This is a genomic window from Solwaraspora sp. WMMD406, assembly GCF_029626025.1.
GTDB lineage: Bacteria > Actinomycetota > Actinomycetes > Mycobacteriales > Micromonosporaceae > Micromonospora_E.
On the sequence record NZ_JARUBF010000001.1, the window covers coordinates 691631 to 804371 of the forward strand.

The following is a 112741-nucleotide window of genomic DNA, read 5'->3' on the forward strand; positions in this document are numbered from 1 at the left end:
GGGTGCCGACCGGATTCACCGATCTCGACCGGCTGCTCAACGGCCTGCATCCGGGACAACTGATCATCGTCGCCGGCCGGCCGGGTCTCGGCAAGGCACTGGCGCTGGACACCCCACTGCCCACCCCGACCGGCTGGACCACCATGGGTGAGGTCGACGTGGGCGACCAACTCGTCGGTGCCGACGGTCGACCCACCACCGTGATCGCCACCTCGGGAGTCATGCTGGGCAGCACCTGCTACCAGGTGGAGTTCTCCGACGGCTCGTCGATCGTCGCCGACGCCGACCACCTCTGGCAGGTGTCGTCCCTGCCGCCACGGCTGCCGGTGGCGATGGCCGGCGTCGGCTCCGCCGGCCAGCCACCCGTACCCGCTCACGTCGGTCGGTCGGTCGCGCGCACGCTCGCCACCGACGGCGTCCGGTCCACAGCGTCAGATGACGCGTCGCGGACCTGGGACGGTTCGGTCGCCGACGCCGTCACCGAGGTGACGACCACCGAACGGATCGCCGCCGCGCTGCGCCGGCAACCGGACGACCAACCCCGGCACGCGGTACGCAACTGTCGCCCGCTGGCCTTGCCGGACCGGGCCGACCTGCCGGAACAGCCGTATGAGCTCGGGGTCGCCCTCGCCACCGACCGGGATCCGGCCGACGTCGAGGAACCCGAGGACGATCGGGGCATTCCCGACCCCTACCTTCGTGCCTCCGAATCGCAACGTCGTGCCCTGCTCGCCGGTCTGTTGGACGCCGCCGGCACGGTGAGCCCCAGCGGTCTGGTGGAGTACCGCACCACCTCCCGCCGACTCATCGACGGGGTACGTGAGCTGATCGCCAGCCTGGGATACCACTGCACCGTCTCGGGGGCCAGCGTCCAAGGGCGGATGACCGCCCCACCGACCGTCTACACGCTGACCTTCGACCCGGTCGACCAGGTGTTCAGCGAGTCCGGACGGCAGACCGGCCCTGGCGAGCCGGACCGGCTCGGCCGGTCCGGCTCCGCCTACCGCCACATCGTGGCGGTACGACCCGTACCCAGTGTCGCGGTCCGTTGTGTCACCGTGGCCAACGCCGATCATCTCTACCTGGCCGGTCGGACGATGATCCCGACGCACAACTCCACCGCGTCGATGGACTTCGCCCGCAACGCGGCGATCCGGCATGGCTGCGCGAGCGCGATCTTCTCCCTGGAAATGAGCAAGGTGGAGATCGTGATGCGGCTGCTGTCCGCCGAAGCGAAGGTGCCGCTGCACGTGCTGCGCTCCGGTCAGCTCTCCGACGACGACTGGACCAAACTGGCCCGACGGATGGGTGAGATCAGCGAAGCGCCGCTGTTCGTCGACGACACCCCCAATATGAACTTGATGGAGATCCGGGCCAAGGCGCGCCGGCTGCGCCAGCGGCACGACCTCAAGATGATCGTCGTCGACTACCTCCAGCTGATGTCGTCGCCGAAGCGGACCGAGAGCCGTCAGCAGGAGGTCGCCGAGCTGTCCCGAGGCCTCAAGCTGCTGGCCAAGGAGGTCGAGTGTCCGGTCATCGCGGTGAGCCAGCTCAACCGTGGGCCGGAGCAGCGTACCGACAAGCGACCGCAACTGTCCGACCTGCGGGAGTCGGGGTGTCTGACCGCCGCGACCCGCCTGATCCGGGCCGACGACAACTCGGAGGTCGCCCTCGGGGACCTGCTCGCTTCGGGGGCGACCGACGTCCCGGTCTGGGCACTCGACGAGAGTCTGCGCTACACCCCGCGCACCCTGACCCATGTGTTCCCGAGTGGACACCGTACGGTGTTCCGCCTGACGCTGGCCTCCGGCAAACAGATCGAGGCCACCGCGAACCACCCCTTCCTCACCGTCGCCGGGTGGACGCCGCTCGGTGACCTCACGATCGGCACCAGACTCGCCACGCCCCGGCACATTCCGCCGCCACTGGCCGTGCGGCCCTGGGCGGAGCCGGAGGTTGTGCTGTTGGCGCACCTGCTGGGTGCCGGCTCGTTCGCCCGCCAGCCGGTCCGCTACGTCAGCCGGGACGAGGCCAACCTGCGGACCGTCGCGCAGGCGGCCAAGCATTTCGGGATCGACGCGCCGCGTGTCGACGAGTCGTGTGGCGACGCACCGCGTGACGAGGAGTCGCCGGCCACTGCTACCACACTCCGGCTGGCCGAGCCCGAGCCCGACCCCGACTCCGACCACGGCGCGGCCGGTACGCCCCGTTCGATCGCGCGATGGCTCGACGGGATGGGTCTGCTCGGCCTCGGTCCAGACGAGCTGTTCGTCCCACCTCGCGCGTACAGCCTGCCGAAGGAACAGGTGACGATCCTCCTGGGGCAGCTGTGGTCGGCGGCCGGTTCGATCCGGCTCGGTCAACCGGGCGGCGAGGGATCCATCGAGCTCAGCTCGCCCAGCCGCCGGTTGCTCGAAGACGTCTCCCGGCTGCTGCTGCGCTACGGCGTCACCGCTCGGCTGACGCCCGCGCTGACGCCCGCGCCCGCTGCTGCTGCCGCGTCCGGTCCTCCGACGCAGGACTCCGGGTCGTATCTTCTCGACATCGCCGGACGCGACGACCAGCTCCGCTTCCTGCGCGAGATCGGCGGGTACGGGGGGCAGGCCGGCGACCGCATCCAACTGCTCACCGCGTTGAGTAGTATGTCGGCCCGGCCCGGCACCGAGCCCGACGCGACGCAGGCCCAGGCGTGGCGCCGACTTCGAGCGATTCTCACCGATGCCGATGCCGATGCCGATGCCGGAACTCGTGCCGGGACGGGTGCCGGCCGACCTCGCCTGGCGGAGATCGCCGAGGTCCTCGACGCGGCGGATCTCGACCTGCACGCGACGAACGACATCTACTGGGACGAGATCGTGGCCATCGAGCCCGTCGGGGAGCGGGACGTCTTCGACGCGACGGTGCTCGGCACGCACAACTTCATCGCCAACGGCATCGCCGCGCACAACTCGATCGAGCAGGACGCTGACGTGGTGATTCTGCTGCACCGGGACGACTACTACGATAAAGAGTCACCCCGGGCGGGAGAGGCGGACTTCATCGTGGCGAAGCACCGTAACGGCCCGACGGACACCGTGACCGTCGCGGCGCAACTCCACCTCTCCCGCTTTGTCGACATGGCGATCTAGCGCTCGGGCGTCGGGAACCGGCCGACGCCTGCCGCCTCAGTCGAAGAGCTGGTTGAGGAAGCTCTTCTGCCGCTTGTGACGGTAGTGCCCGTGGTAGCCGTGATGCCCGTACGCGGGAGCCGGCGGCGGGTAGGCAGCCGGCGGCGGGTATCCGGGTTGATGATGGGCCGGTGCCGCAGGTGGTGGCGGCGGAGGTGGGTAGCCGCCCGGGCTTGCCGCCGGCGGCCGTCCCGGCTGACCGGCCCGGCCCTGACCACCGTTCCACGCCGCTTCGGCGTCCATCAGCCGTTCCAACTCGCCACGGTCGAGGAAGACGCCCCGGCACTCGGTGCACTGGTCCACGGTGACGCCACTGCGTTCGTACTGCCGCATCTGGCCGTGGCATTTCGGACAGGTCATATGCATGCTTCGACGGTACCGGCTCGGCTCACCTACTGCCGACAGGCAGGGCGGCGACTTCCTCATCGGACACCTGGTGAAAATCCACGTAATACTGACCGACTGCGCGGAAATCATCCGAACATACCGGGCAGACCATCTCATCGACCTCACCCGCCAGGTCCGCGACCGCAGCGGCGGAGCCGACCGGCACCGCCAACACGACCCGGGTCGCGCCGAGTCCGCGACTGACCGCGATCGCCGCCCGCGCGGTCGCGCCGGTGGCCAGGCCGTCGTCGACGAGCACCACGGTTCGCCCGGCCAGCCGCAGCGGCGGTCGGCCGCGCCGGAACAGCTGTTCCCGTCGGAGCAGTTCGGCGGTCTCCGCCGCGACGACCCGGTCACGCTGGCCGGCGTCGAGCTGGTCGGCGATCTCCCGGTTCAACACCTGGACCCCACCCGGCCCGATCGCGCCGAAGGCCACCTCCGGCGCCGATGGCAGACCGAGCTTGCGAATCACCAGCACGTCGAACGTCACGTCGAGTCGTCGCGCGACGACCGCCGCGATCGGGGCTCCGCCCCGCAACAACCCGAGTACGGTGACGTCCGGCCGACCGGCGAACGTGGTGAGCTGCTCGGCGAGCGCCTCGGCGGCGTCGCGTCGGTCCTGGAACACCGTCTCCACCCCCACAGGTGTACGCCGAATCCGTCCCGTTCGCTCGCCGGATCAGAAAATCGTCTCGCCGGATCAGAAGATCGTCTCGGTGGACATGACGAGCACACCCGCCACCAGTCCGGCGAATCCGAAGGTCAGCGTGCCGGTGGCGTACCCGACGGTGCGTAGCCGGTCCCGCCGACTGCCGCCGGCCAGCTGCACCACCTCGTAGGCGAAGGTCGAGTAGGTGGTCAACGCGCCGCAGAAGCCGCTGCCGAGCAACCGCCACACCCATCCGTCGCTGGCCATCCCCGCGCCGGCCAGCAGCCCGAGCAGCACCGCCCCGACCAGGTTGACGATGAAGGTGCCCTGGTAGGACGGCCGCCCGGAACCCACCGCCAGCCGGTCCACCAGGTAGCGCAGCAGAGCTCCGGCGGCACCGCCGAGCATCACCAGCAGCACCCCGGTCACCCGGCACCTCCGTCGGACCGTTCGGCGAGGCGCACCGCCCACGGTCGGGCCAGCATCCCGCCGAGCCAGACCGAGGCCAGCGCCCCGACGAGGGTGCCGAGCGCGTACCCACCGGCGGACCAGGGCCGGCCGGCGTCCACGAGGTTCCAGACCTCCAATGACTGAACGGAGAACGTGGTGAATCCACCGAGCAGACCGGCACCGAAGAACGGCCGCAGCAGCCGATGCGGCCGCCGGCTCGCGGCGACGACCGCCATCAGGACGCCGATCAGCGCACAGCCGACCAGGTTCGTGGCCAGCGTCGGCCAGGGAAAGCCGTCCGCCGGGACGGGCCACCCGGCGGCCAGGCCGTACCGGGCGGCGGCGCCGATCGCCCCGCCGACGGCGACTGCGGCCAGGACCGCCGGCGCGGTGGAGCGAGGCGGCATCAACGGGGCACCTGGACCGTACGCAGCACCGGCACCCAGCTCAGCAGCGCGACCGGATACAGCAGGTAGCCGAACCGGGTCGACGGCATCAGCAGGATCGCCACCAGCAGGCCGTACCCGCAGACCAGTGCGGCGGCGGCGGCCGTACCCGGCGGATCCCGCAGGACCCGGACGGCGATGACCGCCCCGGCCAGCAGGAGCAGCACGGTGGCGACCGCCCGGCCGTACGGCAGCCAATCGGCGATCAGCTGCCCCGGTAGCGGGGACGCCGCCGGTGTCGGCACCAGACCGGCACCGAACGGGAAGCCCGCCACGTTGTGCAGCAGCGCGGCTCCGTCGGTGAGCGCGGCCGGAAGGACCACGGCCACCGGGATGATCAGCGCGCCGGTGGCGAGCCGGACCAGGGCACGGCGCCCACGGGTGGCGGCGTGGACCAACAGCACCGCCAGGACCGGCCAGGCGATGATCTTGAGCGCGGCGGCGGTGCCGATCGCCGTACCGGCGGTGCCGTAACGACCGGCGGCGCAGAGCACGAGGGCGAGCAGCGCGAGCGTCAGGACCGGCAGATCATCGCCGCCGGTGCTCAACGCCAGCGCACCCAGCGGCAGCACGACGGTCAGCTGGACGGCCCGGATCAGCGCGGGTCCGACCGTACCGGTGCGGCGGCGGACCAGCGCGCCGGCTGCGGCGAGGGTGACCAGGGTCCCGAGGGCGAACCAGATTCGCGCGTCGGTCCACCAGTCGGGTGTGGTCAGCGCACGCGGGATCCCGAAGATCGCCATTCCCGGCTGGTACGGCAGGTAGCCGAGGAGACGCTCGTCGGCCGGAATGGCCGCGATCTCCTCCTTGGACAGGTACGGGCTGCCGTCGGCGAGGAGCCGGGCACCGCCGTCCTCGACGACCAGTACCTCTTCCTGCGCCCGTTCGGTGTGCCCGGCGGCCCGCTGGGTCGCCTGCAGCGTCAGTGGTACGCCGACGGTGAGTGCCCAGGCCACCGCGGTCGACCAGGCGCGGGCCCCGGTGCCGGTGACGGCGTCGGCGAACCGGGTCGGTCCCCGACGCCGTGGACCGGTGGACTCGGCCGGCGCGCAGGACGGTGGGCCGGCGTACCGGCGAATCAGGAGCTGTCCCAGCACGATGAGGGTCATGACGGCGTAGCCGGCGGTGGCCACGCCGGCCCAGGCCTGGTGGGCAGGGAGTTCGGTCGCCACCGCGGTGAGCGCGGCGAAGACGGCGGACAGCAGGTACAGCCACAGGTCGCCGGTGAGTGCTCCGTCGGAGTGGTTCAGCTGGTGCCAACGCTGGCGGACCTCGACAGCGGCCGCCCGGACGATCATGCCGGTCAGTGTCGCAGACGTCGGGCCGGTCGGCCGCCGGCCGGGCTGGGACGCGCCCGGCCGTGCCTCAGCGGGCTGGCCGGCCTGGCCGGCGCCCGGCGTGGCTAGGCCGGCAGGTGCGGCACGCGCTCCGACCTGGTACGGCTGCTCACCCTGCGGCTCTGGGCGAGGTGGATGACGGCACCTTCGCTGTGGATCGGGTTGGCGAGGGTGCCGGGACGTCCGCTCGAGCCGCACTGCAACGCGGCCAGCAGCCGGTGGGCCGGCATCGGCCGGGCGAAGAGGTGCCCCTGTCCGGCGACGCAACCCAGCGCCCAGAGCGCCTGGCGTTGTGGTTCGCTCTCGACTCCGGCGGCGACGACGGTCAGCCCCAGGCTGCGGCCGAGATCGACGGTGGACCGGATGACCGCGACGGCCTCGGTGGAGCCTTCCATCGTCATCACGAAGGACCGGGCGATCTTCAGCTCGTGCACCGGGATCCGGGCCAGGACCGACAACGACGAGTAGCCGGTGCCGAAATCGTCCAGGGCGAGCCGGACACCGGCGTCGCGTAGCTGGCCCAGGACATGGTCGACGACTTCGAGTTGGCTGATGGTCAGCGTCTCGGTCAGCTCCAGGATGAGCCGGTCGGCCGGGATGTCGTGAGCGCGCAGCCGGGCGAGTACGGCGCTGGGAAAACGCGGATCGAGCAGGCTGCGGGGCGAGAGGTTGACCGCGACCGGCAGGGCGAAGCCGGCTTCCGCCCAGGTGGCGGCGGCGATCAAGGATTGGTCGAGGACGGCGTCGACGAAGGCCGGAAGCAGGCCGGAGCGTTCGATCGTCTCCAGGAAACGGCGCGGGTCGAGCCGGCCACGGTCGGGATGCTGCCATCTGGCCAACGCCTCGGCGGCGATCACCTCTCCGCTGCCGAGGTCGACGATCGGTTGGAAGCTGACGCTGAACTCGTGCTGGGCGACCGCTCGGGGCAGATCACCGCCGAGGGCGAGTCGGCCGACGTCGGCGGTGTCCCCGCTGCGTGTGTAGGTGGCGATCCGACTGCCCGACCGTTTCGCCTGGTACATCGCTACGTCGGCGCGGCGCAGCAGTTCCGGCATGCCGCCGTTGCTCGGCGCGACCGCGATTCCGCCGCTGGCCTCGACCCTGATCCGCATGCCGTCGAGTTCCATCGGTTCACAGATGGCGGTGAGCAGGGTGTCGGCCCGGTGCGTGGCGATCGCCGGTGCCGGCAGGGTGGTGAGCAGGACGGCGAACTCGTCGCCGCCGAGCCGGGCGACGAGGTCGCCGGCCTGGCTGCTGTCGGACAATCGTTGGGCGACCTGCCGGAGTACCGTGTCGCCGGCGGCGTGTCCCAGTGTGTCGTTGATCTCCTTGAAGTGGTTGAGATCGATCAGCAGCAGGGCGGTGATGCCGTCGGCATGTCGCTGGCCGAGCAGTTCGGTGCCGTGCTCCATCAGCCGGCGCCGGTTGGCCAGACCGGTCAGCGAGTCCTGGGCGGCGGCCTGGGCGTTGCGGTCGGCGACCTCGATCAACTGCTGGTACGCCGTGGCGTTGCGGACGGCTGTGCACAGCGCGGACGCGAAGGTGCGCAGGGTGTACTTCTCCCGTTCGGAGAACCGGATCGTGCCGGTGAAGCAGAGGCGCAGTGTGCCGATGGTGGATTCGTTGTCCGGGCCGGCGAGTGGTGCGTCGATGACGGTGCGTACGCCATTGGCGGGTGCGGCACCGGGTAGGCCGTCGTACCGGACGCCGTCGTTGTTGCCTTGGACCAGGCGGGCGGGGTCGTTGAGTTCGACCTCGACCCGGTCGGTGGAGAAGAGTTCGGCGGCCTGCACCACCGAGGTGGACAGGACGGCGTCGAGGTCGACGACGTTGAGCGCGTCGGTGGCCCGGGCGAGGCGTTGCCACGCCTGCTGCTCGGCCCGGGCGCGGGCCTGGCCGGCGTGCGCCAGGTGGATGCAGAGGATCAGGGGTGGGATCGCCACCAGCAGCAACTGGTCGGCGACCAGGATGGTCAGCGCTCCGACGATCAGGACGTACCGCACCAGGGCGCTGGCCAGCCGCAGGCCCCAACCGTCCTTGAAGAGTCTGCGTAGTTTGGTGTGGGTGTCCAGGGCGATGACCGGCAGGGTCAGTAGTTCGTCCAGCACCACGGCGACGCCGTACGCGACGCCGAGCGGGATCAGCAGTGCGGGCAGGTCGGGTGGCGGCCACTGCCAGCCGAACAGGTGCAGGACGATCCCGGCGGTGCCGGCGACCAGCATGTTCTTGGCGATGGCGAAGGCGGCCTTCATCCGGGGCAGGCTCTTGATCGCCAGCGCGATGCCGACGCCGAGCCCGGTGCAGAGCACCACCAGCGGTACGGGGGCCACCGCGAGTCCGACGACGATGGCCGTCTCGCACCAGGAGACGGCGTGGGCGGTCGATCGGATTCGCAGCTGCCATTTGACGATGAAACCGACCGCCACCAGGAAGATGAGGGTGGCCGTCAACGCCAGTTCGGTGACTGTGGCGGTCATCGTCCCGGCGACGAGATAAAGCGAGACGATCCCGGCTAAAGATGCGCAAACGACGACGAGACCGACGAGCAGCAAAAGCCGCCGATCGGTCTCAGCATCGCGTCGGTCTGTACGAGTCACACCCGTTCCTGTGTTCAACGGGGAAGCGTTACGTGCCTCGCAAGACTACTTGTCGTGACCCGGTGACAACAGGTCTCAGCACCACTCGTGTCCGCGCATGGCTTCCTCCTTCAGTCGATTTACCGCTTTGAACCGATCTCTTTGGTTCGACTGAGAGAAGCTTAAGTTGCGTTATGCCACTTGCATACTGATAAATGTCCATATGCGCAGATTAAGTGAAGGTCACCTGGATTTATCACTCTGTGTCCAGGTCTATTGACGGTACGCTTTCGAACAGCGTTCGCTCATATCCTTAGGTTTTCCTTATGGGTGCGCAATCGCTCCTCTTGGCTGCACCTCACACCGAGATCGAACGGAAGACGCGGCGGTCTCTTGGGTCAACTCTGCCGCCAGTCGTGTGGGTGAACCAGGGCCAACCGGTGCACGTCGTTAGGCTCACCGGGTGACTGAGGCGCAGAACCTGACCCATGTTGATGAATCGGGCGCGGCCCGAATGGTAGACGTTTCCGCCAAAGCGGCCAATCCGCGTCGGGCCGTCGCGGCCGGGCGGATCCGCACCACGGCCGAGGTGGTCGAGCTGCTGCGCGGTGACCGCCTGCCCAAGGGCGACGCGCTGGCGGTCGCCCGGATCGCCGGGATCATGGGTGCCAAGCGCACCCCGGACCTGATCCCGTTGTGCCATCCGATCGCCCTGCACGGCGTGACCGTGGACCTGGTCCTCGCCGCCGACGGCGTCGACATCACCGCCACCGCGAAGACCGCCGACCGCACCGGGGTGGAGATGGAGGCGCTCACCGCGGTCGCCACCGCCGGGCTGACCCTCATCGACATGGTCAAGGCCGTCGACCCGGCGGCCAGCCTCGACCAGGTACGGGTGCTGAGCAAGGAAGGCGGCAAGACCGGGGACTGGCACCGTCCGGCGGACCGGTCGTGACCGCGTACGCCCGGGTCGTGGTCGCCTCCAACCGGGCGGCCGCCGGGATCTACTCCGACACCAGCGGCCCGCTGCTCGTCGCCGGCCTGCGGGACCTCGGATGCCGGGTCGACGAACCGGTGATCGTGCCGGACGGTGAACCGGTGACGGCCGCTCTGCGGCAGGCGGTCGCCGACCGTGTCCAGCTGGTCGTCACCAGCGGCGGCACCGGCATCAGCCCGACCGACCGGACCCCGGAAGCGACCAGGGCGGTGCTCGACTACGAGATCCAGGGAATCGCCGAGGCGATCCGGGCCGCCGGCCGGTCGGCGACACCGATGGCGGCGTTGTCGCGGGCGACCGCCGGAGTGGCGGGCCGCACCCTGATCGTCAACCTGCCCGGCTCCACCGGCGGGGCCCGCGACGGTCTGGCCGTCCTGACGCCGATCCTGCGCCATGCCCTCGACCAGCTGAGCGGTGGCGACCACCCTCGCGAACCGACCGATACGCTCGACCAGTGAACGTCCCCCCACCACCCGACGACGCGCCGGTCAACTGGGCCGCCGCCCGGGAACGGGTCTACGCGGCCGGCCGGGCCGCCATGGTGCCCGACGTCGAGCTGCCGCTGTCGGAGATCGACGGCTGCACCCTCGCGGAGCAGCTGACCACCCTGACTGACCTACCGGCGTTTCCCACCGCGAGCGTCGACGGCTGGGCGGTACGCGGCGACTCACCGTGGCGGGTGGTCGGGCGGGTGCTGGCCGGCGCCACCCCTGCCCCGCTGACCGCCGACGGCAGCGCGGTGCAGATCGCCACCGGGGCGATGGTGCCGACCGGGACCACCAGCGTGCTGCGGGTCGAGGAGTCGAGCCGCGACGTCCATGGCAACGTGCTCGGCACCCCGCGAACGACGCCGGAGTGGCGCGCCGCCGGTGAGGAGGCCGCGGCCGGGGAACACCTGCTGCCCGCCGGCACGCCGATCGATCCCGGCCTGATCGGACTGGCCGCTTCCTGCGGCCACGACCGGCTCCGGGTACGCCGGCCGGTGCGGGCGGCGGTCCTGGTGTTCGGTGACGAACTGCTGACCACCGGTCGGCCCGGTGCCGGCCGGGTCCGCGACGCGCTCGGCCCGGCGGTCCCGGCCTGGCTCCGCCGGTACGGCTGCCAGCCGGCACCCACGGCGGTGGTCGGCCCGGTCGCGGACACCCTGGCAGCGCACGTCGACGGTCTCCGGGCCGCCCTCGACGAGGCGGATCTGATCTGCACCACCGGCGGGACGATGCACGGGCCCGTCGACCATCTGCATCCGGCACTGCGCGAACTCGGCGCCGAATACGTGGTGAACACCGTCGCGGTCCGCCCCGGGTTCCCGATGCTGGTCGCCCGGGTCACCGGTCCCGACGGGCGGGACCGCTTCGTCGCCGGACTGCCCGGCAATCCGCAGTCCGCCATCGTGGCCCTGGTGTCGCTGGTCGCACCGCTGCTCGCCGGCCTGCACGGGCAACCGGATCCGGTGCTGCCCCACCATCCGTTGGGCGCGCCGATCCCGGGCCGGGGCGACTTCACCCATCTGGCCCTGGTCCGGCTGGACCCGGTGACCCGTACGGCGTACCCGCTGCGGCACGTGGGTTCGGCGATGCTGCGCGGGCTGGCCGCCGCCGACGGGTTCGCGGTGATCGCGCCGGGTGGCACCGGCCAGGCCGGTGACCTGGTGCCCGTCGTACCGTTGCCGTTGCGTTCCGGGGAGCGACCATGACGCGTACCGACAGCCGGTTGGCCCTGGTCACGGTGACCACGACGCCGCTCGACCCGGCCGCCCACGAGGCCGCCGTGGCCGATCGCCGGGCCGGGGCGGTGGTGTCCTTCCAGGGCGTGGTGCGTGACCACGACCACGGCCGGACGGTCACCAGGCTGGAGTACGAAGGTCACCCCAGCGCCACGGACGTGCTCCGGGCGGTCGCCGCCGAGGTGGCCACCGACCCGGCGGTGTACGCCGTCGCGGTGTCGCACCGGGTGGGTGAACTGGCGATCGGGGACGTGGCGCTGGTCGCCGCGGTGAGTACGGCGCACCGGGCGGCGGCCTTCGCCGCCTGTGCCCGGCTGGTCGACGAGGCGAAGGCGCGACTGCCGATCTGGAAGCGGCAGTTCTTCGCCGATGGCACCGAGGAGTGGGTCAACTGCCCGTGACGTTCGCGGCGCTGGCCGGGCGGTGGCGGTGGCGGTGGCGCAGCTGCGGCCGAGGATCGGTGTAGAACGCCGGCTCGGCACCGGGACGCCAGGGCAGCGCCGCGACCAGTGCGATCAGTGCCAGCCCGAGCGAGTTCTCCATCACGACGCCGAACAGCCCGTCGTGGTAGTGCGACACCTGCGGCAGCTTGTGCTCGTACGGCCAGATCGGCGAGATCAGGAAGACCAGGTAGAGGCCGAGCGCGGCACCCGCGTGCCGAAGACCGGTCAGTGCCGGAAACCAGATGGGCGTACGCAGTCCCGCCACGCCGCTGATCCCGGCACCGGTCGGCGGATAGGTGCTGCGGGAGATGAGACCCCGGCTGGCGCTGCGGCGACGCAGCGCGGCGTCGGCCAGCACGATGATCGCCGGAATCACGAAGACCAGGTGATGCGACCAGCTGATCGGGCTGATCACGTTGGCGGTCAGTCCGATCAAGGTGAACGCGGTGAGTTCGTCACCGTCGGCGTGCGAGTGGGCGGCCCGGGACAGCCCGAGCGCGAGTACCAGCGAGGCGAACGACAGCCAGAGCAGCCCGGGGGCCTGCATCGAGTCGTAGAGCCTGGCCAGGACACCCGCGAGCGACTGGTTGGGGGTCATGTCCGCCACCCCGACCCGGCCGGTGTCCCAGATGATCGAGGTGAAGTAGACCGTCGACTCGTGAGCGGCGACGAGAATCGTGCCGGTGGTGACCGCCGCCGCGGTGCCGATCGCCGTCATCGCGGCCCGCCACTGCTTGGTGACCAGGAAGTACACGATGAACAGCGCCGGGGTCAGCTTGATCGAGGTGGCCAGACCGATCCCGGCACCGGCCCAGATGCCGCTGAAGAACAGCCGGCGTAGCGGTCCGCCGGTGGACAGTCGGTGCGGCACCGGCGCCGCCCGCCACCGCAACGCCACCAGGTCGGCGATGATCAGGCCGAAGAGCAGCAGATTGACCTGTCCGTAGCCGAGGGTCTCCCGGGCGGGTTCGATCGCGACCGCCAGCGGCACCGCGAGCGCCACCACGAACCAGCGGGGCCACCCGCAACGATCGGCGATCGGGCCGAGTAGCACCGCCAACACCACGGTGAGGGCCGCGACGCTCAGGACGACGTTGACCCAGCCGGCGGCGACCATCGGCAGCAGCGCCATCGGCAGCATGGTGATCCCACCGAACGGCGGATAGGTGAAGCCCAGCGTGGTGTCCGGAGCGACGAACTCGTACAACTCCGCTCCGCTGGCCCACCACACCACGGCACCGTGGTAGATCCGCATGTCGAAGAAGTTGTACGGCCGTCCGAAGGCGCCGATCGCCGACCAGGCGGCGTAGCAGGCGATCGCCACGATGCCGAGTCTGATCAGGGTACGGCGGTCGAGATCGCGTACGGCGCGACGAAGCGGAGCCAGGTGACGTTTCCGCAGTGGGGTCAGGCGACGGACCTGTCTTCCGACGTCCGTCACCATGATCGAGCCACCCCCATGTCGTCGAGACGGCACCTGCGGTCAGGTGCCGGTCCGAGCCTAGAACGGAGCGGGGGTCCGATAGCGGGCGCGTTACCCTACCGTGTCCGATCCCACACTAGTTCGCGATATTTCCAGCTGGTTAACGCTCTGTGGTGCCTTCTGTATATTTCGTGGTCCTCGATGCCAAACCCGCGCCGATGTCCGATATCTACCTCGGTATAGGACCTGGCCGGCACCCGGAGGCGTAGCCGTCACGCCGCTGCGCGTGGCACCCGGCGGTCCGAGCCTGCGCCGCGCTGCGCCCCGCCGCGCCACCCGGGACCGCCGGCTCCCCCCGAGGGGCGGTCAGCCTGGTAGCCGTCGGGCGACAGCCGCAGAGCGGAGCGCGAGCCGGGCGTCCCGACGAGCCGAGCGCACCGCCCGCCGTACCCGGCGTCGACCGTGTCGCACGGCGCGGTCCGTCCGCCAACGCAGCCCCGGTCGTCCCTGAGTATCCGCCACGGCGAGCAGCAGCCCGCCCAGAAGTCCGAGGTTCTTGAGAAAATGCACCTGATCGAGTCGCCGTTGCTCCGGATCGGCGACCGACCAGAACGGGTGGCCGGCGATCGTGGTCGGCACCAGCGACCCGGCGAGTACCGCTGCGGCTGGTCGAGTCAACTGACCGGTGGCCAGCAGCAGCCCGCCGACGAGCTGGGCGGCACCGTGCATCCGGACCATGCTGGACGGGTCGGTCGGGATGTGCTGGTTGGCGCGGGACAGCACCGGCCCGACCCGCTCGGTCACCGGCCTGGCCTGCTCCACGTAGGGCTCGGGGTTGGCTACCGCCCGCGCGCCGCTGACGATGAAGATGCCGCTGAGCAACGCGCGAGCCGTGGTACGTACGGGTCTCATGGTTCAGTCATACCCGGTCGCACACCCCGCTACCCATCGAACGACCCAGCCGGTGCCCCGACTCGTCGGCGACGGCCCGCCCCGACGCCCTGGTCGGTCAGCTGGGCTGGGTCCGTAGATATCGGCCGAAATGCGGAACGGTGAAGGCGACCGTGCCCCGTTCACCCGAGTAGATCAGCCCCTTCTTGATCAGCGCGTCGCGGGCCGGGGACAGACTGGCCGGCTTGCGCCCGAGTGACCGGGCGATCTCCGCCGTCGGTACCGCGACGTCCGGGTCGCCGTCGCCACGGTGCTGCTCGCCGCCGCTGAGCTGCCGGTCGGTGTCCCCGCCGCCGTTTTCGTCGTCGCCGCCCCCACCTGCGCTGGTGGCGGCGCGGTGCTCGCCGGGGAAGGCCAGGGCGGCCATCGCCCGCATGTATTCGCGCTCCGCCGGGGTGGCCCGCTCGAAGCGGGACCCGAAGAAGCCGACCGCGAGTTCCGCTTCGGCTTCCGGGGCGGCGACCCGGACGTCCGCGGCCGTGATCGGCGAGCGCGGGGCGTGATCCCAGGTCGCCTTGCCGTACGCCTGAACGAAGTATGGATATCCGCCCGACTTGTCGTACAGCAGGTCGAGCGCCTTCGCGTCGTACTCGACCTCCTCCCGGCCGGCCGGCGCGGTCAGCGCATGGTCGGCGGCGACCCGGTCCAGCCGGTCGATCCGTTGGTACCGGAACAGGCGTTCGGAGTACGACTTCGCCGCCGAGAGCACCGCCGGAAGGTGTGGCAGTCCGGCCCCGACCACGATCAGCGGTCCGCCCTGCTGGGACAGTTCGTGGCAGGCGGCGCAGAGCGCGGAGACGTCGTCGCCACCGACGTCCTGCATCTCGTCGATGAACAGCGCGATGCCCGTACCGACGTCGCTGGCGACCGCCGCCGCGTCGGTGAAGAGCTCGACCAGGTCGATCTCGATGTCTCCGGAGTCCGCGCGACCGGTCGCCGCCGGCACGTCGATGCCGGGCTGCCAGCGGTCCCGCAGCCGAGCGGGCGTGCCGCGTCCGGCGGTCGTCGGGTTCGCGCGCAACGCGAAGGCCTTCAGTACGCCGAGGAAGTCGTCGATCCGGTCGGGTGCCCGGTGGCGGGGGGCGAGTTCGCGTACGGCCATGTGCAGCGCGGCGGCGACCGGCCGACGCAGCGACTGGTCCGGCCGGGCTTCGATCTTGCCCGTACCCCAGAGCCGGGTGATCGCCTGCGAACGCAGTGTGTTGAGCAGCACGGTCTTGCCGACTCCACGCAGGCCGGTGAGCATCAGGCTGCGCTCGGGCCGGCCACGTGCGACGCGTTCCAGGACGACGTCGAAGACGTCCAGTTCGCGTCCTCGCCCGGCGAGTTCCGGTGGTCGTTGGCCGGCGCCGGGCGCGTACGGGTTCCGGATCGGGTCCACGTCTGGCACCGTATCGGGTCGTCTAACGTCAGCGCTAGAACTCGATAGAAACCGCGAGCATGTCGAGATCGCCGGGCACAAGTATGGGCCGTCGAGCTGTCGGGCCGTCGAGCAAAGACTAGGGCTGTCTAGCTGGCACGCTAGACAGCCCTAGTCTTTCCGATGCACCTGGCTGGCGACCAGGTCGTCAGAGTTCCCTCATGCAGAGCACGTAGTCGAGGATCGTTTGCTCGCTGTCGTTGGTGTAGGTGGTGTCGGTGTCCGGGTGGCCGAAGACCGGATCGTTGCACCGCTCGGTGTCAGTGGTCAGCGGGATGCGCGCCAGCACCTCGAACGTGCCGGGATCACACGGCACCTTCCGCAGTACGGCATCGTCGTCGGTCCCGTCGTTGACCACACAGTCACCGACCACGATCAGGTCGCTGTTGCCGCCGGATCCCGGCGGCGGGGTGGTGGCGTCGAGATCCGGATCGTCCTCAGTCGGCGACGGCTCGGCGGTCACGACCGGTGCGCCGGTCGCACCCGTACCGTCGCCTTCCATCAGCGCGAAGGCGGCGATCGCGCCACAGCCGCACAACAGAAGCAGCACCACCGCGCCGATCACCAGGCCGATGATCAGCCCGGTCTTCGACTTCTTCGGCGGCTGCGGAGGACCGCCGGGCATGCCCGGCGCCGGGCCCCAGCCCGGACCGGGTGGCGGTGGAAAACCGCCACCGGAGCCCGGCGGTGGTGGGTACCCACCACCGGACGTCGGCGGTGGGTAGCCGCCGCCCGGGTACCCCGCCGGCTGCCCGCCCGGCTCGTAGCCCGGGGGATAAGCCGTGGTCGGATCGGGATATCCGCCACCGGACACCGGTTGTGCCCCTGGTGGCGGAGGGTAACCGCCGCCGGCTGGATACTCGGGTGGCGGCGGGAAGGCGGGGCCCTGCGGGTACTGGGGGTAGGCGGGCTGGCCGGGCTGGCCGGCGGGGTCGTCGGGCTGTCCCATACCGGGGTAGCCCGGCGGACCGTAGCTGGACATGATCTCCCTAGCGTCGTCGCTGCGGCGGTCGGTGCGATCTGGCGGCGTGGCGCGGACCGACCGTGCTACCGGCCACGGTAACCAACTGTCGCCAACGGCGGACCGGCCGCCCGGCCATGATCGTCACCGTTGCCTGAGGCAGAGAACGAAGTCCAAGGCGTCGAGCTGGCTGTTGAAGAAGTACCAGTTGGTGTAGCCCTCGACGTCGGCGCATTTGGTCTTCGCGTCTTCCTCACCGTCAGTGACTCCGTCGAAGCGAGCCAGCACCTCGTAGGTGCCATCGTCGCACTCGGTGATCGTCAGTACGGGAGTCTCGTCCTCCGACGGTGCCTCGTTGCGCACACATTGCCCCTCGCTGACGAAGCGGGCGTCGTTCGACGAGGTCGGCGTCGGGGTCGGAGCCGGGGTGGTCTGGTCGACGTCCGGCGTCTCGGTAGGTGCCGGCGGGTCGACGGTCGGCACGACCTGCGTATCGGTCGTCGGCAACGTCTGGTCCAGCTCGGTCTGCTGCTGATCTGGCCGGGTCATCAGGTAGACGCCGGTCGCGCCGCCACCACAGAGCAGCACGGCGAGCCCGATCACGACCGCGACCAGAGTCGTGCTGAAGCCGCCTCGCTTCGGCGGCCGACCCGCGCCACCACCGCCCGGTTCCCACGCCGGGCCGGGCGCCGGAGCCGCCGGTTGGCCCGCTCCCACCTGCCAGGTCGAATCCTGCTCACCGGCCCAGCCGCCAGCGGGTCGGGTGGCGGTGTTCCAGTTCTGGTCCGAACCGCCCGGCTGCGCCGTCGTCGCCGACCAGTGCTGGTCTCCCCCGTCCGGCGACCACGGCTGGTCCGGCCCGCTCGCGCCCTGCCACGGCTGCTCGCGCTGCGGAGTCCAGCCTTGGCCCCCGTAGCCCGGCTGAGTCGAATAGCCGTCGGCCGGACCGCTGGGTGCCGGTTGACCGGCGGGCGTGTCACCCCACGGGTCGTTGCCGCCCCAGGGATCCGAGGGCTCCCGATATTGCTCCGGCGGCTCACGATCGGGCCACCGGTCGGGCTGCTGACCGGGGTACGGCCCGCCGGGCGGTCCGTATTGCGCCATGTCCTGTCCTCCTGCGCGGCGGGGGGCGATCCTGGCCACCCGCTTGGGACGGCGATGATGACGTCACCGTAGCGTGGCCTACCGATGAGCTCACCTCCCGGAAGAACGCCAACCCGCCGTGGACCGTCCGATTCGTCGGGACTTTCCGATGCCGGCCACCCCGCCCGCCCACGCCGTGTCAGGAACCCGACGCCGCTCGTGCCTGGTCAGCGGACGAAGAGGTCAGCGGACGAAGAGGGTGGCCCGGCCGTCCCGTACGCCGAGGATGCGTCCCATGCTGTCGACGTCCACGACGCGGTCCGTGGCCCGCAGCCCCACCGTGGTCAGGTCGACCATCGTGCCGCCCTGCCACCGGAACGGATGCACCGCCCCGTCGACCGTGTGCGCGAGGCCGACGATCACGCCCCGGTCGCTGATCGCCGCCGCGGCGCTGCCGCGCCCGCCGAGCGTACCGAGGTCGCGGATCACACCGTTGCGCCACAGGTACGCGTGGCTTTCACCCGCCGCGGTGGCCGAGTTGCCGACGATCTCCCGGCGGTTGTTGACGTCGGTCGGTTCGTTCAGCCACCATCCCGTGCCACCCAGGTCGCCGAGGTCGGTCAGCTCGCCGTCGTGCCACCGGGCACCACGACACAGGCACGGGTAGCCCGGCAATGGTTCGTACTGGCCGACGATGTCGCCCCAGTTGTTGATGCCGACCTGGGAGGAGTACGGATTGTTGTGCCACAGCGGGGTCAGCGTCCCGGCACGCCAGAGGAAGCTCTGATCGGGTGAGGTCACGGATTCGCTCGTGCCGTACACCGTGCCCCAGTCGTTGATCGACATCCCGTACGCCGCCCTGCCGGCGATCCGGTCGATGAGGGTGAACGTGCCGTGGCGCCAGACAGCGGCCTGCGAGGTGCCGTCGCCCGCCCAGGCGGTGCCGACGACCGTGCCGCGTTCGTTGATGTCGCCGACGGTGAACCGGGTGAATCCGGGCGGCGGTGCCAGCAGGGTCAGCCGTCCGGCCTGCCAGCGGTAGGTGTGGTTGGTGCTGCTGCCGACGACCTGACCCCGGTCGTTCATGGTCAGGCTGTAGTAGTTGGCGGTGAAGCCCAGGTCGATGGCGTGGTAGTGCCGTTCACCGGAGTCGGCCGCAGCGGGGTCGGGCGCGGGTGCGGCGGTGAGCGTGCCGGTCGCGGCGAGGGCCAGCACGGCGGCCAACGCCAGGGTACGGGGGGTACGTGTCACAGTGGCGAGGGTGGACGGTCGGCGCATGGTGGGCTCCTTACCGCTCCGGGCGGGTCCGCCGGGAGCATCAGCGAGATCACTTATGGTGCGCTGCTGAAGGCGCACGGTGATAACACTGTGGAGTCAGGAGCCGTGCCCGGTCAATGCGAACCGCTGTCGGATGGCCGCCTGCCGGCGCGGACGATCGCCCTACAGCAGACGGAGCTGACGGTCCTTGGGGCGACGTGGGCCGTCGTCGCCGAGCCGGTCGAACAGTCCGGCGTCGATCGCGTCGAGAAACGGTGTCGGTCGGGTCTCCCGCTCCTGCCCGTGCCGAACCCGCCGCCGGGCGTGCGACACGTAGAGCCGGTCCTGCGCCCGCGTCAGGCCCACGAAGAACAGCCGACGTTCCTCGGCGACGTCGTCGTCGGTCGGTGTCCTGCCGGGGAACCGCATCGGTAGCAACCCGTCCTCGCAGCCGACCAGGAAGACCACCGGGAACTCCAGGCCCTTTGCGGCGTGCAGGGTGAGCAGGGTGACCGCTTCCGCCCGCGGATCCAGTGCGTCGACCTCGGCGCCGGTGGCGATCTGGGCCAGGAACGTCGGCAGGTCGTCGCCGCAGCGCAACGCGAGCGGGGTGAGTAGGTCGACCGCCGCCCAGATGTCGGCCGGGGCCAGCGACGGCCCGGACGGCGAGTCGAGAGTGGGCGCGGTGAGCCGTTCGGCGAGCAGTTGACCGGTCAGGCGTACCCGTGCGGCGAGCGAACCGCCCAGGTTGCTGGCGTGCCGCAGTTCACGGGCGATCGCGGCCACCCCCGGCCGGTCACGCAACCGGTCGTGCGACCGCTTCTGCACCGGCACCCCGGCCCGGGACAACGCGTCGACGATCGGGCCGGCCTGGGCGTCGGTCCGGTACAGCACGGCGATGTCCGAGAACGACACGGTCGAGGACTGACCGTCGATGCGGCCCGAGTCCAACGAGCGGTGCGAGATCCCCCCGACCAGTTCGTCCACCGTACGCACGACGAACGCCGCCTCGTCGCCGGCCGTACCCGCCGGGTAGAGCCCGACCAGCGGGGCCTGGGGATCCAGCCGGGCCGGCTCCAGCCGCCGCCCACGGACCAGCGAACTCGGCGCGATCGCCTGCACCGCGGCGGCCAGGATCGGGGCGGCGGACCGGTAGTTGCGGGCCAACCGGACCAGCCGGGCGTCGACGAAGTCCTCCGAGAACCGCAGGAAGTAGCCCACGTCGGCACCCCGGAACGAGTAGATCGCCTGATCCGGGTCGCCGATCGCGCACAGGTTGCCGTCGGCCGGGCTGAGCAGCCGCAGCAGTTCGTACTGATCGGCGTCGACGTCTTGGTATTCGTCGACGAAGATCCACCGCCACCGGTCCCGGTACCGCTCGACCAGTCGCGGGTCGTCGCGCAACATCCGCAGCGGCAACGTGACCAGCTCGTCCAGGTCGACCAGGTCCTGGCCGCGCAGCAGCTTGGCGTACGCGGCGTCGTCCTCGCCGGCCTCGGTGCGGGCCTGCGCCCGTTCGGTGTCGTCGGCGATGCGGAAGGTCGCCGGTAGCCCGGCGGCCTGCGGATTGTCGCGCAGGATGGCCAGACCCAGCGAGTGGAAGGTGGCGACCGTCACGTCCTCGGCGACCGGGCCGAGCAGCCCGTCGAGCCGGGACCGCAGCTCCTCGGCGGCCCGGCGGGTGAAGGTGATCGCCAGGCAGTGCTCCGGGTAGACGTTCAGCTCGGCACAGAGGTACGCGATCCGATGGGTGAGGGTCCGCGTCTTGCCGGTACCCGGCCCGGCCACGATCAACAGCGGGCCGCCCGGTGCCGAGGCGGCCACCCGTTGCATGGCGTCCAGCCGGTCCAGCAACCCGGTGCCGACCTCCTCCATGCCGGCCAGCATCGGCTCGAACGGCTCGTGCGGCGACAGCGGAGGTGGTGGCGGGATCGGCGGCGGGTCGGCCTGGGCGGTCGCCCGGCCGGCGCGGACTCCGGCGCGGGCTCCGGTCCGGCCGCCGCGGCGGCCGCCGGTCTCGCCGCCGGCCGCCCGAGCACCGCTACCCGACCGGGCGGCGGCGTCGGCCGCCGCCGGCTCGTCGGCGGGGCGCTGCCGGGGCGCGGGTACGTCGAACAGCGCCTCCGGCTGCGGTGCCCCGCCGCCGCTGCCCAGCTCCTCGGGCGCGAAGAGACTGATCACCCCGTACTCGCCGTCGTAACCCGGCACCCGACGGACCTCACCGCGACGCAGCCGCTCGATTGCCTCGCCGAGCAGTTCGCCGCCGACGCGGCGGATCTCGTCGACCGGCACCGTGGTCAGGATGTCCAGCTCCGAACCGAGCGCGGCGACCAGGTTGACGACCTGGCCCTCGACGGTCTTGGAACGGGCCCCGACCCGGTTGATCTCGCCGACGATCTCCGGCAGCTGCACCAGGTGGGTGACCTGCTTGGCGTTCGTCGGCCGGTGGCCTTCGGCCCGGTCGGCGAGGTCGGTGACCCGGCTGAGCACCCCGACGGTCAGCGGTTTGCCGCACTGCGGGCAGCGGCCACCGGCCTGGCGGGTCCGCTCCGGCGCCCAGTTGATCCCGCAGTTGCGGTGGCCGTCGGCGTGGTACTTGCCCTCCTCGGGGAAGAACTCGATCGTGCCGACCAGCCCGGCGCCGGTGCGCAACGCCTCCCGTACGGCGTAGTAGTCCATCGCTGTGGCCAGCACGGTCGCCTCGCGGGCCAGCGCCGGCGGTGAGTGGGCGTCGGAGTTCGACACCAGCTGGTAGCCATCCAGACTGGACACCCGCCAGTTCATCGCCGGATCCGACGACAGCCCGGTCTCCACGGCGAAGATGTGCCCGGCCAGGTCGGCGTAGCAGTCGGCGATCGCGTCGAAGCCCGACTTGGAGCCGAGCGCCGAGAACCACGGGGTCCAGATGTGCGCCGGCACCAGATAGCCGTCGGGGCTGGCCTCCAGGGTGATCTCCAGCAGATCGCGGGAGTCCAGCCCGAGGATCGGCCGGCCGTCCGAACCGAGGTTGCCGATCCGCCCCAACGCGGTGTTGAACCGGGCGACCGCGTCCAGATCCGGCAGGTAGATCAGGTGATGCACCTTGCGGGTACGGTCGTCGCGTTTGTAGATGGTGGAGATCTCGACGCTGAGCTGGTAGCGGACCGGATTGGCCTCGGCTTCGCTGGCGAGCCGGGGCGGCAGCCGCCGGGCCACGTCACGTTCGGCTTCCGGGCTGAGCCGGTAGAGCCCCGGCTCGGCCGGGCGCAACGACTCCCGCAGGTGGTCGAACCAGGCCGGGTGGGTGAAGTCGCCGGTGCCGAGCAGGCTCACGCCCTTGCGCCGGGCCCACCAGGCCAGGTTGGACATGTTCAGGTCGCGGCTGCAGGCACGGGAGTAGCGGGAATGAATGTGCAGGTCGGCGACGAAGGATCCGGGACCCGTGGCGGAGCCGGGGGAGGGCACGGCGCGGTACGGGGGCACGCCGCATCCTGGCACGCCGACGCCGGCTTCGGCGTGTCGCCACGCGCGGAAACCCACGAGACGTGACTCTCACTCAGCGGCTCCGCAGCTCGACCAGAGACACCTGGGGCGGGGCGCCGACCCGTACCGGAGGCCCCCAGAAACCGGCACCGTTGGTGACGTAGACCTGGGTGCCGTCTACCTCGCCCAGACCCGACACGACCGGCTGCACCAGCCGGACCGCGAGGTTGAACGGTACGATCTGGCCGCCGTGGGTGTGCCCCGACAGTTGCAGGTCGACGCCGTACCGGGCGGCTTCGGTGGCCTGCACCGGCTGGTGGGCCAGCAGCACCACCGGCCGGTCCGGATCCCGGTCGCCGAGCGCCCGGTCGTAGTCGGGGCCGGCCAACGGACCGGCGTCGGCCGCCATCGTCTCCCCGGTCGGGTCGTTGACCCCGGCCAGATCGATGACACCACCCGGAGTGACGATCTCTCGACGCTCGTTGACCAGCACCCGCATGCCGAGCCGATCGACCTCGGCGACCCATTCGGTCACGCCGGAGTAGTACTCGTGATTGCCGGTGACGAAGAAGGCGCCGTACCGGGAGCGAAGGTCGGCCAGCGGGGCGGCGGCCCGGCCGAGTTCGCCGACCGTACCGTCGACCAGGTCGCCGACCACCGCCACCAGATCGGCGTTCAAACCGTTGATCAACTCGACGATCCGGGCGGTGTGCGCCGGTCCGGTCAGCGGGCCGATGTGGATGTCGGAGACAGTGGCGATGCGCAGACCGTCCAGGGACCGGGGCAGCCGGGCCAGCGGCACCTGGACCCGGTCCAGCCGGGGCGGACCGAGGGCCGTGCGGACGCCGTACCCGGTGATACCCGCAGCCGTGAGCCCGGCGAAGATCGCCACGCCGCGCGCGATCAGCAACCGGCGACCCGGGTCCGGCACCCCGCCAGCCGGTTCGCCGGCCGGCGGTAGTGCGGTGACTGCGGTGGCCGGCTGCGGTGGAGCGGCCGGCTCGACGGGCACGGTCGTCGCCAGCTCGCCGACGGTCCCCACCTGGCGGGCGCGGGCCCGGCCGACCAGCCGGACCACCAGCATCGGCGGTTCCAGCGCGAGCAGGGCGACAAGCAGGTAGAACATGACCGCCAGCCACACGTAGCCCGGCCAGGCCAGCCAGGACAGGCCGGCGGACCGGGAGCTGACCATGGTGGCCGGAACCAGCACCGCCAGGCCGACGGCGAGCATACTGCCGGCCCACCGCAACCGGCCCGGCCTTGTCGTGTCCCGGATCAGCCGCTTCCACAGGTAGAGGTGGATCAAGCCGGTGATCAGGGTGAGCGTCCCGACGAATCCCAGCAAGGCGAGCACGTTTCGTGGCCTTTCTCGGCAGCTGTCCAGCTGTCGACGAGCCTAGCCACCTGCGAACGGTGGCAGGACGTCGACGGTCACACCGGGCGGCAGCGGAGTCTGACGATCCTGCCAGGTGGTGCCGTCCACCAGGAAACCCGCCACCGCCAACACCCGGGCCAGTCGCTCACCGTGCCGGTCGGCGAGTTCGGCGACGAAGGCGGCGTGGTCGAGCCCCGCGCCGAGCGTCTCCTCGGCCCGCCCGGCGGCGGCCCGCGCGCCAGCGAAGTATCGCACCGTGATCGTGTCTCCGGCGGCCGTCCTCGTGTCTCCGGCACCCGTCGGCCTGTCTCCAGTGGCCATCCAGTCAGCCGCCGATCGCCGACATCGGCCGCGTGGGCTGGAGGAACGTCGGATCGTCAATTCCGTGTCCGGCCCGCTTTCCCCACATCGCGACGCGCCAGAGCCGCGCCAGTTCCTCGTCGTCGGCGCCGGAGCGTACGGCGGTCCGCAGGTCGGACTCGTGTCGGGCGAACAGGCAGTCCCGTACCTGGCCGTCGGCGGTCAGCCGGGTACGGTCGCAGTCGCCGCAGAACGGTCGGGTGACGGTGCCGATCACCCCGACGCGGGCCATCCCGCCGTCGTGCGCGGTACTGCCGTCGTGCGCGGTACTGCCGTCGACCAGCCAGGTCTCGGCCGGCGCGCCGCCCCGTTCGGCGGGATCGGGCAGCAGGGTGAACTCGGCCCGCAGCGCGGCGAGGATCTCGGCGGCGGTGACCATCTCGGTACGGTCCCAGGCCTGCTGCGCGTCGAGTGGCATCTGTTCGATGAACCGCAGTTCGTAGCCGTGATCGAGGGCGAACCGCAGCAGCGCTGGTGCCTCGTCGTCGTTGATCCCGCGCAGCAGCACCGAATTGAGCTTCACCGGGGTCAGCCCGGCGCTCGCCGCACCCGCCAGCCCCGCCAGCACGTCGGGCAGCCGACGGCGGTGCGCCAGCCGGGCGAAACGTTCCGGGTCGAGAGTGTCCAGCGACACGTTCACCCGGTCCAGGCCGGCCGCGCGCAACCCGGGAGCGAGCCGGTCGAGCCCGATACCGTTGGTGGTCAGCGACAGCACCGGTCGGGGACGCAGCGCGGCGGCGGCGGCGACGATCCGGGTCAACCCAGGGCGCAGCAGCGGCTCACCGCCGGTGAACCGGACCTCGGTCACCCCCAGCATCCGGACGGCGACGCCGATCAGCCGACTGACCTCCTCGTCGGTGAGGATGTCGGGGCTGGGCAGCCAGGGCAGACCCTCCGGTGGCATGCAGTAGGAGCAGCGCAGGTTGCACCGGTCGGTGAGGGACACCCGTAGGTCGGTGGCGACCCGCCCGTACCGGTCGGCGAGCCCGTCGCCGTCGGGCCGTGCGCTCGGTTCCATCCGCCGACGGTAGCGCGCCGCCGCCGACTCCGGCCGCCCCAGCCCGGCGCTCGGTCGGACGCGGGCGCGGCTCAGCCCGCCAACGCGCGCCGCGCCGCGCCGGCTACCGCCGACCGGTACGTCGCCCCGAACAACGCGGTGTGCACCAGCAACAGATGCAACTGGTGCACCGGCAGCCGGGCCGCCCAGCCGTCCGCCAACGGCCATTCCTCCTGGTAAGCGGCGAGAATCCGGTCCAGGTACGGCGCCCCACCAAAGAGCGCCAACTGGGCGAGATCGGTCTCCCGATGTCCGCCGTGCGCGGCCGGATCCACCAGCCGGCACCGACCGTCCGCCGCCCAGAGCAGATTGCCCGGCCAGAGATCGCCGTGGATCCGTGCCGGCGGTTCCTCCCCGCCGTACCCGTCGATCGTGTCGATCACCTGCTCGACCAGCGCGACCTCCGCAGCCGACAGCGCGCCGTCGTCCGCCGACATCCGCAGGTACGGTGCCAGCCGGCGCTGCGCGAACCACGCCGACCAGGGCTGCCCGGTGACCACGGTGTTGTCCTGCGGCAGCCCGCCGATGAAGCCCGGCCAGTACGCGCCGAAATGCTCCGCCCCGGCCCGATGGGTGTGTGCGAGGGCCCGGCCGAACCGTTCGGCGGCGACGGGATCCGGCTCGCCCGGTTCGATCCATTCCAACGCCAGCAGTCCGGGCAGCGCGACGACGACCTCGGGAACCGGCGCACCGCCGGCCGAGGCCGCCGCGCCCAGCCAACGCAGCCCGGCTGCTTCGGTGGTGAAGAAGCCGTCCGGCACCGGCCGCCCGGCCCGCTCCGGCCAGGACTTGGCGAACACCGAGTTGCCGTCGTCGAGCGTGAGCCGGCTCGCCGTACAGATGCTGCCCCCGGTCACCGGTGTCTCCCGGATCCGCTGGTGGGTCAGGAACGTCGGCAGGTGCTCCGGGTGGGCCCGCAGGTACGCCAGATCCATGTGTCGCACGGTAGCCCCCATCGCCGTACCATCCACCGGGCCGGTCCGTCGATCTGCCCGATCGACCTGCCCCACCGGCCTGCCCCACCGACCTGTCCCACCGGCCGCTTCGCCGGGTAACCGCCAAGGGCGCGGAATCGCCCCACCTGGACAAATACGCAGAGTAGCTGTGGATAAGTCGGCGTGTCGTCCACAGACGGGCCGGAGGTGGCCGCGCCGGTCGGCCGGCCGGCGGAACAGTTCCGGCATGACACCCACCGATCCCGCCGAATCCGTCGCCCTCACCGTCCGCGAACCCGCCGACCTGATCGCCGCCGTGCCGTACCTGATCGGTTTCCACCCCACCGACAGTGTGGTCGTGGTCGGGATGCGGGACGCGTCGGTGATCTTCGCCGCCCGCGCCGACCTGCTCGACGACGCCGTACCGGCCGACATCCGGGCCGCCGCCACCGCCCAACTGGTCTCGATCGTCGACCGCCAACGGGTGGACGCCGCCGTCGTACTCGGCTACGGCCCGGCCGACACCGTCGACCCGACCGTGGACGTGACCGCCAACGCCCTGCGTCAACTCGGCATCCCGCTGTTGGACGCGCTGCGCGTGACCGACGACCGCTACTGGTCCTACTACTGCGACGATCCGACCTGCTGCCCACCGGAGGGCCGTCAGATCGCGCCCGGGGTCAGCCCGTTGGCTGTCGCCGCGACCGTCGCCGGCCAGGTGGCGCTGCCCGACCGGACGGCCCTGCGGCAACAGGTGGAGCCGGTCACCGGTGTGGCCCGCCAGGCGCTGCGGGCCGCGACCGAGCGGGCCCGCGTCCGCTGGTCCGCACTGGTCGACCAGGCCCCGCCGAGCGATCTGCTCGGTGCCCGTACCCTGCGCCGGGCCGGCGAGAAGACGATCCGGTTGTTGCTCGACCGGCAGCGTCGAGGTGCCGCTCCGACCGATGACGACGTCGCCTGGCTCACCCTGCTGTTGACCGACCTGGCGGTGCGCGACTACGCCTGGGAACGGATCACCGACGAGCCGTGGCAGGTCACCTTCTGGCAGGACGTGCTGCGCCGGGCCGAACCGGAACTGGCCGCCGGGCCGGCCAGCCTGCTCGCCTTCGCCGCCTGGCGGCTCGGCAACGGAGCGCTGGCGCGGGTCGCCCTCGATCGGGTGCTGGACACCGAGCCCGACTATTCGATGGCCCGGCTGATGGACGACGTACTGGTGCGTGGGATTTCACCAGCGGCGCTCGGTGACTGGCCCAAACGGGATCAGGACGGTGGCGACGGACGGGCCGGTCGCATCGATCGTCGGCGCGGTCGCCGTCGTCGCCCGGACAGTGAGCGGCGCGATCGCGCCCGCCCCGCTGGCCGTCGCCGCCCGTAGGAGCAGCCGCCGCCAGTGAGCCGCCAACGCCGGTGAGAGCCACCATCGCCCGTGCACCGCGCCCAGTCAACCGACCCGGTCGGCACCGGCGTAGACGTTCATCGTCGATCCACGCAGGAAACCGACCAGGGCCATGCCCGCCTCCTCGGCGAGCGCCACCGCCAGGCTGCTCGGCGCGGAGATCGCGGCCAGCATCGGGATACCGGCCATCCACGCCTTCTGGGTCAGTTCGAAGCTGGCCCGCCCGGACACCAGCAGCAGGTGACCGCGTAGCGGCAGCAACTCCTCGCGCGCGGCCCAGCCGATCACCTTGTCGACGGCGTTGTGCCGTCCGACGTCTTCGCGGACCGCCCGCAGTTGCCCGTCGGCGGTGAACAGGCCGGCGGCGTGCAGTCCGCCGGTCCGGTCGAAGCCCTGCTGGGCGGCGCGCAGCCGGTCCGGCAGGCCGACCAGCACTTCGGCGGTGACGGTGGTCCGGTCGGCGGCCAAGTCGAAAAGCGACCGGGTACGGATCGCGTCGATGCTGGCCTTTCCGCACACCCCACACGAACTCGTCGTGTAGAAGTTGCGGGCCGGGTCGGTATCCGGCGGCGGCACGTGGCCGGCCAGGGTCACGTCGACGACGTTGTACGTGTTCGGCCTGTCGGTGCCGGCACACAGCTGGGCGGTCAGCACGTCGTCGGCCGACCGGATCACTCCTTCGGTGAGCAGGAACCCGATCGCCAGATCGATGTCGTGGCCCGGCGTACGCATGGTGACCGCCAGTGGACGCCGCCGCGCCGGCCCGGCCGGCCCGGCCGGCCCGACCCGGATCTCCAGCGGCTCCTCGCCGGCCACGGTGTCCATCCGGCGTACCCGCCGGGCCGCTGCGGGCGTGTCGGTTCCGCCGCCTGTGCCGCCGGCACCGCTCTCGTCGCCGACTTCGATCCGCAGCACCGTCCGGCGCTCACCTGCCCTGCCCATGTCACCCATCCTGCCGCCGGCCATCGGTCACCGGCCATCGGTCCGGCTGATCACGGCTCGACCGAGGTGTCTGCGGTGCATCTGCGGCTTGCGCGGGAACCTCCGTTGTCGTCATCCGCCACGCGTGACGACAATGGGTGTTCCCTCGATCAGAGATTCAGAGTGTTCAGTCGAACTCGAGGCAGAACGGGTGGCCGGCGGGGTCGGCGTACACCCGGAAGCCCGGCTCGACGTCCGACAGTTTCGTCGCACCGAGCGCGAGCACGGCGCGCTCGGCCTGATCGATGTCGTCGACCCGGACGTCGAGGTGGATCTGCTGCGGCCGGTCCGGGTCCGGCCAGCGGGGCGGCTGGTGGTCGGGAGCGTGCTGGAAGCTGATCCGTGGACCGTCTCCGGCGGAGATGTCGATCCAACTGCCGTCGATCCGGGTGATCTCGTACCCGAGCAACTCGCAGTAGAACCGGGCCAGCCGCTGCGGGTCCGGACAGTCGAGCACGATCGCTGAGAGTCGTCCGATCATCCCGCCACGCTACCTTCGCGCGTCCGTAGTCGTTGGGCGATGGCGGCGTAGTGCGGTCAAGTGTCCCTTGAGTTGCCGCACTACGCAGCCAGGCCTTGAGTCAGGAATAGTCGGTTGTGTCCCGGCAATTGAGGAAATCGGTGTGCCGAAGTCGGGTGTTCCAGATCTGCCTCACGCTAGGACGCAGTTGTTGGCGGCCATGAGGCTTGTTCGGTTCGTACCAGCTGAATGTCTCGATCTTGGCGGTGCCAAGAAGGAGGGCCTCGTCAAGGGCCGGAATCAGGTCGGTGTCCTGGGCGGCGAGGATGACAAGGTCGACCTCCTCGCGGCGGGCCTCCCGAACCATGGCTAGGGCGCAAAGCACATCAACACCCTTTTCTTGTGGCGTACCGATCACGATGCGCTTCCCGGAGGGGTCGCTTGCTGGTTTGCCGTATTCGTCGTAATGGTATCTGTACTTGAGTGGTCGTAGGGTTACCGATACACGCGGGTCGCGTTCCCACTCGGCTTTTTGCATCTGGTTTCTGCGGTGTCCGCTTGGGTCGTGATCGGGTGATGGCTCGCCTCGATAGACGAGCACTTTATGTAGCTCTGCATGTGCCATGCCTGGTTTTTGTAGGTCGTTTCGAGTCTTCAATAATTGGTTGGCGAAGTGTAAGGGATGTATCAAGGTTTCATGTTTTGGTAGGCCTTGGTGCGCGACGAAGAGTCCGTGTCCGGTAAGGTGCACATTTTGGAGGCTTATTCAGCAGGCCTCCGACCCGCTACAGTAGACCCCCAATAAAAGGACGATCCGCTCTTCCGTAGGATGGAGTTACCACACAACATCACAAAGAAAAGCGGACCGCCGAACATGTATCATACCACTGGCTTCACCACGGACCAGATCCGCGACCTCTGCGTGCTGGTCCGAGCGGAATGCCAGGATCTGGATGTGGAGCCGTGGCCCCCGGTCCTTGGTCTCTACCGCGCTGTCGTCGTCGCGTTGACCTACATGCGTCGCAACCGCGTCCAAGCGGAGATCGCCGAAGCACACGGCGTCTCCCAGCCGACGATCTCGCGAGCGGTCACCGGCATCACCCCGGTCCTCGATCGCGTGCTGACGGAGTTCGTACCGACAGCCGACGACCTCAGCCCGACCGACCAGTACATCGTCGACGGCACCCTGCTTCCCTGCTGGTCATGGCGCACGCACCGCTGTCTGTACTCCGGCAAGCACAAGACCACGGGCATGAGCGTCCAGGTCGCCTGCACCCTCGACGGCGCGCTCGCCTGGATCTCCGATCCCGTCACCGGCAACCACCACGACTCGTACGCGATCAACGACACCGGGGTCCTCGTCACCCTGAATCCCGGAGACTGGATCGGTGACAAGGGCTACGTCGGCAACGGCATGATCACCCCGTACAAGAAGCCCAAAGGTGGCGAGCTCGCGGAATGGCAGAAGGAATACAACAGGCAGGTCAACAAGATCCGCTGGGTTGTGGAACAGGTCGTCGCGAACCTGAAGACATGGCGGATCCTGCACACCGACTACCGCAGACCGCTCGCGACCTTCACAGAAACGATCTCCTGTGTTATCGGATTGCACTTCTACAGGATGGCCTGTGAATAGACCTCTTGGTAATCAATGACGATGGTGGCGCGAAGGGTTGTCATGGGAACATGCTACTCGAGCATAAAAAAACCCCACCAGTCCCGGAGGACGGTGGGGAACTATGTAGCTAGTCTGCCACACAGATGCTCCCCGCGCCAGCCGATCTGGCGACAAGATCGCCATCCTGCGTCGCTGGCTGGGCCAGCGATGCGGGGAGCCTTTCGGCCTATACCGGGCATGGGGGGCAGGTCCGGGCACGTCGCGCTGTTCCCCGTACCGTCAAGGTGTGACCGAACTCGCGGCGATCGTGTTGACCGGTGGCGCGGCGCGCCGGATGGGCGGCGTCGACAAACCGGGCGTACCGGTGAATGGGGTGGCCATGCGGGACCGGGTGCTGGCGGCCGTCGCGCGCGCCGACCCACGCGTCGTCGTCGGCCTACTGGCCGATCCGCCGCCGGGTGTGCTGACCGTACGGGAGGAGCCGCCCGGTGCCGGTCCGGTCGCCGCGACCGCCGCCGGCCTGGCAGCGCTGACCCGGCCCGACATCGAGCCCGGGGTACGCGTCGACATGGTCGCGGTGCTCGCCGGCGACCTGCCGCTGCTCACCGCGCACGCGGTGGACCTGCTCGTCGACGCCGCCCGGGACCAACCGGCGGCCGGGGCGTTGTACGTCGACGACACCGGCCGGCGGCAACTGCTCTGCGGAGTGTGGCGTACGGCTGCGCTACGCGACGCGATCACCCGACTCGCCACCGGACGGGGTGGCGCGTTGGCCGGGGCGTCGATGCGGGCGTTGCTCGCGGACCTGACCGTCACCGAGGTCACCTGGCGCGACCCCGGCCCGCCACCGTGGTTCGATTGCGACACCGACCAGGACGTGCGGCAGGCGCAGGAGTGGAGCCGATGAGCGACACGATGGACCAGTGGCTGGCGGTGGCCACCGCCGAACTCGGCCTCGATCCCGACGACGTGCCGGTGCCGGTGGTGCTGGACCTGGCCCGCGACGTGGCGCACAACGTACTGCGCCCCGGCGCGCCGGTCACCGCGTACCTGCTGGGGGTGGCCGTCGGTCGAGGCGCAGACCCGGTCGAAGCCGGCGCCCGGCTGGCCGCCCTGGCCCGCGCCTACGGCGGCGGTGAGGTCAGGCCGGCTCCAGATGAGGTCAGGCCCGCGCCAGGTGAGGTCAGGCCGGCTCCAGGCGGATGACGATCTGCTTGGACGTCGGGGTGTTCGAGCCGGCGGCGGTGGAGTCGAGCGGCACCAGCACGTTCGCTTCCGGGAAGTACGCCGCCGCACATCCGCGCGCCGTCGGGTAGCTCACCGCTCGGAACCCACTGGCCCGGCGCTCGACCTGGTCGGACCACTCCGACACCAGGTCCACCAGGTCACCGTCGGCGAAGCCGAGCGCGGCCAGGTCGTCCGGGTGCACGAAGACCACCCGCCGTCCGCCCCGGATGCCCCGGTAACGGTCGTCGAGCCCGTAGATCGTGGTGTTGTACTGGTCGTGGCTGCGCATCGTCTGCAGCAGCAGCCGACCTGCCGGCACGTCGATGACCGTCAACGGGCTCACGGTGAACGCGGCCTTGCCCGACGCGGTGGCGAACGATCGCCGGTCGCGCGGCGGATGCGGCAGGACGAAACCGTCCGGCTCGGCGACCCGCCGTTCGAAGTCGGCGAAGCCCGGCACGACCTCGGCGATGGTCGCCCGGATCATCGCGTAGTCGGCCTGGTACGCCTCCCACGGCACCGGCGAGTCGGGCAGCGTGGCACGGGCCAGCCGGGCGACGATCGCCACCTCGGACAGCAGATGCTCGCTGGCCGGGGCGAGCCGGCCCCGGGAGGTGTGCACCGCCGACATCGAGTCCTCGACGGTGACGAACTGGTCGCCGCCGGCCCGCCGGTCCCGTTCGGTGCGGCCCAGGCAGGGCAGGATCAGCGAGGTCTGACCGGGCACCGCGTGCGAGCGGTTCAGCTTGGTCGACACGTGCACGGTCAGCGCGCACGAACGCAGAGCGGCCTCGGTCACGGCGGTGTCCGGGCTGGCGGCGGCGAAGTTGCCGCCGAGCGCCACGAACACGCGGACATCGCCGTCACGCATCGCCCGGATCGCGCCGACGGTGTCCAACCCGGTCCCGGTCGGCATCGGTACGCCGAGTTGCCGACCGAGCGCCGGCAACCAGGCCGGCGGCTCGTGCCAGATGCCCATGGTCCGGTCACCCTGCACGTTGGAGTGCCCACGGACCGGGCACAGCCCGGCTCCCGGCTTGCCGATCATGCCGCGCAGCAGTTGGACGTTGACGATCTCGCGGATCGCGTCGACCGAGTCCTGCCGCTGGGTCAGCCCCATCGCCCAGCAGACGATGGTCGCCTCGGAGTCGGCGAACAGCTTCGCCACCTCGACGATCTGGGCCCGGTCCAGCCCGGTGGCGGCGGTCACCGCCGCCCAGTCGGGCCCGTCGGGGCCGGCGAGCCCGTCGAGGCTGGCGCGGTACTCGGCGTACCCGGTGGTGTGGGTGTCGACGAAGTCGGTGTCGACCGCGTCGGCGGCGACCAGCAGGGCCCCGATCGCCCGGAACAGGGCCAGGTCGCCGCCGATGCGGATCTGCAGGAAGTGGTCGGCCAGCGGGGTGCCGGCACCGACCAGCCCGCCGGGGCGCTGCGGGTTGCGGAACCGCATCAGCCCGGCCTCGGGCAGCGGGTTGACCGCGACGATGGTGGCCCCGTCGCGTTTCGCCTTTTCCAGGGCGGACAGCATGCGGGGGTGATTGGTGCCGGGGTTCTGCCCGACCACCACGATCAGCTTGGCCCGGTGCAGGTCGTCGAGGGTCACCGACCCCTTGCCGATGCCGATGGTGCCGAGCAGCGCCACCCCGGACGACTCGTGGCACATGTTGGAGCAGTCCGGCAGGTTGTTGGTGCCCAGTGACCGGGCGAACAGCTGGTAGAGGAACGCGGCCTCGTTGGAGGTGCGGCCGGAGGTGTAGAAGGCGGCCCGGTCCGGGGTGTCGAGTGCCTGCAGCTGGTCGGCGACCAGCCGGAACGCCTCGTCCCAGTCGATCGGCGTGTAGTGGTCGGCGCCGGGCCGGCGGACCACCGGGTGGGTGAGCCGGCCCTGCTGGCCGAGCCAGTGGTCGGATCGGGTGGCGAGTTCGCTGATCGGGTGGGCGGAGAAGAACTCCGGGGTGACCCGGCGCAGCGTCGCCTCCTCGGCGACGGCCTTGGCGCCGTTCTCGCAGAACTCGGCGTGCGCGCGGTGCGTGGCGGCCGGCTCCGGCCAGGCGCAGCCGGGGCAGTCGAAGCCGCCGGGCTGGTTGACCCGGGCCAGGGTGAGCGCGGTACGGCGTACCCCCATCTGCGCGACGCCGGCGCGCAGCGCGTGGGTGACACCCGGCAGCCCGGCCGCGCTGGTCGCCGGTTCGCCGACGGTCAGGCCGCGGTCACCGGCGTCGTCGCGGGGAGCGGAACGGGCCATACCGAAACCATCTCACGCCGTGCTCGTCAGGTCGACCTTCGGTTGCCCGTCGTCGCAGCTCATCGCGGGTCGGGCCGGGTGCTGACCCGACGGTGCCGGCTTTCCGACCGTAACCGGGGCTGGTCTGGCCAGCAGGTGACGTGGGTAGGGTGTGCGCACAGCAAGACCGAGCTGACCGTCGTGGGGGAGCAGTGCCGGCAACAGGAGATCAGGCGAGCGGGAGTCAATCGTCGGGCTACGAGCCGATCCTGCTCGACGAACCGAACACGGCCGACCTGCGGGACAAGGTCACTCAGGCGTGGCGGGACTTCGCCACTGCGCTGGCGGCCACGCTTCCGACGCTGCCCGCCGGCGCCCAGGTGGTGCTCACCCTGGATCCGACCGCGTCCGGCACCGGCGACGCCATCTACTCGGTCGGCATCAGCATCGGCCTGCAGGACCGGCTGAACGGGTCGGCGGTCAGCAACGCCACCCTGCCGGCGGATTACCGGATGGATCGGTCCGCTGTCGCCGATCTGGTCGCGCTCGGCTGGTCGCCGCCGGGTGTGGTGCCGGGTTCGGGCAACGACTTCGGGCTGGCGACCACGACCGGTGAGGCCAACCGGCTCGCGTCGGTGGTCGCCCGGACGCTGCGCGACGTGTACGGCGCACCGCATCCGGCGTTCCTGGTCTATCAGGTACGCGGCGACGACGACGCGCCGATCGAGGTCGAGCCGTTCGGCACCGCCCGCCCCGAGTCGTCGCTCGGTGACCACCTCGGATTGCCGGCCGACGACGTTCTCGCCGACGACGGCACCGACGACGAGTCCGGTCCCGCGCTGCCGCTGGACGAGCAGGTTCGTACGGTGGTGGCCACGATGATGCGCAGCACCCCCGAACATCTGCACGTCGACGCGGACGGTGACATCGGGATCCGGGCCGGATCGGCGATGGTTTTCGTCCGAATTCGTGACAATCCGCCGTTAGTCGACGTGTTCTCTCCGGTGCTGACCGAGGTCGAGCCGACCGAGCAGCTCTACGTCAAGCTGTCGGAGCTGACCAACCGGATGCCGATCGGCCGGCTCTACTGCACCAACGACACGGTCTGGGCGTCCGTGCCGGTCTTCGGCCGCAACTTCCAGCCGACACATCTGATGTTGGCGGTCCAGGTGATGACCGGTCTTGCCGACGAGCTCGACGACCGGCTGCACGGGGAGTTCGGCGGCAAGCGGTTCTTCGGCGACGGCGACAAGCCGGCCCGTGGCGACACCGGCAATCACCGTACCGGCATGTATCTCTGACCGGTGCGGGTCAGCCCGGCGGGTCAGCCCGGCGGGTCGGTCACCGCGACCGGCGGTGGCGCGTCGACCAGGCGGGACAGCACGATCATGCTGCGGGTCGAGGTGATGAACGATTCCGCCCGCAGCCGCTCCAGTGCCTGTTCCAGATGGGCGATGTCGGCGGCCCGCAGGTGCACCAGGGCGTCGGCCTCGCCGCTGACGGTGTAGGCGCCGACGACTTCCGGGTGTCGTCGGGTGGCCGCGGCGATCTGGGCGGGGGTGGTCCGTCCGGTGCAGAACAGTTCGATGAACGCTTCGGTGGTCCAGCCGACAGCGGCGGGGTCGACGACGGCGGTGAAGCCCCGGATCACGCCGGCGGCCCGCAACCGGTCCACTCGACGTTTCACGGCAGGCGCGGACAGCGACACCCGGGCACCGATCTCCGCGTACGAAGAGCGGGCATCCGCTACCAGAGACGCAATGATTCGCTGGTCTACGGCGTCTATCTGCAACGTATGGTCCTTCAGGCGCAACGATCACGGCTTCTTATTGCGTAACAGCATACCTACTCTTGGTTTCCGTGACCGATGCGCGCGCCACCGACGGGCTGCCCCGCGTCTACCTGATGTGCCCGCCGGAGCATTTCGCGGTGGAGTACGCCATCAATCCCTGGATGCACCCGGAGTTGCCGGTCGACCCGGAACTCGCCCTCAAACAGTGGGACGGGTTGCGCCAGACACTGCTCGGGTTGGGGCACCAGGTGCACCTGCTCCCGGCCCGCCCGGGGCTGCCGGACATGGTGTACGCGGCCAACGGTGCCTTCTCGGTCGACGGCACCGTCTATGGGGCGCGGTTCACCCATCCGCAGCGGGCCCCGGAAGCCGCCGCGCACAGCGACTTCTATCGACAACTCGGCTGGCGTTACGTCCGGCCGACCGAGACCAACGAGGGCGAGGGTGACTTCGCCTACCTGCCGGTGGCGTACGGCGGCACCATCCTGGCCGGCTACGGGTTCCGGACCGACCCCGACGCGCACCGGCGGGTGCAGGAGACGTTGAGCCGGCCGGTGGTGTCCCTGCGCCTGGTCGACCCGTACTTCTACCATCTGGACACCGCGTTGACCGTGCTCGACGACGAGAACGTCGCCTACTATCCCGACGCGTTCTCCGCCGGGTCGCAACGAGTACTCCGGCAACTGTTTCCGGACGCGCTGCTCGCCGACCGGGCCGACGCGCTCGCCTTCGGGCTCAACCTGGTCAGCGACGGACGCAACGTGGTGCTCAACAGTGGGGCGACCGCGTTGGCGGACCGGCTCGCCGCCGCTGGTTACCGCCCGCACCTGGTCGAACTCGGCGAGCTGCACAAAGGCGGGGGCAGCGTGAAGTGCTGCGTGGCTGAGCTACGCGGCTGACCCGGCGGCACCGGCCGCGACGCTCAGCGGCGTCGCACGGCTCAGCGGCGTCGCACGGCTCAGCCGAGCGTCGCCAGCTCGGTGATCAGGACGTTGGACAGCACCGGCCCGTCCCGTAGCACCTCCCGGAGGTACCACTTCTGTTGCGGCGTACGTGGCTGGTTGAACTGCCACGGCCCGCGTGGGCTGTCGATCTGCCCGATCCGGCCCAGCGCCAGGTTGAGCTCCTGCGCGGTTACCTGCGGACCAGCCGTACGAATCGCCTTGTCCAGCACCTGCGCCGCGTCGTAGGAGGCCATCGCGTACGTGGTCGGCGGCGCGCCGAAGCGCTTGCGGTAGCTGCTGGCGAACCGCAGGTTGGCCGAGTTGTCGAGGTCCACCGAGTAGTTGAGGGCGGTGATGATCCCGGTCGCTTCCTCGCCCAACTGGTCGACGACCGTACCCTCGGTCAGGAAGCCCGGACCGTAGATCTGCCGCTCGTAACCGGCGTCGCGCAACTGCCGGATGAACTCCACCGCCGCCGTGCCGGTGAAGAAGCAGTAGACCGCCTCCGGGTCGCGGGCGATGACCTCCTGCACCGGCTCGGTGAAGGTGTCCCGGCCCGGGTTGGGGGTCGAGTCGGCCCAGATGATCGGCGCGGAGATCCGTTCGTCGCCGGTGCCGAAGCCTTCCCGGAAGCCTTGCACGAGGTCCCGGCCGGCCGGTTGGTCAGCGGCGACGATCGCCACCTCGCCGTCGGCGGAGACCTGCCGCCGCACGTACGTGCCGAGCGCCAGTCCGGGCTCGTCGGAGACATACGATGTACGCCAGATGTAGACCACGCTCTGCAGACTGCGTGGTGAGGCGTTCGAGCCGATCAGCGGCACTCGTGCCTCTTCGACCGTGTCGCGGATGGCGAGCATCACCGCCGAGTTGGCGACCCCGGTCAACGCCAGCACCTGCTGGTTGAGCAGCGAGTCGACGGCGGCCTGGCCGGATTCGGGGGTTTCGCCCTCGTCGGCGATGATCAGATCGACCGGCCGGCCACCGAGCCGCCGCTCGTTGCTGTCGAGGAACAGTTGGAAGCCGTTGAGCATCTCGTCGCCGATCGGCTTGTAACCGCCGGTTTGTGGCACGATCAACCCGATTCGTACGGGTTCGTCGTTGACCAGGCCCTCGTCGTCGGGGTCGTCGCCCGTGCCGATGCTGCACGCACTGGCCAGCCCGGTCGCGCCGAGTGCGGCGAGCAGCTTGAGTGCTTGCCGGCGGTCGATGTGCGGCACAGGGGTGGTCCTCTCGAACGGTTCGACAGGGCAGGATCGACAGGCCGGGTGGAGGGCCCTTCCGGCGTTCTACCGGGTCGGCTACGTCGCGTCAATGCTAAGCGATGCGTTGGGTGCTTATTGTGCTGGTGGTGGGCGTGATCGGGGGACCGGCGAGCGGTCAGCCACCGCGCTGCGTCAAGATGGGACCCATGACCGACACGCCAGGCTCCCCGGACAAGACCGATGAGTCAGTACGGCCCGGTGCCCGCCCCGGTGCGGTGGTGGTGGTAGGCCCGGACGGCCGACCGGTCGGCACGGTCAACACCGGTGCCGCCGCTGACGACGACAGCGCCGATCCGGACGATCCGTCGCGGCTGATCGAGCAGCCGGCGAAGGTGATGCGGATCGGCAGCATGATCAAACAGTTGTTGGAGGAGGTGCGCGCGGCTCCTCTCGACGAGGCGAGCCGGCAACGACTCCGCGAGATCCACCAGCGCTCGATCACCGAGCTGGAGGACGGGCTGGCCCCCGAGTTGCGGGAGGAGCTGGAGCGGATCTCGTTGCCGTTCGAGGACGGCGCGACGCCCAGCGAAAGTGAACTGCGGGTCGCCCAGGCGCAGTTGGTCGGCTGGCTCGAAGGGCTGTTTCACGGCATCCAGGCCGCGCTGATGGCGCAGCAGATGGCCGCTCGGTTGCAGCTGGAGCAGATGCGTACCGGTGGTCGACCGGCCCTGCCGGCTGCGGCGGGCGGGATGATTCCCGGCATGCCGGGTCAACCGGGTCAGCCGGGGGAAGGCGGCGGCCGGACCGGTCAGTACCTGTGACCGACGGGACCGACGGCCTCTGACCGACGGCCTCTGACCGACGGCCGGTGACCGACCGCCCGTCCCGGCTACTGGCCTGACGACAGCTCCTGCTGGTCGAGGAGTGTTTCGAGGTAGGCGGCGACTCCGTCGTCGGCGTTCGAGGCGGTCACCGCGTCGGCGATCTCCCGTACGGCCGGGTGGGCGTTGGCCATCGCCACCGCGCGCCCTGCCCAGGTCAGCATCGGTACGTCGTTCGGCATGTCACCGAAGGCGACCACCTCGGCGGCGGTCACATCCAGCCGGGTGCAGAGCCAGGCCAGACCGGCGGCCTTGGTCACCCCGGCCGCCGAGATTTCCACCAGACCCGACTTGGACGAGTGGGTGGCCTCGGCGAGTCCGGCGAGCGCGCCGGCCACGGTCTGTACGAACACGTCCGGATCGTCCTGGCTGCTTCGGGCGAGCAGCTTGACCGCCGGTGCGGTCAGCAGGTCGGCCGGGTCGGTGACCAGGAGAGCGCTGGGATGGTCGCTGTTCCAGTGGGCCGGCCAGTCCGCGCAGTGGCGCATCAGCCGGCCGTCGTCGACCTCGACGGCGAAGACGACGTCGGGCACCTCCGCACGCAGCCGCCGGGCGACTTCGGCCATGATCTCCGGGTCGAGCGGATCGGCGCGGAGCACCGTGTCGGTGTGTGGGTCGAAGACGACGGCGCCGTTGGCGCAGACCGCCGGCACCGGTTCCCGTAACTGTTCGTATACGGCCGCCAGCCACCGTACCGGCCGGCCGGTGACCAGGATCACCCGGCCGCCGCGGGCCTGGAACTTGTCGAGGGCAGCGGCGGTCCGGGCGCTAACCGACTTATCGGGCCGCAGTAGCGTCCCGTCGAGGTCGGTGGCGACCAGTTGCGGTTGCACTGCCATCACCGGACATTAACCGATCGAGGTAAATCGCTACGCCATCATCGTCATTACGTAGTGTAATGTCATCGGCGGCCCGGCGCACCAGCTGATGCGCATTGGAGACCGCGACCCGAGCCCAGCCGGCCCAGGCGAACATCGGCAGGTCGTTGGGCATGTCACCGAAGACGAGCACATCTGCCGGGTCGACGCCGAGGCTCTCGGCGACCACGGCCAGCCCGCTCGCCTTGTCGACTCCGGGCGGGCAGATCTCGATGTAGCCGAGCCCGGCCTGGGTGACGCTGGCCATCGTCGGTGGGATGAGCTGGACGGCGGCGGCGAGCAGCGCGTCAACGTCGTGCGTCGGCGTCCGGGCGAACGCCTTGATCACGTCGCTGGACAGGCAGTGCGCCCGGCTGCGCGCCTCGAACCGCTCCGGATAGCGCCAGTACGGGTCGTAGTCGCCCCAGAGCGGGGCCTCGTGTTCGTCGGACGCCTCCACCATCACGGTGAGCGGGCCGACGGTCGCCTCCAGCATCGTGATGATCTCAGCCAGGTCGGCGCCGGGCAGCCGTTCGTCGCGCAGGACCCGTGGCCCGGTCGGGTCGCTCTGGTCGACGACCCGGCCGCCGCCGGCCATCACCAGGTAGTCGGCGGCCCGGATGTCGTTGCGGGTCAGCTCGATCAGGCGCGGGCCGCGTCCGGTGGCCCCGACGACCGGGATGCCGAGCGAACGGGCCCGGTCGAGCACCTCGTGGGTGTACTCGGACACGGTCTCGTCGCTGCGGACCAGGGTGCCATCGAGGTCGGTGGCGATCAGCTTGGGTAGGCCGGGGCGCGGCATGCTGTCCTCCTTGATCCGCCGAGGTCGACGCCTGAGGTCGCGAGTCCCAAGGTCGACGGGGCAGCAACCGTACCTCGCGTACCGTGACCTGACCATGACTTTCGCGCGAAGACCGCGTGCACACTGATCAGGTATCGGTGTCCACCGCTCGACGTCGCTCGACGTCGCTCGACGTCGCTCGACGTCGCTCGACGTCGCTCGACGCCGCTCGACGCCGGTTCAGCGACCGACCGCAGCGGCCTGGCTGGACTGCCAGCGGCGCAGCGCGTCCTTGATCCGGTCGTTCTGTTCGTAGGTGCGGTCGAGTTCGGCGTACAGAATGCCGAGGTCGTGGGCGACCCGTTCGAGGAAGGCGGCGACCTCACCGGGGTCCAGGCCGCCGCCGCGCCGGGTGGCCGTCGGGAAGCGGCGGCCGCGCACCTGCCAGGGTCGGATCGGCCGGTACGCGGTCGGTCGCTGGTTGCGGCCGCGATCGGCCGGTACGCGGTACACGCCGCTGCCGTTCGGCCAGTCACGCGGCGGCGTGCCGGCCATCTTGCGGCGTTGCCGCCGCAGTCGCCAGCGCCGCCAGAGCTCTCGCATCACGTGTTACCTCCTGTCGGTGGGCTTCCTCGCTCGTGCTTGTCTCGGGCGTTCGTCGGGCTGGTCGGTGGAAGGGGTGGTCCCGCCGCTTTGCCGATCCGGCGGGGCCACCCCGGCCGCCAATCGCCGCAGCCCTCCTCGGCAGTACGGCGACCAGGGCACATCTTCGGGGCCGGGACGCCCGACGGCGTGACTCGCCGACTGCCCCGACCGGAGGTGAGCGCCCCAAGAGCCATCCGGGAGCGTTCGTTGACAACCTACAATTGCCACCGGTTGTAGGTTAATGCGCTAGGTGCAACCGGTTGAGGTTGGAGGTCGGAGCGTGATCAAATGGGTATGCCATCCGGGGAGTGAGCATGCCCAAGCAGCAGTACCAAGTTCTTGCCGACGAACTCCGAGCGAAGATCGATTCTGGTGAGTGGCCGCCGGGCACCAAGCTGCCCAGCCGCTCCCAGCTTTGCAGCGACTACGGCGTCTCGGACACCGTCGTCGGCAAGGCGATGATGATCCTTCGAGCCACCGGGCTGACCGAGACCCTCGAAGGCGTCGGCGTGTTCGTGGCTGAACCGAAGTAGCGGACGTCTACGTCAGCGACCCAGCCGCCTTCTGACGCCCAGGTCCGCCAAGATCAGTTGATGTAAATACGGACGACACGCCGGTGCCGCTCTGGTTTTACATCAACTGATCTTGAAACCCGGGTCGCCACAGCCAGAGCCACAGCCAACGCAGGGCACCCGGAAGCGGCCGGAACGGCACCTGCACAGGGACGTCAGGCGGTGGCCAGCGGTTCCAGCACGTCGCGGCCGCCGACGTACGGCTGCAGCGCCTTGGGCACCCGTACCGAGCCGTCCGGCTGCTGGTGGTTCTCCAGGATCGGGATCAGCCACCGGGTCGTCGCCAGGGTGCCGTTCAAGGTCGCCACCGGCTGGGTACGCCCGTCGGCGTCGCGGTAGCGGATGTTGAGCCGGCGGGCCTGGAAGGTGGTGCAGTTCGACGTCGACGTGACCTCGCGATAGCGGCCCTGCGACGGCACCCACGCCTCGCAGTCGTACTTGCGGGCCGCGCTGGTGCCGAGATCGCCGGCGGCGACGTCGATCACCCGGTACGGGATCTCGACCTTGGCCAGCATCTCCTCCTCCCAGGCGAGTAGCCGCAGATGCTCGTCGTGGGCCTGCTCCGGCGGGCAGAAGGAGAACATCTCCACCTTGTCGAACTGGTGCACCCGCAGGATGCCGCGCACGTCCCGGCCGTACGAGCCGGCTTCCCGCCGGAAGCACGACGACCAGCCGGCGTAGCGCACCGGCCCGTCGAGGGTCAGGATCTCGTTCGAGTGGTACGCCGCCAGCGGCACCTCGCTGGTGCCGACCAGATACAGGTCGTCGGCTTCGAGCCGGTAGATCTCGCTGGCGTGCTCGCCGAGGAAACCGGTGCCCTCCATCGACTCCGGCTTGACCAGCACCGGGGTGATCGTCGGGGTGAGTCCGTATTCGACCGCCTGGGCGATGGCCAGCTGCAGCAGGCCGAGTTGCAGCAGCGCGCCGACGCCGGTCAGGTAGTAGAACCGACTGCCGGAGACCTTCGCGCCGCGTTCGACGTCGATCGCGCCGAGCGCTTCACCGATGGCCAGGTGGTCGCGCGGTGCCTCGATGTCGGGGCGCTCACCGACCTCGCGCAGCACCACGTAGTCGTCCTCGCCGCCGGCCGGCGCGCCCGCCTCGACCAGGTTGGGGAAGGCCAACTGCGCCCGGCGTAGCGCCTGCTCGGCCTCGGTCACGGCCGTTTCGGCCGACTTCACCTGCGCCGACAACTTCTTGGTACGGGCGAGCAGCTCAAGCTTTTCGGCCGGCTCGGCCCGGGGCAGTTGTTTGCCGAGCTGCTTCTGTTCGGCGCGCACCGCCTCGAACGTCTGCACCGCCGTACGGCGGGCCTCGTCGGCGGCGATCAGATCGTCCACCCGGGACTCGGACTCACCGCGGGCACGCTGGCTGGCACGGAAGAGGTCCGGATCGTCACGGAGCAGGCGGAGATCAATCACGGATGTCAACGATACCGGGCGCGCCGTCCCGCCCGCGCGCAGGTTTTGCCGGTACCTACCAGCGTCGGTTCTGGTACGGCGGCTGCTCCGGCCGGACGAAGGGGTCAGCCGGCGCGACCGTCAGGTCGGCGGGTGGCCCCAGATCGGCCGGCGGTCCCAGATCGGCCGGCACTTCCAGCTCGGCACCCGGCCCGGTGTGCAGCTCAGCGGCTGGTCTGGCGGCCGTCGGTGCCACGGCACCGTCCTGGCCGCTGCCAGTGTCGCCGGGCGAGTCCGCCCGCCCAGCCAGGTGGACGGCGAGCATCAGCGCGACGACGCCGACGAAACCGGCGGTCAGGCCGGCACCGATGTCGGCCTGGACGACCAGTTGCCGCCCGACCCCCAACGGTGAGCGGACCAGTACTTCGGTGTTGCGAGTGATCACGACCAGCAGCACCAGCAACCCGCCGCCGAGGGCCAGCGCGGCGATCCGCAGGTCGCGGCGGATCCCGGTGGAACCGAACAGCGTCAGCGCGGCACCGACCAGCAAAACGAAAAAGCCAAGCAGGTACGCCGTGCCGTACCCGCCGAGGGCGGATACCAGCAGGGTGTCGGCGTACGGTTCGCCGCGGTCGTTGGTGGTGATTCCGGGAAACACGAAGTCGATCCATACGCCGCCAGAGGAGACGGCTCCGGCCAGCGCTCCGAGGGCGGCCAGCGCCAGACTCGCCGTACGGCCGGTCCCGGGTGGGGTGCGCAGGCCACTGGCGGCGGTCCGCAGCCGCTGCGTGAGCTGGGCGGCCGACCCGGACCAACGACGTGGCGGCCCGGGCCAGCGGCGTGGCCGGTCGGTCGGTGGCGTCGGTGCGCCACCGAATTCGAGCACGACCGGCTCTGTTCGGGCGCTGGCGTCCACGGGAGTACGGCTGTGGTCGTCGGCCATCGCGGCTGGCCCTCCTGGGGTGTCGTCGGCACCACGGTGTCGTTCGTCCATGGCATCGTCGCACCGGCCACCGGGGTGAGCTAGCGTCATGCCCATGCCTATCCGTACCGCATCAGCCCGCTGGCAGGGCAATCTGACCGAGGGTTCCGGCACGATCCGCACTGGTAAGGGCGGGTACGAGGGGAACTATTCGTTCAAGTCCCGTTTCGAGGAGGGTGAGGGCACCAACCCGGAGGAGTTGATCGGGGCGGCCCACGCCGGCTGCTTCTCGATGGCGTTCTCCAAGGGGCTGGCCGACTCGGGCTTCACGCCGACCTCCGTACAGACCACCGCCTCGGTGCACCTGGACAAGACCGATGCCGGGATGACCGTCACCCGGATCGATCTGGAGACGGTGGGCGAGGTGCCCGGCATCGACCCGGAAACCTTCCAGAAGCTGGCCGAGGCTGCCAAGGCCAACTGCCCGATCTCCCGCCTGCTGTCGCCGGGTGCGGAGATCACCCTCAACGCCAGCCTCTCCGTCTGACCACAGTTCCGCGCGAGCTTCCCCTCGGCGGTAGCCCGGTTTCGTCCCATTCCGCGTTCTTGGGCTTGTCCAGCGGCTTGTCCAGCGGACTGTCCGCTTCGTTCCCTGACAGGTCCAGGAACGTGGATGGGTGCGGCAGAATGGACCGGGTGCCGGTCGAGATGAGCCGTGAGCGTTTCGAAGACCTCGTCGGGGAAGCCCTCGACGAGGTCCCGGCGCAGCTGCTCCGGCTGATGAACAACGTGGTGATCCTGGTCGAGGACGAGTCACCGGACGGCGGACCGGAACTGCTCGGCCTCTACGAAGGACACGCGTTGACCAGCCGGGGCTGGGACTACGCCGGCGTACTGCCGGACCGGATCTTCATCTTCCGCAATCCGATCCTGCGCATCTGTCACAGCGAAGCCGAGGTGATCGACGAGATCGCGGTCACCGTGGTCCATGAGATCGCTCACCATTTCGGCATCGACGACGAACGGCTACACGCCCTCGGCTGGGGGTGACGCCAGGTTCGGCCGGCCGGGCGATGACGATCCCTTGCGCTGGTTCCTTACCCTTCGGTCGATCATCTCTGCTCTGACCAGGAGGAAGAAACCATGCGCAGCGCCCTGTTCTCCGCCGAGCACTTGGAGAAGGAGTCGGCCCAGCCCGGTCTCCGTCTGCAGAATTCCAAGATGCTCAAGATCGAACTCAACGGTGAGGCGATGGCCCGCACCGGATCGATGGTCGCCTACCAGGGTCACGTCCAGTTCCAGGCGCTCGGATCCGGAGGCCTCGGCAACTTTCTCAAGCAGAAGCTGACCGGCGAGGGCGTCCCGCTGATGAAGCTGACCGGTCAGGGTGACGTGTTTCTCGCCGACGAGGCCTCCGACGTACACCTGATCGACCTGGAACCCGGCGACGCCCTGTCGATCAACGGATCCAGCGTGCTGGCCTTCGACTCGACGCTGCAGTACGACATCCGGATGGTGCAGGGCATGGGATTCGCCTCGTCCGCCGGCCTGTTCAACTGTGTCTTCAGCGGCCAGGGACGGATTGCGATCACCACCAAGGGCACCCCGGTGGTGTTGAACGTCAACCAGCCCACCTACGTCGACCCGCAGGCGGCGGTCTGCTGGTCGGCCAATCTGCAGACCGGCTACCACCGGGCCGAGCAGCTCGGACTCGGCACGCTGCTCGGTCGGCGTACCGGCGAGGCGTTCACGATGAGCTTCGCCGGCCAGGGGTTCGTGATCGTGCAGCCGTCGGAGGAGCCGCCGGTCCGTGGTTCCGGCGTACAGCAGCACTGACGCCCGGCAGCACCGATGCCGTCGGCCGGCCGCGCGGAGCCGCGCAGAGGCGTGCGGAGCCGAGTAGGCGTCGGCCGTCGGCCGGCGGCGTCCGTCAGTCGAGCTGCCCGGCCCGGATCCGGGCCAGCCAGGCGGCGGCCTTGGCGTAGTCGTCGTCGGAACGCCGGGCGGAGCCCGACCCGGCGGCCCGGCCACCGGCGACCGCCTGCCAGTCGTGCCGGGGATAGGAGCCGAGGAACCGTACGTCGGCACAGACCCGACGCAGGCCACGGAGCGCCTCGCCGAGCCGGTCCTCGGCGACGTGACCCGAGCAGTCCAGGAAGAAGGCGTACCGGCCGAGGGCCTCACCGGTGGGCCGGGACTCGATCCGGGTCAGGTTGACCTCGCGTACCGCCAGCTCCATCAGCACCGCGAGCAGTGCGCCGACCCGGTCGTGCGCGATGTAGACCGCGAGGCTGGTGACGTCGTCGCCGGTCGGCGGTGGCGGCGGGCCGGGGCGTCGGACCAGCACGAACCGGGTGACCGCGTCGCCGTGGTCGGCGATCTTGTCGGCCAGGACGCGCAGTCCGTGTCCGTCGACGCCGATCGGAGCGCAGATCGCCGCGTCGTAGTCGCCGGCTGCGGCGCCGGCCGCCGCCGCGCCGTTGGAGAGTACGTCGACGATCGTGGCGTCCGGGACCTGCCGGCGCAGCCAGCCCCGGCACTGGGTCGACGCCTGCGGATGGGCACCGATGCTGGCGACCTGCTCCAGGGTCGTCCCGGCGCGGCCGGCCAGCACGAACTCGACCGGCAGCACCACCTCCTCGGTGATGATCAACGGACCGCCGCTGCTCAGCTCGTCGAAGGTGACTCCGACCGCGCCGCCGATCGAGTTCTCCAACGGGACCAGCGCCGCGTCGACCGTCCGCGCCCGTACGGCGTCCAGGGCTTCGGCGACGCTGCGGGCCGGGATCCGGGCGCCACGCTCGGCCGCTGGAATCGTGCGCAGCGCCTGCTCGGTGAAGGTTCCTTCGGGTCCGAGGTACGCGAAGCGGGTCGGTGTGGAGTCGGGCATGGCGGCCAGCCTACGGAGTCGGCGGCAGGTTCGGCACCGACTCGCAGGCGAGCGCCCGGATCCCGGCGGGGGCGCCGACCCGGACCGGGATCGTGCAGACATCGGTCCCGGCCGTCACCAGCGAAAAGGAGGTTGGTGATCCTTCGGACACCACCTGTAGCGGTTCGCGGTTCGGGATCTGCACCACGGTGTACTGCCAACTGCCGGCACAGCGGGGAGCGACCTGGACGGTGACCCGTACCCCGGCCGGTAGCAGTCCGTCGGTGCGGCGCAGCATGGCGACGACCTGGTCGGCGGAGGGCTGCCCGGCGCAGTCGACCGCGACCGTTGCGGGACGCGTGGCCGTGGTCGGCGTGGTCGACGGTGTCGCTCTGGTGGTCGGCGGTGCCTGCGGTACGTCGGCCGGGGTGCCGGTGGGCGCGGTCGACGGCGTCGCCCCAGCGGCGATCGTCGTCCCGGACGGCGGGTCCAGCAGTTCGGGCGGCCGACCGCAGCCTCCGACGGTCAAGACACCGATGATCAGTACGGTGATCGCCAGCTCGCGGACCGCCAGCTTGCCCGCCGCTGACTCGTGGACCGCCAGCTTGCCGGCCGCCACCCGCCGGGTGGCTGCCGCGCGCCACTGGTGCCGGACTAGCACCAGCTCATGGTATGTGCTCAGCCGGCGACGTGGTGACCGGTTCTGGTCAGCGTGGCGAGCGCTTCGTCGAGCCGGACCGCCGGCACCAGCAGATAGTCCGTGTCGTAGGTGGAGAAGGCGACGATGTTGACCCGGGCCTGCGCCAGTGGCCCCACCAACGAGGCGAGCACGCCGGTGGATGCCAGGTCCAGCGGACCGACGACGCGCAGACAGCGCCAGGACGCCTCCGCCTTGGCCGCCGCCGGCACCCGGTCGACCCGGCAGATGATGGACACCTCGTCGGCGGTCCAGGTCACCGAGATGACACCGTCAGCCGGTGCCGTGAGCAGTTCCGCCGGTATCGACGACCCGGCCGGTAGTCGGCAGACCGCGTACTCCTCCGGCAGCAGGTCGAGGTTCAGCATGGGGGCAGCCTACGGGCACTGCGGCCGGGCCCCAAGGCGGTGCCGGCGAAGCCGGCCGAGGGCCGGCGGGTGATCAGCTCCTGGCGAAGCGGGAGGTCAGCTCGTGGGGAAGCGGGTCGAGATCGGCGAGAAGAAGGTGAGCGAGCCGGCTACCTTCTGGCCGATCCACACCGGCGTGGCGATCGCGTCGACGGTGCCGTCGCTCTCGCCGTCGTGGGCACCGTTGGCCACCCGGAGCAGTCCTCGGGCGAGCCGCCCCGAGGTCAGCGCCAGCAGCGGCGGGATCTTGTCGATCTCCGCCTCGTCGAGTTCGCCGCGTTGCGCGGTGAAGTCGACGAGACGTAGCTCCTCGAGCAGTGGCCGTCCCACCACGGAGCCGTGCTCGCTCAGACCGAGCAGCTCCCGGCAGGAGCGGGACGCGGCGACGACCACCAGCTCGTGGTCGATGACGAGACACGGTTCCAGGGCTGCCGCAGCGGCATCGGCCCAGAGCCGGAAGTTGTCCACGCGCATCGGCTCGATCGGTTCGCGGACCTGCGGCACCAACGATTCCGAGATTGAGAGCTCGACGTGCGCCACCCGCGCCTCCCCTGACTCCGCCGGACCACCGCCACGCTAACCGGTCTCCGCCGCGTCCGTCGACTGACGGCGGGTAGGGGCCCGCCGGGCTGCCGGATGGGCGCGGACACGCACAGTTGTCATCTGCTGCGGGCAGCCTTGTGCCGAGGTGGCAGCGGAGAACGCCGCACGGGAGGGTAGCGCCTCCGCACGAGGCTACCGCTGGCCGGTCGGCTTGTCAGCGGCCGTTCGGCCGGCGCCGTACCACCGGTAGTCAGCCGATGAACGGTACGGAGCGTTGAGCCAGGTGCTGGGGTGGCTGGCTACCTGGGAAAGCTTGTCGGCGGTGGCCGCGCTGATCCGGTTGCCGCCGGCGATCAGCAGCCGGTCCAGTTCCCGATGGGTGGTGACCATGCACTCCTTGGGCAGGCCGTAGACGCTGATCACGCCGGAGCCGACGAAGGTGAGTACCGGGGCGACCGGGATGGTGTGGCCGATCGCGGCGGACATCGCCTTGCTGGCGCGCTTGGCGTCCCGGCGAGCCTCCGCCACGTACGGCGGCCGCTTGCCGTTGATCTGGACCACGTCCCCGGCGACCAGCACCCGGCTGCGACCGTGGTCGACGACCGTCACCGCGAACAGGCCACTCGGTCCGATCGCCAGGAATCCGGCGCGTTCGCCACGACCGCCGGTCTCCAGGCCGAGCGCCTGGTCCGGGCTGTCCGTACGGGGCCAGTTGACCACGTGCCAGGCCGGCCCGAGGTGGTCGAGCCGGTGCAGGGCGCGGGCCCCGGCCGCTTCGATCCGCCGGGCGCCGCGTTCGGCCCGTCGACGGCGGGCCCACTCCATCGGGGATGGCCGGATCGCTTCCAGGGTGCCGGGTGGCGACTCTTCCGTGGGGTCGGCGTCGACTCGCCGGGGCAGAGCCCGCTGCGCGGGCAGGACTCGACGTTCATGGAACACAGTCATCACGACCTCCGGCAAAAGGTCCCCTGGATTGGACTACCACTACCGTACGTGGCGATACCGGTACTGAAGCAAGGCGCCGAGCCGGAGTGAGTAGGGATGAATGCCCTATTCACCCAACGACTCTTTCGGCAGATAGTGCCAAACGACTGCAATAAGCTGAGGTTGTGACGCACTACGTCGACAGTGAGATTGGCCACCTTCGGACGGTCCTGCTGCACCGACCGAACGCGGAGCTGGCCCGGTTGACCCCGCGAAACAGCGCCGGCCTGCTCTTCGACGCGATCCCCTGGGTCGCCCGCGCCCAGTCCGAGCACGACGCCTTCGCCGCCGTGCTGCGCGCCCGCGGCGTCGAGGTGCTCTACCTCGAACGATTGCTCGCCGAGACGCTGGCCAGCGCCGACGCCCGTGCCGAGGCCACCGAGACCGTACTCGCCGCCGACCATCTCGGACAGACCCTACGACAGCGAACCAGTGAACAGCTCAACTATCTCGATCCGGCGGCACTGGCCAGCGTCCTCGTCGCCGGGATCGCCCGCGACGAACTCCGCCCGACGGCCGAGCGCTCCCCAGGCCTGGTCCACGCGTTGATGCGGCGGCACGAGTTCATCATCGAGCCGATACCCAACCTGCTATTCACCCGCGACTCGGCGGTCTGGATCCGGGACCGGGTCGCGGTCGCCAGCCTGGCCATGCCGGCCCGCCGACGCGAAGGACAGCTCACCGACGTGATCTATCGGCACCATCCCCGGTTCACCGGCACGGATCTGATCTACCGGCCGTCGCTGGAGCACCTCGAAGGCGGCGACGTGTTGCTGCTCGCCCCCGGGGTGATCGCCGTCGGGGTCGGCGAACGCACCACCGCCGCCGGCGTCGAACGGCTCGCCCGGCGCGTCTTCGACCACCAACTCGCACACACCGTCCTGGTCGTCCCGATCACCCAGCGGCGCGCGACCATGCATCTGGACACGATCTGCACGCTGGTGGATCTGGACACCGTGGTGATGCATCCGCCGATGGCGGAGTCGCTGACCGCGTACACGGTGATCGGTGCCCCGGACGGAGCGTTGCGTATCGACGGCCCGGCGCCATTCCTGCGGGCCGCCGCCGACGCCATGGACCTCGACCGGCTCCGGGTGATCGGCACCGGCCTGGACCCGGTCACCGCCGAACGCGAGCAATGGGACGACGGCAACAACACGCTGGCGCTGGCGCCCGGGGTCTGCGTCGCGTACGAACGCAACACCGCCACCAACGCGCAGCTGGAGCGGGGCGGCATCGAAGTGCTCACCATTCCCGGTGCCGAGCTGGGCTCGGGGCGCGGCGGGCCACGCTGCATGTCGTCGCCCCTGGTCCGTGACCCGCTTGGCCCGTGACCGGCTTTTCTGGTCCGTGACCGGCTTCGAGCTGTCAGCGCAGGGTGAGCTGGCGACCCAGCAGACCCTGCCGGGCACGCCGCGCGGCGGCATCGAGCGGTCCCGACTCAGCCAGCGTCTCGGCGTACCGTTTGGCGAACTCGGCGAGCGATCCCTCCCACTCCTCGGCGGACGGTTGGACCGGCAGGTCCCAGACCGGTACCAGCAGCCCGTGCGCCCGGAACATCCCCGCGAAGCGGGTCCCCGTACCCAGCGGCAGTTCGCCAGCGGCGCTGAGCCGGGCCAGCGTGTCGAGGGCGCGGTCCTCCTCGTCCGGCAACACCCAGCGCACATGCGCCTTCTCGCCGACCCGGCACCAGTACGCCGCCGTCGCGGCCGACATCCGGGTGGTCGGATAGATGCTCGCGTCCGCTCGTTCCAGCGAGGCCTGCACCGCCGGATCGGCGGCGGCGTCCGGGGCGACCCAAAAGGCGAAGCTGTCGCGCACGCTGACCTCCAGCGCGCCGTCGACCAGCACGTCCTGCAGCCGAGGGCCGGGACCGGGCAACGGCGGCACGGCCACCGTACCGCCCGGCTCGGTCTCCAGCGCGGACAGCAGCGCCGCCGCCAAGTCCCGCGAGATGTCGCCGGACTGGGCGTGACGCTGCAGCCCGAGCAGGATCTGGCCCTCTGCCCGGACGATCGCCGGAACCGCCATCGGCAGCACCGTGGCCAGCGTCACCTGCGGATCGCCGTGCGCGGCGGCCAGCTCGGGATCGAGCACCAGCGGTGCCGTCGCGGCCGGCACCAGCTCGCGCAGAGCGATCCAGTCCGGCTCGTCGGCGAGGCCGGCGAAGGGCCGGGGTACGTATACGTCGCGGATCTTCTCCCGCTTGCCGGGGCTCGCGGACCGCTCGTGCTTTCGGCGCTTGCTCACGGCGAGTCAGCCTAGAGGACAACTCCTGGTCGGGTCGCCCCGCGCCGCACCCAGGTGCCGTCCGCTGTCACCGCGGTGTTCAGGGTGCCGTCCGCTGTCACCGCGGTGTTCAGGGTGCCGTCCGCTGTCACCGCGGTGTTCCGGTGCCGTCCGGTGTCACCGCCGCGTAGCCGGGACAGGGGTGCCGAGTCGGCTACGGTCGGCGTCAGGCCGCCGGCGGGTCCGGGCAGGCGATCTCGGCCCATACACATCGCCCGGAGCCGGTCTTCTCCACCCCCCACCGCTGGGCGAGCGCCGCGACGATGCTCAGCCCCCGGCCGTTGAGCGCGTCGGCGGTCGCGGACCGTACCTGCGGAACGCTGCCGGAACCGCCGTCGGTGACCTTGATCCGGACCGTGGCGCCGCGGTTGAGCGGAATCAGCTGGCAGGTGATCCGTACCATCCCGTCCGGCAGCGGTCGGGCATGTCGGACAGCATTGCCTACCAACTCCGCGACCACCGCCATCACATCGGACAGCAAGGTGGGCCGAACCCGGTTGGCCAGCGCCGTGGCCAGTTTGTGTCGGGCAAGCCGTGCGCCGCTGACGTGGTGCGGCACCAGAACGCTCCATGTTCGTCCGGCCAGAACCACGGTCACCCCCGCCTCCTCTCACCCGCGGGGTAGCCGTACCTCCGCGACCGTTCCCCCGCCGGCTCGTGGCCGTAGGGACACCCATCCGTGCTGTCGCTCGATGATCTGCCGGACCAGGTAGAGCCCGAGACCCGCGCCCGGGTAGCGACGCTGGTCGCCGGATTCGCCCTGCCAGAACCGGTCGAACGCTCGTTCCACGTGCTCAGGACGTACCCCGATGCCCCGATCACTAATCCGGAACACGACGGTGCGTTGGTCGGACGCGGCGGTCAACTCCACCGGCGTATCGGCCGGTGAGTACTTGTCCGCGTTGGTGGCCAATTCGGTCAGTACGGTCGCCAGGCTGCCCCGGTCACCGAAGGCTTTGGGCAGATCCGTCGGCAGGTCGATGGTGAGCCGGCGGCGCAGGTCGGCTGGCAACGTGGCGGCCGCCGCCCGCAGCGTCTCCACCAGATCGAACGGGGCGGCGGGGGTGCCGCTCACCGGCCCGGCGTCGTTGGCGGCGGACAGCAGCCGGTCGACCAGCCGAGCCAACTCGGTCGCCCGTTGACCCAGCACCCGGGCGGCTTCCCGGCGCTCCTGGTCGCCGAGCGAGTCCCAGTGCTCGCTCAGCGTCTCCGCGTACCCCTTGATGACGGTGACCGGCGTGCGCAGCTCGTGGCTGGTGACCGCGATGAACAGATCGACGTCGTGGTCCCGGCGATGCTGGTCGGTGATGTCGCGGAAGGTCACGACCCGCGATTCCACGAAACCTGGGAGCTCGCCCGACGTGATCCGCAGCCAGCGGCTGTCGGTGAGCTGGTGGTCGATCACCTGACCGGGCGGCGGGACCGGAAAGGGGATCGGGCGGTGCAGGCACTGGGCCGCCGGCTCGCCGGTGAGCTGCTCGGCGGCCGGGTTCCACAGCCGTACGCAGCCCTCCTTGTCGATGATGGCGAGCCCGTCGGCGAGCGCGGCGACCACCGGCCCGTCACCGTGCACCGGCAGGCCGGTCTGATCGCCGTAGATGTGGGCGATACAGGAGGAGAGGTAAGCGATTAGGGTGTGATGCTCGGCACTGGCCGTCCCGTCCCGGTCCGGGTAGTACGCGTGCAGACTTCCGATGAGCACGCCGCCGATCTCCGCCCGTGCGGTCAGCATCCGGTGCAGGCCACGTCCGGCGATCTGATCGGCCTGTTCCGCCGAGAGCGCCTGCACCGGAAACTCGACCGTACGGGGGCCGGCCAGCAGTCGGGCGTTCGCCGGATCGGAGAGCCGGATCGGACGGCCGATCGACCACTCCGCTTCACCAGAGGCGGCGATGATCCGGCCGTCGCGGGGCCCGTACTCGGCGAACGAGGTGCCGGCCGCGCCGAGGGCCCGCTGGGCCAGCCGGAGAAGGTGGTGCAGCACCGGCAGGCCGGAATCCCCACTGTTGATCATGTCGAGGACGACGGTGTGACCGGCGATCAGGCTGGGGTAGTCGGGACGTTCCGGCATGATCTGAGTCTGCCCGCTGGCGACCGATTTCGGCAGTGGCCGGTGCGCCGAGCGTCCGCCGCCATCCGATCACCGGCCGCCATCCGATCACCGGCCGCCATCCGATCACCGGCCGCCATCCGATCACCGGCAGGCGGGACGGTCGGCTATCGCACCAGCGGTGGCGCTCCGGTTTCGCTCGTCATCGGCCGCCCGGACGCCGCCCAGTCCTGCATGCCGCCGGCCAGGTTGCGGACGTTGTCCCAACCGTGCTGCGTCAGGTAGGCCACGACCTGCCCGGACCGGCCGCCGGAGCGGCACACGACCACCACGTCACCGTCCTGCGGGATCTCGGCGAGCCGCGCCGGAACCTCCATCATCGGCAGATGGTGAGCACCGGGCGCGTGCCCGGCGACCCACTCGTCGGGCTCGCGGACGTCGAGTAGGTAGGCGTCGTCGCCGACGTCGGTTGCCTCGACCGTGGGGATCGGTGGTCCGTACATGGGTCCAGCCTATTGCCGGCTACTGCTGTCCGGCGAGTACGGTCGGGTTGGCGAGGATGAACTCGGCGAGGTTGTCGTCCTTCACGGCCCGGAACATGTCCCGGCTGAGCTCGTCGAGTTCTTCCCGACCCTGGCCGTTGCCGTTGAAGCTACCGCCGTTGGTCCGCAACATGACGAGGTCGTTGGCGGCCACCCCGCGCAGGGTGAAGACGAAGTCGGCGACCGGAACTCCGCCGGTGTCCAGCACGAACGCCTTACCGGCGGCCTCCATCAGCTCACGCAGCTTCAGCGGGTTGGTCATCACGCCGTCGGCCATGGCCTTCTTGGCCATCCCCTTGAGCAGCTTCTGCTGGTTCTTCTGCCGGTCGTAGTCACCGTTTTCCAGCCCGTACCGCTGCCGGGAGAAGTCCAGCGCCTCCCAGCCTTCCATCTGGCGGCAGCCCTTCTCGTGCACCACCTGCTGCTTGTCCCCACTGACCTTGTCGGCGTCGCTGTTCCACATGGGCTTGCCGTCGACCAGGGTCATGTGGGCCGACGGGGTGTCCGCGTCGACGCAGATCGGGATGCTGCCGAGGCTGTCGATGACCGCCCGGAAGCCGCTGAAGTTGATGATCGCGGCCCCGTCGAAGCTGATCCCGGTCATGCCCTTGATGGTCTCGGCCATCAGTTGGGCTCCCCCGGCGTGACCGGCACCGTTCTGTGCGCCGTGAAAGAACGCCTCGGTGGCCTTGGCGGTGCCGCCGCTGAAGCCGCTGGCCGGGAAGGCCGGCACCTGGACCTCGGTGTCCCTGGGGATCGAGATCAGGTACGCCTGGTCGTGGGTGGCCGGGATGTGCAGGATGATGATCGTGTCGGCCCGGGTGTCGGACTCCGCCCAGCTGCCGCGGTGGTCGATGCCGAGCAGCAGCAGGTCGATCGGGCCTTCGAGGCTGTCACCGCCCTCGGCGTCGGTCTTGCCGGCCACGCCGAGCAGGTTCGCCTGATCGATGTTGCCGGTGGCCTGGTCGATCAACCATTTGCTGCCGACGATCGTGGTGCCGCTGAGCATCATCAGCACGGCGCCCATGATCACCATCGCCCGGGCCCAGCCCGGGTCCTTGCGGCGAGTCCGCTTGCTGGCCGGTCCGCTGGAACGGCCGCGACCACCTGGCCGCCGTCCGGATCCGCCGCGAGCCGCGTGCGGGTTCGCCGACTCGATCGACGTCGTGCGTCGGCGGGTCTGAACCGGCATGCCTGCTCCTGGGGGCGTGACAATAAGGCGTGCCCACTATACGGACCTTCGATGGATTATGCGATGCCGCCGGGGTTTCGGATGTGTATCGGCTCGCGGTGGTCACTCAGCGGGAAGGAAGTACGTCAGTCAGTCACCGGCACCCGGGCTCGGTGTCACATTGGCCTGCACCCACGCGGTCATCTGATCCGCCGCGATCGCCTGGTACATGGACAGCGCCTTCTCCCGGTCGGACACGACCACCGACTCTCCGTTGATCGTCTCGCTCCCGTTGTGCGGGCTGGTCATGAAGTGCAGGTTCTCGCCCCGCAGCTTGCGGAACTGGATCGCCATGTCCACCAACGAGAAGTCCTCGTCGACGGTGACCGCCTTGGTCGTTGCCTTGAGAAACGAGTTGAGCTTGGCGGGGTTCGACAATGTGCCAGAGCTCACAGCCTTGTCCATCAGCGCGCGGAGGAACTCCTGCTGGTGGCGCATGCGGGCGAAGTCACCGTCCGGGAACTGCTTGCGCTGCCGGATCCAGTCCAGCGCTTCCTCGCCATTCATGTGGTTGACGCCCGCGCTGAATTGCCGGAACGGTTTGTGGATCGAGGTCGTGTCCTGCTCGACGGTGAGATCGACGCCACCGAGCGCATCGGTCACCTCGACGAATCCGCCAAAATCGATGGCCATGACATGATTGATCCGGACATCGGTGAAGCATTCGACCGTCCGTACCGCCAGCGGCATGCCGCCGAAAGCGAACGCGGCGTTGACCTTCGCCCGCTGCCCGGTCTCGCACCCGGCCGACGCGTCGGCCGGGATCGGTACGTACAGGTCACGCGGAATGGAGACCAGGTACGCGCGATCGTGCGTCGACGGAATGTGCATCAGGATGATGGTGTCCGCCCGCCACTTCCCCGCCTGGTCCAGCGGCGCGTCCGGATCCCGAGAGTCCGTGCCGATCATCAGGATGTTGAGCGCGCCGTCGACCGAATTCGGCGGCCGACCCTCGGTGATCGCCGAGAAGGGGTCCGTACGGCCGAGATCCTGGTCGAGTCCTCGGGCGTACGCCCACAGCCCACCGCCAGCCAGCAGCGCCAGCACCAGCAGCGCCGCCACACCGACCAGCGCGATCCGGCCCCACCGGGGGCGGACCCGACGGGGCGACCGACCGTACTCGCCGCCGCCCGTGCCGTAACCACCGGGACCGCGCCCACCCGGGCCACCCGGGCCGCCCGCCGTCCGGTAACCGCCAGCGGCCGCTGCCCGGCCCGCGCGGTACCGACCGCTGGCCGCCCCTGCGGATTCGTGCGGGTGCCCGCTCACGCCGTGCCCGCTCACGCCGTGCCCGCCCGGACGTCCGCTCGGTCCGTAGCCGCCCTGATCCCCGGCCGATCCGGGTACCCGGGCCCGACCGGCGGACGAGCCGACCGACGAGCCGTCGGACCGGCGCTGCGCGGGGCGACCCTGGCCGAACACCGAGCCGTCGGCGGGGCGTGCACCGTAGGGGCTGCTGAGTGACATGCCTCCAGCGTACGTATCGCGCGCTCGTGGACCACAGCGTCGGCGCGCCGGTTGGCCCGATCCGGGGAGACGCGGATTCGGCCAGCCCGGCCGTCGGATCAGCCCGGCCCGCAGACTCAGGTCTGCCCGCAGGCTCAGCCCGGCCCGCCGAGCCGATGCCGGAAGTAGGCGATGGTGCGGCGCAACCCGTCCTCGGGTCCGACGGTGGGGTGATAGCCCAGCCGGGTCCGGGCTAGGGTCAGATCGGGTCGGCGCATCTCCGGGTCGTCCGAGGACCGGGTCACGAAGTCGATCGTCGAGGAACTGCCCACCAGGTCGATGACCAACTGGGCGAGGTCGCGCATGGAGAGCTCGTGCTCGGTGCCACAGTTGATCGGCCCGGTCTCGGTCGAATCGAGCAACGCGACGATCCCGGTGACCAGATCCTCGACGTAACAGATGGACCGGGTCTGCGCCCCGGTACCGTGCACGGTGATCGGCTCACCACGCAGCGCCTGGCTGATGAAGGTGGGAACGGCGCGACCGTCGTCCGGCCGCATCCGGGGCCCGTACGTGTTGAAGATCCGGACGATGCCGGCGTCGAGCGCCCGGTAGCGGTGATAGGCCATCGTCGCGGACTCGGAGAACCGCTTGCCTTCGTCGTAGACGCTCCGGACACCGATCGGATTGACGTTGCCCCAATAGCTCTCCGGCTGCGGATGCACCAACGGATCGCCGTACGCCTCCGAGGTGGAGGCCATGATGAACCGGGCCTGGTCGGCCACCGCGCGATCCAGCAGGTGCAGCGTCCCCAGCGAGCCGACCCGCAGGATCTCGATCGGCAGCCCGGCGAAGTCCGTCGGACTGGCCGGTGACGCCAGGTGCATGACCGCGTCGAACCGCTGCTGGATGGCCGGGTGGTGATGTGGCAAGCCGTCGGAGACATCCGCCTCGACCAACGTGAAGCGCGACTCGTCGGACAAATGAGCCACGTTCTCCTTCGACCCGGTGACGAAGTTGTCCACCGCCACCACCGCGCAACCGCGCGCTACCAGCCGGTCGACCAGGTGGGAGCCGACGAATCCCGCACCACCGGTGACCAGCACGCGGTGACCGTCGCCGAATCGGGGAACAGGCAGCATGTCACTGAGCCTAGTGGTAGGGAGGTACCTGGACTGCGGTTGCCACCCGGGTACGGCATGCTCCACACCACTCGGTGTGTGTCCCGTCGCGTCCCGTACGGCGCTGTTCGTGGGGCGGTCGCCGTCGGCCGCGCCCGGGTGTCTGCCGTGCCGCGCCGGGATCAGCCGAGCTCCCGGTACCGCCCCCGGTAGTGGATCAGCGGAGCGTCAGTGCCGTCGCCAATCGAGATTTGCTCCACGGTCGCCTCGACCAACATCCCCCAGCCGTACGGCCGGACGACGTCCACCCGGGCACCGGCCCACGCCGCCGCTACCGGCAGCACCGGACCGTACTCGGTGATCTGCCAGTCGATCCCCGCGAACAGGCCGCCCGGGGCCGGCATCAGTCCGGCGAAGCGGTCGGCCAGCTGCCGGTGGCCCGGACCGAGTGGCGCCACCGCGAACCGACCCGACTCCTCGATCACCTCCAGCAACTGCGACTCCCCGTCCAGCAGGCCGAGTAGCCGTGGCGGGTCGCCGTCCGCGAGCACCGTCGAGGAGACGGTGAGGCCGGCCGGCGGCGCGACCGCGCCATTCGGCTCGTTGGTGCCGGCGGCCTGGTCCGGCCGGCCGCCGCCAGCGGTCCAGAGGGTGACCGCGGTGGCCAGCCGGCCCCGGAGTCGACGTGCGGGCGAACGTTCCTGCTCTGGGGTGGCAAACGGGTCGCTGTGGTGGATCTCGGCGCCGGGCTCGGGATGATTCACGTGAAACATAGTGCCCGAGGACAGACGGTTGTCGGATTGGCTGGCGGTGGCTAGCGGCGCGGCGTCACTGTCGCCAGCAGCTCCGGCATCCGCCTGTCGAGCAGGTCCCCGGTGATGTGCAGGCCGAGCAGCGCCGCGCCGAAGCCGTACCCGACACCGACCGGCAGCGCCAGCCAGCGCCAGACGTCACCGAGCAGTGCGGTCGCCACCACCATCGGCACCGCCGCCGCTGCCGCCGCGATCATCGAGGCGAACACGAGAAGGCTCTTGGCCATCCCCGCACCAGTGTTGAGCGCGAACGGGTTGGACGTCTCCGGTAGCGAGTACGCGCCGATCACCGAGACGATCAGGTTCACCGCCAGACCGGTGCCGTACGCGGCGAACAGCGTCCCGGCCGCTACCGTGATCCAGCCCGGCCGGCCGAGGAACAGCCCGAGCGCCACCGAGATCACCGCCAGCATCGGCACGATGTAAATGGAGAACCCGACCAACCGGGCCCGCAACTCCAGCCGCCCGGGTACCCCGGCGACGACGTTGGCCGCGTACGCGCTGCCGTCGAAACCGAACTGGTTGGCCAGGGTCGCGGCGGCCAGTGCCCCGACGAAGAGCATGGAGAGGCCGAGAGTGGTCGCCGAACCGGACGCCCCGGTGGAGACCTCGACCCCGGATCCGCCGGCGACCATGCTCGCCGTACCGACGTTGAGGATCACCGGCACGAACACGCCGACCACCGCGGTGGTGATCAGGTTGGCCCGTCGGCGCATGTCCCGCCACCAGTAAAGCGTCTCCCGGGCGACCAGGGCGCCGTAGCGGTCCCGACCGAGCCAGCGCAGCGGCCGGGGAAACAGTTGGGAGACCGGCGCACCCAGTTCGCCACGTTCCGCCTTCGCCGGTCCGCTGTTCGCGGTGCCGACCATCGCCGACTCCAGCGACCGGGACCACCACCAGAGCAGTCCGGCGATGGTGGCGGCGGTGATCGCCAGCTTCAGCGGTACGGCCCAGATCCGTCCCTCGACGACGTCGACGCCGAGACTGTACGGCGCGGCCAGCGGCGTCCACCCGACGATCTCGGCCAGCTGCGCCAGCCGACCCCAGTCCGCGCCCTCCAGCCGGCCGATGACCAGCAGCTGCAGGGGGCCGATCAGCGCGGCCAGGACGGCCAGTAGCACCGCGGCCAGGTCGCGGACCCGCCGCGAGCGGAGCATGCCGGCGAACGCGCTGGTGATCGCCCGGCTGGCCGCCACGCCGAGGACAAGCCCGGCGGAGACCCCCACCAGCTGGACAGCGCCGGCCAGCACACCGCCCAGTACCGTCGCCGACACCACCAGGCCCAACGTCGCCAGTAGCACGGCGGCGGTCGGCACTCCGACCAGCGCGGCGGCCAGCAGTCCGGTGACCAGGGTCCGGCGGCCGATCGGCAGCAGCGCGAAGCGGGCCGGGTCGAGGGTTTCGTCGACGCCGAAGAACACCAGCGGAAGCAGCAGCCAGCCGAGCACCAGCAGCCCGCCACCGAATCCGCTGACCAGCACGAAGCCCTGTTCGCTGCCGACGAAGCCGGGTGCGGCGGAGATGAGGAAACCGTTGGCGGCCAGCCACAGGCCGGCGATGATGCCGCCGACGTACATAGTGATCCGCCAGCCCTGGCCGCGCAGGTTGTTGCCCATCACCCGCAACTTGAGCCGGACGAAATGCCGCGCGGACACCGGCCGTCCGGACACTGACGGCACTGCGGCCGGCGCCGCAGACGGCGCCGACGGTCCTGCCGGGTGCGGACTCACAGCCATGCCAGCTCCTCGCCGGTGGCGGTCCGACCGCCGACGACCTCGACGAACACCTCTTCCAGCGACCGACCCGAGCGTACGTCGTCGAGCGTGCCGACCCGCTTGATCACCCCGTCGGCGAGGATCGCTACGTGGCTGCAGAGCCGTTCGACCACGTCCATGACGTGGCTGGAGAAGATCACCGTCCCGCCACCGGAGACGTACCGCTGCAGGATGTCGCGGATCAGCGCGGCCGAAACCGGGTCGACGGCCTCGAACGGTTCGTCGAGCACCAGCAGCCGTGGCCCGTGTAGCAGCGCGCAGGCCAGTCCGATCTTCTTCTTCATCCCGGCCGAATAGTCGACGACCAGGGTGCGCCCGGAGTCACGCAGCGCCAGCACGTCGAGTAGCTCGGCCGCGCGTTGGTCCACCACGGCGGGATCCATGCCCCGGAGCAGCCCGTGATAGGCGAGCAGTTCCGCGCCGGTGAGCCGGTCGAACAGCCGTACCCCGTCGGGTAGAACCCCGAGCAGCGCCTTGGCCCGGACCGGGTCGGCCCAGACGTCGTGGCCGAGTACGTGTGCGGTGCCGGCGTCCGGCCGGAGCAGGCCGACCGTCATCGACAAGGTGGTGGTCTTGCCGGCACCGTTGGGACCGAGCAGGCCGTAGAACGATCCGACCGGTACGTCCAGGTTCACCCCGGCGACGGCGATCTTCGAATCGAACCGTTTGGCGAGTCCCCGCAGGGTCAGTGCCTGCGGCTGGTGGACCTGCTGGGCATCGGCCTGCGTACGAGGAGCCTGCGGGGCATCGGTCATCGGATTCCTTCCGTGGATACTCCGGCCTTCAGGCCGGGGAGGAAACGGAACCCCCTGCGGGGCAGGACAGGGAAAGCCGATCCACCCGCATCCCCACGGCTCACGACCGGATCGTTAGACTGTGGACTGTGTCCAGGACCGTGAAGCGGGCGTTCAAGTACCGCTTCCACCCCACCCCGGAGCAAGCCGCCGAGCTCGCCCGGACGTTCGGCTGTGTCCGGCTGGTCTACAACAAGGCCCTGGCCGCGCGCACCGAGGCCTGGACGCAACGCCAGGAACGGGTCACCTACAACGCCACGTCGGCGATGCTCACCGGGTGGAAGAAGACCGACGAACTCGCGTTCCTCAACGACGTCTCCTGCGTCCCTCTGCAGCAGGCGCTGCGGCATCTGCAGACCGCGTTCACCAACTTCTGGGCGAAACGGGCCCGGTATCCGTCGTTCAAGTCGAGGAAACGGTCGCGGCGGTCTGCGGAGTACACCGCCAGCGCGTTCCGGTGGCGCGACGGCCGCCTCACCCTGGCGAAGATGACCGCACCGTTGGACATCGTGTGGTCGCGTCCGTTGCCGGAGGGTGCGGTGCCGTCGACGGTGACCGTGTCGCAGGACCCGGCGGGCCGCTGGTACGTCTCCCTGCTCTGCGACGACCGGATCGAGCAGGTGTCGGCCTCCACTGCCGTGGTGGGGGTCGACGCCGGTCTCGACAGCCTGTTCACCCTGTCGACCGGGGAGAAGATCGCCAACCCGAGGCACGAACGCCGCGACCGCCAGCGGCTGGCCCGCGCCCAACGCAACCTCGCCCGTAAGGCCAAAGGCTCGGCGAACCGGGCCAAGGCCCGGCTGGCGGTGGCCCGGGTGCATGCCCGGATCGCCGACCGCCGCCGCGACCACCTGCACAAGCTGACCACTCGGCTCGTTCGTGACACCCAAACGATCGTGATCGAGGACCTGGCCGTCCGTAACATGGTGGCCAACCACTCGCTGGCCCGCGCCATCTCCGACGCGGGTTGGCGGCAGTTCCGGACCATGCTGGCCTACAAGGCCGACTGGTACGGCCGGGACCTGGTGGTCGTGGACCGCTGGTTCCCGTCGACCCGACTGTGCTCGGCCTGTGGCGCCCTCGCGCAACACCTGCCGTTGGCGGTCCGGTCGTGGACGTGCCGGTGCGGGCGGACCCACGACCGGGACGTGAACGCGGCCCGCAACCTTCTCGCGGAGGGGCTCTCCGTGATTGCCTGTGGAGGCGGTGTAAGACCTCACCGGGAGTTCTCCTCTCGGACGGGGCGGTCGTCGGTGAAGCAGGAACCCCTGGGGCGACCCAGGGAATCCCCGTCGGTTAGGGCGGGGAGGATTGTCAAGACCCGACGGTAACCACAGCCGGCCAGGTTCCGCTCGGGCGCAGGAACGATCCGTCCCTCGTACCTGGGGCACGAGGGACGACGGCAGGAGGCACGACGCGCGAAGGCACGACACACTAGAGCAGGACGCGCCCGACACGTACCTGACGCCGCGTGCCTAGAGTCGCAGGCTCTCCGGCGCGTGCAGCCGCAGCATGGTGGCGTTGAGCTGGTTCGGCAGCCGTCGGCGGGTCACCGCCGAGACCAGCACCATCACCGCGAACGCCAACGGTACGGTCCACGCCGCCGGTTGCGCGACCAGCGCAGCCGGCCAGCCGGTCAACGGCGGACCGAGTACGGTGCACAGCACCGCGCCGACCGCCGCACCGCCACCGACGACGATCCCGGCCGCCGCGCCGGCGTCGGTCAGACCCCGCCACCAGATGCCGAGCACAAGCAACGGGCAGAAGCTCGACGCCGCCACCGCGAACGCCAGCCCGACGACCTGCGAGACGTCCAGGCCGGAGACGTTCAACGCGAGCACCATCGGCACCAGGCCGGCGACCAGCGCGGCCAACCGGAAACCCGACACGGAGCCGCTTTTCAGCACGTCGGTCGAGACCGCCCCGGCGACGCTGGTCAGCAACCCGGAGGAGGTGGAGAGAAACGCGGCGAACGCCCCGGCGGCGACCAGCGCGGCGAGCAGTTGGCCGAGCAGTCCGCCGCCGAGCGCGGCCTCCGGCAGCAGCACCACCACGGCGTCGGAGCGGCCGGTCATCAGCAGCTGCGGGGTGTAGATCCGGCCGAGCACCCCGTACAGGGTGGGGAACAGGTAGAACGTGCCGACCAGGGCGAGCACCACCAGGGTGGTCCGGCGGGCGGCGGCACCGTCCGGGTTGGTGTAGAACCGCACCAGTACGTGCGGCAGCCCCATGGTGCCGAGGAAGGTCGCCAGGATCAGCGAGTACGTGGCGAACAGGCCCTGGTCGCCGTGCTCGGGGTCGCCGGGGAACAGCCACGAGAGCCCACGGTTGGCGTCGACGCCGGACACCTCGGGCACCTCGTCACCGGCGGCGAAGCTCACCTCCGTACCCGGGTCGACCTGCTCGGTGCGGCCGTCGAGGTAGGTGAGGGTCGCGGGCTGCTCGACCACGACGGTGGTGGCCTGGGTGAAGGTCAATCCGTCCGGTGGGGTGACCGGCGGTCGGCCGTCGGCCTGCCACTGCAGGGCCAGGAAGATCGCTGGTACGGCGAGCGCGGTCAACTTCAGCCAATACTGGAAGGCCTGCACGAAGGTGACCGCCCGCATGCCGCCGAGCGCCACGTTCGCGGTCACCACCCCGCCGACCAGCAGCGCCCCCAGCGGGTACGGCGCCCCGGTGACCGTGGCCAGGGTCAGGCCGGCCCCCTGCAACTGTGGCAGCAGATAGAACCAGCCGATGAAGATGACGAACACGGTGGCCAGTTGGCGCAGCCGGCGCGAGCCGAGCCGGATCTCGCAGAAGTCGGGCAGGGTGAACGCACCGGAGCGGCGCAGCGGCGCCGCCACGAACAGCAGCAACGCCAGGTAGCCGGCGGCGAATCCGACCGGATACCAGAGCACGTCGACGCCGTACTTGAGGATCAGCCCGGCGATGCCGAGGAACGACGCGGCGGACAGGTATTCGCCGCCGATCGCCGCCGCGTTCCAGGCCGGGCTGACCGTACGGGAGGCGACCAGGAAGTCCGAGGTGGTCCGGGCCAGTTTGAGACCGTAGAAGCCGATCGCGACGGTCACCAGGGTGACCGCCACCAGCGCCGGGATCACGTACGGGTTGGCCACCGGTCGTGCCTCAGCGTTCCGGCCGGCGGACCAGGGCGGTGAAGTCCTGTTCGTTGCGTTCGGCCAGGTGGACGTAGGCGATCCCGACCGCGACGAGGAACGGGAACGCGCCGACGCCGAGCAGCAGCCAGGGCAGGTTGACGCCGGCCAGCTTCATGGTGCCGACCGCCGGGGCGACGGCGAACAGCAGCGGCAGGGCGCCGAGTCCGATCGCGACGACGACCGCCAGCCGTAGCGCCAGCGCGAGTTGGGCCCGGACCAGGCCACGGATCAGCGTTTCGCCGATCTGGGTTTGTTCGGCGAGGTCGGCGCGGAGCCGGTCGGGGTCGCCGCGTCGCCGGGTGTCGGCCAGCACGACCCGGACCCGCTGGGGTGGCTGGGCGGGCGGTGCGGGTCCCGGTCCCGATCCCGGTCCCGCTGTCGGGTGTGGCTGGCCGGCGCCGTCGGGCGTGGCGTTGCCCGCGTCGTCGGTTTCGGCCATGCCGGCAGTCTCACCGCCCGCCGCTGATTGTCAAGCATCGGTACGCCGTCGCGGCCCGATCTGTGCCTCGACGCCCCACACCGCCGGATCTGACCGGGGAGCATGTCCGACCCCGGCTCGACAGCGAAGCGCCCAACCGCATCGACAGCGAAGCGCCCAACCGCAGGAGGCGATTGGGCGCTGCTGAAGCCCGGCGAGAGGCTTTGTGGCCAGGGGCGGGGTCGAACCGCCGACCTTCCGATTTTCAGTCGGACGCTCGTACCAACTGAGCTACCTGGCCGGGCACTCGGGTCATGGTACCCGTCCGGTGACCGATGCCACCGACCGGTGGCCATGGCCCCGGAAAACGCAACGCCGCGCGTCGAAACGCACGGCGATCGGCGTTGCGCGGTCCTGACGGGACTTGAACCCGCGACCTCCGCCTTGACAGGGCGGCGAGCACTCCAACTGCTCCACAGGACCTCGTGTCGCTCTGGCCTGGCACCGGAACTCCGGCGTCGACCAGTCTTGCCCCGGCCTGAGCCGGTCGTGCCCCCAACGGGATTCGAACCCGTGCTACCGCCTTGAAAGGGCGGCGTCCTGGGCCGCTAGACGATGAGGGCGGCCCCATCATCATCGCACATGGCGACTCTGACGGTCGTGCTCCCATCCGGCCCCGCCGGAAGCTTGCGAAAGCATACGTGACGCGTACGCCTCGGACCAAACCAGATCGAGGGGCTGGAAGGATCAGGGGGAAAGGCTAGCACCGAGCAGTGTGATCCCGTACCGCTGCCTCAGTTCGGCCAGTACGGCGGGGCAGGCGGCCACCGTCGCGGACCGGTCGCCACCGCCGTCGTGCAGCAGGACGATCGAGCCGGGGCGGGACTTCGTCTGAATCCGGTCGACGATCTCGTCGTGGGTCGGCTTGTCCCAGTCGCGGGGGTCGACGTCCCAGTCGAGGGCGACCATGCCCAGGTCGTTGGCGACCGCCACGGCCGTCGGCGTCCACGCCCCGCCGGGGTGCCGGAAGTGCCCGATCGGCACGCCGGGGACCACCCGTCGGATTTCCTTGTTGGTCCGCAGCAGGTTGGCCCGGATCTCCGTCTCGGGCCGCAGCCCGAGATCGAGTTCGTGGCCCCAGCTGTGGTTGCACAGGGTGTGTCCCTCCCGCACGATCCGGGCCACCAGCGCCGGATGTCGCCGGACCTCGGTGCCGACCAGGCAGAACATCGCCTTGACCTGGGCCGCCCGCAGTTGGTCGAGGATCTGCGGGGTCCACGTCGGGTGCGGCCCGTCGTCGAACGTCACCGCGACCCGTGAGCTGCCGGTCAGCCGTTGCAGCAGGCGCGGGTCGACGGTGGGCCGAGGGGCGGCACTCGGCGACCCGCCGGGCGAGCCTGCGGCACCCGCAGGGGAGCCGGTGGCGGACGGCGCGGCCGACGGCCGGGGCGGCGGATCGGGGTCGACCGAGGGCGGCGGGGTCGGTGTCACACCCGGCGGCGGGCTCGGTGCCGGGTCGGCGGCCGGGTTGTCGGTCACCGATTCCGGCGGCGGCTGCGGTGCCGGCCCGAGACCCGCCGTGGCCGACCAGGACGGTGGGGTCTGCCGGGCGGCGCGGACGGCGGCGATGCTCTCGCTGCCGACCAGCAGGGCGAACACCGTCAGACCGGCCGCGAACACGGTGCGTTTCGACATCTCGACTCCGGGCAGAGGGGGTACGCCAGAGCGGGCGATCCCACACGCTAGCCGAGGATTGCTCGCGGATCGACCCACGTTTCGCCCGCCGGCTCCGGATCGGCCGAGGCGACCGTCTGGTCGGCCACCTGGCACAGGGTCACCGCGCTCGCCAGTGTCCCGGCGTGGGCCACCCCGTCGGGCAGCTGGTCGACGGTCCACCCCGGGCCGGTCGCCAACACCAACAGCGGGCGGTGCCGACCCGTACGGACGGCCGACAGCTGGGCCGGATCGGCCGTGCTGGCCGAATGTGACCAGACGACCACCGCCGACGGGCCGGTCCGGTCGGTCGCCGCGACCAGCGCCGCCGCCGGTACGCGGGCACCGAGCAGGCGGCTCACCACCCCGGCTTCGGTGAGCGCCGCCGCCAGTGCCTCCAGCGGCAGGGTGTGCTGTTCCTCGTCGGCGCAGGCCAGCAGCACCCCTGGCCCACCACGGTGGGAGCCGCCACTGGTCGCCGGCCGGGTGACGGTGGCGAAGGCCTCCGAGACGCAGCGGGACAGCAGGTGCTCGACCTCGATGAAACCGGAGGTCGCGGCGTACCGGTCGCCCAACCCGGCCAGCACCGGTCGCAGTACGTGTTCCCAGGTGGCGACGACCCCGTCGGTCCGCAACGCCCGTTCGATGATGTCCCGCATCGCGCCGTTGTCCAGCCGTACGGCGGCTCGGGCCAGCCCCCGGGCCACCGGACCGGCCGCGCCGACGCCGATGGTGAACCCGCCCCCGGCGCGACTGACCCCCGCCGGGCTGGAAACCTGGCCGACCCCCGCCGGGCCGGAAGCTTGGCTGGCCCCCGCCGGGCCGGGGACGCGGCTGACGTCTGTCCCGGTCGGCTCGCCGGTCTCGGCGGTCTCGGCGCTCCGCGTCCACGGCGCACGCCGGGCCCAGCGGGCCGCTTCGGCCGGGGCGACCCCGTCTGCCGTCAACCGGCGCATCACCTCCAGCCGGGCCAGGTCTTCCTGGCTGTACCGACGGTGGTGACCTTTGACGTGCTGGGTCGGCCCCAGCCCGTACCGCTGATGCCAGGTCCGCAGTGTGGTGACGGCGACGCCGAGCCGGCGTGCCACGCTGCCCGCGCTCAGCGCGTCATCGCCCACCCGACCGCTCCGGGGCGGCGCCCTGGCCTTCCTGGCGCAGGGCGGAGAACCGGCCTTCCTGACGGAGGGCGAAGAACTGGCCGGCGACGCCGGCCAGCCACGGCGCGTACGTGTCGGGGGTGTCGGTCAGGCCGGTGCGCAACTGGTCGGCGGGCACCCAGCGCAGTTCGGCGACCTCGGTGGGATCCGGGCGTAGCGGGGTGTCCGGGTCGAGCCGACCGAGCAGTACGTGGTCGTACTCGTACTCGGTCCGTCCGGTGACCGGGTCGGTGGCGTGGTAGGTGTGGACGCCGATCTCGGTTAGCTCGACCGGCGGTATGCCCACTTCCTCATCGAGGCGGCGGATGGCGGCTTCGGTGATGGACTGTCCCGGTTGGGGATGCCCGCAGCAGGTGTTGGCCCAGCGCAGCGGGAAGCGGGTCTTGACCGCCGCGCGCTGTTGCAGCAGGAGCCGGTCGTCGGCGTCGACCAGGAGGACCGAGAACGCCCGGTGCAGCTGGCCGGGGGGCTGATGGGCGTCGGCGACGGTGATCGCCCCGATCGGCTGGCCGGCTGGGTCGACCAGTTCGACCAGGTGGTGCTCCCGCGAATCGATCATCACGCGCTCCCCGCCATCACAGGCTTTCCGCCATCACACGCTCCCTGAGCTGGTCGGTCGCCGGATCGGCCAGCCGAACGACCGGCCGTCGGTCCGTCGGTCCGTCGCCGGTCCCCCGGTGATCCGGCCGGCGGCCAGCTTCCCAGAGATCAACACCATCGGTACGCCGACCCCTGGCTGGGTGCCGGAGCCGACGAAGACGACGTTCTCCAGGGTGGGGTGCAGGTTTCCCGGGCGGAACGGTCCGGTCTGGAACAGGCTGTGCGCGGCGGCGAACGGTGTCCCGGCGGCCATCCCGGCGTCGGCCCAGTCGGCCGGGGTGACCACCTCGCAGACTTCGACACCGTCGGCGAAGCCACGGTAGCCGCGTTCCTCCAGGGTGCCGATCAGCTCGTCGGCGTACCGCTGGGGGAGGTCCCCGCGCCAGTCCAGGTCGCCGCGGTCGAGGTTGGGGACCGGTGCCAGGACGTAGTAGGTGTGCCCGCCGGCCGGCGCGACCGACGGATCGGTCCGGCTGGGGTTGGTGACCAGCAGCGACGGGTCGGACATCAACTCGCCCCGGCGGATTACCTCGTCGAAGGTGCCCTTCCACAACCGGCCGAAGTGGATGTTGTGGTGGGCGATCCTGTCGTAGCCCTGCCGGGAGCCGACGTGCAGCACGACGCAGGACGGCGAGTAGCGCAACCGTCGGCGTCGGGTCGGCGGCAGCAGTTCGGCGTAGGCGATCGGCAGGTCGGGGTTGAGCACGACGACATCCGCCGCGATGCGTTCGCCGTCGGCGGTGTGTACGGCGCGGGCCCGACCGGCGGAGGTCTCCACCTGGGTCACTGTCGTGCCGTAGCGGATCTGGACGCCGTGTTTCTCGGCGGCGGCGGCGAGCGCCCGGGGTACGGCGTGCATGCCGCCCCGGGGGAACGACACTCCGGCGACCGAGTCCAGGTAGGCGATGACGGTGTAGATGGCCAGCGCGTCGTGGGGTGCCAGCCCGGCGTACATGGCCTGGAAGGAGAAGATTCGCCGGGTACGGGGGTCGGCGAAGAACTGGTCGATCTTGCTCTGCATGCGCCGGAACGCGCCGCCGGCCAGCAGCCGCAGCAGGTTGGCGGTGAGCAGGTCGCGGGGGCTGTCGAGGTTGCGGTCGATGAAGTCGGCGCGTTCCAGCTGCCACAGCCGCTGGGCGTAGTCGACGAACCGCAGGTAGCCGTCGGCTTCCCGGGGGCCGCACACCCGGGACACTTCGGCCGCCATCCGGGCGGTGTCGGTGATCACGTCGAGGGTGGAGCCGTCCGGGTAGTAGGCGCGGTAGGCCGGATCGAGTGGGGTCAGCTCCAGCCAGTCGGTGATGTTCTCACCGACCGCGTCGAGCGCCTCGGAGATCAGCTCCGGCATGGTGAGTACGGTCGGGCCGGTGTCGAACTCGTAGCCGTCGACGGACCGTCGGCCGGCCCGGCCGCCCGGCACCGCTTCCCGTTCCAGCAGGGTGACCTGCCGTCCGGCGGCGGCGAGGTGCAGGGCACAGGCCAGGCCCCCCAGTCCGGCTCCGACGACGATCACCCGCTCGGTCGCCCCGCTCACGGTCCGCATGCCGCGACCACCTCCTTTTGAGCAGTGCGCACAATCATGCCTGCCGCGTCGTCGCGGCTACCGCCAGGTCGGTGAGGACACCACGGGCGGTGTCGTCGATCGGTGCGCTGGTCAGCGCGCTGACGCCGGCCATCACCCGTCGCTCGATCATCCGTTCGACCTGGGCGGCGGCACCGGTTTCGACGACGATCTCGGCCAACCGGGCGACCCGTTGGCGGGTCTGCTCCTCGCTGCCGTCATCGCCGTCACCGGTACCGGCTGTGTCGACGGGCAGCGCGTCGAGCGCGGCTGCCTGGTGCCTGGTGGCCAGCTCGCGGGCGAGCAGCAGCAGTACGGTCGGTTTGCCGGTTCGCAGGTCGTCGCCGGCTGGTTTGCCGGTGACCGCCGGGTCGCCGAACACCCCGAGCAGGTCGTCCCGGAGTTGGAAGGCCTCGCCGACGTTGCCGCCGTACCGGGTGTAGGCGGTGCGGACGGCGTCGGCCTGACCTGGGTGGTCGGATCCGCCGGTGGACCCGACCGACGCGGTCGACGCGGGTTCGACCGCCCCGGCCAACGCGGGTTCGACCGCCCCGGCCAACGCGGCACCGAGGTGCATCGGCCCGGTGACGGTGTAGCTGGCCGTCTTGTGCCGGGCCACCCGCAGGGCCCGTTCCACCGACCAGTTGCCGGCGTCGCTTTCGCCGAGGACGTCGAGGTACTGCCCGGCGATCGTGTCGATCCGCATCTGGTCGTAGCAGCGGCGTACCGCCAGCATGGTCGTGGCGGGGACGCCGGACGCGGCGAGTAGCCGGTCGGCCCAGACCAGGCAGAGGTCGCCGACCAGGACGGCGGCGGCGTCGCCGAAGCGGACCGGGTCGCCGGTGCGGCCGGAGGCGCGGTGCTGGCCAGCCAGTCGTCGGTGGGCGGTCGGGCGGCCCCGGCGGGTGGCGGAGGCGTCCATCACGTCGTCGTGGACCAGCGCGAAGGCGTGGAGCAGTTCGAGTGCGGCGAGGGCCGGCAGGATCGGGGCCAGCGGCGGGCCGGTGCCGACCACGCCGCGCCATCCCCAGTGCGCGAAGACCGGTCGGAGCCGTTTGCCGCCGGTGAGCACGCTGTCCCGGGCGATCTGGGCGAACTGCCGCAGACCGGGATCGAGCACGTCCAGTGCGTCCATCTCGGTGGAGAGGAAGTCGATCAGCGTGTCGTCGACCGCTGTCGTCAGCGCGTCGCGCCCGGTGGCCGCCGACCGCGCGGATCCGGGCGGCTCGGGCGGGGTCTCGACCGCCACCCGGAGGGCATTGCCGGCAACTGTGTCGTTGGCCACGCGGCCGAGCGTACCCTAGGGTCGGAAGTTGCGTCGATTCTTGCGTCGATATTCCAGGAGGGACTGTGGACACCGACTTGACCGCTGCCTACGAAAGCTGCCGTGAGCTGCATAAACGGCACGGGCGTACCTACTATCTCGCGACCCGGCTGCTGCCGCAGTGGAAACGACGGCATGTGCATGCTTTGTATGGATTCACCCGGTACGCCGACGAGATCGTCGACCGCACCGACGATCTGCCGCCCGCCGACCGGGCGGCCGCCCTCGACAGCTGGTCGGAGCGGTTCCTCGCCGGACTGCACGGCGCCCCCGTCGACGACCCGCTGCTGCCCGCCGTACTGCACACCATCGCCGTGTTCGACCTGGACCGCGCCGACTTCACCGCGTTCCTGCGCAGCATGGCGATGGACCTGACAGTCACCTCGTACCCGCGCTACACCGACCTGCTCGACTACATGGAGGGCTCGGCGGCGGTGATCGGCACGATGATGCTGCCGATCCTCGGCAGCACCGACCGGGCCGCCGCCCGGGAACCGGCCCGCCAACTCGGCTTCGCCTTCCAGCTGACCAACTTCATCCGTGACGTCGCCGAGGACCTGGCCCGGGGCCGGACCTACCTGCCCGACGAGGACCTGGCGATGTTCGGCGTCACCCGCGCCGACCTGGTCGACGCCGCCCGCCGCCGGCAGGCGACCCCGCCGATCATCGCGCTGATCGAGTACGAGGTCGGCCGGGCACAGGCCCACTACGCCGCCGCCGCACCCGGTGTCACGCTGCTCGAACCCGCGTCCCAGGCGTGCATCCGCACCGCGTACGCCCTGTACGGCGGCATCCTCGACGAGATCGCGGCGGTCGGCTACGACGTGTTCGCCCGTCGGGCCGTCGTCCCCGACCGACGCCGGGCCGCCGTCGCGTTGCGTGCCCTGCTCACGCCGGCCGGCACCCCGGTCACCCTGCCCGGCCCGGCCGCCCCGGTCGAGGCGTCGCCCGCTGCTGTCGCGCCGTCTGCTGCCGCCGCGCCGGTGTCGACGCCGGCCGCCCCGTAGCCGCCCGCCACCCATGCGTACCGTCGTCGTGCTCTTCACCCGCGACCTGCGGATCCACGACCACCCGGCGCTGGCCACCGCCGCCGCCACCGCAGCCCACGTGGTGCCGCTGTTCGTGTTCGACCCCCGGCTCGGCGGACGATCGGCCAACCGGGACCGGTTCCTGCACGCCAGCCTCGCCGACCTGCGTGCGGCGTTGCGCGGACGCGGCGGTGACCTGGTGCTGCGCGGCGGCGACCCGGTGACCGAGACGATCCGACTCGCCCGCGAGGTCGACGCCGACGGAGTCGCCGTCTCCGCCGACGTCAGCCACTACGCGCGGCGACGGGAGCGGCGACTGCGCGCCGAATGCGAGCGGCACCGCATCGCGTACCGCGCCTTTCCCGGCCTGACCGTCGTCGACCCGGCGGCGGTCACCCCGACCGGCGGCGACCACTACAAGGTGTTCACCCCCTACTTCCGGGCCTGGAGCGCGGCGACCTGGCGGACCGAGTTCGCCCCACCGGACCAGATCCGGCTACCGGTCGGGATCCGCGTCGGCCGGCTGCCGGCGCTGCCGGCCGGCGAGTCGCCGCAGTCCGCCGCCGGAGGCGAGACCGCCGGGCGGCAGCGGCTACGCCAATGGCTGACCACCATCGACTCGTACGGCGACCGGCACGACGACCTGGCCGGCGACGCCACCGCCCGGATCAGCCCGTACCTGCGGTTCGGCTGTCTGTCCCCGCTGTCGGTGGCCGTCGCCGCCGGTGACCGGGACGGCCCGTTCGTCCGGCAGGTCTGCTGGCGAGACTTCTACTACCAGGTCGCGTACGCCTTCCCGGACCTCGCCACCACCGCCTACCGGGCCAGCGCCAAGGAAGAGTGGCGCTACGACGACACCGCGCTCGACGCGTGGCGGGCCGGACACACCGGCCTGCCGATCGTGGACGCCGGGATGCGGCAACTGCGCGCCGAAGGCTGGATGCACAACCGGGCCCGGCTGATCACCGCCGGCTACCTGACCAAGGAACTCGGGCTCGACTGGCGGGCCGGACTGGACTGGTTCGCCCGCTGGCTGCTCGACGGCGACCTGCCGAACAACGCCGGCAACTGGCAGTGGGTGGCCGGCACCGGCAACGACACCAAGCCGTACCGGCGGTTCAACCCGGTACGCCAGGCGCACCGGTTCGACCCGACCGGGGACTACGTACGGCGCTACCTGCCGGAGCTGGCCGGGGTCGCCGGCAAGGCCGTACACGAGCCGTGGACGCTGCCGGAGGCGACCCGGCGCGGACTCGACTACCCGCCACCGCTGTCCGAACGCTGAGCGTTGAGCTTCGAGCGGTGAGCGGTGAGCGGTGAGCGGTGAGCGGTGAGCGGTGAGCGGTGAGCGGTGAGCGGTGATCACCGAGTGCCCGCCCGGTGCCCGGCCGCCGCAGGTGGCATGCTGGCCGGCATGAGTGAGCCGCACCAGGTGGATGTCGTCGTCGTCGGATTGGGTGTCGGTGGCGAGGAGGTCGCCGGCCGGCTCGCCCAGGCCGGGCTGCGCGTCGTCGGCGTCGAACGGCGGCTGGTCGGCGGCGAGTGCCCGTACTGGGGCTGTGTGCCGAGCAAGATGATGATCCGGGCCGCCAACGCGCTCGCCGAAGGCCGCAGGATCGCCGGCTTGGCCGGTGCCGCCGACGTCCGCCCCGACTGGGCCCCGGTCGCCCGGCGGATCCGCGACGAGGCCACCGCCGACTGGACCGACGCCGCCGCCGTGGACCGGCTCTCCACCAAGGGGGTACGGGTGGTGCGCGGCACCGCCCGGCTGACCGGCAAAGGTGAGGTCACCGTTGACGACCAGCAGCAGTTCACCGCCCGTCTGGGCGTGGTGATCGCCACCGGCACCACCCCGGTGGTGCCGCCGATCGACGGCCTGGTCGGCACGCCGTACTGGACGAACCGGCAGGCGATCGAGGTGACCGAGCTGCCGGAATCGCTTGTCGTCCTCGGTGGCGGGGCGATCGGGCTGGAACTGGCCCAGGTCTTCGCCCGGTTCGGCGTACGGGTGACCGTCGTCGAAGGTGGGCAGCGGTTGCTGTCCATGGAGGAGCCGGAATCGTCCGCGCTCGCCGCGCGGGTGTTCGCCGCCGAGGGCGTACGGGTCTGCACCGGCACCCGGGCCGAGCGGGTGGAGCACCGCGACGACACGTTCGTCGTGCACTTGTCCGACGGTGGTCCGGAGAGCGGGCAGCGCCTGCTGGTGGCCACTGGCCGGCGCGGTGACCTCGGCGAACTCGGGCTGGACGCGGTGGGCCTGAACCCGGCCAGCCGCTATCTGTCGGTCGACGAGCGGATGCGGGTCGCCGACGGGATGTGGGCGGTCGGCGACATCGCCGGCCACGGTGCCTTCACCCATGTGGCGATGTACCAGGCCGACGTGGCGATCCGGAACATCCTCGGCCAGGGTGGACCGGCCGCCGACTATCGCGCCGTGTCCCGGGTGACCTTCACCGATCCGGAGATCGGCGCGGTCGGGCTGACCGAGCGGCAGGCCCGGGAGCAGGGCATCGACGTACGGGTGGCGGTCACCGAGGTGCCGGACTCGTCGCGGGGCTGGATCCACGGGCCGGGCAACGAGGGGTTCGTCAAGCTGGTCGCCGACGGGCGGCGGGGTGTACTGGTCGGGGCGACGTCGGCGGGTCCGACCGGCGGTGAGGTGCTCGGCGCGCTCGCGGTCGCGGTGCACGGCGAGGTGCCGCTGGCCAGCCTGCGGCACATGATCTACGCGTACCCGACGGTGCACCGCGCCATCCTGTCCGCCGTACAGCAGCTGACCTGACCTACCGTGCCGTCCGGCGCCCTTCGTTAGGTGATTCTGGTCCCGTCAGGGAATGATGACCATCCATGAGACGCGTCCCGGACAGCTTCCTCTTCGGCGTCGCCACCTCCGGTCATCAGACCGAGGGCGACAACACCAGCAGCGACACCTGGTTCCTGGAGAACGTCGCGCCGACGGTCTTCGCCGAACGCTCCGGCCGTGCCTGTAACAGCTGGCAGCTGTGGCGCGACGACCTCGATCTGGTGCAGGCGATGGGGCTGGACGCCTTCCGGTTCTCAGTGGAGTGGGCGCGGGTCGAGCCCGAGAAAGGCGTCTTCTCCAGCGAGGCGTTGGACCACTACGCGGCGATCGTCGACAGCTGCGCCGGCCGGGGCCTCGCCGTGGTGGTGACGTTCAACCACATGACCTGCCCGCACTGGTTCGCCGCGCGCGGCGGCTGGTTGGACCCCGCCGCACCCGAGCTGTTCGCCCGCTACTGCGACCAGGTGATGCGCCGATTCGGCGACCGGATCACCGTGGCCGTCACCCTCAACGAGCCGAACCTGCCGCAGCTGTTGTCCTGGACGGACGTGCCGGAGTCGGTGCGGTCGCTGGAACGGACCACGCTGGCGGCGGCCAGCGCCGCCGCCGGGGTCCCTCGCTACCGGGTCAGCAACATCATGCTGCCGGAGGAGTTCGACGCGATGCGCGACGGCATGACGGCGGTCCACCTCGCCGCCCGTACGGCGGTGAAGGCCCGGCGGCCCGACCTGCCGGTGGGGCTGTCCATCGCGATCGTTGACGACCGGGTTGCCGGCGACGACGCGACGCTGCGCGACCGCAAGCGCGCCGAGGTGTACGACCACTGGCTGCGGTTGGCCCGCGACGACGACTTCATCGGCATCCAAAATTACGAAAGCGCGGTCTACGACGCGACCGGGCTGTTGCCGCCGCCGCCGGACGCCATCCTGCATCAGCTGGGCTCGGCGATCGACCCGGCGTCGCTGGGCGGCGCGGTGCGGTACGCGTACGAGGTCAGCGGGGTGCCGGTCTTCGTAACCGAACACGGCGTCGGCGTCGACGACGACGCCCTGCGGGCGGCCTTCATCGAACCGTCGCTGGCCGGCCTGCTCGACGCGATCGACGACGGCGTACCGGTGCTCGGCTACTGCCACTGGACGCTGCTGGACAACTTCGAGTGGACCGCCGGCTACCGGTTCCACTTCGGTCTGCACATCGTGGACCGGGAGACGTTCGTCCGTACCCCCAAACCCAGTGCCGCCCGGTACGCCGCCATCGCCACCAGCCGGTCTGTGCCCTGAACCCGGGAGCTGCGTCAGCTGAGCGGTGCTCGGGTCAGGGTGGTGATGCTGGAGACGACGGGTATCTCTGTCCCGGCGAGTTCCGCCGGACGCGCGGCGTCGCGAGTACCGCAGGCTCGGACAGGTCGCTGATCACCGCCACCTGGTGTCCGCTGGCCACGCATGCGTCGAGGAGCTCCGGCAGACCTCCGGCGGGTTGTGCGGTGAGGGCGGCATCGAGTTCAAGTGCCGACACCACCGCTTCCGCCTCGGCGGCGACATCGGGCTCACGCTCCGCGAGATAGCCACGCTGCCCCTCGCGGACCTGCGAACCCGGGATGGGGCGACCGGCGGGCCCTGCCAACCCGCAAGATCGTGACAGGGTCGATGCCCAAGTTCAACACCTAGGATGGCTCGATGGCCATTCCCGAGATGCGACCTGGTGACGGCCCGGCCGACAGGCCCCGGGTCGACGAAGCGCTGCGGTTGCTCTCCGGAGTGCCGGTCGGGCTCGGTGTCGCCACCGGGCGGCTGAGCCGTGGCAGCGGTGTCTACGCCTGGTGGGCTGCGCCCTCGGTCCTCCCCGACCTCCCCGGGCCGCCGAACGGGAGCGTCCCGTCGCTGCGGATGCTGTATCTCGGGCGGGCGACCAGCCTGCGCGGCCGGATCCTGCGCAACCATCTGCGGCGCTCGGGCAGCTCGACCCTGCGTCGTACGTTGGCCGGGCTTCTGGTGTCCGAGGGCTACCGGACGACGTGGACCGACCGGGTCGTCCTGATCCCTGAGGACGAGGCGCGGCTGACCGCGTGGATGTCCGCGAATCTGCTTTTGACCTGGGCGGAGTACGCGGAGCCGGCGGGCATCGAGGCCGAGCTTGTCCGGCGGGTGCACCCGCCGCTCAACGTCCACGGCGTCGACCCCGAGCACATCCAACCGGCCGTGGTGGCCGCCAAGAGCTCGTACAACTCCGGCAGCATGCCGGGGAGCGAGCTACCCGCCGTCGCTGCCGTCGCGCAGGGAACGGACCATGCTTTGCAGGATCCGGAACGCGGCTGACTGCTCGGTCTCGGTCAAGCCGGCCAGCATCCTGGCCTCGACCGACCGGACCGCCACGCTCGCCTTCTCGAGACTGCGCCTGCCACGGGGCGTGAGCCGCGTGGGGAGGACCTTCCCGACGGGCGCCTCCGCCGGCCTGGTCACGTAGCCCTCTCGCTCCAGGGCCTGGAGCAGTACGTTCATCGACTGTCGGGTCACGAAGGCGCCCCGCGCGAGGTCGGAGTTCGACAAGCCTGGTCGTTGAGCGAGCAACTCGAGGCACGCGTATCGCGTCACGCTCATCCCGAGTGGCCGCAGCACCTCCTCCATGGCTTGGCGCAGTGCGCTCGACGCCTCTTTCAGCAGGTAGCCCAGGGACGTCTCCAGGTCGACGCCTACCCCGTCTTGACTCATGTCAGCATTCTGACATAGGTTGTCCCGTGTCAGGACACTGACACGTGGAAACGGAGATCGTCATGCCCGTCACCGGCCCCGACTTCATCTCGCTGCAAGCGCGCGACCTCGACGCCTCACGGGCGTTCTACGAGCAGTACCTCGGCCTCGTACGCTCGCCAGCCGGACCGCCGCACGCCGTCGTCTTCGAGACGAAGCCCATCGCCTTCGCGCTGCGCGACATCGTCCCCGGCACCGACCTCGCAGCCGTCGCTCAGCCCGGCATCGGTGCCGCGATCTGGCTGCACGCCACGGACGTACAGGCGATTCACGATGCTCTCGTCGCCGACGGCCACACCATCGTCTCCGCACCGATCGACGGCCCGTTCGGTCGGACGTTCACCTTCGCCGACCCCGACGGCTACCAGATCACCCTTCACGACCGCGCCTGAAAGCCGATCACGCACGCGCGCAGGAGTTCCAGCGACGACCGGCGACGTCACCGCAGGTCGAGTCGCATGAGCACGCGCGGGAACCCGGCGAGCACCGAGGTGGTGTCGGCCGCCTTCACGAAGCCGGCGTGCTCGAACACCGCCCGGGTACCGACGTAGGCCATCGTCAGGTCGACCTTCTCCCCGCCGTTGTCGACGGGATAGCCCTCGATCGCCGGCGCGCCGCGCTCACGGGCGAACGCGACGGCACCGGCGAGCAGATGGTGCACGATGCCCTGTTTGCGGTGGCCGGGCCGTACCCGGAAGCACCACACGCTCCACACGTCGAGATCGTCGAGGTGCGGGATCCGCCTGTTGCCGGCGAAGCTCGTGTCGGCTCGCGGGTGCACCGCCGCCCAGCCGACGACCTCGCCGCCGTCGTAGGCGAGCACTCCGGGAGGAGGGTCCAGCCCGACGAGTTGGCGCACCCGTTCGCCGCGCGTCGGCCCGCGCAACTGCAGGTTTTCTTTCGAGCCGATGCGGTAGCTCAGGCACCAGCACACGTTGGCGTCCGGCCGCTTCGGGCCCACCAGGGCCGCGACATCCTCGAACACCGTCGCCGGGCGTATCTCGATGTCCATGACCCGCACCCTGCCACCGCCCACCGACATGGATCTCTCGCCTCGAACATCGCGGGCGACGTCAGCCGCAGCGTCGATCGTTGAGGACAGCCGTCGCCGCCCTCAACGACCTTCGTCCGGTTGGCGGCGGCTCGCCAGGAGGTAGCCGGCGTAGCCGGCCAGCGCCACGGCTGCCAGCGCCGCAGACGGACCGATGAGCGACTTGGCACGCTTGCGGGAACTCATCACGCCGCCGGAGGAACGGTCAGCCATAAGCGACCAGCGGGACCGCCACGACAGGGCCGATCCGATCGAGAGCCCAGAGCCGACGGACAGGGCCGATCCGGCGGAACCGACGCTGCCGATGGAGGCGATCGAGCCGACGCTGCCGATGGAGAGCGCCGAGCCTCGGGACGCGATGGACAGCACCGAGTCTCGGGATCCGATCGACAACAACGAGTTGGTGGACCACAACGACAGCCGTGACGAGCCGGGAGAGGTCATGTGCCGATTATGGGCATGCTGGTGCTCCTGCGGCCATCCGGTCGGTTCGACCGTCCTCTGCCGCTGTCTGAATGCGACGCCCGCCGCCAGCGTCAGCCAGGACCGCCGGCCCGGGCGTGGATGGCGGCCACAGCTACTGAACACGGCCGTGACCAGGAGGTCCGAAGCTCAGCCGCTTCGACGGTTGCCGTACTGGCGAGGACTCTGCACCGTGCCGGAACGGCCGTGGACGCGGCTCGCGGTACCCGAGGTGTGGTTGGTGGTGGCCTTGCCCTTGGACCGGCGTGCCGCCCGGTTCTCGAAGGGCTGCGGCTGCTCCTCGGATCCCGCTTCGGCGTCAGCGGTGGGATCGGCGTCGCTGGAGGCGTCGGACATCGGTCTCTCCTCGTGCTGTTCAGGGCTGGGCTGCGATCTTGGAACGCGCCCGCCGCGATACGCAGACGGTAGCGTGCAGACCGACCCGAGTCGGGGCCGGCCGCCCGAAGTAAACCGTCCAGCGTGCTTCATTCCGGCGGCCTGGGGGTCAGGGCTGTGGCAATGGGGTACGTCGCCGGTCAGGTCATGCCGTGCGGCAGCTGGTAGCCGAGCTGCTGGCCGAAGGTCATCAGTGGGCGCAGCGTCGGGACCAGGACCGTCGCCTCCGACGACCAACGGTGTCTCCGGTTGCCGTCGAGCCGACGGTGCCGGGCCGTCGTCCGGTGGCGTCGCTGCTGTTCGAGTCGTTCGCGGCGCAGATAGTCGAGTCGTTGGGACGCCGTGGACCGGCCGGAGCGCCATTCCCGCCAGCGCAGCCACCAGTCACGCAGGATTTCGATGATCATCGTCTTGCTCCTTGATCAATTACCGATTCGCCGTACGGTTGGGCGGTCGGTGAAGTCGCGCGGGCGAATTGCGCGCTGGCCGCCTCACCCATCCATTGCGCCTATCCGTCGCAGTCGCGCTGGTCCTCGCCGTCGCCGCGTCGGCCCACGCCGTCATCGCGCTGCTCCAGCGGCCAGGTCGTACGTCCACAGTAGGGGCACCATCTGGACTTCACCCGGAACGACCACAGCCCGGCGCAGAAGCCGAGCAGCGCCGCCCCGATGATCGCTCCCACCTCCATCGTCGACACTCCGCACTGTTGGCGTCGCTGTGACCGTCGTCATTGTTGATCAAAAAAACCTTCTAGTCGGCTTGACGGCGACCCCGGCGAGGGATCGGTTTGAGGAATCCAGCCGGGGTCAAATCCATCCTGGACTTCCGCACTAACCTAGGGCAACCTAAAAGCGGTTGAGATATCAGAGAAGCAGATTATTGGAGGTTATATCCATGACTGAACTTCCGGCGAAACTCCGACAGCTGCGGCTGTCCCATCGCATGAACCAGACTCAGCTCGCCAAATCGGTAGGCGTGTCGAAGTCGCTGATCGCCAGCTTCGAGACAGGTCGGCTGGTGCCGAAGGAGGACACCGCCAAGGCTCTCGACGAGTTACTAAACTCTGGTGAACAACTCCAGGAGCTGTCCAAGGAGGGCCGAGAAGACCGGCAGCCGTGGCTGCGCTCCTGGGTCGAGCACGAGCGACGCGCGGCGTTGCTGCGGGCCTGGGAGCCGAACTTGATCCCCGGGTTGCTCCAGACCGAGGCGTACATGCGGCACGTCTTCGCCGCAGTGCCGTCCAACAGGGTCCGGCTCGAAGAGGTGATCGCGACCCGGCTGGAGCGCCAGCGCGCGGTGCTGGACCGCGATCCCCCGGTGGAACTGGTGGTCCTGGTCGAGGAGACGGCGTTGCGCCGCGGTCCCCGCGAGGTGATGAAGGACCAACTCGCTTACCTGGTCGACCTCGGCCACCGGCCGAACATCAAGATCCGTGCGGTCCCGGAATCGGCTGGCCTGCACGCCGGCCTGGGTGGACCGTTGGCGTTGGCGACCATGAGCGACGGCAGGCGGGTCGGCTACCTGGACGACCTGTTGCGTGGTCGCCTCGCCACCACCGCTGGTGACGTCCTCGAACTGGAACTAGTCTGGGAATCCATCAACGAGTTGGCGCTGTCCGCTGACCAGACCCGAGACCTGATGTTAGGGATGATCCAGTGATCAACGAACCAGCATGGCGGAAGTCGTCGCGGTCCAACGGCTCATCCGGCAACTGCGTCGAGGTGGCCGACAACCTGCCCGGCCGGGTGCTTGTCCGGGACACCAAGGACCGTGACGGCGGCACCCTGACCTTCGGCCCGGCCGCGTGGCGCTCCTTCGTCGAGTTGGCCAAGCACCACCACTGACCGCGACGCCCACCCCGGCGACCCGACACGTCGAAGCGCCGGCCCTGCTCCGAGCAGGGCCGGCGCTTCCACGCACTCGTACATCAACCCGATGATCGTCAGGTTGGCTGGACGCGCTCGAACCGTACCCGGCTCAGCCAGCCAGGGAGATCGCTGAGCACGTACAGCTCGCCGTGCACGTCGGCGTCGATCGCGGTCGGCTGGGTGGGGAATCCGCCGATCGTCGCAGACTCGTAGCCGCCCCGGGGCTTGGGACGCACGGCGAACGCGAGGGTCGAGCAGTAGTCGCTCGCCACGTACGTCCCCCATGCCTCGGGGGTCGCGGACCCTCGATACACCACGCCGCCGGTCACCGAGCAGCTCTCGGTCATGAAGTGTTCGTACTCGAATACCGGGTCGGTGTACTTCACGCCCGGCCGGCACTGCTCCGGGTCGAACACCGGGGTGCCCTCCCGGCAGGACCAGCCGAGGTTCGCTCCACGCTGCCACGGGCGGATGTGGTTGATCTCCTCGACCAGACCCTGGCCGACGTCGCCGATCCACAGCGAGTTGTCTAGCCGGTCGACGGAGAATCGCCACGGGTTGCGCAGCCCGTAGACCCAGATCTCCGGCCGCGCGCCGGGCTTGCGGACGAACGGGTTGTCCGCAGGCACGCAGTAGGGCTTCGCCCCGCAGGTACGGTTGACGTCGATCCGCACGATCTTGCCGAGCAGGGTGCCGAGGTCTTGACCGGCTTTGAACGGGTCGTTCGCGTGGCCGCCGTCGCCAAGGGACCAGTAGAGGTAGCCGTCACGGCCGAACGCCACCTGACCGCCGTTGTGGTTGTTGTACTCGGCGTGCTCCTGGGTGAGCAGCACCTGCAGCCGTTCGGGAGCGCTGATGGGCACTCGTGCCAGGGTCACCGCGCCGGCCGGCAGGCTCGTGTAGGACACGTAGAGGATTCCGGTCTGCGCGAAGTTCGGCGCGGGCGTGATGCCGAGGAGGCCGCGCTCGTTGCCCGACGTGTCGACCCGGGCGGTCAGGTCGAGCACCGGCTCGGCCGCCAAGCCGGTGTCGGGGTGGTAGGCGCGGACGAGACCGTCCTTCTCCGCGATCAGCATCCGGCCGTCCGGTAGCCCGGTGAGCGCGATCGGACGCCGCAGACCGAAGGCCACCTGTTCGTACACCACGGTCAGCTCATCGAGTGGCACTGTGCGGGTGTGGGATGCGCCGGCCGCGGTGGTGCCGGACACCGACGCGGAGGGCAACAGCAGCACAGACAGGACCAGAACGAGCAGGCCGGCTAGCATGCTGGCCGGGCGACAACGCCGTCGCGACATGTCTCAGCTCCTTGAGCAGAGTAGCGGACGCAATCCGGGAACACACTCAACATACATCGATGTACGCCGATGTCAATCAGCCAGCATCGTGTGATCTTGCCTTGTCGGATGATGAGGATTCAATGGCTCTTCAGGCAATTCCAAGATCAGGAATGCCACACCGCCGCGATGCGCTCGTCCCCCTTTCGTGCTGCGTGGTCGCCTCGCCACCACCGCTGGTGACGTCCTCGAACTGGAACTAGTCTGGGAATCAATCAACGAGTTGGCGCTGTCCGCTGACCAGACCCGAGACCTGATGTCAGGGATGATCGAGTGATCAACGAACCAGCATGGCGGAAGTCGTCGCGGTCGAACGGCTCATCCGGCAACTGCGTCGAGGTGGCCGACAACCTGCCCGGCCGGGTGCTTGTCCGGGACACCAAGGACCGTGACGGCGGCACCCTGACCTTCGGCCGGTCCGCCTGGCGCTCCTTCGTCGAACTGGCCAGGCACCACCACTGACCCCGACGCCCACGCCTCGGGCCAGACACCACAGAAGCGCCGGCCGGCCTGCCTCCGAGCGAGCCGGCGCTTCTGCCCACCCGTACGCCACCCGGCCTGAGGCTACGGGCACGTGCTGATCCGCAGCGACCGCGACGCCTTGGTCATCGGCAGCGGATGGATTTCACGATGATCGGTCTCGTAGTGAGGGCGCAGGATGATGGTGGCGTGGATGCTCAGTCGTCAGATGCCATAGGCTCGCGCGCGCTGGCTGTAGCCTTGGCGGTCGAGTTGTCGGACTGCGCCCGGGTGCTCGTCGACCATGCCGGCACGGGGACTCTGATCGACATCGTTCCCTGCCGTGCCGGTACTCGCTCGGTGAGCTGGGCGGACTTCGGCGATGAGGTCATCGTTCAAGTTGGAACGTATGGCGGCCGCTGGGAACTTGGCGGCGGCGAGCAGGACCTGGCATTTCTGGAGGATCTTGTCAGGTCGGTGGTGGCCGGTCGGGTCGTGGAGGTGTTCGGGGTACGCCGTTCTCGCGTTGTCGTGGTCCTTACGGACGGCACCAAGGAGACATCCCACCCACCGCTCAACCCTCCACTGAGGGATATCAGGGCGAGCCGCCGATGCTGAACCGACATGCGACCACGAACATCTGCAGGCGCGGCGCAGGACGGGTCAGGCAGACGCGATCAGCGGCGTTGGTAACGCCCGTAGATGAGCGGCGACTGCGTCGGTGAACTCCTGAGTGTCGGCGGTGCCGCCGAGGTCCCGGGTCCGTACGCCGGCGGCGAGGCAGGATTCGAACGCGGCGACGAGTTCGGCGGCCGCGGCCGGCTCACCGAGGTGTTCCAGCATCAGCGCGCCGGCCCACATCTGCCCGACGGGGTTCGCGACGCCCTGACCGGCGATGTCCGGGGCGGAGCCGTGCACCGGCTCGAACATCGACGGGAACACCCGCTCGGGGTTGAGGTTGGCGCTCGGCGCGATGCCGATCGATCCGGCGGCGGCACCGGCCAGATCAGACAGGATGTCGCCGAACAGGTTGGACGCGACGATCACATCGAACGACGCCGGGTCGCGGACGAGTTTGGCGGCGAGCGCGTCGACAAGTTCCTTGTCGAGCCGTACGCCGGGCACCTCACGCAGAGTCTGCTCGACGACCTCGTCCCAGAACGGCATGGTGTGGATGATGCCGTTCGACTTGGTCGCGGAGGTGACCAGCCCGCGGCGGCGGGCGGCGAGCTCCCCGGCGAACCTGGCGACCCGCTCCACCCCGATGCGGGTGAATATCGTCTGCTGGACCGCGGCCTCGCGGGCGTCGCCGGGATAGATCCGACCGCCGACGGTGCTGTACTCGCCCTCGACGTTCTCTCGCACGATGACGAGATCGATGTCGCCGGCGTCGACCACGCGGGTGGGGACGCTGACCAATGAGCGGACCGGTCGTAGGTTGACGTACTGGTCGAAGTGACGCCGGATCGGGATGAGCAGCCCCCACAACGTTTCGGCGTCGGGGATCTCCGGGTCACCGACGGCGCCGAGGAAGATCGCGTGGTGGCCGCGAAGCTGATCGATGCCGTCGACCGGCATCATCCGGCCGTGCTGACGGAAGTGGGCGGAACCCCAGGGGTACGTTTGCCAGTCGACGGTGTAGCCGTGCCGTGCGGCGATCACGTCGAGGCAGGTGATCGCCGCCGGCACCACCTCCTGACCGATCCCGTCGCCGGCAATGACGGCGATGTCGTATCGGCGCGACGTCACGCGGTCACCTTCTCTCTCGTCGGCGTGGTCGGTCGGACGTTGTGCTCGAGGAAGAACGCCTCCAGTTCGGCCGACGCGCCGAGTTTGTGGCGGAGTGCGACCTCGCTGGCGGCCTTGGCGTCCCGAGCCCGCAAGTGGCCGAGGATTTCCCTGTGTTCCTGCAGCGACACTTCGAACCGATGTGGCCGGAGCCGGAACAGGGCTTGGAATCCGATCTGCGCGCCTTCCAGATCGGCGAGGGTGTCGCACAGCACCTGGTTGCCGCTGGCCGTGTTGATCAGCCCGTGGAAGGTGCGGTTCATCTCCGCGTAGTTGACCGTGGACTGACTCGCCGCCGCGGTCTCCATCTCGGTGATCAGCGCATCCAGCTCGTCGAGCTGGCTCTCGGTGAGCAGGTTGGCCGCCAGGCCTGTGGCGATGCTCTCCAGGTGACCACGGACGAACAGCGACTCGCGGATCGTCTGTGGGGAAAGCGTGACGACCCGGGCACCGGTGTACGGGATCATTTCCACGAGTCCGTCGCGTTCCAGCATTCGGATCGCCTCGCGTACCGGGATCTCGCTGACGTCGTACTCGTGCGCGATGCGTCGCAGCACCAGCCGGTCGCCGGGCTGGTAGTCGCCGTCGATGATCCGGGTACGCAGAGACTGATAGAGCTCGGACGACTTGAGATTGGACACTGCGGCCCCTCTCGGTAGCTGGTGGTTATACCGGGATGGCCGACGAGCACCGGCACGTCAGATACTATACCATTTTTGCCTCGCTCTTCCGAGTCGGATGGTCGCCCGGTCGACGTGTGTGCGGCGTCACTCGTCGATGTCCGCGTCGGGCAGGGCGTGCCGGTGGGCGATGTCGGTCCGCACGGACGCGGGGGTCGCCGACGGTCAACGGTCACCGCATGAAGCTGACGCACGGGTGGATGCCCAGCTCAGAGGGCTTGTGGTGGCGGCGGTATCGGTGACCGACTGGTTGCGGGCATGTTGCTGGGCTGCGTAATATCGTATATGACGCCAACCTGAGGAGCCCACGCATGTGCAATGACGACCTCTCCCCGTACGAGGCCGTGCCGCCCGCGTCGATGATCTCCATCGGCTACCCCGGGCCACGGCCGGATTTCCTGGCCGACGCTGTTGACCTGCACATCCACAGCGGCCCGGACGCGATCGACCGGATCGGCACCAGCATCGACATCGCCCGCGCGGCCGCTGCGGCCGGCATGAAGGCGATCGTGCTCAAAGACCACCTCTTCCCGTCGTACACCAAGGCCGTCCTGACCGATCAGGTCGTCGACGGTCTGCGCGTCTTCGGCGGCATCACGATGAACGGCACCGCCGGCGGCATCGCCGTACGCCCGGTGCTGGCCGCGCTCGCCGGCGGTGCCCGGGTCGTGATGTTCCCGACCTTCGACGGAATCCGGTACGTCCAGAAGAAGAAGCCGGGCGCGATCCAGCTGCAACACTCGTTCGGCCAGCAGATCACCCCGATCCTCGCCGTCGAGGACGGCAAGGTCCTGCCGCACACCGAGGACGTGCTCCAAGCGGTGAGCGACCACCCGCAGGTCATCCTCTCCGCCGGGCACCTCGGCCCGGAGGAAGCGATCCCGATCATGCGTCGGGCGGCCGAGCTGGGTATCGCCAACAAGGTCATCGAGCACCCCAACTCCAGCGACTGGTGGAGCCTCGACCACTACCAGCAGCTCGTCGACTGCGGCACGACGTTCAACATGTCCTACAACCCGTACCAGCCGATCATGGGTCGGCGGAACTTCGACGAACTCGTCGAGCTGATCGGCCGGGTCGGGGCGGAGAACTGCAACCTGATCACCGACGGCGGCCAGCCGTACAACCCGATGCCGGCCATCACCATGAACGTGCTCTGCGAGATGCTGTACTTCCAGGGCGTCGCACTCGACGACATCGTCGCGATGGCCAAGACCAACCCGGCCCGCCTGCTCGGACTGTGACGGGTCGACCTCATGGATCTCGACGTTATCCGTACGAAGTTGGCCGGTATCGGCGTCGGCACGGTCGTGTACGTGCTGCAGCACGCCGGCCTCTACCACTGCTTCCTGCCGGTCCGGCCGGTCACCCCGGGTGCCCCCGGGTTCATCGGGGTGGCCCGGACGCTACGCACCGAGCCGATGCGGGAGGACGTGCTCGCCGTACGGCGGGCCGAACCCAAGTCCAGCGACCCGCACCGGATCGCCATCGACGAGATATCGGCCGGCGAGGTACTGGTGGTGGCCGCCCGCGGCGAACTCGGCGCGGCCGTCCTCGGCGACCTGCTCGCCGCCCGGATCGCCAACCGAGGTGGTGCCGGCGTGGTCACCGACGGCTGCGTTCGTGACCTCCCCGGCATCCGCGACGTGGGGCTGCCGGTCTTCGCCGCCGGCGCGCACGCGGCGACGTTCCCGACCCGCCACGTCGCGATCGAGGTGAACGTCCCGGTGGGCTGCGCCGGCGTGTTGATCAACCCGGGTGACCTGTTGATCGGCGACGACGAGGGCGTCGCGGTGGTGCCAGCCGAGCGGGTGGACGACATCGTCGACGCTGCCGTCGAGCAGGAGTCGGTCGACGCCTTCTCGTTGTCCAAGATCCGCGAAGGCGTACCGCTCGCGGAGGCGTACCCCCTGTCACCGGCGCTGCGCGTCGAATACGAACGGCGATCATCATGACCCAGCTCGCGTCCTACCGGCTCGACGGACGGCCGGGGGTGGCGATCGTCGACGGCGACGCCCTGCGGCCGCTTCCCGGCGTCACCTCGATGCTCGACGTCCTCGACTGGCCGGCGAGTCGACTGACCGCCGCTGCTTCGGCGGACCCGGTCGCGATGGCCGACGTCGAACTCGTCGCACCCGTCCCCACCCCGTCGCGCAACATCTACTGCGTCGGCTGGAACTACCTCGCCCACTTCGAGGAGGGCCGGCACTCCCGTCCGGACGTGCAGCTGCCCAAACGGCCCACGATCTTCTCCAAGGCCCCGGGCACCGTCGTCGGACCGTACGACGACATCCCGGCGCACCCCGGGCTGACCGGTCAGCTTGACTGGGAAGTCGAGGTCGCGGTCGTCATCGGCACCGGAGGCACCGACATCGCGGAGGACTCCGCCCTGCGGCACGTCTTCGGCTACACGGTCGCCAACGACGTCACCGCCCGCAACATGCAGGCCGAGTACGGCGGGCAGTGGCTCAAGGGCAAGAGCCTGGACCAGACCTGCCCGATGGGTCCGGTGCTGGTCACCGCCGATGAGGTGGGCGACCCCCAGTCGCTCGACATCTCCTGCCGGGTCAACGGCCGTACGGTTCAGTCGGGCAACACCCGGCAGATGATCTTCCCGATCGCCCGGATCATCGCCGAGCTCTCGACCGGGCTGACCCTGTTGCCCGGAGACATCGTGCTGACCGGCACCCCGGAGGGCGTCGGCCACCAGCGCCGCCCCCCGGAGTACCTCTACCAGGGCGACGTGCTCGAAAGCGAGATCTCAGGTATCGGGGCCCTGCGTAACACGATCGTCTGAGCTGATCGCGGACAGCCGGACATGACCCTGCCGATCGAAGTGGTGGCGTTGCTGGCCGCGTTCGCGTACGCGAGCAGCCAGGTGGTCAGCAAGTTGGCCACCCGGCACGGCGACGTGATGAGCGGCCTCGTGGTCAGCCTCGTCGCGGGCGCCGCCGCGCTGGGTGTGCTCTGCCTGGCCACCGTCGACTCGTGGCGGATCCCGGCATCGGCGGTGGTGCTGTTCGTCCTGGCGGGTGTCGCCGGTGCGGGGCTGGGTCGGCTGCTGATGATGCGAGCGGTTCGTGACGCCGGAGCGTCGGTGGCCTCACCGGTGTTGTCCAGCACCCAGCCGGTGGCGGCGACCGGGTTCGCCGTCGCGTTCCTCGGCGAACGGCCGACCGCCGGCCGGCTGTCGATGTTGGTCCTGGTGGTGGCCGGGTTGTGGCTCAGCGCCCGGGGCGGATCGGCCAACCGGGGGATCGCCGTCCTGCACACCGGGCCGGTCGATCTGGTCCGGCTGCTGATCTGGCCGGTGGCGGCTGGTGCGGCCCTGGCTACCTCCGACTTGCTGCGCAAGGCGGCACTGGACATCCACCCGGACGCGGCGCTCGGCGCCTTCCTCGGTGTCGCCACGGCGACTCTCGGGTGGCTACTGGTGACGGCGGTACGCGAACCGGGCGCGCTGCGACGCAGACCACCGGCGTACGGCTGGTTCGCGCTGCACGGCGTGCTGACCGCGCTCGCCGCGTTCCTGTTGTTTCTCGCGCTGCGGGTCGGGGATCTGTCGTTGGTCGCGCCGATCATCGCCGCGCAACCGGTGTTCGTGGTGATGATCGGCGCGGTCGTGCTGCGGAACCTGGAAGCGGTACGGACCGGCACCGTCGTCGGGGCGCTGATCGTGTTCGGCGGGATCGCCACGTCGTCGCTGATTGACGGCACCGGCTGAGCGACCGAGGGCACCGGCTGAGCGACCCAGGGCACCGGCTGAGCGACCCAGGGCACCGGCTGAGCGAGCACACCGGCGGTGGGAACCCGACCGGCGGTGAAGGCGGTAAGGAAGGAGAGGACCATGACCTACGAGATATGCGTGATCGGGGGCGACGGCATCGGCCCGGAGGTGACCGACTGCGCCGAACAGGTGCTGCGGGCCGCCGCAGGCATGCCCGGCGGACCGACTCTGCGGATCCGTCACGCACCGGCCGGGCTGGACTGCTACCGGCGTACCGGTGACCCACTGCCGGCCGAGACCCTGGCCGCGGCACGGTCCGCCGACGGCGTGCTGCTCGGTGCGCTCGACGTCGCCGGGGTGCCGACCGGGGTGCCGAATCCGCTGCGGAACCTGCGCCGAGGGCTGGAGTTGGTGGCCAGTCTGCGACCGTCGCGCAGCTTCCCGGGGGTGCCGGGAGCGAAGCCGGATGTCGACTTGCTGATCGTGCGGGAGATAACCGAAGGGTTGTACTCCGGTCGGGAACGGCCGCTGGACGAGGAACTCGGTGCCGTCGCCGAACGGGTGGTCACCCGCCGAGCGTCGCTGCGTACGGCCGAGATCGCTTTCGAGCGGGCACGGTCACGGCGTCGCTCGGTGACCGCCGCGCACAAGATCAGCGCGTTGCGGCTGACCGACTCGGTGTTCCTCGACGCGGTGGCCGAGGTCGCCGACCGCTACCCGGACGTGGCGTACCAGACCCGCAACGTCGATGCCTGCGCGCTGGATCTGGTGCGTCATCCCGAGCAGTTCGACGTGATCGTGACGACCAACGCGTTCGGGGACATACTGTCCGATGTGGCCGCCGGGGTGACCGGCGGTATCGGGCTCGCCGCGTCTGGCTGTGTGGGCAACCGTTGGTCGTACTTCGAACCGGCGCACGGCACCGCGCCGCGGCGGGCCGGCCAGGCCCGGGCGAATCCGGTCGCGACGGTGCTGAGCGCGGCCATGCTGGTTCGCCAGCTCGGGGCGGCCGAGGTAGCGGAGCGGATCGAGCTGGCGGTCGCGGCGGTGCTCGCCGACGGACCGCGTACCAGTGACCTCGGTGGGTCGGCCGGCAGCCGGGAGATGACCGACGCGATCGTGGCCGCACTGGGCGTCGTAGCAGGTACACAGGGTCGCTGACCTGGGCCTAGATTCAATTTTTACGAGCTGGTGTCATTGAGATGACGGTTACGGTCATATACGATACGAACATGAGTGACAAGCTGGAAGGTCGATCCCTCGGCAAGACCTTCACCAGGCGGGACAGCTCGTTGACCGTCCTGGAGGATGTCTCCATCACGATCCGGCCCGGCGAGTTCGTCAGCATCATCGGTGCCAGCGGGTGCGGCAAGACGACGCTGCTGCGCATGCTGCACGGCCTCATCGCGCCGACCACCGGCGAAGTACTCATCGACGGTGAGCGGATCGACGGGCCGACCCGAAAGCGGGGCTTCGTCCTGCAGCAAGCGAGCTTGCTGCCGTGGCGGACGGTCCTGGACAACGTTACCTTCGGAATGGAACTCGACCGGATACCCGGTGCCCAGGCCAAAGCCCGCGCACGGGACCTCATCAAGCTGGTGGGACTCACCGGCTTCGAATCGCACTATCCCTCGGAAATCTCCGGTGGTATGCAGCAGCGGGTCAACATCGCCCGCGCGCTGGCCATCGAACCCGACATCCTGTTCATGGACGAGCCGTTCGCGGCCGTCGACGCCCAGACCCGCGAGGTCATGCAGGCAGAGCTGCTACGGATCTGGGACATCGACCGCAAGACCGTGGTGTTCGTAACGCACCAACTCGATGAAGCCGTGTACCTGTCCGACCGGGTGATCGTCCTCGGTGCCCGGCCCGGCCGGGTCCGCGAAATCCTGACGATCGACCTTCCTCGCCCCCGTACGTTGGCGGTCAAGCGTTCACACGAATTCGCCGACTACGTCGACCGGGTCTGGAAGCTCATCGAGAACGAAGTGGTCTCCGGCGACGAAAGCCCTTCCGCGGCATCCGCCTAGCCATCCGACTACTCCGGCGTCACGCACCGTCCCCAGAACGTTCGACTGACTGAAAAGGAACAGTGGGATGGATAAAGACACGTCTACTCAAGTGTGCCCGGGTAACCCCACCAACCGACGGCGACGACTCGGCTGGCGTGCCGCCACCGCCGCCCTGCTCAGCACAGCGTTGCTCCTGTCCGCGTGCGGCGGCGGCGGCGACAGCGGCTCGATCGCCGAGGAAGGCCGCGACGCGGTCCTCGAATCAGCCAAGGCACGGGACAAGACCTGGGTCGTCACCACCAGCGGACCCGGCGTCGTGGTCGACGGCAAGAGCCTCGACTTCACGGTCGCCAAGATGCCGACGGTACGGGCGGCCGAGGCGATGAAGGCCGACGGTTGGAACGTCGAGGCCCGCTTCATCGAGGCGAACGAGAGCGTCGTCCAGTCACTCGTCCAAGGTGAGTCCGACGCGATCAACGTAGCGCTACCGACAGTGCTCGCCGCCGTCGCCGGCGGGGTCCCGTTGCGGGTGTTCGGCGGCGGCTCCCGCTTCGGGTTCACCATCGTCGGCCGCACGGACATCACCGGCCCGGAAGACCTCGACGGCAAGCGGATCGCCTATCAGGCACCGATCTCGGCCGGCACCCTCGCCGCCCGGCTATGGGTGCTCGACGCCGACGTCGAACCGCAGTTCATCACCATGACCGGTTCCGCCGTACGGGTCGAAGCGCTGGTCGCCGGCGAACTCGACGCCACCGCGGTCTCCATTGGCTTCGACGAGGAAGTCACCGAGCAGGGCGAGCCGGGCGAGTTCGACGTCCTCTACCGCCCCCTGGACGAGTACCCGTTCCTGCTCGACACCGTCCTGACGTACAACGAAGCCAGCTTCGACGACGAGACCAGAGTGTTCTTGGAGGAGTTCCAGCGGTACCACGCCGAGTCGGTACGGGAACTCGCCGACAACCCGGCCGTACTCGACGAATGGTTGGCCTACCACGAGGTGACGACCTCGCCGAGTGCCGAGGTGCTGCTGTCACTGTTCTTCGACGACATGGGCGTCGCCGCCGAGACGGTCGACCAGCAGGTCGACCTCATGATCGAAACCGAACAGATCGAACCCGACGACGGCTTCCCGTCCGGATCGGAGCTGATCGACTCGTCGATCTGGCAGGTCGCCGAATCGATGATCGAGTAGTCCGCCACCTGCCCGCACCGCGTTGCCGGAAAGGAGAGCGAGCCGCAGATGACCGCGACGAGCTCCATCAGCGCCACATCGTCGACGGCGTCGCAGACGCCGGGGCCGCCGCGCCAGCGGCGGCCCCGGCGGGGACCGACACGCGACAACGGCCCACACGGCACGACCCGCGCCGTCAAGGTGCTCCGGATCGTCAGCCCGCTCGTGCTGCTGCTCTTCTGGCAGATCGCGGCGCAGGTGAGCGACTCGATCCTGTTCCCGACGCCGACCGCGATCGTCGCCGCCGCCTGGGACCTGGCCGTGTCGGGCGAGCTCGGACCAGCGCTCTGGCGCAGCAACCAGGCACTGCTGATCGGCACGTCGGTCGCCCTTGCCGTGGGCGTGCCGATCGGAATCGCGCTAGGCCGATCGCCACTGCTCAACCGGATCTTCGGTGTGTACATCGACATCGACCTGGCCACCCCGACGATCGCGTTGATCCCGATCGTCATCATCGTGTTCGGGCTGGGTCTGACGGCGCGGTCCGTCGTCGTCTTCCTCTTCGCGTTCGCTCTGGTCGTCTCCCTGGTACGCACGGGAGCCCGGACCGTCGACGCCAACCTGATCGACATGGCGGCGGCGTTCGCGCCCACCCGATGGCAACTGTGGGTCAAGGTGATCCTGCCGGGTCTGCTGCCGGCCCTCGGCGGCGCGTTCCGGGTAGCGGTGTCGCGGGGCGTGGTCGGGATGGTGATCGTCGAACTGACGCTCACCACCGTCGGGATCGGCGGACTGGTCATGGAGGCCCGGAGCTTCTTCCAAGCCGACGTGGTCTACGCCGGGGTGGCCGTGGTGGTCGCCGAAGGACTGCTGTTGATGGCGCTCGGCCGGTGGGTCGAACGCAAGATCGCCCCGCAGGGGCTCTACGGCACGGGAGGCTAGCCCATGGTCTCGACACCGACCCGCACCACACCGACAAAGGTGACGACATCCCGGGTGGCCGCGCTGTCGACGAAGTTCCCGTGGGCGACAGCGGCATCCTTGGCGGTGTTCCTGGCGCTCTGGGAGATCTTCGGCCGGCTCGCCGACTACCGAGCCCTGCCACCGGTCTCCGAGATCTACCGCACCTGGCTGTCGTTCTTCCAGGACGGCGTCCTCTTCGCCGTCCTGTGGGAAAGCGCCAAGACGTTCGGCATGGGCATCGGACTGGCGATCGGTGCGGCCGTCGTGGTGGCGGTGCTGATGAGCCTTTCCCGTACCGTCGAACAGGTGATCGCGCCGTACATCGACGCCGGCATGTCGGTGCCGATCACCGCGACCATTCCGATCCTGATGATGGTGTTCGGGCTCGGGGCCGCGACCCGGGTCGCCGTCGTCTTCCTCTACTCCTTCTTCATCATCGTGGTCTCCATGCAGGCCGGTCTGAAGAAGGTCGACCCGGCCCACGAACAGCTCGCACACGCCTACGCCGCGTCACCGATGCAGACAATCATGAAGATCACTCTGCCGTCGGCGCTACCACTGGCGATCACCGGGATCCGGCTCGGCGTGAGCCGTGGTATCCGGGGCATGGTCAACGCGGAGGTGATCATCTCGACGGCCGGGATCGGCTGGCTGCTGATGCGGTCGTCGCGCGAGTTCGACATCGCCGGCGTCTGGGCGGTGACCGGCACCATCATCGCTGCGGCTCTGATCGTCATGGGCCTGGTGACCCTGGTGGAGCGCGCTCTCGTCCGGGGCGGCGATCGCTGATGCGGGTTTGAGACGACCGGCCCCGGGAACGTGCCGGCGATGCGGGCACTGTTGACAAGGATCGAGCAGGCGGCCGGACTGGACCGGGTCGGTGACCGGATGCAGCGCACCGTCCAGCGCCGGATTCGCAGCGGGCGGGTCCGGGACCTGCTGCACGGGGTGTGGCTCGGCCACCCGCTGCACCCGGTGGCCGTACAGGTGCCGTTGGGGGCCTGGATCAGCGCCGCCGTACTCGATCTGCTGCCCGGTCAGCAGCGGGCCGCGACCACCCTGGTCGGAGTCGGCACCGCCACCGCGATCCCGGCGGCGATCGCCGGGGCCAACGACTGGGCCACCCTGACCCCCGAGCAACGCCGGATCGGGCTGGTGCACGCGGTCACCAACACGGTCGGCCTCGTCTGCTACGCCGGTTCGCTGGCCGCCCGCCTGACTGGGCGGCACGCTTTCGGCCGTACCCTCGGGTTCGTCGGCCTGGCGGCGGCCGGTGGTGGCGGATATCTCGGCGGACATCTCGCCTACAAGCAGGCCGCCGGGGTCAACCAATCGGTGCCCGAACTGCACCGCATCTCCGCCGGCTGGCACCCCATCGCCGACTTCGCCGGCTTGCCCGAGTCGACGATGATCAGCCGAGAGGTCGACGACGTGCCGGTGCTGGTCTACCGGCACGGCGAGAACGTCACGGTGCTGCTGGCGCACTGCGCCCACCAGAACGGGCCGCTCGACGAAGGCGACGTGATCAGCTCCAACGGGCACGCCTGCGTGGTCTGCCCGTGGCACGGCAGCGCGTTCCGGCTCACCGACGGCACCGTCGCGCACGGCCCGGCCGCCACCGACCAGCAGGTGCTGCGCAGCCGGGTCGTCGCTGGCGTCGTCCAGGCCCAGCTGCCCTGAACAGCCGAGCCCTTGAGCACCGCGAAACGGCTGGTCAGAGCCGGGACTTACGGGCCCGGCCGATGAGCGCGCCGCCGGTGACGAACCGTCCGGCCGGCGGCGTCGGGCGCGACACGTGCCCGCCGGCCACCGGAAGCCGTACGGTGAACCGGGCACCGACCCCCGGATGGCCGATCGCCTCGATGGTGCCGCGATGCGCCGTCACCACCTCCCGCAACAGTGCCAGGCCGAGGCCGACGTGCCGACGGTCCGACCCGGAACCTCGCCCGCCGGACCCGGAATCCCGGCGGTCCGACCCGAAACCACCACGGTGGAACGGCTCGAAGATGCGCTCGGCCGGGTCGAAGCCCTCACCGGTGTCGGCGACGGTCAACTCGACGGTGTCGCCGGCAGCGGACCGTCGCACGTCGACGTCGATCCGGCCGCCTGGCCGGGAATGCCGCAACGCGTTGGTCAGCAACTCGGACACCACCCGGCGCAACGCCGACGGGACACCGGTCACCGGCAGCGGCCCGTCGGCGGCGTCCACGGTGAGGATGACGCCGTACTCCCGGGCGCGGTCGCCCTCGGCGGCGACCGCGTCCTCGACGACGGCCGCCAGATCCACCGGGACGTCGGACACCCGATCCTGCGGAGCGGCGGCGAGCCGGGCGGACAACAACAGGTCGTCGACGACCTCGCCGAGCTGCCGGGTGGTGCCGACCAGCCGCTCCAGGTCGGCGGCGTAGCTGTCGGGCACGGTGCCGTTACGGGCACGGCGGGCCAGCAGCTGTGCCCGGGTGTGCACCTGGGCGATCGGCGTACGGAGTTCGTGGCTGGCGTCGGCGATGAACCGCCGCTGCCGCGTCAGCGCGTCGGCCAGCGGCGCGACGGTCAGCCAGCCGACGACCAACCCGCTGATCACCGCCGCGAGCAGCCCGATCCCCTCGGTGATGGCCAGCGCCAGCAGCAGCTGCCGGCGGTCGGCCAGTTGGAAGCGGGCGTCGAAGACCGCCTGTACGGTGTCGTCGCCCTTGGGCTGCGTCAGAACATAGTAGACGGTGCCGTTGCGTTCGACCCTGGTCGACTCGGGCACTCCGGTGGCGGCGACGCTCTCCAGGGCGGTGTGCAGCGGAAACCCGGCGGGTACGGGTGTCGACGGTACGTCGCTGCGCAGGTGGTCGCCGCTGCGCAGGAACATCCAGGTGCAGCCCGGCGGCCCGGCCGGGTCGACCCGGCTGGCGGCGTACCGCAGCTCACGGTCGATCTGCTTGGTCTGCCCGTGGACGAGCATGCCGTACGCGATGCCGCCGACCAGGGTGACCAGCGCGGTGACCGCGAGGCCGACCAGGACGCCGATCCGCAGCCGGGCCCGCGCGAGGACGGTACGCTCGGCGGCCGCCCAGGAGGTGCCGAACGGCTCCGCCGACGATCGTGACATCAGATTTCCCCGATCCGGTAGCCGAGTCCGTGCACGGTCCGGATCACCGACCGGCCGAGTTTGCGGCGCAGGTAGTAGACGTACGTGTCGACGATCGAGGTGGCGTGCGCGTCGTCGAACACCTGCTGGCGCAGCCCGGACCGGGAATGCACCCGGGTCGGCGCGGTGGCGATCACCCGGAGCAGTTCGAACTCCCGCAGCGACAACGCGACCCGGGACCCGTCGGGCAGGACGGCGTCGCGCAGCCCGAGGTCGAGCCAGCCGGCGCCGATCCGTACCGTCTCGGCGGTGTGGGTCGACCGCCGGCACAGCGCCCGCAGCCGGGCCGCCAACTCGTCCAGCTCGAACGGTTTCACCAGGTAGTCGTCGGCGCCCGCGTCCAGGCCGGCGACCCGGTCGTCGACCGCGCCGAGCGCGGTCAGCATCAGCGCGCGGGCCTGCACCGCGCGGGACCGCAGCCGGGCGAGCAGGTTCAGCCCGTCGATCGCCGGCAGCATCCGGTCGATGACCATCACGTCGTACGGCCGGGTCAGCCCCAGATGCAGTCCCTGCTGCCCGTCGCGGGCGGTGTCGACCCGGTAACCTTCGTCGGCGAGCATCTCGGTCAGCAGCCCGGCGAGTTCGGCGTCGTCCTCGATCAGGAGCAGGCGGTGTGCCGGTGGCGACGCCACGCTTGCCGTCATCACCCCAAGAGAATCGCACACCAGCCCCCGTATCCATAGGGGCGAGTCGATTTCTAGGGACTTCGGAGAACAGAGTGGACAGTACGGCGTCGACATGCTCCGGGCAGCGTCAGCGACCGGCCTGACCGACATGGTCTGCTCCCGGCAAGCGGTCGGCCTGGTCGAAGTGGTTGGCGCACAGCCGCAGCCGGCGCGCGTGCAGCACCATCACCGTGCCGAACACCAGTTGAACCAGGCTGCGCCACACGTTGGCCCACCGATCCCCGGTACGCATCGCCCACAGCCGCAGCCGCCCCGGCCCGCCCTCGATGGTGGCAGCCGCGTCAGCCGTGGGCGGCCCGGCCGCGCTGCTGTCCGCCGCCGACCCGGCCGGGACCAGGTAGCACGGGCCCCGGCTCGGCAACGACCGGTCGTGGCGTACCGACGAGACCAGCGCGTACCGGCGCAGCACCTCGCGGGTCACCGCGCGCATCATCACCGGCGCGACGCCGCGCGCCGGACAGGCCCGGTTCGCGGTGATGCCGAACGGTATGAAGTGTGCGTCCCGCCGGGACAGCCGCAGCCACCGGTCCGGGTCGAACTCGTCGTCGGCCGCCGGCCCGGTGCGCTGGAAGGCCAGATAGTTGAACAGCAGCACTGTGCCGGCCGGCAGCGTGACGTCGGCGGTCACCTCGATCGGCGCCGAGGTGATCCGGTGCGCCACCCCGAACAGCGGATGGACCCGCATCGTCTCGTCGATCACCCGGTCCAGCAACCGGTCGGCGTCTGCCGCCGGGCCGTTCAGCGCCTGCCGTATCGCGAGCTGCGTCGGCGGATGCTGGGCGATTGCCAGCAGCAGATGCGCCATCGCCTCCGACATCTGCACCACCGCCGTGTTGAAGAACGCGCCCTGCAGCCACCAGGCGGTCTCCTTTGCGGTGAACGGCTCCGGCAACACGACCGGGACGGTGCCGGCGTCGACGCGGGCCCGCAGGTAGCGGGTCAGCCGGTCGCGCCGGTCCATGTGCCGCAACCCGCAGCACTTCAACGCGGTCACCACGTCGTCGGCGTTGGCGACGATCAGCTCCCGCGCCGGCGGCGGGCACGGCTCGCCGAAGACCAACTCGTAGTAGACCTCGGCCCACATCGGCATCGTCAGGTCCCGCAGCCGGACCCGGCTGACCCGCTCGGCCGGCAATCGGTCCAACCACCGGCGGGCGGCCGCGCCGGCCAGCTCCGTCGACCGGTCGTACGACACCGCCAACACCCGCCGGGTGGCCCGGGCCACCGTCCGGTACCCCTCACCCGGTTCGAGATGCTCCTGGTGCATGTGCGGCCCCGGTGCCAGCCAGTACCAGAACAGGTCCGACAACCCGGCACCCCGGCTGCGGCCGTCCGCCGCCGGATGGGCGTACACCTTCTTGAAGTGTTCCGCGCCGACCAGCGGGCCGGGCACCGGGATTCCCTCGGTGCCGTTGACCCGGGCGAACACCCACTGCCGTAGACCGATCACCGCCGGCGGCAGCCACCGGGGCAGCGTCCACAGCGCGGCCGCCGCCGCCACGGCCAGCAGCAGCGGTACGGCGTACCCGGTCATCGCCGGACCGCCGGTCTGATCAGGTCCGGAGTGAGCTCGGCCGGCCGCGCGGCCCCGGCCAGCGCCATCGCCTGCTCCAGGTCGGCCCGCAGCAGCTCCAGCACCTGCCGTACGCCGGCCTCGCCGCCAGCGGCCAACCCCCAGATCACCGGCCGGCCGACACCGACGGCGACCGCACCCAACGCCAGCGCGGTGAGTACGTCGGTGCCTCGGCGCACCCCGCCGTCGAGCAGCACCGGAAGGCGACCGGCGACCGCGTCGACGACGGCGGGCAGCGCGTCGAGACTGGCCGGTACGCCGTCGAGCTGGCGACCGCCGTGGTTGGACACCAGGACCGCGTCGACGCCGTGCTCGACGGCGAGCGCGGCGTCGGCCGGGTGCAGGATGCCCTTGAGGACGACCGGCAGCCGGGTGACACCGCGCAGCCACTCGATCCGCCGCCAGTCCAGGCGTGCGTCCATCGTGATCGACCGGATCGCGTCGGTCTCCGGGTCGCGCATGTTCTCGCAGCACAGCCCGTCCGGCAGGTCCAGGAAACCGTGCCGCAGGTCCCGTTCGCGGCGGCCGAACACCGGCGAGTCGACGGTCACCACCAGGGCGGTGCAGCCGGCCGACTCCGCCCGGCGGATCACCGACTCGGTGAACGCCAGGTCCGGCTGCGGGTAGAGCTGGAACCACAGCTTCGGCGGCCGGCCCGTACCGTTGGCCGCCGAAGCTGGTCGGCTCGTACCGTTGGCCGCCGAAGCTGGTCGGCTCGTACCGTTGGCCGACGACGACGGTGGGGGTGTCGCCGTCGCGGCGGCGGCCGCGATCGCCTCCACCGGGGTGGTGGCGGCCATGCTCACCACCATGATCGTGTCGGCGGCGGCGGTCGCTCGGGCACAGCCCGCCTCACCGTCGGGGTGGGCCAGCCGGTGGAACGCCGTCGGGGAGACCAGGACCGGCATCGACACCGTGTCGCCCAACAGCGTGGTCCGCAGGTCAGGGGTGCCGACGCCGCGTAGCACCCGGGGCAGCACCCGGTAGTAGTCGAAAGCGGCCTCGTTGTCCCGTACGGTCCGTTCGTCGCCGGCTCCGCCCGCGAAGTAGTCGTCGTGGGCCGGGTCGAGCCGGCGGCGCGCCACCGCCCGCAGGTCGGCCAGGTTCACCGGCGCGGCGAGCCCGGTCAGCTGGTGTCCGTTCATTTGGTGTCCGTTCCTGCGTGACCGGTACGTGGTGCCGAACGGCTGCCCCGCACCCGACCGCGTTTCGCCGCAGGCACGTCGATGTGCACAGCGGCAGCCACGCGCCGTGGGTCGGCCAGGTGCGGGGGGCCGGTCGGGTCGATGACACCGATCCCGGTGGCCGTTTCACGGGTCACCTCGCTGACCGTATCGACGGAATCTCAGAACGTTTTCAGTCCGGCTGCTCGGCCACTGTGCACAGTCTGAGGAATCTCTGAGTCCGTACCGCTAAGGTCGCCGGCATGGCACCCGACCGTCACCCGCAGGCGATCCTCGACCTGCTGGCCGCCGCCGCCGACCGACCGGTGTTCGAACACGGCACCCGAATCGTCACCGGGGCCGAACTGTTGGACGCCGTCGGGCGGATCAGCACCGGCCTACGCGCAGCCGGGATCGGGCCGGGCGACGGGCTCGCGGTGACGCTCGGCGTCGACCCGGAGGCGTTCGCCGCGATGGTCGCCGCCCAGGTGGTCGGTGCGCGGGTCGCCGGTGTCCGATCCGGACTGACCCCGCGACAGTTGCGGCACGTCGTCACCGGCGGCGCGACCGCACCGGCCAATCGGGCGGTCCCGGCCAATCGGGCGGTCCTGGTCGACCGGTCGACGGCGACCGACGGGCTGCGGGCCGCCGCCGACGGACTCGACCTGCTCTCCGTCGGTCCGCTCGACGGGGTCACCGATCTGCTCGCCGGGTCGACGTCGTCGACCGCGCTGGACTGCGCCGGCCGACCGGACGACATCGGGCGGATCACCTACACCAGCGGCAGCACCGGCGACCCGAAAGGCTGCGTGGAGACCTACGCCGCACTCGGCGCGGGGTGGGCACAGTACCCGGACCGGTGGCCTGCGGCGATCCGGGACCTGGCCGCCCAACTCGACCGGTTCCTGGTCTTCGGCTCGCTGAGCAGCCTGGTGATGATGGAGTACACCGTGCTGACCCTGGCCGCCGGCGGCACCTGCGTGGTCGCCGAACCGACCGGCGGCCCGGAACCGTTCCTGCCGCACGCGATCGCCCGACTCCGGGCCACCGCCAGCGTTGCCGCCGTACCCCGGCTGCATCAGCTGGTCGTCGGCCAGCTCACCGACCCGTTCGACCTGAGTACGTTGCGTGCCCTGCTGGTCTCCGGCTCCCCGCTGGAACCCAACCGGTTGGCGCAGGCCGAGAACGTGCTGGGCCCGGTCGTCTACCACGGGTATGGCCAGACCGAGGTCGGCCTGATCTCCCTGATCACGCCAGCCGATACGGCGGCGAACCCGGACCGGCTGGCCAGCGTCGGCCGGCCGGCCGAGATGGTGCGGACGCAGATCCGGGACAGCTCCGGCAACCCGGTACCGCCCGGCGTCGAGGGCGAACTGTTCGTCCGTACCCCCGGCCAGGCGGCCGGCTACTGGACCGACCCGGCCGAAACGGCGGCTGTGTTCGTCGACGGCTGGGTACGCACCCGCGACCTCGCCCGCTTCGACGACGACGGCTACCTCTACCTGCTCGGCCGCACTCGGGACGTGATCATCGTCAACGCCGACGTCCGGTACGCCGGCCCGATCGAACGGGTCCTGGCCAGCGATCCCGCCGTGGCCGAGGCGTACGTCGTCGGACGGCCCGACGAGCAGACCGGGGAGGCCGTCCACGCGTTCGTCGTACCCACCACCGGTCAGCGGCCGGACCCGGGCGCGTTGGCCGACCTAATCACCGACCGGCTCGGCGAGAACAGCCGGCCCCGTACGGTGACCTTCATCGACGCCGTACCGGTCGGGCCGAGCGGCAAACCGGACAAGCGGCAGCTGCGCCTGCCCGGTGCCGGCCCGGATCAGTCGCGTCCGGATCAGTCGCGTCCGGATCAGTCGCGGTAGCGGCGGTGCCGACCTGAGTCCGTCGTTGTCCCGGCGGTCCGCCGCTTGAGCCCGAGCACGGTGCCGATCTGCGCACCGATGATGCTCGCCGCGGTGATGACCGCCGCCACCGCCAGCGGCCGGTTCAGGTTCTGCTCCGGTCCGGATCGCCCGGCCGAAACGCCGCCGCCGAGGTTGCCGCCGGCACCGTCGTCGTCGATCTGCCAGCTGGGGCGCTCCGCCGGGGCGGTGCCGGGAGTGGACGGGGCGTCCGGGCTCGGCTGGTCCGCCGGAGCGGTCGGCGCCTCGGCAGCCGGTGGTGCCTCCGGAGTGACCGGCGCCGGCCGTGGCGTCGCCTGCCCAGGCGGGGTCACCACGGTGCCGTTGGCGTGCGGCCGTACCCCCGAATCCGTCGCCTCGGTCGGCAACCGCAGCAGCTGGCCGGCCCGGATCTGGTCCGGGTCGTCGATCTCGTTGAGCGCGGCCAACTGCCGGTAGTCGCCGAACTCGCCCAGGTAACGGCCGGCGATGTGGCCCAGATAGTCGCCCTTGGCGACCTGGTAGACCGGTGCCTCGTCCGACTGCCCGGCCGTCGACGGGGTCGCGGCCAACGTGGTCAGCGCGGCCGGCGACACCAAATGCCCGGTCGGGACGGTCTGGGTGGTCGGGGCGTACTGCCCCGGCGTACCCGCGCCGCCGGCCGTCGTCGCCCCACTGTGCTGAGTCGACACCGCCAACTGGTTGGGGCTGAGCGGCTGACCGCCGGCGGTGGCGTACTGGTCGGTGGCCGGGGCCGCCCCGATGCTGGCCGCCGCCGTGACCACCGTCGACTCGGCCGGCCCTGGCGCGGTGAAGGCCGCCGCCGGGGTGGCCACCAGGATCAGCGAGATCGAGCCGATCAGGGCGGCGGCGACCCGCTGTTGCCGGCTCAGACCGGGCAGCCGGGGAGCGGGCCGGCGCAACAGTTGGGCCGGCAACTCCACCAGTACGGAGATCAGGAACGTCGCCCAGCCCAGCCAGCCGACGACGGCCAGCGCCTTCAGGAACAGTTGCCCGTCGTCGCGGCTGGTCAACGCGGTGCCGATCTCGGCGAAGCCGGGCACGTGGTCGGGCAGTGGGTTGCCGGCGAACGCGATCAGCGCGACCGGCGCGCCGGCAATCAGGATCAGCAGCACGATCAGGGCGCTCAGGCCGGTGATGACCTGCCCGAGCCGCCGGGCGGGGGAGACGCGTGGTGCGCGCATGGCCGCTCCTTGTCAGGGGTGTGTCTGGAGCACCTACGGTTCGGTCTGGAGCACCGCGACGGCTTCGCCGCTGACCTCGATGGTCGACGGGAAACCGAAGAGGCTGAGCATGACGGTCTGGTATTCCATGTGGACGACGACTTCGACGCCCTGGTCACCGGCGACCGGGTCGACCTCGTGGGCGACGACGCCCGGTACGTCGTGCAGGTAGGCGTTGACGGCGGTCACCGCCGCCGGGAAGTCGACGTACTGGCCTTCGCCGCTGACCGCCCGCCCGATGTCGATCTGCTGCCCGCCGGTCCGGGCCGCCTCGGCGGCCAGGTTGTCCGCCTGTTGCATCGTCCGGTACTTGCCGGCCGCGTCCACGGTGATCCCGATGACGATGATCACCGCGAGAAACGCGATGGCGAGAAAGACACCGACCCGGCCTTCGTCGGCGCGCAGCCGTCGGGCCGGGTTCATGACCGCCCCCGGTATCGGTCCAGCGGGGAACGGAACTCGGACGTGAGCACCCGCTCGTTGGGTACCCAGGGCAGCCCCAGGTCGCCGAAGCTCACCGCGCAGCTCACCTCGACCTGGATCAGGGCGGTGGTGGTGCCGGGTGGGGTGCCGAACGCCTGCGACAAGGTGTTCACCCCGCCGTGGGTGAAGTTGGCGACCGGCTGCTGGGCGCAGGAGATCCCCTCCCAGTCGAGCCGCTGCGCCACCGCGTGGGTGGCGTTCGCCTGCGCTTCGTCGACCGTACGGGAAATCGAAGCGGCTCGGGCGGCGTCGTGGGCCGCCGCGTCGAGCGCGTTACGGGCCAGCACCGTCCGACCACTGACCCAGGCCACCACCACCAGCAGCAGGAACGCCGGAGCGAGGATCGCCACCTCCACCGAGACGGATCCTCGCTGCCGCGCCGTACGCCGTACCACCGTCAGCCTCCCGCCGGTGCGAACCGCTCGATCTCACCGTTGGCTGTCTCACTGATCGTGAACGTCACCCCGGGCACCAGCGACAGCGCGGTGCCGCTGACGGTGTAGGAGACGTACCGGCCGTCGGAGCTGACCACCGGTTCCGGCAGCGGATCCCACTCGAGCCAGTCGCCGGACTCGGCCAGGAACGCCGCCGCCCGCTGTGCCCCCACGCCGGTGTCGGCGTTTCCGCTGCCCAGCGCGTCGAAACCCCGCTCGGCGGTGACCGCCTGCTGGGCGGCGCTCAACGCCACCGTACGGGCCAGGAACAGCGCCGCCACCTGGATCGAGGCGAACAGCAGCAGCAGGATGGCGGGCATCAGGATGGCCAACTCCACCGGCCCGGCCCCCCGGTCGCTGCCGCTGCCGGGGCGGTCGGCGGAGCCCCGGTCGGCTGGCCAGGGCTTGCCGGCCCGGGCCACTGGGGTGGAGGTGGCCCGGACCGGCAAGCTGGTGGAGGGGTGGACCATGTGGATCAGCCGCCGGCGCCCGGCACGTTTCCGGGGTCCGGCAGGTCGGTGTCCGGGCTCGGGTTGGAGCTCATGAAGTCGAAGGCGAGGTCGGACGCCCAGGCCAGGACGGCGATCGCCACGAGCGCGAGGCCGACGATGATTACCGCCGTCGGGACCGGGCTGTCACCCCGGTCCCGTTCGGCGGCGCTGCGGATCTCGCTGATCCGCTCGGTCACCGCGACGTACAGATAGCTGAGCACTACCATGTCTGATTGTCCTTTCAGGTCGTTGCGCTGGCGGGGGTCCGCAGGTCAGATGCGCGGGCCAGGCAGGGGTCAGATGTAGCCAGGGGTCAGATGCGGGCCAGGAAGGGGTAGAGGACGAATCCGATGAGGACGAAGACCAGCAATGCTCCCGGGATGTCGAGTCGGCCGGTGACCGCCTCGGCGCGGGCCAGGTTGTCGGTCCTGATTTGATCGCGCAACGAGTCGGCGCGGCTGCGCAACGTCTCGTGCACCTGGGCACCTTCGGTACCCGAGGACTGCATGATCGATCCGACGTCGCCGAGTTCCGGCACGCCGATCTGATCGGACAGGTCCCGCAACTCATCCCAGGGCGAGTGCATCTGCAACTGGGCCAGCCGCAACGCCTCCCTGATCCGGTCGAAGACCCAGCCGTCACACACCTTCGCCGCCCGTTCCAACGCCTGCACCGGCCCGTGCGCCGCCGACATCTGCAACGCGACCAGGTCGAGGTAGGTGCAGACCGCCCGGCTGAACTCGCGACGGGCCTGCTTGGCCTTGGACAGCACGTCCTGATGGGCGACCAGCGCCCCACCGGCGGCCAGCCCCAGCCCGGCGAGCGCGGGCACCACCACCGGCAGGCTGATCCCGGCGGCCGACAACGCGATCGTGACCACCGCAGGCGTGGCCAACCCGATCAGCACGGACAGCAACAGCGACAGGGCGTACTGCTCGGGCGTCTTGCCGAGCAGCGCCAACTCCTTGTGCGGCGGCCGCAGCCAGCGGGTCGCCCCGCTGAGCCACGCCAGGTCCTGGCTGCCGGGGTCGGCGATCCTGGCCGGCCGTTCCGGATTCGGATGCAGCCGGCGCAACGCCGGGCCGAGCGCCGGGGTGGCCGGGCTGGTCTCCCGGATCAGCAGGAACACGCCGAGGCCGACCAGCGCGCCGGCGACCACCGCCACGGTCAGCTGCCAGTTGAGCATCAAAGACCAGTCGAGGCTCATCGCAGCGCCTCCTCCAGGTCCGGGGCGGCCAAGAACCGGGCCGGCCGGGGCGGGATGCTCATCTGCCGTACCCAGACGAGCAGCGCCACGAAGAGTCCACCCAGGGCGGTCATCACGACCTGACCGCCCGGTTCGCCGTACGGGGCCATGTAGTCGGGGTTGACCAGCCCGTAGCCGAGGACCAGCAGGGTCATCGCGGTGAGGAACCGCACCGCGAACCGGGGCTGGGTCCGTTTCGCCTCCACCTCCCGGCGGGTGGCGACCTCGGCGGCGGCGGCGTTGGCGATCGACCCGAGGACGTCGCCGAGCCGCTCACCCCGGTCGGTCAGGTGCAGGATCAGCGCCGCCACCACCTGGTCGCAGACCGGGTCGCCGATCTCGTCGGCGAAGGCCAGCAGAGCGGTCCGACCGAGCCAGCCGGCCTGCAGGCGGGCGGCCAGATCCCGTACCTCGGAATTGATCTCCTCGGGGGCGGTGGCGACGGTCCCGATGATCGCCTGTTGCAGGCCCTGCCCGGTGCCGGAGACGTCCTTGAGCCGGCGGGTCCACTCACCGACCGCTTCGATCCGGGCGATCGCCCGTCGTTCGGCCTTGCCGACGTTGAACAGCCACGGCGCCCCCGGTACGGCGATCGCGACCAGCAGCCCGGCGATCGGCAGCCCGGTGATCAGGAAAGCGAGGGCACCGGCGACCACGGCGGCGACCAGCACCGCCTGATGCTGCCGCTGCTCACGCCGACTGTCGCCGGAGCCCATCCAGAGCCGGCGCAGCCACTGGCCGGTTCGCGACGGCGGACCAGGTGGTCTGCTGGTGCCGACGACCGCGACGACGGTCAGCACCAGGCCGCCGACACACGCGGCCCCGGCGAGTACGGCGATCAACTCGATGTCGGAGGAAAGGTTCACCGCTGCCCCCGCAGCACGCTGTGCCGGGGCCGACGCCACGCGCCCACCCCGGCTTCGATGTAGCGCGACAACAGCCGGGCGTCGTAGCCGATCCGCATCAACTGGTCCCGTACCCGCTCCGGCAGGTGCTTGGGGATCGCCCGGCCGTCCGGGCCGGGACCGAAGACGGTGGTGGTGGCGATCCGGTTGCCTTCCGCGACCCCGATCACCTCTTCGATGTGCGAGATGAACCGGTGTTTACGTCCGCCGATGCCGGTCTCGTCCTCGACGGTGACGTAGACGATCAGGTCGAGGGCGTTGCCGGCCATCCGTCGGGCCTGGTCGACGGTCATCTCCCGGCCGTGCGACAGCGCCAGTTCGACGATTCGTTCACCGACCCCGGCCGGGGTACGGGCGTGGATGGTGCACATCGAGCCCCGGCTGGTGGTCATCGCCTGCAGCATCGGGACGATCTCCCGGGACCGGACCTCGCCGACGATGATCCGCAGCACGCCCATCCGCAGCGACACCGGGATCAGGTCGGCGATGCTCACCTCACCGGCCGGCCGGCCGTCCATGCCGCGTTCGCCGTGGCCCTCCCGGGCCTCGAAGCTCATCACCGCCCGGTGCCGCGCGGTACGCCGGGCGGGCAGCAGTTCGCGGCTCTCCTCCAGCAGCACGTACGGCTCGTCGGGCGGGATCTCGTTCATCAACGCCCGGATGATGGTGGTCTTGCCGGCACCGGCCAGCCCGGCGACCATGATGTTGAGCCCGGCCCGCATCGCCGCCCGCAGGAAGTCGCGGACCAGCACGTCGATCATCTCGTCCAGGTCGGACCGCCCGCCGGCCACGTCGTCCAGGCTGATGTCCAACGTGTTGTGTTTGCGAATCACCGCGTACGGGCGGTGGCTGACCAGGTAGACGGCGGCCAGCCGGCTGCCGTCGGGCAACTGCAGGTCCAGAGTGGGCTTCGACGTCGACAGGGATCGTTCGGTGGCGCCGGCCCGGCGGGCGGCGGCCTGCAGGATGTCGACCAGTTCGTCGTCGCTGTCGGCAATCGGCGCGTGCCAGTCGACCTGGCCGTTGCGCCGGGTGATCCGCACCTGGTCGCAGCCGAGGATGTGCACCTCTTCGATGGTGTCGTCGACCAGCAGGGTCTGCAGCCGGCCGAGGCCGACGAGTTCGGCGGTGACCTGGTCGAGGAGCACCCGTTCCTCGTACGCGGTCAGCGGGGTGCCGGCGCGGCGGACCTGGTCGGCGTACTCGGAGACGACCGCGACCGCGATCCGGGCCCGCTCGACGTCTTCTTCGTCGATGGTGAACTCACGGCCCCGCTGCCAGCGGGTCAGCCGGGTGCTCAACTCGCGGCGAAGTTCGCGTACCAGCGCGAAGTCGGTGCGCGGGCGGGGCGGTGCGGGCGCGTCCGACCCCGGCCGGGGCGGCGCGGTCGCGTCCGAACCAGGACGGTCCGTCATCTGGCGGTCCGGGGCCGGGGCGGCGGGCATGACCGCGCCGCCGGCCTGGGTCGGCGGACCCGACACGGGTGGCCGGGCCGGGCCGCCGGCTGGCGGCCGCTGACCGTTGGCCGGTGCCACACCGGACCAGGTCGCCGGTGCCGCGCCGGGTCGGCCGCCGGGCCGGGTCGGCGCACCGGTACGGGGTGCCGGCGGAGCGGGTAGACCCGGCACCGGCGGTACGGCACCGGGCGGTACGGCACTGCCGGGCGGTACGTCGGCGGCCGGAGCAGTCCTCGGCGCAGCGCCGCCGGCCAGGGCCGGCCTGGCCGCGGCGGCATCGGCCGGTGCGGCGCTGACCGGGGCCACCAGCGGCCAGTTGTGCCGGCCGGTGTGACCGTGCGGGGTGACCTCGCCCGGTATCCCGTTCGGACCCAGCGGCGGGGTGATCGAGGTGACCGGATCCTGCCAGCCGGCGCGGTCCGGTGTGACCGAGGTGCCGGCCGTGCCCGGCCCGACCTGCGGCGGGGGCTGGCCGGGCGGGCCGGACCGACCCGTGGGCTCCGCCGGTTCGCCGCCGGAGTCCGGCGGTTCCTCGCGGGGGTCCCTCAGCACCGGTTCAAACCGCATGGGGTACCCCTTCCAGCGCCGGCCACCGCAGCCGCGCCTGCCGGCGCTCGATCAGCGACCGCACCGGCACCTCCAACGCGCCGGCGGCCCGCAACAGCGGCCGACCGAGCCGGACGGTCCCGCCGTGGCTGAGCACCTCGGCGGTACGGGGATCCGAGGGCAGCCGGGCGATCACCGGCAACTGCAGGGCCTTGCTGATCTCGGAGCGGCTGTGCCCGTCGCCGACCAGCAGCAGCCGCAGCGATCCCGGCGGCACCCGGTGTTCGGCGAAGTCTCGCTCGATCGCCTGGACGGCGGCTCGGGCGCTGGACAGGTCCGGCAGGTGGGCGGCGGCCACGATCAGCACGATCGTGGCCGCCCGCAGGATCGGCCACGGCGGGTTGGCGACGTAGAGCCGACCACAGTCGACGATCACATCGTACGGTGGCCGGCCGCCGTCGAGCCCGACGAAGAAGTCGGCGAACCGCTGCCACAGCGGGGTGACGCTGCCGATCTGGGCGGGGTCGACGACGCCGGGCAGCAGCAGCCGTTCCCGGCGCGGCGCGTCCAGGTCGACCAGTTGGGTCCAGAACGCCTCTTCCAGGTTGCCGTCGCGTAGCTCGCTGACCGCGAGTTCCCCGATTCCGCGTGGGCCTTCCAACGCGCCGCCCAGGTAGCCGGCCATCAGCGTGCCGCCGGCCGGGTCGCACTCGGCCAACACCACCCGGTGATGCCAGGCCAGGGTGCAGGCCAGCGCGCTGGTGGTGACGCCGGGCGAGCCCTTGGCGGAGACGAGGGCGACGATGGCCATGGTCAGGCCGCCGTGGTCAGCACTACCGCGATCCGGTTCTCCGCGGCGAGCACGACGACCGCCGGCACGTCCCGGACGGCCAGCGCGAGATAGACGATGACGTTGCCGCGTTCGACGGCGGCGACGTCGATCACGGTCGCCTCGAAACGGGTGACCGCGCTGTCGCGGCTCTCGCGGGCGGGGGTACCGACCAGCAGCAGCGTGTCGCCGGGGTGCAGTTGCCGGGCCGGCACCTGGTCCGGCTGGAGGCCGAGGGCGATCTGCTGCTGGTCCGGCCCGATCATCGGTTCGTTGGTGAGCTGGGCCGGGGTGAGCAGGCTGCCCGGCACCAGGGCCACCGCCGCGCGCAGGCCGATCACCTGGTCGAGTTGGCTGGCCGGCACCGGTGAGATGCCCTGCCCGCCGGCGACCTGCACGGTGGTCAGGTCGTCGGCGGAGAGCACGGTGCCGACCGGGACGTCCCGGGCGACCGCCAGGTAGGAGCCGGTGGCCCGGACCGAGGTGATCGCGAACGCCGAGCCGAGCCCGCCGAGTGCGATCAGCAGTACCGCGAGGCCGAGCAGGCCGGGTCGCATCCGCCGCTGCCGGACGATCTTCGGCGGGGTGACCGGGGCGTCGACGCCGCCCGGGCTGGTCCGCGTGGTCGCGACGGTCATTCCCGTACCACCTGCAGTTCCTCGATCTCGACCGTGGCGGTGCTGGTGAGCGTCTGGGTGTCGAAGACCTCCTGGAACTCGCCGTTGAGTTCCCAGTGGACTTCCCAGTAGGTGGTGGCGGTGATCTCGTACGTGCCGGGTGCGTCGTACCCCGGGCGGTATCCGCAGTCCGGCAGCGAGGCGCCGTGCACGGTCCGGTCGTACGGGGTGAAGGCGTCGCCCCGTTCACAGGTCACGGTGTCGCCGTTGCCCATGTCGAACCTGACCTCGGTCACCTTTCCGACCACCCGGACGGTGAGCCCTCGGTCGGACTCGCTCTCGTCCTGCGGACCCCAGGCGGTCTCGCTGCGCTGCGACCAGAGCCAGATCGGCAGCCCGACCAGCCCGGTGGTGCCGGGGCTGGGCGCGGTACGGATGACCGGCTTGGTGAAGTTGATCCGGGCGTACGCGCGGCGGCGCAACTCGTCCGGGTCCGGCGGATCGTCGAAGCCGGGCGGCGGATCGTCTCGCCAGACCGTTATCGAGGAGGCCTGGCCGGCGTTGCAGGTGGCGGTGTAGGCGGTCCGTCCCTCGGATTCGGGTGTCGCCGGCGGCTGCGGCTCGGCCACCCGGTAGTAGCAGCCGTCGTCGCGGTTGAACCAGCCGAGGATCTCGTCGTAGCAGGGCACCAGTTCGCCGTTGTGGTAGCAGGACGAGGCTCCACCGTTGCCGCCACCGTTGCCGGGCCCGCCGCCGCCGTCGTTGCCGGGACCTCCGGGGTTGCCCGGATCCTCGACCCAGGCGTCGCAGCCGGGCTGGCTGGGGGTGCAGTCGCCGCCGCTGGACTGGGCGGCGGCCGGTCCGCCGGTGGCCAATCCGACGACGGTCAGGGCGGTGGCGGCCAGCGTGGCGGCGGCGACCAGGCCGGCGAACCGGCGGCCGGCGGCACCGACCCGGGTCAGCATGGCTGGTCCGGGTGGGAGCTGCCAGCGCTGATCAACCAGCGACCGTCGTCGTAGCGGGTGGCGGTCGCGGTAGCCAGGTAGCGGCCGACCTCGGTGCCCGGCACGACCTTGTCTCGGTCGTCGACATACACGAGCTGGTAATTCGTGGCGTCGAGGCAGTCCTGGATCACCACCGTCGCCGGCACCGAATCCAGATTGACCTCGGTCACCGTGGGATCGGAGATTAGCGAGCCGGTACGCATGGCGCCGTGCTCCTTCGTGTCTCGAATGGCCAGCCGGACCCGTGTCAAGAGCGGATCAGCCAGATACTTCTTCAAATCGGGGTGCTGCGGGTCGGCCTCGTGTTCGGCTTCTTCGGCGGCGGCGAGATACCCGGCGTACGCGGCGAGCGCCGCCTCGGCCGCCTCGGCTCGGGCCGGGTCGTCGGTCGCGGCGCCGACCCGCGCGGGGGGCAGGGCGGCGGACTGCTCGCTGGCGCACGCGCTGAGCGCTACGGCCGCGATCGCCGACACGACGAGCGTTGCCGCAGTCCAGCGCGGGTGCGATGCGCCCATGGTCCGTCCTCCTCGGTGCCGCGCCGATCTGTCGGCGCCGTACGGAGACAGGTCTATTGCCAACGTCGATGCGTTGGAGTGGTGCCGACCTGTCGACTGGAATGTCCCAGGGTTGCCTCCGGCTGGTGCGACCAGGTGCCGACCGACGCAATTCCGCCGGTCAACCCGATGTT

The 112741-nt window shown here is 70.5% G+C and carries 112 protein-coding genes, 3 tRNA genes and 3 pseudogenes (1 of these 118 only partly in view); 40 read left to right on the plus strand and 78 right to left on the minus strand.

What is annotated here, in order from left to right; genetic code table 11:
• Positions 1–3128, plus strand: the 3' portion of a protein-coding gene (gene dnaB, locus O7632_RS03010) for a replicative DNA helicase (protein WP_347403618.1). The gene continues 661 nt to the left of window position 1, outside the view; only the last 3128 of its 3789 coding nucleotides appear in the window; its start codon lies off the left edge, out of view; it ends in the stop codon at positions 3126–3128.
• A gap of 36 nt (positions 3129–3164) precedes the next feature.
• Here dnaB and O7632_RS03015 read toward each other — a convergent pair whose 3' ends face one another.
• The 6 genes from O7632_RS03015 to O7632_RS03040 form a co-directional block, all read right to left on the minus strand.
• Positions 3165–3533, minus strand: coding sequence for a zf-TFIIB domain-containing protein (locus O7632_RS03015; protein WP_278111237.1), 369 nt, complete (start codon positions 3531–3533; stop codon positions 3165–3167).
• A 22-nt stretch (positions 3534–3555) separates the two neighbouring features.
• The gene (locus O7632_RS03020; protein WP_278111238.1) at positions 3556–4191 is read right to left on the minus strand and encodes a phosphoribosyltransferase family protein; all 636 of its coding nucleotides are present in this window, start codon (positions 4189–4191) and stop codon (positions 3556–3558) included.
• Between the two features lie 63 nt (positions 4192–4254).
• Positions 4255–4632: a CrcB family protein gene (locus O7632_RS03025; RefSeq protein ID WP_278111240.1), complete on the minus strand. Its 378-nt coding sequence runs from the start codon at positions 4630–4632 to the stop codon at positions 4255–4257.
• Complete coding sequence (locus O7632_RS03030) at positions 4629–5060, minus strand: CrcB family protein (protein ID WP_278111242.1); 432 nt, start codon at positions 5058–5060, stop codon at positions 4629–4631. The genes O7632_RS03025 and O7632_RS03030 overlap by 4 nt, the downstream gene beginning before the upstream one ends.
• A complete protein-coding gene (locus O7632_RS03035; RefSeq protein ID WP_278111243.1) occupies positions 5060–6397 on the minus strand; it encodes a glycosyltransferase 87 family protein in 1338 nt (445 codons plus the stop codon). Before O7632_RS03035 ends, O7632_RS03030 begins: the two co-directional genes overlap by 1 nt.
• 104 nt (positions 6398–6501) lie before the next feature.
• On the minus strand, positions 6502–8913 hold the full coding sequence (locus O7632_RS03040) for a bifunctional diguanylate cyclase/phosphodiesterase (RefSeq protein WP_278111244.1): 2412 nt from the start codon (positions 8911–8913) through the stop codon (positions 6502–6504).
• 562 nt (positions 8914–9475) lie between these two features.
• On the opposite strand from O7632_RS03040, the gene moaC reads away from it, so the two are divergent.
• From moaC to O7632_RS03060, 4 genes are read left to right on the plus strand one after another with little or no spacing between them, the layout of a single operon-like run.
• Positions 9476–9967, plus strand: a complete 492-nt coding sequence (moaC, locus tag O7632_RS03045) for a cyclic pyranopterin monophosphate synthase MoaC (protein ID WP_278111245.1) — start codon at positions 9476–9478, stop codon at positions 9965–9967.
• Complete coding sequence (locus O7632_RS03050; RefSeq protein ID WP_278111247.1) at positions 9964–10467, plus strand: MogA/MoaB family molybdenum cofactor biosynthesis protein; 504 nt, start codon at positions 9964–9966, stop codon at positions 10465–10467. Before moaC ends, O7632_RS03050 begins: the two co-directional genes overlap by 4 nt.
• A complete protein-coding gene (locus O7632_RS03055; RefSeq protein ID WP_278111248.1) occupies positions 10464–11702 on the plus strand; it encodes a molybdopterin molybdotransferase MoeA in 1239 nt (412 codons plus the stop codon). Before O7632_RS03050 ends, O7632_RS03055 begins: the two co-directional genes overlap by 4 nt.
• Positions 11699–12133: a molybdenum cofactor biosynthesis protein MoaE gene (locus O7632_RS03060; RefSeq protein ID WP_278111249.1), complete on the plus strand. Its 435-nt coding sequence runs from the start codon at positions 11699–11701 to the stop codon at positions 12131–12133. The genes O7632_RS03055 and O7632_RS03060 overlap by 4 nt, the downstream gene beginning before the upstream one ends.
• Here the strand turns inward: O7632_RS03060 and O7632_RS03065 are convergent.
• From O7632_RS03065 to O7632_RS03115, 11 genes are all read right to left on the minus strand, one after another.
• Entirely contained in the window at positions 12120–13619 is a 1500-nt protein-coding gene (locus O7632_RS03065) for a glycosyltransferase 87 family protein (RefSeq protein ID WP_278111250.1), read from the minus strand. The two genes, O7632_RS03060 and O7632_RS03065, sit on opposite strands and share 14 nt — an antisense overlap.
• A gap of 345 nt (positions 13620–13964) precedes the next feature.
• Positions 13965–14510, minus strand: a complete 546-nt coding sequence (locus O7632_RS03070) for a DoxX family protein (RefSeq protein ID WP_278111251.1) — start codon at positions 14508–14510, stop codon at positions 13965–13967.
• 97 nt (positions 14511–14607) lie between these two features.
• Positions 14608–15930 (minus strand): ATP-binding protein, encoded by a 1323-nt coding sequence (locus O7632_RS03075; RefSeq protein WP_278111252.1) that lies wholly within the window; start codon positions 15928–15930, stop codon positions 14608–14610.
• Between the two features lie 187 nt (positions 15931–16117).
• Entirely contained in the window at positions 16118–16951 is an 834-nt protein-coding gene (locus O7632_RS03080) for a hypothetical protein (protein ID WP_278111254.1), read from the minus strand.
• 123 nt (positions 16952–17074) lie between these two features.
• Positions 17075–18034, minus strand: coding sequence for a hypothetical protein (locus O7632_RS03085; protein ID WP_278111256.1), 960 nt, complete (start codon positions 18032–18034; stop codon positions 17075–17077).
• 222 nt (positions 18035–18256) lie between these two features.
• Positions 18257–19264, minus strand: a complete 1008-nt coding sequence (locus tag O7632_RS03090) for a hypothetical protein (RefSeq protein WP_278111257.1) — start codon at positions 19262–19264, stop codon at positions 18257–18259.
• 189 nt (positions 19265–19453) lie between these two features.
• Positions 19454–22732: a UvrD-helicase domain-containing protein gene (locus tag O7632_RS03095; RefSeq protein WP_278111258.1), complete on the minus strand. Its 3279-nt coding sequence runs from the start codon at positions 22730–22732 to the stop codon at positions 19454–19456.
• A 73-nt stretch (positions 22733–22805) separates the two neighbouring features.
• Positions 22806–24086, minus strand: coding sequence for a metallophosphoesterase (locus tag O7632_RS03100; RefSeq protein WP_278111259.1), 1281 nt, complete (start codon positions 24084–24086; stop codon positions 22806–22808).
• 42 nt (positions 24087–24128) lie between these two features.
• Positions 24129–24428 (minus strand): MoaD/ThiS family protein, encoded by a 300-nt coding sequence (locus O7632_RS03105; RefSeq protein WP_278111260.1) that lies wholly within the window; start codon positions 24426–24428, stop codon positions 24129–24131.
• 4 nt (positions 24429–24432) lie between these two features.
• Positions 24433–25485, minus strand: coding sequence for a GTP 3',8-cyclase MoaA (gene moaA, locus O7632_RS03110; RefSeq protein WP_278111262.1), 1053 nt, complete (start codon positions 25483–25485; stop codon positions 24433–24435).
• 71 nt (positions 25486–25556) lie between these two features.
• Positions 25557–26459: a fructosamine kinase family protein gene (locus O7632_RS03115; protein WP_278111263.1), complete on the minus strand. Its 903-nt coding sequence runs from the start codon at positions 26457–26459 to the stop codon at positions 25557–25559.
• 247 nt (positions 26460–26706) lie between these two features.
• On the opposite strand from O7632_RS03115, the gene O7632_RS03120 reads away from it, so the two are divergent.
• Entirely contained in the window at positions 26707–27834 is a 1128-nt protein-coding gene (locus O7632_RS03120) for a DUF4192 domain-containing protein (protein WP_278111265.1), read from the plus strand.
• A 66-nt stretch (positions 27835–27900) separates the two neighbouring features.
• Here the strand turns inward: O7632_RS03120 and fdhD are convergent, their stop codons facing one another.
• The 3 genes from fdhD to O7632_RS03135 form a co-directional block, all read right to left on the minus strand.
• Complete coding sequence (fdhD, locus tag O7632_RS03125; RefSeq protein WP_278111267.1) at positions 27901–28797, minus strand: formate dehydrogenase accessory sulfurtransferase FdhD; 897 nt, start codon at positions 28795–28797, stop codon at positions 27901–27903.
• 166 nt (positions 28798–28963) lie between these two features.
• A complete protein-coding gene (locus tag O7632_RS03130) occupies positions 28964–29317 on the minus strand; it encodes a VOC family protein (protein WP_278111269.1) in 354 nt (117 codons plus the stop codon).
• Between the two features lie 100 nt (positions 29318–29417).
• The gene (locus tag O7632_RS03135; protein ID WP_278111271.1) at positions 29418–29921 is read right to left on the minus strand and encodes a hypothetical protein; all 504 of its coding nucleotides are present in this window, start codon (positions 29919–29921) and stop codon (positions 29418–29420) included.
• Positions 29922–30170: 249 nt separating this feature from the next.
• On the opposite strand from O7632_RS03135, the gene O7632_RS03140 reads away from it, so the two are divergent.
• From O7632_RS03140 to O7632_RS03150, 3 genes are all read left to right on the plus strand, one after another.
• Positions 30171–30932: a transposase family protein gene (locus O7632_RS03140; protein WP_278111118.1), complete on the plus strand. Its 762-nt coding sequence runs from the start codon at positions 30171–30173 to the stop codon at positions 30930–30932.
• 268 nt (positions 30933–31200) lie between these two features.
• Positions 31201–31821 carry an NTP transferase domain-containing protein gene (locus O7632_RS03145; RefSeq protein WP_278111273.1) on the plus strand — a complete coding sequence of 207 codons (621 nt, stop codon included), beginning with the start codon at positions 31201–31203 and terminating at the stop codon, positions 31819–31821.
• Positions 31818–32120, plus strand: coding sequence for a DUF6457 domain-containing protein (locus O7632_RS03150; RefSeq protein WP_278111275.1), 303 nt, complete (start codon positions 31818–31820; stop codon positions 32118–32120). The genes O7632_RS03145 and O7632_RS03150 overlap by 4 nt, the downstream gene beginning before the upstream one ends.
• Here O7632_RS03150 and O7632_RS03155 read toward each other — a convergent pair.
• On the minus strand, positions 32098–34386 hold the full coding sequence (locus tag O7632_RS03155) for an FdhF/YdeP family oxidoreductase (protein WP_278111276.1): 2289 nt from the start codon (positions 34384–34386) through the stop codon (positions 32098–32100). The genes O7632_RS03150 and O7632_RS03155 overlap by 23 nt on opposite strands.
• Before the next feature lie 191 nt (positions 34387–34577).
• Between O7632_RS03155 and O7632_RS03160 the strand changes: the two genes are divergently transcribed.
• The gene (locus tag O7632_RS03160; protein ID WP_278111279.1) at positions 34578–35666 is read left to right on the plus strand and encodes a hypothetical protein; all 1089 of its coding nucleotides are present in this window, start codon (positions 34578–34580) and stop codon (positions 35664–35666) included.
• Positions 35667–35689: 23 nt separating this feature from the next.
• Here O7632_RS03160 and O7632_RS03165 read toward each other — a convergent pair whose 3' ends face one another.
• Positions 35690–36157, minus strand: a complete 468-nt coding sequence (locus O7632_RS03165) for an Lrp/AsnC family transcriptional regulator (protein ID WP_278111281.1) — start codon at positions 36155–36157, stop codon at positions 35690–35692.
• A 68-nt stretch (positions 36158–36225) separates the two neighbouring features.
• Here O7632_RS03165 and ddaH point away from each other — a divergent pair, with 68 nt between their 5' ends.
• On the plus strand, positions 36226–37056 hold the full coding sequence (ddaH, locus tag O7632_RS03170; RefSeq protein WP_347403555.1) for a dimethylargininase: 831 nt from the start codon (positions 36226–36228) through the stop codon (positions 37054–37056).
• Between the two features lie 59 nt (positions 37057–37115).
• Here the strand turns inward: ddaH and O7632_RS03175 are convergent, their stop codons facing one another.
• Entirely contained in the window at positions 37116–38318 is a 1203-nt protein-coding gene (locus O7632_RS03175) for an ABC transporter substrate-binding protein (protein WP_278111282.1), read from the minus strand.
• Positions 38319–38500: 182 nt separating this feature from the next.
• On the opposite strand from O7632_RS03175, the gene O7632_RS03180 reads away from it, so the two are divergent.
• Complete coding sequence (locus tag O7632_RS03180) at positions 38501–39124, plus strand: bacterial proteasome activator family protein (protein ID WP_278119791.1); 624 nt, start codon at positions 38501–38503, stop codon at positions 39122–39124.
• Between the two features lie 68 nt (positions 39125–39192).
• On the opposite strand, the gene O7632_RS03185 is transcribed toward O7632_RS03180, so the two are convergent.
• The 3 genes and pseudogenes from O7632_RS03185 to O7632_RS03195 all read right to left on the minus strand — a co-directional run bounded on the left by O7632_RS03185 (position 39193) and on the right by O7632_RS03195 (position 41425).
• Positions 39193–40023 (minus strand): Cof-type HAD-IIB family hydrolase, encoded by an 831-nt coding sequence (locus O7632_RS03185; protein ID WP_278111283.1) that lies wholly within the window; start codon positions 40021–40023, stop codon positions 39193–39195.
• A gap of 4 nt (positions 40024–40027) precedes the next feature.
• Positions 40028–40843 (minus strand): annotated as a pseudogene (locus O7632_RS03190) (HAD family hydrolase); the annotation flags it as partial.
• A 219-nt stretch (positions 40844–41062) separates the two neighbouring features.
• Positions 41063–41425, minus strand: a complete 363-nt coding sequence (locus O7632_RS03195) for a DivIVA domain-containing protein (RefSeq protein ID WP_278111285.1) — start codon at positions 41423–41425, stop codon at positions 41063–41065.
• A 356-nt stretch (positions 41426–41781) separates the two neighbouring features.
• Between O7632_RS03195 and O7632_RS03200 the strand changes: the two genes are divergently transcribed.
• Positions 41782–42000 (plus strand): winged helix-turn-helix domain-containing protein, encoded by a 219-nt coding sequence (locus O7632_RS03200; protein ID WP_278111286.1) that lies wholly within the window; start codon positions 41782–41784, stop codon positions 41998–42000.
• A 194-nt stretch (positions 42001–42194) separates the two neighbouring features.
• On the opposite strand, the gene serS is transcribed toward O7632_RS03200, so the two are convergent.
• Together serS and O7632_RS03210 are read right to left on the minus strand one after the other, a co-directional pair.
• Positions 42195–43460, minus strand: coding sequence for a serine--tRNA ligase (gene serS, locus O7632_RS03205; protein WP_278111288.1), 1266 nt, complete (start codon positions 43458–43460; stop codon positions 42195–42197).
• A 55-nt stretch (positions 43461–43515) separates the two neighbouring features.
• Complete coding sequence (locus O7632_RS03210) at positions 43516–44382, minus strand: hypothetical protein (protein WP_278111290.1); 867 nt, start codon at positions 44380–44382, stop codon at positions 43516–43518.
• Between the two features lie 94 nt (positions 44383–44476).
• Here O7632_RS03210 and O7632_RS03215 point away from each other — a divergent pair, with 94 nt between their 5' ends.
• The 3 genes from O7632_RS03215 (at position 44477) to O7632_RS03225 (ending at position 46197) form a co-directional block, all read left to right on the plus strand.
• Positions 44477–44908 (plus strand): OsmC family protein, encoded by a 432-nt coding sequence (locus O7632_RS03215; protein ID WP_278111292.1) that lies wholly within the window; start codon positions 44477–44479, stop codon positions 44906–44908.
• A gap of 140 nt (positions 44909–45048) precedes the next feature.
• Positions 45049–45411, plus strand: coding sequence for a metallopeptidase family protein (locus O7632_RS03220; RefSeq protein WP_278111294.1), 363 nt, complete (start codon positions 45049–45051; stop codon positions 45409–45411).
• 93 nt (positions 45412–45504) lie between these two features.
• Positions 45505–46197 carry an AIM24 family protein gene (locus tag O7632_RS03225; protein ID WP_278111296.1) on the plus strand — a complete coding sequence of 231 codons (693 nt, stop codon included), beginning with the start codon at positions 45505–45507 and terminating at the stop codon, positions 46195–46197.
• Positions 46198–46291: 94 nt separating this feature from the next.
• Here O7632_RS03225 and pheA read toward each other — a convergent pair whose 3' ends face one another.
• The 5 genes from pheA to O7632_RS03250 all read right to left on the minus strand — a co-directional run bounded on the left by pheA (position 46292) and on the right by O7632_RS03250 (position 49822).
• Positions 46292–47251 (minus strand): prephenate dehydratase, encoded by a 960-nt coding sequence (pheA, locus tag O7632_RS03230; RefSeq protein ID WP_278111297.1) that lies wholly within the window; start codon positions 47249–47251, stop codon positions 46292–46294.
• Between the two features lie 10 nt (positions 47252–47261).
• On the minus strand, positions 47262–47891 hold the full coding sequence (locus O7632_RS03235; RefSeq protein WP_278111300.1) for a hypothetical protein: 630 nt from the start codon (positions 47889–47891) through the stop codon (positions 47262–47264).
• Positions 47892–47908: 17 nt separating this feature from the next.
• Positions 47909–48295 (minus strand): ACT domain-containing protein, encoded by a 387-nt coding sequence (locus O7632_RS03240; RefSeq protein WP_278111301.1) that lies wholly within the window; start codon positions 48293–48295, stop codon positions 47909–47911.
• Between the two features lie 96 nt (positions 48296–48391).
• Positions 48392–48874 carry a hypothetical protein gene (locus tag O7632_RS03245; protein WP_278111303.1) on the minus strand — a complete coding sequence of 161 codons (483 nt, stop codon included), beginning with the start codon at positions 48872–48874 and terminating at the stop codon, positions 48392–48394.
• 195 nt (positions 48875–49069) lie between these two features.
• Positions 49070–49822 (minus strand): hypothetical protein, encoded by a 753-nt coding sequence (locus tag O7632_RS03250; protein WP_278111304.1) that lies wholly within the window; start codon positions 49820–49822, stop codon positions 49070–49072.
• Positions 49823–49986: 164 nt separating this feature from the next.
• Between O7632_RS03250 and O7632_RS03255 the strand changes: the two genes are divergently transcribed.
• Positions 49987–51195, plus strand: a complete 1209-nt coding sequence (locus tag O7632_RS03255) for an arginine deiminase (protein ID WP_278111306.1) — start codon at positions 49987–49989, stop codon at positions 51193–51195.
• A 34-nt stretch (positions 51196–51229) separates the two neighbouring features.
• Here O7632_RS03255 and O7632_RS03260 read toward each other — a convergent pair whose 3' ends face one another.
• From O7632_RS03260 to O7632_RS03305, 10 genes and pseudogenes are all read right to left on the minus strand, one after another.
• Positions 51230–52111 carry a DUF5926 family protein gene (locus O7632_RS03260; protein WP_278111308.1) on the minus strand — a complete coding sequence of 294 codons (882 nt, stop codon included), beginning with the start codon at positions 52109–52111 and terminating at the stop codon, positions 51230–51232.
• A 205-nt stretch (positions 52112–52316) separates the two neighbouring features.
• Positions 52317–52748 carry an ATP-binding protein gene (locus O7632_RS03265; protein ID WP_278111309.1) on the minus strand — a complete coding sequence of 144 codons (432 nt, stop codon included), beginning with the start codon at positions 52746–52748 and terminating at the stop codon, positions 52317–52319.
• 12 nt (positions 52749–52760) lie between these two features.
• Entirely contained in the window at positions 52761–54221 is a 1461-nt protein-coding gene (locus O7632_RS03270; protein WP_278111310.1) for an ATP-binding protein, read from the minus strand.
• A gap of 146 nt (positions 54222–54367) precedes the next feature.
• Entirely contained in the window at positions 54368–54703 is a 336-nt protein-coding gene (locus O7632_RS03275; protein WP_278111311.1) for a rhodanese-like domain-containing protein, read from the minus strand.
• Between the two features lie 19 nt (positions 54704–54722).
• Complete coding sequence (locus O7632_RS03280; protein ID WP_278111313.1) at positions 54723–55934, minus strand: LCP family protein; 1212 nt, start codon at positions 55932–55934, stop codon at positions 54723–54725.
• A 129-nt stretch (positions 55935–56063) separates the two neighbouring features.
• Positions 56064–57440, minus strand: coding sequence for an LCP family protein (locus O7632_RS03285; RefSeq protein WP_278111315.1), 1377 nt, complete (start codon positions 57438–57440; stop codon positions 56064–56066).
• Positions 57441–57574: 134 nt separating this feature from the next.
• Positions 57575–58561 carry a GDP-mannose 4,6-dehydratase gene (locus O7632_RS03290; RefSeq protein WP_278111317.1) on the minus strand — a complete coding sequence of 329 codons (987 nt, stop codon included), beginning with the start codon at positions 58559–58561 and terminating at the stop codon, positions 57575–57577.
• Positions 58562–58722: 161 nt separating this feature from the next.
• A pseudogene (locus O7632_RS03295) lies at positions 58723–59319 on the minus strand (flavin reductase family protein); the annotation flags it as partial.
• A 35-nt stretch (positions 59320–59354) separates the two neighbouring features.
• Positions 59355–61031: an ABC transporter permease gene (locus tag O7632_RS03300; RefSeq protein WP_347403619.1), complete on the minus strand. Its 1677-nt coding sequence runs from the start codon at positions 61029–61031 to the stop codon at positions 59355–59357.
• Between the two features lie 47 nt (positions 61032–61078).
• A complete protein-coding gene (locus tag O7632_RS03305) occupies positions 61079–61882 on the minus strand; it encodes an ABC transporter ATP-binding protein (protein ID WP_278111319.1) in 804 nt (267 codons plus the stop codon).
• 128 nt (positions 61883–62010) lie between these two features.
• On the opposite strand from O7632_RS03305, the gene O7632_RS03310 reads away from it, so the two are divergent.
• Positions 62011–63252 (plus strand): transposase, encoded by a 1242-nt coding sequence (locus O7632_RS03310; protein ID WP_278111321.1) that lies wholly within the window; start codon positions 62011–62013, stop codon positions 63250–63252.
• A gap of 144 nt (positions 63253–63396) precedes the next feature.
• Here the strand turns inward: O7632_RS03310 and O7632_RS03315 are convergent, their stop codons facing one another.
• From O7632_RS03315 to O7632_RS03360, 10 genes are all read right to left on the minus strand, one after another.
• Positions 63397–65040, minus strand: coding sequence for a cation acetate symporter (locus O7632_RS03315; protein WP_278111323.1), 1644 nt, complete (start codon positions 65038–65040; stop codon positions 63397–63399).
• A gap of 10 nt (positions 65041–65050) precedes the next feature.
• Positions 65051–65521, minus strand: coding sequence for a hypothetical protein (locus O7632_RS03320; protein WP_278111325.1), 471 nt, complete (start codon positions 65519–65521; stop codon positions 65051–65053).
• Between the two features lie 206 nt (positions 65522–65727).
• A tRNA-Phe gene (locus O7632_RS03325) sits at positions 65728–65801 on the minus strand.
• Positions 65802–65909: 108 nt separating this feature from the next.
• Positions 65910–65983: transfer RNA gene (locus O7632_RS03330), tRNA-Asp, on the minus strand.
• Positions 65984–66050: 67 nt separating this feature from the next.
• Positions 66051–66123, minus strand: a tRNA-Glu gene (locus O7632_RS03335).
• 124 nt (positions 66124–66247) lie between these two features.
• Positions 66248–67195, minus strand: a complete 948-nt coding sequence (locus O7632_RS03340; RefSeq protein WP_278111327.1) for a polysaccharide deacetylase family protein — start codon at positions 67193–67195, stop codon at positions 66248–66250.
• Between the two features lie 47 nt (positions 67196–67242).
• Positions 67243–68331, minus strand: coding sequence for a MerR family transcriptional regulator (locus tag O7632_RS03345; protein WP_278111329.1), 1089 nt, complete (start codon positions 68329–68331; stop codon positions 67243–67245).
• Positions 68321–68926: an isopentenyl-diphosphate Delta-isomerase gene (idi, locus tag O7632_RS03350; RefSeq protein WP_278119795.1), complete on the minus strand. Its 606-nt coding sequence runs from the start codon at positions 68924–68926 to the stop codon at positions 68321–68323. The genes O7632_RS03345 and idi overlap by 11 nt, the downstream gene beginning before the upstream one ends.
• Positions 68927–68962: 36 nt before the next feature.
• Positions 68963–70513, minus strand: coding sequence for a phytoene desaturase family protein (gene crtI, locus O7632_RS03355; RefSeq protein ID WP_278111331.1), 1551 nt, complete (start codon positions 70511–70513; stop codon positions 68963–68965).
• 34 nt (positions 70514–70547) lie between these two features.
• Complete coding sequence (locus O7632_RS03360; protein ID WP_278119796.1) at positions 70548–71780, minus strand: polyprenyl synthetase family protein; 1233 nt, start codon at positions 71778–71780, stop codon at positions 70548–70550.
• Positions 71781–71881: 101 nt separating this feature from the next.
• Here O7632_RS03360 and O7632_RS03365 point away from each other — a divergent pair, with 101 nt between their 5' ends.
• From O7632_RS03365 to O7632_RS03385, 5 genes are all read left to right on the plus strand, one after another.
• Complete coding sequence (locus tag O7632_RS03365) at positions 71882–72862, plus strand: phytoene/squalene synthase family protein (protein WP_278111332.1); 981 nt, start codon at positions 71882–71884, stop codon at positions 72860–72862.
• A gap of 13 nt (positions 72863–72875) precedes the next feature.
• Positions 72876–74168, plus strand: coding sequence for a deoxyribodipyrimidine photo-lyase (locus O7632_RS03370; protein WP_278111334.1), 1293 nt, complete (start codon positions 72876–72878; stop codon positions 74166–74168).
• Positions 74169–74297: 129 nt separating this feature from the next.
• The gene (locus O7632_RS03375; protein ID WP_278111336.1) at positions 74298–75665 is read left to right on the plus strand and encodes an NAD(P)/FAD-dependent oxidoreductase; all 1368 of its coding nucleotides are present in this window, start codon (positions 74298–74300) and stop codon (positions 75663–75665) included.
• 65 nt (positions 75666–75730) lie between these two features.
• Positions 75731–76966: a family 1 glycosylhydrolase gene (locus O7632_RS03380; RefSeq protein ID WP_278111337.1), complete on the plus strand. Its 1236-nt coding sequence runs from the start codon at positions 75731–75733 to the stop codon at positions 76964–76966.
• 396 nt (positions 76967–77362) lie between these two features.
• Positions 77363–78001, plus strand: coding sequence for a GIY-YIG nuclease family protein (locus tag O7632_RS03385; protein WP_278111339.1), 639 nt, complete (start codon positions 77363–77365; stop codon positions 77999–78001).
• Here O7632_RS03385 and O7632_RS03390 read toward each other — a convergent pair.
• On the minus strand, positions 77936–78394 hold the full coding sequence (locus O7632_RS03390; RefSeq protein WP_278111341.1) for a MarR family transcriptional regulator: 459 nt from the start codon (positions 78392–78394) through the stop codon (positions 77936–77938). The genes O7632_RS03385 and O7632_RS03390 overlap by 66 nt on opposite strands.
• 62 nt (positions 78395–78456) lie before the next feature.
• Between O7632_RS03390 and O7632_RS03395 the strand changes: the two genes are divergently transcribed.
• Complete coding sequence (locus O7632_RS03395) at positions 78457–78825, plus strand: VOC family protein (RefSeq protein WP_278111343.1); 369 nt, start codon at positions 78457–78459, stop codon at positions 78823–78825.
• A 47-nt stretch (positions 78826–78872) separates the two neighbouring features.
• Here O7632_RS03395 and O7632_RS03400 read toward each other — a convergent pair whose 3' ends face one another.
• The 5 genes from O7632_RS03400 to O7632_RS03420 form a co-directional block, all read right to left on the minus strand.
• A complete protein-coding gene (locus O7632_RS03400; protein ID WP_278111345.1) occupies positions 78873–79445 on the minus strand; it encodes a GNAT family N-acetyltransferase in 573 nt (190 codons plus the stop codon).
• Positions 79446–79547: 102 nt separating this feature from the next.
• Positions 79548–79928 carry a hypothetical protein gene (locus O7632_RS03405; protein WP_278111347.1) on the minus strand — a complete coding sequence of 127 codons (381 nt, stop codon included), beginning with the start codon at positions 79926–79928 and terminating at the stop codon, positions 79548–79550.
• A gap of 168 nt (positions 79929–80096) precedes the next feature.
• On the minus strand, positions 80097–80303 hold the full coding sequence (locus tag O7632_RS03410; RefSeq protein ID WP_278111348.1) for a hypothetical protein: 207 nt from the start codon (positions 80301–80303) through the stop codon (positions 80097–80099).
• 179 nt (positions 80304–80482) lie between these two features.
• Positions 80483–80749 carry a hypothetical protein gene (locus O7632_RS03415; RefSeq protein WP_278111350.1) on the minus strand — a complete coding sequence of 89 codons (267 nt, stop codon included), beginning with the start codon at positions 80747–80749 and terminating at the stop codon, positions 80483–80485.
• Between the two features lie 101 nt (positions 80750–80850).
• A complete protein-coding gene (locus O7632_RS03420; RefSeq protein ID WP_278111352.1) occupies positions 80851–81030 on the minus strand; it encodes a hypothetical protein in 180 nt (59 codons plus the stop codon).
• 206 nt (positions 81031–81236) lie between these two features.
• On the opposite strand from O7632_RS03420, the gene O7632_RS03425 reads away from it, so the two are divergent.
• Positions 81237–82001, plus strand: a complete 765-nt coding sequence (locus O7632_RS03425; RefSeq protein ID WP_278111353.1) for a helix-turn-helix transcriptional regulator — start codon at positions 81237–81239, stop codon at positions 81999–82001.
• Positions 82001–82186, plus strand: coding sequence for a DUF397 domain-containing protein (locus tag O7632_RS03430; RefSeq protein ID WP_278119797.1), 186 nt, complete (start codon positions 82001–82003; stop codon positions 82184–82186). The genes O7632_RS03425 and O7632_RS03430 overlap by 1 nt, the downstream gene beginning before the upstream one ends.
• Before the next feature lie 98 nt (positions 82187–82284).
• On the opposite strand, the gene O7632_RS03435 is transcribed toward O7632_RS03430, so the two are convergent.
• Positions 82285–83505, minus strand: coding sequence for a PQQ-dependent sugar dehydrogenase (locus tag O7632_RS03435; protein WP_278111354.1), 1221 nt, complete (start codon positions 83503–83505; stop codon positions 82285–82287).
• A 187-nt stretch (positions 83506–83692) separates the two neighbouring features.
• Here O7632_RS03435 and O7632_RS03440 point away from each other — a divergent pair, with 187 nt between their 5' ends.
• From O7632_RS03440 to O7632_RS03450, 3 genes are all read left to right on the plus strand, one after another.
• Positions 83693–83821, plus strand: a complete 129-nt coding sequence (locus tag O7632_RS03440; protein WP_278111355.1) for a hypothetical protein — start codon at positions 83693–83695, stop codon at positions 83819–83821.
• Positions 83821–84006, plus strand: a complete 186-nt coding sequence (locus O7632_RS03445) for a DUF397 domain-containing protein (protein WP_278119798.1) — start codon at positions 83821–83823, stop codon at positions 84004–84006. Before O7632_RS03440 ends, O7632_RS03445 begins: the two co-directional genes overlap by 1 nt.
• 156 nt (positions 84007–84162) lie before the next feature.
• Positions 84163–84621: a hypothetical protein gene (locus tag O7632_RS03450; protein ID WP_278111357.1), complete on the plus strand. Its 459-nt coding sequence runs from the start codon at positions 84163–84165 to the stop codon at positions 84619–84621.
• A 45-nt stretch (positions 84622–84666) separates the two neighbouring features.
• Here the strand turns inward: O7632_RS03450 and O7632_RS03455 are convergent, their stop codons facing one another.
• Together O7632_RS03455 and O7632_RS03460 are read right to left on the minus strand one after the other, a co-directional pair.
• On the minus strand, positions 84667–85752 hold the full coding sequence (locus O7632_RS03455; protein WP_278111359.1) for a tartrate dehydrogenase: 1086 nt from the start codon (positions 85750–85752) through the stop codon (positions 84667–84669).
• Positions 85749–86432 (minus strand): GntR family transcriptional regulator, encoded by a 684-nt coding sequence (locus O7632_RS03460; RefSeq protein ID WP_278111361.1) that lies wholly within the window; start codon positions 86430–86432, stop codon positions 85749–85751. Before O7632_RS03460 ends, O7632_RS03455 begins: the two co-directional genes overlap by 4 nt.
• A gap of 350 nt (positions 86433–86782) precedes the next feature.
• Between O7632_RS03460 and O7632_RS03465 the strand changes: the two genes are divergently transcribed.
• The 10 genes from O7632_RS03465 (at position 86783) to O7632_RS03510 (ending at position 96027) form a co-directional block, all read left to right on the plus strand.
• Complete coding sequence (locus O7632_RS03465) at positions 86783–87715, plus strand: DUF6282 family protein (RefSeq protein ID WP_278111362.1); 933 nt, start codon at positions 86783–86785, stop codon at positions 87713–87715.
• A 12-nt stretch (positions 87716–87727) separates the two neighbouring features.
• Positions 87728–88426, plus strand: coding sequence for a hypothetical protein (locus O7632_RS03470; protein ID WP_278111364.1), 699 nt, complete (start codon positions 87728–87730; stop codon positions 88424–88426).
• Positions 88423–89268, plus strand: a complete 846-nt coding sequence (locus tag O7632_RS03475) for a fumarylacetoacetate hydrolase family protein (RefSeq protein WP_278111367.1) — start codon at positions 88423–88425, stop codon at positions 89266–89268. Before O7632_RS03470 ends, O7632_RS03475 begins: the two co-directional genes overlap by 4 nt.
• Positions 89269–89289: 21 nt before the next feature.
• Positions 89290–90195, plus strand: coding sequence for a DMT family transporter (locus tag O7632_RS03480; RefSeq protein ID WP_278111369.1), 906 nt, complete (start codon positions 89290–89292; stop codon positions 90193–90195).
• Positions 90196–90318: 123 nt separating this feature from the next.
• Positions 90319–91359 carry an isocitrate/isopropylmalate dehydrogenase family protein gene (locus O7632_RS03485; RefSeq protein ID WP_278111371.1) on the plus strand — a complete coding sequence of 347 codons (1041 nt, stop codon included), beginning with the start codon at positions 90319–90321 and terminating at the stop codon, positions 91357–91359.
• Between the two features lie 71 nt (positions 91360–91430).
• Positions 91431–92228: an ABC transporter ATP-binding protein gene (locus tag O7632_RS03490; RefSeq protein ID WP_278111373.1), complete on the plus strand. Its 798-nt coding sequence runs from the start codon at positions 91431–91433 to the stop codon at positions 92226–92228.
• Between the two features lie 67 nt (positions 92229–92295).
• Positions 92296–93405 carry an ABC transporter substrate-binding protein gene (locus O7632_RS03495; protein ID WP_278111375.1) on the plus strand — a complete coding sequence of 370 codons (1110 nt, stop codon included), beginning with the start codon at positions 92296–92298 and terminating at the stop codon, positions 93403–93405.
• A gap of 48 nt (positions 93406–93453) precedes the next feature.
• Entirely contained in the window at positions 93454–94326 is an 873-nt protein-coding gene (locus O7632_RS03500; RefSeq protein ID WP_278111377.1) for an ABC transporter permease subunit, read from the plus strand.
• 3 nt (positions 94327–94329) lie between these two features.
• Complete coding sequence (locus O7632_RS03505) at positions 94330–95136, plus strand: ABC transporter permease subunit (protein ID WP_278111379.1); 807 nt, start codon at positions 94330–94332, stop codon at positions 95134–95136.
• A gap of 39 nt (positions 95137–95175) precedes the next feature.
• Complete coding sequence (locus O7632_RS03510; RefSeq protein WP_278111380.1) at positions 95176–96027, plus strand: Rieske (2Fe-2S) protein; 852 nt, start codon at positions 95176–95178, stop codon at positions 96025–96027.
• Positions 96028–96061: 34 nt separating this feature from the next.
• Here the strand turns inward: O7632_RS03510 and O7632_RS03515 are convergent, their stop codons facing one another.
• The 4 genes from O7632_RS03515 to O7632_RS03530 all read right to left on the minus strand — a co-directional run bounded on the left by O7632_RS03515 (position 96062) and on the right by O7632_RS03530 (position 100890).
• Positions 96062–97447: a HAMP domain-containing sensor histidine kinase gene (locus tag O7632_RS03515; RefSeq protein WP_278111382.1), complete on the minus strand. Its 1386-nt coding sequence runs from the start codon at positions 97445–97447 to the stop codon at positions 96062–96064.
• Positions 97447–98130: a response regulator transcription factor gene (locus O7632_RS03520; RefSeq protein ID WP_278111384.1), complete on the minus strand. Its 684-nt coding sequence runs from the start codon at positions 98128–98130 to the stop codon at positions 97447–97449. Before O7632_RS03520 ends, O7632_RS03515 begins: the two co-directional genes overlap by 1 nt.
• Before the next feature lie 109 nt (positions 98131–98239).
• Positions 98240–99706, minus strand: a complete 1467-nt coding sequence (locus tag O7632_RS03525; protein WP_278111386.1) for a cytochrome P450 — start codon at positions 99704–99706, stop codon at positions 98240–98242.
• Positions 99703–100890 carry an alpha-hydroxy acid oxidase gene (locus O7632_RS03530; RefSeq protein WP_278111387.1) on the minus strand — a complete coding sequence of 396 codons (1188 nt, stop codon included), beginning with the start codon at positions 100888–100890 and terminating at the stop codon, positions 99703–99705. The genes O7632_RS03525 and O7632_RS03530 overlap by 4 nt, the downstream gene beginning before the upstream one ends.
• Positions 100891–101171: 281 nt before the next feature.
• Between O7632_RS03530 and O7632_RS03535 the strand changes: the two genes are divergently transcribed.
• Complete coding sequence (locus tag O7632_RS03535) at positions 101172–102779, plus strand: AMP-binding protein (RefSeq protein ID WP_278111388.1); 1608 nt, start codon at positions 101172–101174, stop codon at positions 102777–102779.
• On the opposite strand, the gene O7632_RS03540 is transcribed toward O7632_RS03535, so the two are convergent.
• From O7632_RS03540 to O7632_RS03595, 12 genes and pseudogenes are all read right to left on the minus strand, one after another.
• Entirely contained in the window at positions 102767–104002 is a 1236-nt protein-coding gene (locus O7632_RS03540) for a LysM peptidoglycan-binding domain-containing protein (RefSeq protein WP_278111390.1), read from the minus strand. The two genes, O7632_RS03535 and O7632_RS03540, sit on opposite strands and share 13 nt — an antisense overlap.
• 33 nt (positions 104003–104035) lie before the next feature.
• Positions 104036–104464 (minus strand): hypothetical protein, encoded by a 429-nt coding sequence (locus O7632_RS03545; RefSeq protein ID WP_278111391.1) that lies wholly within the window; start codon positions 104462–104464, stop codon positions 104036–104038.
• Positions 104461–104880, minus strand: coding sequence for a TadE/TadG family type IV pilus assembly protein (locus O7632_RS03550; protein ID WP_278111392.1), 420 nt, complete (start codon positions 104878–104880; stop codon positions 104461–104463). Before O7632_RS03550 ends, O7632_RS03545 begins: the two co-directional genes overlap by 4 nt.
• 41 nt (positions 104881–104921) lie before the next feature.
• Complete coding sequence (locus tag O7632_RS03555) at positions 104922–105428, minus strand: TadE family protein (protein ID WP_278111394.1); 507 nt, start codon at positions 105426–105428, stop codon at positions 104922–104924.
• Between the two features lie 5 nt (positions 105429–105433).
• On the minus strand, positions 105434–105676 hold the full coding sequence (locus O7632_RS03560) for a hypothetical protein (RefSeq protein WP_278111395.1): 243 nt from the start codon (positions 105674–105676) through the stop codon (positions 105434–105436).
• 86 nt (positions 105677–105762) lie between these two features.
• Complete coding sequence (locus O7632_RS03565; protein WP_278119799.1) at positions 105763–106635, minus strand: type II secretion system F family protein; 873 nt, start codon at positions 106633–106635, stop codon at positions 105763–105765.
• Positions 106636–106652: 17 nt separating this feature from the next.
• Positions 106653–107561, minus strand: coding sequence for a type II secretion system F family protein (locus O7632_RS03570; protein WP_278111397.1), 909 nt, complete (start codon positions 107559–107561; stop codon positions 106653–106655).
• Positions 107558–108952 (minus strand): annotated as a pseudogene (locus O7632_RS03575) (ATPase, T2SS/T4P/T4SS family); the annotation flags it as partial. The gene O7632_RS03570 and the pseudogene O7632_RS03575, both read right to left, overlap by 4 nt.
• A 661-nt stretch (positions 108953–109613) precedes the next feature.
• Positions 109614–110414 (minus strand): ParA family protein, encoded by an 801-nt coding sequence (locus O7632_RS03580; RefSeq protein ID WP_278111398.1) that lies wholly within the window; start codon positions 110412–110414, stop codon positions 109614–109616.
• Positions 110415–110416: 2 nt separating this feature from the next.
• Positions 110417–111070, minus strand: coding sequence for an SAF domain-containing protein (locus O7632_RS03585; RefSeq protein WP_278111399.1), 654 nt, complete (start codon positions 111068–111070; stop codon positions 110417–110419).
• Positions 111067–112014 carry a hypothetical protein gene (locus tag O7632_RS03590; RefSeq protein ID WP_278111401.1) on the minus strand — a complete coding sequence of 316 codons (948 nt, stop codon included), beginning with the start codon at positions 112012–112014 and terminating at the stop codon, positions 111067–111069. The genes O7632_RS03585 and O7632_RS03590 overlap by 4 nt, the downstream gene beginning before the upstream one ends.
• Entirely contained in the window at positions 112008–112568 is a 561-nt protein-coding gene (locus O7632_RS03595) for a hypothetical protein (RefSeq protein WP_278111403.1), read from the minus strand. Before O7632_RS03595 ends, O7632_RS03590 begins: the two co-directional genes overlap by 7 nt.
• Between the last annotated feature and the right edge of the window lie 173 nt (positions 112569–112741).

Excerpts from the sequence above, each read along its gene's own strand:
- O7632_RS03485 (WP_278111371.1), top strand. The coding sequence starts at position 90,319 with ATGACCTACGAGATATGCGTGATCGGGGGCGACGGCATCGGCCCGGAG.
- O7632_RS03320 (WP_278111325.1), bottom strand. The coding sequence starts at position 65,521 with ATGGCCGAAACCGACGACGCGGGCAACGCCACGCCCGACGGCGCCGGC.
- O7632_RS03535 (WP_278111388.1), top strand. The coding sequence starts at position 101,172 with ATGGCACCCGACCGTCACCCGCAGGCGATCCTCGACCTGCTGGCCGCC.
- O7632_RS03085 (WP_278111256.1), bottom strand. The coding sequence starts at position 18,034 with ATGGCGCAATACGGACCGCCCGGCGGGCCGTACCCCGGTCAGCAGCCC.
- pheA (WP_278111297.1), bottom strand. The coding sequence starts at position 47,251 with ATGCCCGACTCCACACCGACCCGCTTCGCGTACCTCGGACCCGAAGGA.
- O7632_RS03585 (WP_278111399.1), bottom strand. The coding sequence starts at position 111,070 with ATGACCGTCGCGACCACGCGGACCAGCCCGGGCGGCGTCGACGCCCCG.
- O7632_RS03415 (WP_278111350.1), bottom strand. The coding sequence starts at position 80,749 with ATGATCATCGAAATCCTGCGTGACTGGTGGCTGCGCTGGCGGGAATGG.
- O7632_RS03200 (WP_278111286.1), top strand. The coding sequence starts at position 41,782 with ATGCCCAAGCAGCAGTACCAAGTTCTTGCCGACGAACTCCGAGCGAAG.
- crtI (WP_278111331.1), bottom strand. The coding sequence starts at position 70,513 with ATGCGGACCGTGAGCGGGGCGACCGAGCGGGTGATCGTCGTCGGAGCC.
- O7632_RS03530 (WP_278111387.1), bottom strand. The coding sequence starts at position 100,890 with ATGAACGGACACCAGCTGACCGGGCTCGCCGCGCCGGTGAACCTGGCC.
- O7632_RS03565 (WP_278119799.1), bottom strand. The coding sequence starts at position 106,635 with ATGCTCAACTGGCAGCTGACCGTGGCGGTGGTCGCCGGCGCGCTGGTC.
- O7632_RS03275 (WP_278111311.1), bottom strand. The coding sequence starts at position 54,703 with ATGTACGGACCACCGATCCCCACGGTCGAGGCAACCGACGTCGGCGAC.
- O7632_RS03520 (WP_278111384.1), bottom strand. The coding sequence starts at position 98,130 with ATGACGGCAAGCGTGGCGTCGCCACCGGCACACCGCCTGCTCCTGATC.
- O7632_RS03080 (WP_278111254.1), bottom strand. The coding sequence starts at position 16,951 with ATGTCCAGCTACGGTCCGCCGGGCTACCCCGGTATGGGACAGCCCGAC.
- O7632_RS03015 (WP_278111237.1), bottom strand. The coding sequence starts at position 3,533 with ATGCATATGACCTGTCCGAAATGCCACGGCCAGATGCGGCAGTACGAA.
- O7632_RS03150 (WP_278111275.1), top strand. The coding sequence starts at position 31,818 with ATGAGCGACACGATGGACCAGTGGCTGGCGGTGGCCACCGCCGAACTC.
- O7632_RS03475 (WP_278111367.1), top strand. The coding sequence starts at position 88,423 with ATGACCCAGCTCGCGTCCTACCGGCTCGACGGACGGCCGGGGGTGGCG.
- O7632_RS03500 (WP_278111377.1), top strand. The coding sequence starts at position 93,454 with ATGACCGCGACGAGCTCCATCAGCGCCACATCGTCGACGGCGTCGCAG.
- O7632_RS03555 (WP_278111394.1), bottom strand. The coding sequence starts at position 105,428 with ATGGTCCACCCCTCCACCAGCTTGCCGGTCCGGGCCACCTCCACCCCA.
- O7632_RS03030 (WP_278111242.1), bottom strand. The coding sequence starts at position 5,060 with ATGCCGCCTCGCTCCACCGCGCCGGCGGTCCTGGCCGCAGTCGCCGTC.
- O7632_RS03595 (WP_278111403.1), bottom strand. The coding sequence starts at position 112,568 with ATGGGCGCATCGCACCCGCGCTGGACTGCGGCAACGCTCGTCGTGTCG.
- O7632_RS03135 (WP_278111271.1), bottom strand. The coding sequence starts at position 29,921 with ATGGCACATGCAGAGCTACATAAAGTGCTCGTCTATCGAGGCGAGCCA.
- O7632_RS03400 (WP_278111345.1), bottom strand. The coding sequence starts at position 79,445 with ATGGACATCGAGATACGCCCGGCGACGGTGTTCGAGGATGTCGCGGCC.
- O7632_RS03270 (WP_278111310.1), bottom strand. The coding sequence starts at position 54,221 with ATGCCGGAACGTCCCGACTACCCCAGCCTGATCGCCGGTCACACCGTC.
- O7632_RS03540 (WP_278111390.1), bottom strand. The coding sequence starts at position 104,002 with ATGCGCGCACCACGCGTCTCCCCCGCCCGGCGGCTCGGGCAGGTCATC.
- O7632_RS03060 (WP_278111249.1), top strand. The coding sequence starts at position 11,699 with ATGACGCGTACCGACAGCCGGTTGGCCCTGGTCACGGTGACCACGACG.
- O7632_RS03420 (WP_278111352.1), bottom strand. The coding sequence starts at position 81,030 with ATGGAGGTGGGAGCGATCATCGGGGCGGCGCTGCTCGGCTTCTGCGCC.
- O7632_RS03385 (WP_278111339.1), top strand. The coding sequence starts at position 77,363 with ATGGCCATTCCCGAGATGCGACCTGGTGACGGCCCGGCCGACAGGCCC.
- O7632_RS03380 (WP_278111337.1), top strand. The coding sequence starts at position 75,731 with ATGAGACGCGTCCCGGACAGCTTCCTCTTCGGCGTCGCCACCTCCGGT.
- O7632_RS03405 (WP_278111347.1), bottom strand. The coding sequence starts at position 79,928 with ATGACCTCTCCCGGCTCGTCACGGCTGTCGTTGTGGTCCACCAACTCG.
- O7632_RS03070 (WP_278111251.1), bottom strand. The coding sequence starts at position 14,510 with ATGAGACCCGTACGTACCACGGCTCGCGCGTTGCTCAGCGGCATCTTC.
- O7632_RS03040 (WP_278111244.1), bottom strand. The coding sequence starts at position 8,913 with ATGACCGCCACAGTCACCGAACTGGCGTTGACGGCCACCCTCATCTTC.
- O7632_RS03465 (WP_278111362.1), top strand. The coding sequence starts at position 86,783 with ATGTGCAATGACGACCTCTCCCCGTACGAGGCCGTGCCGCCCGCGTCG.
- O7632_RS03340 (WP_278111327.1), bottom strand. The coding sequence starts at position 67,195 with ATGTCGAAACGCACCGTGTTCGCGGCCGGTCTGACGGTGTTCGCCCTG.
- O7632_RS03290 (WP_278111317.1), bottom strand. The coding sequence starts at position 58,561 with ATGCTGCCTGTTCCCCGATTCGGCGACGGTCACCGCGTGCTGGTCACC.
- O7632_RS03470 (WP_278111364.1), top strand. The coding sequence starts at position 87,728 with ATGGATCTCGACGTTATCCGTACGAAGTTGGCCGGTATCGGCGTCGGC.
- O7632_RS03155 (WP_278111276.1), bottom strand. The coding sequence starts at position 34,386 with ATGGCCCGTTCCGCTCCCCGCGACGACGCCGGTGACCGCGGCCTGACC.
- O7632_RS03590 (WP_278111401.1), bottom strand. The coding sequence starts at position 112,014 with ATGCTGACCCGGGTCGGTGCCGCCGGCCGCCGGTTCGCCGGCCTGGTC.
- O7632_RS03215 (WP_278111292.1), top strand. The coding sequence starts at position 44,477 with ATGCCTATCCGTACCGCATCAGCCCGCTGGCAGGGCAATCTGACCGAG.
- O7632_RS03105 (WP_278111260.1), bottom strand. The coding sequence starts at position 24,428 with ATGGCCACTGGAGACAGGCCGACGGGTGCCGGAGACACGAGGACGGCC.
- O7632_RS03375 (WP_278111336.1), top strand. The coding sequence starts at position 74,298 with ATGAGTGAGCCGCACCAGGTGGATGTCGTCGTCGTCGGATTGGGTGTC.
- O7632_RS03395 (WP_278111343.1), top strand. The coding sequence starts at position 78,457 with ATGCCCGTCACCGGCCCCGACTTCATCTCGCTGCAAGCGCGCGACCTC.
- O7632_RS03285 (WP_278111315.1), bottom strand. The coding sequence starts at position 57,440 with ATGTCACTCAGCAGCCCCTACGGTGCACGCCCCGCCGACGGCTCGGTG.
- O7632_RS03220 (WP_278111294.1), top strand. The coding sequence starts at position 45,049 with ATGGACCGGGTGCCGGTCGAGATGAGCCGTGAGCGTTTCGAAGACCTC.
- O7632_RS03505 (WP_278111379.1), top strand. The coding sequence starts at position 94,330 with ATGGTCTCGACACCGACCCGCACCACACCGACAAAGGTGACGACATCC.
- O7632_RS03525 (WP_278111386.1), bottom strand. The coding sequence starts at position 99,706 with ATGACCGGGTACGCCGTACCGCTGCTGCTGGCCGTGGCGGCGGCGGCC.
- moaA (WP_278111262.1), bottom strand. The coding sequence starts at position 25,485 with ATGGAACCGAGCGCACGGCCCGACGGCGACGGGCTCGCCGACCGGTAC.
- O7632_RS03185 (WP_278111283.1), bottom strand. The coding sequence starts at position 40,023 with ATGGCAGTGCAACCGCAACTGGTCGCCACCGACCTCGACGGGACGCTA.
- O7632_RS03480 (WP_278111369.1), top strand. The coding sequence starts at position 89,290 with ATGACCCTGCCGATCGAAGTGGTGGCGTTGCTGGCCGCGTTCGCGTAC.
- O7632_RS03120 (WP_278111265.1), top strand. The coding sequence starts at position 26,707 with ATGACACCCACCGATCCCGCCGAATCCGTCGCCCTCACCGTCCGCGAA.
- O7632_RS03035 (WP_278111243.1), bottom strand. The coding sequence starts at position 6,397 with ATGATCGTCCGGGCGGCCGCTGTCGAGGTCCGCCAGCGTTGGCACCAG.
- O7632_RS03425 (WP_278111353.1), top strand. The coding sequence starts at position 81,237 with ATGACTGAACTTCCGGCGAAACTCCGACAGCTGCGGCTGTCCCATCGC.
- O7632_RS03545 (WP_278111391.1), bottom strand. The coding sequence starts at position 104,464 with ATGAACCCGGCCCGACGGCTGCGCGCCGACGAAGGCCGGGTCGGTGTC.
- O7632_RS03510 (WP_278111380.1), top strand. The coding sequence starts at position 95,176 with ATGCGGGCACTGTTGACAAGGATCGAGCAGGCGGCCGGACTGGACCGG.
- O7632_RS03390 (WP_278111341.1), bottom strand. The coding sequence starts at position 78,394 with ATGAGTCAAGACGGGGTAGGCGTCGACCTGGAGACGTCCCTGGGCTAC.
- O7632_RS03115 (WP_278111263.1), bottom strand. The coding sequence starts at position 26,459 with ATGGATCTGGCGTACCTGCGGGCCCACCCGGAGCACCTGCCGACGTTC.
- O7632_RS03250 (WP_278111304.1), bottom strand. The coding sequence starts at position 49,822 with ATGACTGTGTTCCATGAACGTCGAGTCCTGCCCGCGCAGCGGGCTCTG.
- O7632_RS03560 (WP_278111395.1), bottom strand. The coding sequence starts at position 105,676 with ATGGTAGTGCTCAGCTATCTGTACGTCGCGGTGACCGAGCGGATCAGC.
- O7632_RS03490 (WP_278111373.1), top strand. The coding sequence starts at position 91,431 with ATGAGTGACAAGCTGGAAGGTCGATCCCTCGGCAAGACCTTCACCAGG.
- O7632_RS03065 (WP_278111250.1), bottom strand. The coding sequence starts at position 13,619 with ATGGTGACGGACGTCGGAAGACAGGTCCGTCGCCTGACCCCACTGCGG.
- O7632_RS03435 (WP_278111354.1), bottom strand. The coding sequence starts at position 83,505 with ATGTCGCGACGGCGTTGTCGCCCGGCCAGCATGCTAGCCGGCCTGCTC.
- O7632_RS03210 (WP_278111290.1), bottom strand. The coding sequence starts at position 44,382 with ATGGCCGACGACCACAGCCGTACTCCCGTGGACGCCAGCGCCCGAACA.
- O7632_RS03305 (WP_278111319.1), bottom strand. The coding sequence starts at position 61,882 with ATGACCGATGCCCCGCAGGCTCCTCGTACGCAGGCCGATGCCCAGCAG.
- fdhD (WP_278111267.1), bottom strand. The coding sequence starts at position 28,797 with ATGGGCAGGGCAGGTGAGCGCCGGACGGTGCTGCGGATCGAAGTCGGC.
- O7632_RS03515 (WP_278111382.1), bottom strand. The coding sequence starts at position 97,447 with ATGTCACGATCGTCGGCGGAGCCGTTCGGCACCTCCTGGGCGGCCGCC.
- O7632_RS03280 (WP_278111313.1), bottom strand. The coding sequence starts at position 55,934 with ATGCCGGTTCAGACCCGCCGACGCACGACGTCGATCGAGTCGGCGAAC.
- O7632_RS03240 (WP_278111301.1), bottom strand. The coding sequence starts at position 48,295 with ATGCTGAACCTCGACCTGCTGCCGGAGGAGTACGCGGTCTGCCGACTA.
- O7632_RS03410 (WP_278111348.1), bottom strand. The coding sequence starts at position 80,303 with ATGTCCGACGCCTCCAGCGACGCCGATCCCACCGCTGACGCCGAAGCG.
- O7632_RS03495 (WP_278111375.1), top strand. The coding sequence starts at position 92,296 with ATGGATAAAGACACGTCTACTCAAGTGTGCCCGGGTAACCCCACCAAC.
- O7632_RS03370 (WP_278111334.1), top strand. The coding sequence starts at position 72,876 with ATGCGTACCGTCGTCGTGCTCTTCACCCGCGACCTGCGGATCCACGAC.
- O7632_RS03225 (WP_278111296.1), top strand. The coding sequence starts at position 45,505 with ATGCGCAGCGCCCTGTTCTCCGCCGAGCACTTGGAGAAGGAGTCGGCC.
- O7632_RS03130 (WP_278111269.1), bottom strand. The coding sequence starts at position 29,317 with ATGATCGGACGACTCTCAGCGATCGTGCTCGACTGTCCGGACCCGCAG.
- O7632_RS03195 (WP_278111285.1), bottom strand. The coding sequence starts at position 41,425 with ATGCGAGAGCTCTGGCGGCGCTGGCGACTGCGGCGGCAACGCCGCAAG.
- O7632_RS03180 (WP_278119791.1), top strand. The coding sequence starts at position 38,501 with ATGGGACCCATGACCGACACGCCAGGCTCCCCGGACAAGACCGATGAG.
- O7632_RS03580 (WP_278111398.1), bottom strand. The coding sequence starts at position 110,414 with ATGGCCATCGTCGCCCTCGTCTCCGCCAAGGGCTCGCCCGGCGTCACC.
- O7632_RS03450 (WP_278111357.1), top strand. The coding sequence starts at position 84,163 with ATGGATTTCACGATGATCGGTCTCGTAGTGAGGGCGCAGGATGATGGT.
- O7632_RS03140 (WP_278111118.1), top strand. The coding sequence starts at position 30,171 with ATGTATCATACCACTGGCTTCACCACGGACCAGATCCGCGACCTCTGC.